This window comes from Ralstonia sp. VS2407 (assembly GCF_052950655.1).
Genome location: NZ_JBRFVG010000005.1, coordinates 110,602 through 225,944, shown reverse-complemented (window position 1 = coordinate 225,944; position 115,343 = coordinate 110,602). Strand labels below are relative to the sequence as shown.

At 64.0% G+C, this 115,343-nt stretch carries 99 protein-coding genes and 1 pseudogene (2 of these 100 only partly in view); 39 read left to right on the top strand and 61 right to left on the bottom strand.

All coding sequences use genetic code 11. The annotated features are described in order from the left end of the window. The 4 genes from ACU8YE_RS11065 to blaOXA all read right to left on the bottom strand — a co-directional run. Positions 1–1,652 carry the beginning of a hemagglutinin repeat-containing protein gene (locus ACU8YE_RS11065; protein ID WP_446928697.1) on the bottom strand. The gene continues 8,515 nt to the left of window position 1, outside the view, so the window shows 1,652 of its 10,167 coding nt (coding positions 1–1,652); it begins with the start codon at positions 1,650–1,652; the stop codon falls past the left edge of the window. A 520-nt stretch (positions 1,653–2,172) separates the two neighbouring features. After that, the gene (locus ACU8YE_RS11060; protein WP_446928696.1) at positions 2,173–3,174 is read right to left on the bottom strand and encodes a helix-turn-helix transcriptional regulator; all 1,002 of its coding nucleotides are present in this window, start codon (positions 3,172–3,174) and stop codon (positions 2,173–2,175) included. Between the two features lie 236 nt (positions 3,175–3,410). Beyond that, positions 3,411–4,193, bottom strand: coding sequence for a hypothetical protein (locus tag ACU8YE_RS11055; protein WP_446928695.1), 783 nt, complete (start codon positions 4,191–4,193; stop codon positions 3,411–3,413). 310 nt (positions 4,194–4,503) lie between these two features. Beyond that, complete coding sequence (gene blaOXA / locus ACU8YE_RS11050) at positions 4,504–5,328, bottom strand: OXA-1206 family carbapenem-hydrolyzing class D beta-lactamase (protein ID WP_446928772.1); 825 nt, start codon at positions 5,326–5,328, stop codon at positions 4,504–4,506. Between the two features lie 451 nt (positions 5,329–5,779). Between blaOXA and ACU8YE_RS11045 the strand changes: the two genes are divergently transcribed. After that, on the top strand, positions 5,780–6,148 hold the full coding sequence (locus ACU8YE_RS11045) for a 5-carboxymethyl-2-hydroxymuconate Delta-isomerase (protein WP_446928694.1): 369 nt from the start codon (positions 5,780–5,782) through the stop codon (positions 6,146–6,148). A gap of 44 nt (positions 6,149–6,192) precedes the next feature. Here the strand turns inward: ACU8YE_RS11045 and ACU8YE_RS11040 are convergent, their stop codons facing one another. The 7 genes from ACU8YE_RS11040 to dnaA form a co-directional block, all read right to left on the bottom strand. Continuing rightward, a complete protein-coding gene (locus ACU8YE_RS11040; protein WP_446928693.1) occupies positions 6,193–6,561 on the bottom strand; it encodes a hypothetical protein in 369 nt (122 codons plus the stop codon). A gap of 1,133 nt (positions 6,562–7,694) precedes the next feature. Beyond that, positions 7,695–8,852 (bottom strand): hypothetical protein, encoded by a 1,158-nt coding sequence (locus ACU8YE_RS11035; protein WP_446928692.1) that lies wholly within the window; start codon positions 8,850–8,852, stop codon positions 7,695–7,697. Further along, complete coding sequence (locus tag ACU8YE_RS11030; RefSeq protein ID WP_446928691.1) at positions 8,839–11,202, bottom strand: sensor histidine kinase; 2,364 nt, start codon at positions 11,200–11,202, stop codon at positions 8,839–8,841. The genes ACU8YE_RS11035 and ACU8YE_RS11030 overlap by 14 nt, the downstream gene beginning before the upstream one ends. 21 nt (positions 11,203–11,223) lie before the next feature. Continuing rightward, positions 11,224–12,918 carry an HsdM family class I SAM-dependent methyltransferase gene (locus ACU8YE_RS11025; protein WP_446928690.1) on the bottom strand — a complete coding sequence of 565 codons (1,695 nt, stop codon included), beginning with the start codon at positions 12,916–12,918 and terminating at the stop codon, positions 11,224–11,226. 211 nt (positions 12,919–13,129) lie between these two features. Next, positions 13,130–15,658: a DNA topoisomerase (ATP-hydrolyzing) subunit B gene (gyrB, locus tag ACU8YE_RS11020; protein WP_232041622.1), complete on the bottom strand. Its 2,529-nt coding sequence runs from the start codon at positions 15,656–15,658 to the stop codon at positions 13,130–13,132. A gap of 128 nt (positions 15,659–15,786) precedes the next feature. Then, on the bottom strand, positions 15,787–16,902 hold the full coding sequence (gene dnaN, locus ACU8YE_RS11015; RefSeq protein ID WP_232041621.1) for a DNA polymerase III subunit beta: 1,116 nt from the start codon (positions 16,900–16,902) through the stop codon (positions 15,787–15,789). A 276-nt stretch (positions 16,903–17,178) separates the two neighbouring features. Then, the gene (dnaA, locus tag ACU8YE_RS11010) at positions 17,179–18,768 is read right to left on the bottom strand and encodes a chromosomal replication initiator protein DnaA (RefSeq protein WP_316870312.1); all 1,590 of its coding nucleotides are present in this window, start codon (positions 18,766–18,768) and stop codon (positions 17,179–17,181) included. Positions 18,769–19,397: 629 nt separating this feature from the next. Here dnaA and rpmH point away from each other — a divergent pair. From rpmH to yidC, 4 genes and pseudogenes are all read left to right on the top strand, one after another. Further along, positions 19,398–19,532, top strand: a complete 135-nt coding sequence (gene rpmH, locus ACU8YE_RS11005) for a 50S ribosomal protein L34 (RefSeq protein WP_003262958.1) — start codon at positions 19,398–19,400, stop codon at positions 19,530–19,532. A 62-nt stretch (positions 19,533–19,594) separates the two neighbouring features. Then, on the top strand, positions 19,595–20,017 hold the full coding sequence (gene rnpA / locus ACU8YE_RS11000) for a ribonuclease P protein component (RefSeq protein ID WP_232043079.1): 423 nt from the start codon (positions 19,595–19,597) through the stop codon (positions 20,015–20,017). Further along, positions 20,014–20,310 (top strand): annotated as a pseudogene (yidD, locus tag ACU8YE_RS10995) (membrane protein insertion efficiency factor YidD); the annotation flags it as partial. The gene rnpA and the pseudogene yidD, both read left to right, overlap by 4 nt. Positions 20,311–20,457: 147 nt before the next feature. Beyond that, a complete protein-coding gene (gene yidC / locus ACU8YE_RS10990; RefSeq protein WP_260803762.1) occupies positions 20,458–22,122 on the top strand; it encodes a membrane protein insertase YidC in 1,665 nt (554 codons plus the stop codon). Between the two features lie 74 nt (positions 22,123–22,196). Here yidC and ACU8YE_RS10985 read toward each other — a convergent pair whose 3' ends face one another. Further along, on the bottom strand, positions 22,197–22,595 hold the full coding sequence (locus ACU8YE_RS10985; RefSeq protein WP_343619459.1) for a VOC family protein: 399 nt from the start codon (positions 22,593–22,595) through the stop codon (positions 22,197–22,199). 59 nt (positions 22,596–22,654) lie between these two features. Here ACU8YE_RS10985 and mnmE point away from each other — a divergent pair, with 59 nt between their 5' ends. Genes mnmE through ACU8YE_RS10970 form a run of 3 tightly spaced genes read left to right on the top strand, consistent with a single transcriptional unit; the run spans position 22,655 to position 24,823 of the window. Further along, the gene (gene mnmE / locus ACU8YE_RS10980) at positions 22,655–24,100 is read left to right on the top strand and encodes a tRNA uridine-5-carboxymethylaminomethyl(34) synthesis GTPase MnmE (protein ID WP_446928689.1); all 1,446 of its coding nucleotides are present in this window, start codon (positions 22,655–22,657) and stop codon (positions 24,098–24,100) included. 5 nt (positions 24,101–24,105) lie between these two features. After that, complete coding sequence (locus ACU8YE_RS10975) at positions 24,106–24,495, top strand: NUDIX hydrolase (protein WP_316870344.1); 390 nt, start codon at positions 24,106–24,108, stop codon at positions 24,493–24,495. Between the two features lie 4 nt (positions 24,496–24,499). Then, a complete protein-coding gene (locus ACU8YE_RS10970) occupies positions 24,500–24,823 on the top strand; it encodes a low molecular weight protein tyrosine phosphatase family protein (RefSeq protein ID WP_316870345.1) in 324 nt (107 codons plus the stop codon). A 16-nt stretch (positions 24,824–24,839) separates the two neighbouring features. On the opposite strand, the gene ACU8YE_RS10965 is transcribed toward ACU8YE_RS10970, so the two are convergent. Further along, complete coding sequence (locus ACU8YE_RS10965) at positions 24,840–25,091, bottom strand: hypothetical protein (RefSeq protein ID WP_260803756.1); 252 nt, start codon at positions 25,089–25,091, stop codon at positions 24,840–24,842. 27 nt (positions 25,092–25,118) lie between these two features. Between ACU8YE_RS10965 and ACU8YE_RS10960 the strand changes: the two genes are divergently transcribed. After that, the gene (locus ACU8YE_RS10960; RefSeq protein WP_433865976.1) at positions 25,119–25,376 is read left to right on the top strand and encodes a hypothetical protein; all 258 of its coding nucleotides are present in this window, start codon (positions 25,119–25,121) and stop codon (positions 25,374–25,376) included. A 55-nt stretch (positions 25,377–25,431) separates the two neighbouring features. Here the strand turns inward: ACU8YE_RS10960 and rpsU are convergent, their stop codons facing one another. Further along, positions 25,432–25,644 carry a 30S ribosomal protein S21 gene (gene rpsU, locus ACU8YE_RS10955; RefSeq protein WP_003262970.1) on the bottom strand — a complete coding sequence of 71 codons (213 nt, stop codon included), beginning with the start codon at positions 25,642–25,644 and terminating at the stop codon, positions 25,432–25,434. Between the two features lie 243 nt (positions 25,645–25,887). Here rpsU and ACU8YE_RS10950 point away from each other — a divergent pair, with 243 nt between their 5' ends. Further along, positions 25,888–26,979 (top strand): DNA topoisomerase IB, encoded by a 1,092-nt coding sequence (locus tag ACU8YE_RS10950; RefSeq protein ID WP_446928688.1) that lies wholly within the window; start codon positions 25,888–25,890, stop codon positions 26,977–26,979. 33 nt (positions 26,980–27,012) lie between these two features. Here the strand turns inward: ACU8YE_RS10950 and ACU8YE_RS10945 are convergent, their stop codons facing one another. The 3 genes from ACU8YE_RS10945 to ACU8YE_RS10935 are packed head-to-tail and all read right to left on the bottom strand — an operon-like array spanning position 27,013 to position 32,999. After that, positions 27,013–28,557: an efflux transporter outer membrane subunit gene (locus ACU8YE_RS10945; protein WP_322017084.1), complete on the bottom strand. Its 1,545-nt coding sequence runs from the start codon at positions 28,555–28,557 to the stop codon at positions 27,013–27,015. 2 nt (positions 28,558–28,559) lie between these two features. Then, positions 28,560–31,712, bottom strand: a complete 3,153-nt coding sequence (locus ACU8YE_RS10940; RefSeq protein ID WP_316880888.1) for an efflux RND transporter permease subunit — start codon at positions 31,710–31,712, stop codon at positions 28,560–28,562. Between the two features lie 15 nt (positions 31,713–31,727). Then, a complete protein-coding gene (locus ACU8YE_RS10935; protein ID WP_446928687.1) occupies positions 31,728–32,999 on the bottom strand; it encodes an efflux RND transporter periplasmic adaptor subunit in 1,272 nt (423 codons plus the stop codon). A 567-nt stretch (positions 33,000–33,566) separates the two neighbouring features. Here ACU8YE_RS10935 and ACU8YE_RS10930 point away from each other — a divergent pair. The 4 genes from ACU8YE_RS10930 (at position 33,567) to ACU8YE_RS10915 (ending at position 37,656) form a co-directional block, all read left to right on the top strand. After that, positions 33,567–34,238 (top strand): TetR family transcriptional regulator, encoded by a 672-nt coding sequence (locus ACU8YE_RS10930; RefSeq protein WP_232041609.1) that lies wholly within the window; start codon positions 33,567–33,569, stop codon positions 34,236–34,238. Beyond that, entirely contained in the window at positions 34,235–35,128 is an 894-nt protein-coding gene (locus ACU8YE_RS10925; protein WP_446928686.1) for a patatin-like phospholipase family protein, read from the top strand. Before ACU8YE_RS10930 ends, ACU8YE_RS10925 begins: the two co-directional genes overlap by 4 nt. A 111-nt stretch (positions 35,129–35,239) precedes the next feature. Then, positions 35,240–36,664 (top strand): dihydrolipoyl dehydrogenase family protein, encoded by a 1,425-nt coding sequence (locus ACU8YE_RS10920; protein ID WP_446928685.1) that lies wholly within the window; start codon positions 35,240–35,242, stop codon positions 36,662–36,664. A gap of 101 nt (positions 36,665–36,765) precedes the next feature. After that, entirely contained in the window at positions 36,766–37,656 is an 891-nt protein-coding gene (locus ACU8YE_RS10915) for a DODA-type extradiol aromatic ring-opening family dioxygenase (RefSeq protein WP_322017081.1), read from the top strand. Positions 37,657–37,687: 31 nt separating this feature from the next. On the opposite strand, the gene ACU8YE_RS10910 is transcribed toward ACU8YE_RS10915, so the two are convergent. Continuing rightward, positions 37,688–38,716, bottom strand: coding sequence for a D-2-hydroxyacid dehydrogenase family protein (locus ACU8YE_RS10910; RefSeq protein ID WP_232041605.1), 1,029 nt, complete (start codon positions 38,714–38,716; stop codon positions 37,688–37,690). A gap of 426 nt (positions 38,717–39,142) precedes the next feature. On the opposite strand from ACU8YE_RS10910, the gene ACU8YE_RS10905 reads away from it, so the two are divergent. Both ACU8YE_RS10905 and ACU8YE_RS10900 read left to right on the top strand, forming a co-directional pair. Beyond that, on the top strand, positions 39,143–41,011 hold the full coding sequence (locus ACU8YE_RS10905) for a phosphoenolpyruvate carboxykinase (GTP) (RefSeq protein ID WP_322017079.1): 1,869 nt from the start codon (positions 39,143–39,145) through the stop codon (positions 41,009–41,011). An 865-nt stretch (positions 41,012–41,876) separates the two neighbouring features. Beyond that, the gene (locus tag ACU8YE_RS10900) at positions 41,877–42,713 is read left to right on the top strand and encodes a winged helix-turn-helix domain-containing protein (protein ID WP_260803748.1); all 837 of its coding nucleotides are present in this window, start codon (positions 41,877–41,879) and stop codon (positions 42,711–42,713) included. 127 nt (positions 42,714–42,840) lie between these two features. Here ACU8YE_RS10900 and otnI read toward each other — a convergent pair whose 3' ends face one another. The 6 genes from otnI to ACU8YE_RS10870 all read right to left on the bottom strand — a co-directional run bounded on the left by otnI (position 42,841) and on the right by ACU8YE_RS10870 (position 48,638). Beyond that, a complete protein-coding gene (gene otnI, locus ACU8YE_RS10895; RefSeq protein ID WP_446928684.1) occupies positions 42,841–43,629 on the bottom strand; it encodes a 2-oxo-tetronate isomerase in 789 nt (262 codons plus the stop codon). Positions 43,630–43,652: 23 nt separating this feature from the next. Beyond that, positions 43,653–44,978 (bottom strand): MFS transporter, encoded by a 1,326-nt coding sequence (locus tag ACU8YE_RS10890; RefSeq protein ID WP_260803747.1) that lies wholly within the window; start codon positions 44,976–44,978, stop codon positions 43,653–43,655. A 65-nt stretch (positions 44,979–45,043) separates the two neighbouring features. Then, positions 45,044–45,688 (bottom strand): 3-oxo-tetronate 4-phosphate decarboxylase, encoded by a 645-nt coding sequence (gene otnC, locus ACU8YE_RS10885; protein WP_322017075.1) that lies wholly within the window; start codon positions 45,686–45,688, stop codon positions 45,044–45,046. After that, positions 45,685–46,998, bottom strand: a complete 1,314-nt coding sequence (gene otnK, locus ACU8YE_RS10880) for a 3-oxo-tetronate kinase (RefSeq protein ID WP_446928683.1) — start codon at positions 46,996–46,998, stop codon at positions 45,685–45,687. Before otnK ends, otnC begins: the two co-directional genes overlap by 4 nt. Beyond that, a complete protein-coding gene (gene ltnD / locus ACU8YE_RS10875) occupies positions 46,995–47,906 on the bottom strand; it encodes an L-threonate dehydrogenase (protein WP_446928682.1) in 912 nt (303 codons plus the stop codon). Before ltnD ends, otnK begins: the two co-directional genes overlap by 4 nt. 15 nt (positions 47,907–47,921) lie before the next feature. Beyond that, entirely contained in the window at positions 47,922–48,638 is a 717-nt protein-coding gene (locus ACU8YE_RS10870) for a FadR/GntR family transcriptional regulator (protein ID WP_232041597.1), read from the bottom strand. A gap of 132 nt (positions 48,639–48,770) precedes the next feature. On the opposite strand from ACU8YE_RS10870, the gene denD reads away from it, so the two are divergent. After that, positions 48,771–49,766 (top strand): D-erythronate dehydrogenase, encoded by a 996-nt coding sequence (gene denD, locus ACU8YE_RS10865; RefSeq protein ID WP_322017072.1) that lies wholly within the window; start codon positions 48,771–48,773, stop codon positions 49,764–49,766. On the opposite strand, the gene ACU8YE_RS10860 is transcribed toward denD, so the two are convergent. Further along, positions 49,763–50,407 carry a response regulator gene (locus ACU8YE_RS10860; protein WP_232041595.1) on the bottom strand — a complete coding sequence of 215 codons (645 nt, stop codon included), beginning with the start codon at positions 50,405–50,407 and terminating at the stop codon, positions 49,763–49,765. The genes denD and ACU8YE_RS10860 overlap by 4 nt on opposite strands. Continuing rightward, the gene (locus ACU8YE_RS10855; protein WP_260803740.1) at positions 50,404–51,843 is read right to left on the bottom strand and encodes a cache domain-containing protein; all 1,440 of its coding nucleotides are present in this window, start codon (positions 51,841–51,843) and stop codon (positions 50,404–50,406) included. The genes ACU8YE_RS10860 and ACU8YE_RS10855 overlap by 4 nt, the downstream gene beginning before the upstream one ends. Positions 51,844–52,069: 226 nt before the next feature. Here ACU8YE_RS10855 and ACU8YE_RS10850 point away from each other — a divergent pair, with 226 nt between their 5' ends. Next, positions 52,070–54,124 (top strand): carbon starvation CstA family protein, encoded by a 2,055-nt coding sequence (locus ACU8YE_RS10850; protein WP_446928681.1) that lies wholly within the window; start codon positions 52,070–52,072, stop codon positions 54,122–54,124. Between the two features lie 8 nt (positions 54,125–54,132). Further along, positions 54,133–54,327, top strand: coding sequence for a YbdD/YjiX family protein (locus tag ACU8YE_RS10845; protein WP_232041592.1), 195 nt, complete (start codon positions 54,133–54,135; stop codon positions 54,325–54,327). 74 nt (positions 54,328–54,401) lie between these two features. Here the strand turns inward: ACU8YE_RS10845 and ACU8YE_RS10840 are convergent, their stop codons facing one another. The 5 genes from ACU8YE_RS10840 to gabT all read right to left on the bottom strand — a co-directional run bounded on the left by ACU8YE_RS10840 (position 54,402) and on the right by gabT (position 60,177). Beyond that, on the bottom strand, positions 54,402–55,148 hold the full coding sequence (locus ACU8YE_RS10840; RefSeq protein WP_316870359.1) for a tetratricopeptide repeat protein: 747 nt from the start codon (positions 55,146–55,148) through the stop codon (positions 54,402–54,404). A 103-nt stretch (positions 55,149–55,251) separates the two neighbouring features. Continuing rightward, positions 55,252–55,887, bottom strand: coding sequence for a methionine biosynthesis protein MetW (gene metW, locus ACU8YE_RS10835; protein ID WP_232041590.1), 636 nt, complete (start codon positions 55,885–55,887; stop codon positions 55,252–55,254). Further along, positions 55,884–57,098 (bottom strand): homoserine O-succinyltransferase MetX, encoded by a 1,215-nt coding sequence (gene metX, locus ACU8YE_RS10830; protein ID WP_322017068.1) that lies wholly within the window; start codon positions 57,096–57,098, stop codon positions 55,884–55,886. Before metX ends, metW begins: the two co-directional genes overlap by 4 nt. A 279-nt stretch (positions 57,099–57,377) precedes the next feature. Then, positions 57,378–58,880, bottom strand: a complete 1,503-nt coding sequence (locus ACU8YE_RS10825) for an NAD-dependent succinate-semialdehyde dehydrogenase (RefSeq protein ID WP_446928680.1) — start codon at positions 58,878–58,880, stop codon at positions 57,378–57,380. Between the two features lie 4 nt (positions 58,881–58,884). Then, positions 58,885–60,177 carry a 4-aminobutyrate--2-oxoglutarate transaminase gene (gabT, locus tag ACU8YE_RS10820; protein ID WP_446928679.1) on the bottom strand — a complete coding sequence of 431 codons (1,293 nt, stop codon included), beginning with the start codon at positions 60,175–60,177 and terminating at the stop codon, positions 58,885–58,887. A gap of 153 nt (positions 60,178–60,330) precedes the next feature. On the opposite strand from gabT, the gene pdxR reads away from it, so the two are divergent. Beyond that, complete coding sequence (pdxR, locus tag ACU8YE_RS10815; protein WP_232043078.1) at positions 60,331–61,845, top strand: MocR-like pyridoxine biosynthesis transcription factor PdxR; 1,515 nt, start codon at positions 60,331–60,333, stop codon at positions 61,843–61,845. Between the two features lie 62 nt (positions 61,846–61,907). Here the strand turns inward: pdxR and slmA are convergent, their stop codons facing one another. From slmA to argB, 3 genes are read right to left on the bottom strand one after another with little or no spacing between them, the layout of a single operon-like run. After that, the gene (gene slmA, locus ACU8YE_RS10810; RefSeq protein ID WP_024977028.1) at positions 61,908–62,558 is read right to left on the bottom strand and encodes a nucleoid occlusion factor SlmA; all 651 of its coding nucleotides are present in this window, start codon (positions 62,556–62,558) and stop codon (positions 61,908–61,910) included. Positions 62,559–62,603: 45 nt separating this feature from the next. Next, positions 62,604–63,461 carry a pyrimidine 5'-nucleotidase gene (locus ACU8YE_RS10805; protein ID WP_260803737.1) on the bottom strand — a complete coding sequence of 286 codons (858 nt, stop codon included), beginning with the start codon at positions 63,459–63,461 and terminating at the stop codon, positions 62,604–62,606. Continuing rightward, complete coding sequence (gene argB, locus ACU8YE_RS10800; protein WP_232041585.1) at positions 63,461–64,387, bottom strand: acetylglutamate kinase; 927 nt, start codon at positions 64,385–64,387, stop codon at positions 63,461–63,463. Before argB ends, ACU8YE_RS10805 begins: the two co-directional genes overlap by 1 nt. A gap of 184 nt (positions 64,388–64,571) precedes the next feature. Here argB and ACU8YE_RS10795 point away from each other — a divergent pair, with 184 nt between their 5' ends. Together ACU8YE_RS10795 and ACU8YE_RS10790 are read left to right on the top strand one after the other, a co-directional pair. After that, a complete protein-coding gene (locus tag ACU8YE_RS10795; RefSeq protein WP_260803736.1) occupies positions 64,572–65,162 on the top strand; it encodes a sigma-70 family RNA polymerase sigma factor in 591 nt (196 codons plus the stop codon). A 42-nt stretch (positions 65,163–65,204) separates the two neighbouring features. Then, entirely contained in the window at positions 65,205–65,417 is a 213-nt protein-coding gene (locus ACU8YE_RS10790; RefSeq protein WP_232041583.1) for a zf-HC2 domain-containing protein, read from the top strand. A 216-nt stretch (positions 65,418–65,633) separates the two neighbouring features. Here the strand turns inward: ACU8YE_RS10790 and ACU8YE_RS10785 are convergent, their stop codons facing one another. Together ACU8YE_RS10785 and ACU8YE_RS10780 are read right to left on the bottom strand one after the other, a co-directional pair. Then, positions 65,634–65,855 (bottom strand): hypothetical protein, encoded by a 222-nt coding sequence (locus ACU8YE_RS10785; RefSeq protein WP_446928678.1) that lies wholly within the window; start codon positions 65,853–65,855, stop codon positions 65,634–65,636. 46 nt (positions 65,856–65,901) lie between these two features. Beyond that, the gene (locus ACU8YE_RS10780; protein WP_392397781.1) at positions 65,902–66,396 is read right to left on the bottom strand and encodes a copper chaperone PCu(A)C; all 495 of its coding nucleotides are present in this window, start codon (positions 66,394–66,396) and stop codon (positions 65,902–65,904) included. 145 nt (positions 66,397–66,541) lie between these two features. Here ACU8YE_RS10780 and ACU8YE_RS10775 point away from each other — a divergent pair, with 145 nt between their 5' ends. Together ACU8YE_RS10775 and ACU8YE_RS10770 are read left to right on the top strand one after the other, a co-directional pair. After that, a complete protein-coding gene (locus ACU8YE_RS10775) occupies positions 66,542–67,888 on the top strand; it encodes an ATP-binding protein (protein ID WP_232041581.1) in 1,347 nt (448 codons plus the stop codon). A gap of 48 nt (positions 67,889–67,936) precedes the next feature. Next, positions 67,937–68,515: a response regulator transcription factor gene (locus ACU8YE_RS10770; RefSeq protein WP_024977037.1), complete on the top strand. Its 579-nt coding sequence runs from the start codon at positions 67,937–67,939 to the stop codon at positions 68,513–68,515. Between the two features lie 33 nt (positions 68,516–68,548). Here ACU8YE_RS10770 and ACU8YE_RS10765 read toward each other — a convergent pair whose 3' ends face one another. The 20 genes from ACU8YE_RS10765 to gatC form a co-directional block, all read right to left on the bottom strand. Beyond that, on the bottom strand, positions 68,549–68,752 hold the full coding sequence (locus tag ACU8YE_RS10765) for a CsbD family protein (protein ID WP_024977038.1): 204 nt from the start codon (positions 68,750–68,752) through the stop codon (positions 68,549–68,551). Between the two features lie 80 nt (positions 68,753–68,832). Beyond that, a complete protein-coding gene (locus tag ACU8YE_RS10760) occupies positions 68,833–69,447 on the bottom strand; it encodes a hypothetical protein (RefSeq protein WP_446928677.1) in 615 nt (204 codons plus the stop codon). 214 nt (positions 69,448–69,661) lie between these two features. Beyond that, on the bottom strand, positions 69,662–70,993 hold the full coding sequence (gene hslU / locus ACU8YE_RS10755; protein ID WP_232041579.1) for an ATP-dependent protease ATPase subunit HslU: 1,332 nt from the start codon (positions 70,991–70,993) through the stop codon (positions 69,662–69,664). A 27-nt stretch (positions 70,994–71,020) separates the two neighbouring features. Further along, positions 71,021–71,557 carry an ATP-dependent protease subunit HslV gene (gene hslV / locus ACU8YE_RS10750; RefSeq protein ID WP_004628261.1) on the bottom strand — a complete coding sequence of 179 codons (537 nt, stop codon included), beginning with the start codon at positions 71,555–71,557 and terminating at the stop codon, positions 71,021–71,023. A 157-nt stretch (positions 71,558–71,714) separates the two neighbouring features. Continuing rightward, positions 71,715–73,316, bottom strand: a complete 1,602-nt coding sequence (locus ACU8YE_RS10745) for an ABC transporter substrate-binding protein (RefSeq protein WP_446928676.1) — start codon at positions 73,314–73,316, stop codon at positions 71,715–71,717. Between the two features lie 100 nt (positions 73,317–73,416). Beyond that, positions 73,417–74,724 carry a zinc metallochaperone GTPase ZigA gene (gene zigA, locus ACU8YE_RS10740; protein ID WP_446928675.1) on the bottom strand — a complete coding sequence of 436 codons (1,308 nt, stop codon included), beginning with the start codon at positions 74,722–74,724 and terminating at the stop codon, positions 73,417–73,419. A gap of 100 nt (positions 74,725–74,824) precedes the next feature. Continuing rightward, the gene (gene dksA / locus ACU8YE_RS10735) at positions 74,825–75,244 is read right to left on the bottom strand and encodes an RNA polymerase-binding protein DksA (protein WP_024977044.1); all 420 of its coding nucleotides are present in this window, start codon (positions 75,242–75,244) and stop codon (positions 74,825–74,827) included. A gap of 421 nt (positions 75,245–75,665) precedes the next feature. Further along, entirely contained in the window at positions 75,666–76,748 is a 1,083-nt protein-coding gene (locus tag ACU8YE_RS10730; RefSeq protein ID WP_260803729.1) for a CobW family GTP-binding protein, read from the bottom strand. Next, on the bottom strand, positions 76,736–77,263 hold the full coding sequence (locus tag ACU8YE_RS10725) for a transcriptional repressor (protein ID WP_433865935.1): 528 nt from the start codon (positions 77,261–77,263) through the stop codon (positions 76,736–76,738). The genes ACU8YE_RS10730 and ACU8YE_RS10725 overlap by 13 nt, the downstream gene beginning before the upstream one ends. Positions 77,264–77,359: 96 nt before the next feature. Continuing rightward, positions 77,360–78,598: a lactonase family protein gene (locus tag ACU8YE_RS10720; RefSeq protein WP_446928674.1), complete on the bottom strand. Its 1,239-nt coding sequence runs from the start codon at positions 78,596–78,598 to the stop codon at positions 77,360–77,362. Between the two features lie 12 nt (positions 78,599–78,610). Next, complete coding sequence (locus ACU8YE_RS10715; protein WP_446928673.1) at positions 78,611–80,137, bottom strand: FAD-dependent oxidoreductase; 1,527 nt, start codon at positions 80,135–80,137, stop codon at positions 78,611–78,613. Positions 80,138–80,268: 131 nt separating this feature from the next. Then, the gene (locus ACU8YE_RS10710; protein WP_446928771.1) at positions 80,269–80,787 is read right to left on the bottom strand and encodes a metal-dependent hydrolase; all 519 of its coding nucleotides are present in this window, start codon (positions 80,785–80,787) and stop codon (positions 80,269–80,271) included. 78 nt (positions 80,788–80,865) lie between these two features. After that, positions 80,866–82,059 (bottom strand): class I SAM-dependent rRNA methyltransferase, encoded by a 1,194-nt coding sequence (locus ACU8YE_RS10705; RefSeq protein ID WP_446928672.1) that lies wholly within the window; start codon positions 82,057–82,059, stop codon positions 80,866–80,868. Between the two features lie 39 nt (positions 82,060–82,098). Then, entirely contained in the window at positions 82,099–83,085 is a 987-nt protein-coding gene (xerC, locus tag ACU8YE_RS10700) for a tyrosine recombinase XerC (protein ID WP_446928671.1), read from the bottom strand. Positions 83,086–83,099: 14 nt separating this feature from the next. Then, positions 83,100–83,786, bottom strand: coding sequence for a DUF484 family protein (locus tag ACU8YE_RS10695; RefSeq protein WP_260803820.1), 687 nt, complete (start codon positions 83,784–83,786; stop codon positions 83,100–83,102). A 14-nt stretch (positions 83,787–83,800) separates the two neighbouring features. Next, positions 83,801–85,267 (bottom strand): Asp-tRNA(Asn)/Glu-tRNA(Gln) amidotransferase subunit GatB, encoded by a 1,467-nt coding sequence (gene gatB, locus ACU8YE_RS10690; RefSeq protein ID WP_440076496.1) that lies wholly within the window; start codon positions 85,265–85,267, stop codon positions 83,801–83,803. Positions 85,268–85,344: 77 nt separating this feature from the next. After that, entirely contained in the window at positions 85,345–86,307 is a 963-nt protein-coding gene (locus ACU8YE_RS10685) for a dienelactone hydrolase family protein (protein WP_446928670.1), read from the bottom strand. Then, on the bottom strand, positions 86,307–86,789 hold the full coding sequence (locus ACU8YE_RS10680; RefSeq protein ID WP_232041568.1) for a hypothetical protein: 483 nt from the start codon (positions 86,787–86,789) through the stop codon (positions 86,307–86,309). Before ACU8YE_RS10680 ends, ACU8YE_RS10685 begins: the two co-directional genes overlap by 1 nt. A gap of 38 nt (positions 86,790–86,827) precedes the next feature. Continuing rightward, positions 86,828–88,315, bottom strand: coding sequence for an Asp-tRNA(Asn)/Glu-tRNA(Gln) amidotransferase subunit GatA (gene gatA, locus ACU8YE_RS10675; RefSeq protein ID WP_446928669.1), 1,488 nt, complete (start codon positions 88,313–88,315; stop codon positions 86,828–86,830). Between the two features lie 87 nt (positions 88,316–88,402). Beyond that, positions 88,403–88,702, bottom strand: a complete 300-nt coding sequence (gene gatC, locus ACU8YE_RS10670) for an Asp-tRNA(Asn)/Glu-tRNA(Gln) amidotransferase subunit GatC (protein WP_004628291.1) — start codon at positions 88,700–88,702, stop codon at positions 88,403–88,405. 491 nt (positions 88,703–89,193) lie between these two features. On the opposite strand from gatC, the gene ACU8YE_RS10665 reads away from it, so the two are divergent. The 5 genes from ACU8YE_RS10665 (at position 89,194) to rodA (ending at position 95,660) form a co-directional block, all read left to right on the top strand. Beyond that, positions 89,194–90,237 (top strand): rod shape-determining protein, encoded by a 1,044-nt coding sequence (locus ACU8YE_RS10665; protein WP_004628293.1) that lies wholly within the window; start codon positions 89,194–89,196, stop codon positions 90,235–90,237. A 233-nt stretch (positions 90,238–90,470) separates the two neighbouring features. Further along, complete coding sequence (gene mreC, locus ACU8YE_RS10660) at positions 90,471–91,517, top strand: rod shape-determining protein MreC (protein ID WP_232041566.1); 1,047 nt, start codon at positions 90,471–90,473, stop codon at positions 91,515–91,517. 16 nt (positions 91,518–91,533) lie between these two features. Then, a complete protein-coding gene (gene mreD / locus ACU8YE_RS10655) occupies positions 91,534–92,046 on the top strand; it encodes a rod shape-determining protein MreD (protein WP_015856079.1) in 513 nt (170 codons plus the stop codon). A gap of 42 nt (positions 92,047–92,088) precedes the next feature. Further along, on the top strand, positions 92,089–94,485 hold the full coding sequence (gene mrdA, locus ACU8YE_RS10650; RefSeq protein WP_446928668.1) for a penicillin-binding protein 2: 2,397 nt from the start codon (positions 92,089–92,091) through the stop codon (positions 94,483–94,485). 23 nt (positions 94,486–94,508) lie between these two features. Next, a complete protein-coding gene (gene rodA / locus ACU8YE_RS10645; RefSeq protein ID WP_037031841.1) occupies positions 94,509–95,660 on the top strand; it encodes a rod shape-determining protein RodA in 1,152 nt (383 codons plus the stop codon). A gap of 47 nt (positions 95,661–95,707) precedes the next feature. Here rodA and ACU8YE_RS10640 read toward each other — a convergent pair whose 3' ends face one another. Then, entirely contained in the window at positions 95,708–97,396 is a 1,689-nt protein-coding gene (locus ACU8YE_RS10640) for an AMP-binding protein (protein WP_260803719.1), read from the bottom strand. A 453-nt stretch (positions 97,397–97,849) separates the two neighbouring features. Between ACU8YE_RS10640 and ACU8YE_RS10635 the strand changes: the two genes are divergently transcribed. Beyond that, complete coding sequence (locus tag ACU8YE_RS10635) at positions 97,850–98,788, top strand: LysR family transcriptional regulator (RefSeq protein WP_232041563.1); 939 nt, start codon at positions 97,850–97,852, stop codon at positions 98,786–98,788. 73 nt (positions 98,789–98,861) lie between these two features. Here ACU8YE_RS10635 and ACU8YE_RS10630 read toward each other — a convergent pair whose 3' ends face one another. From ACU8YE_RS10630 to ACU8YE_RS10615, 4 genes are all read right to left on the bottom strand, one after another. Next, on the bottom strand, positions 98,862–101,492 hold the full coding sequence (locus tag ACU8YE_RS10630; RefSeq protein WP_446928667.1) for a DNA topoisomerase III: 2,631 nt from the start codon (positions 101,490–101,492) through the stop codon (positions 98,862–98,864). A 255-nt stretch (positions 101,493–101,747) separates the two neighbouring features. After that, positions 101,748–102,128, bottom strand: coding sequence for a thioredoxin family protein (locus ACU8YE_RS10625; protein ID WP_446928666.1), 381 nt, complete (start codon positions 102,126–102,128; stop codon positions 101,748–101,750). A gap of 62 nt (positions 102,129–102,190) precedes the next feature. After that, on the bottom strand, positions 102,191–103,399 hold the full coding sequence (gene dprA / locus ACU8YE_RS10620; RefSeq protein ID WP_446928665.1) for a DNA-processing protein DprA: 1,209 nt from the start codon (positions 103,397–103,399) through the stop codon (positions 102,191–102,193). Positions 103,400–103,424: 25 nt separating this feature from the next. Further along, a complete protein-coding gene (locus tag ACU8YE_RS10615; RefSeq protein ID WP_440477455.1) occupies positions 103,425–104,612 on the bottom strand; it encodes a LysM peptidoglycan-binding domain-containing protein in 1,188 nt (395 codons plus the stop codon). 252 nt (positions 104,613–104,864) lie between these two features. Between ACU8YE_RS10615 and def the strand changes: the two genes are divergently transcribed. The 9 genes from def to ACU8YE_RS10570 all read left to right on the top strand — a co-directional run. Beyond that, entirely contained in the window at positions 104,865–105,380 is a 516-nt protein-coding gene (gene def / locus ACU8YE_RS10610; protein ID WP_092974019.1) for a peptide deformylase, read from the top strand. A 10-nt stretch (positions 105,381–105,390) separates the two neighbouring features. Beyond that, a complete protein-coding gene (locus ACU8YE_RS10605; protein WP_260803715.1) occupies positions 105,391–107,415 on the top strand; it encodes an ArnT family glycosyltransferase in 2,025 nt (674 codons plus the stop codon). Positions 107,416–107,472: 57 nt separating this feature from the next. Further along, complete coding sequence (gene fmt, locus ACU8YE_RS10600) at positions 107,473–108,456, top strand: methionyl-tRNA formyltransferase (RefSeq protein ID WP_446928664.1); 984 nt, start codon at positions 107,473–107,475, stop codon at positions 108,454–108,456. Between the two features lie 35 nt (positions 108,457–108,491). After that, positions 108,492–109,148: a LysE family translocator gene (locus ACU8YE_RS10595; protein ID WP_414561354.1), complete on the top strand. Its 657-nt coding sequence runs from the start codon at positions 108,492–108,494 to the stop codon at positions 109,146–109,148. A gap of 120 nt (positions 109,149–109,268) precedes the next feature. Next, complete coding sequence (htpX, locus tag ACU8YE_RS10590; RefSeq protein WP_446928663.1) at positions 109,269–110,129, top strand: zinc metalloprotease HtpX; 861 nt, start codon at positions 109,269–109,271, stop codon at positions 110,127–110,129. Between the two features lie 103 nt (positions 110,130–110,232). After that, positions 110,233–111,564 (top strand): 16S rRNA (cytosine(967)-C(5))-methyltransferase RsmB, encoded by a 1,332-nt coding sequence (gene rsmB / locus ACU8YE_RS10585; protein ID WP_446928662.1) that lies wholly within the window; start codon positions 110,233–110,235, stop codon positions 111,562–111,564. Between the two features lie 13 nt (positions 111,565–111,577). Continuing rightward, entirely contained in the window at positions 111,578–112,351 is a 774-nt protein-coding gene (locus ACU8YE_RS10580) for a DUF4390 domain-containing protein (protein WP_316870389.1), read from the top strand. Beyond that, complete coding sequence (locus tag ACU8YE_RS10575; RefSeq protein WP_343618626.1) at positions 112,348–114,819, top strand: sensor histidine kinase; 2,472 nt, start codon at positions 112,348–112,350, stop codon at positions 114,817–114,819. The genes ACU8YE_RS10580 and ACU8YE_RS10575 overlap by 4 nt, the downstream gene beginning before the upstream one ends. A 36-nt stretch (positions 114,820–114,855) precedes the next feature. Next, on the top strand, positions 114,856–115,343 hold the 5' portion of the coding sequence (locus ACU8YE_RS10570) for a response regulator (protein WP_446928661.1). The gene runs 226 nt beyond the window's last position; the window shows 488 of its 714 coding nt (coding positions 1–488); the start codon lies at positions 114,856–114,858; its stop codon lies off the right edge, out of view.

Below are 115,343 nucleotides of genomic sequence, written 5' to 3'. Positions count from 1 at the left end.
TTGCCCAAGCTGCCGCCGGTGATGGAGACATCTTGCCCAGCAACCAGTTTGCCCTTGGCATTGGTGATGTCACCCGTACCGTTGATAGTGAGGCTGCCGCTATTGGAGCCGAGTGCACCGGAGGTGTTGTCGAGCGAACCGGTGGTGATGCTCGTGTTGCCGTTTGAAGCCAGCAGACCACTCTGATTGACGACCCGCTGAGCGCCGACCTGCAGCGTGCCGTTCGACGACAGGCTGCCCGCCGTGTTGTCCAACGTGCCGCCGGCCTGGACGGCCACGCTGCCGCCCGAGATGGTCGCGCTACGTGTAGCCACATCGCCCGTGGCCGACAGCGAGACCGTACCTTGCGTCGCCACGTTGCCGTTGCTCGCGTCAATGCTCGCTCCGGTTACGCCGATGCTCTGGCCGGCCAGCAGATTGCCACTATTGCGCACTGCGCCCGTTGCGTTCAATGCCACGGCGCCCGGCTTCGTGACATTGCCGTTCGTATCGACGCCCGCGCCGATCGTGCCGCTGTTGGCGATTTGCGGCCCGCTGATGGTTGCGTTGCCGCCGGCAACCACGGTGCCGCTGTTGTTCGTGCTGCCGGACACCGTCACGTTGCCAGGGCTGGTGATGACGCCTTGGTTGCTGACATTGGGCGCAGCAATGCTGGCATCCGCCGCGCTCTGCACTCGGCCGGTCGGCGTGATGGTGACATCGCCGTTGGCAGCCAGACTCAGGCTGCCGGTGAGTGCGGCCAAGTTGCCGCCGATGTTGACGCCCAGCCCTTGCTCGGTGCCAATCAGCCGCGTGGCGCCGCCACCGTACATGCTGCCCAGTTGGCCGACGTCGATCGCGACCTGCGGCGCCGGGCCAACGCTTGCAATTGCCGTGGGCGTGACGCTGCCGTAGTCGACGCTATTGGCACCTGCCACCGCATTGAGACGTTCCGCCCAGACCTGGCCATTGATGGCCATCGCACGGGACAGCAAATCGAGCTGCGCGCCGCGTGCATCGAGGCCCGCGCCGTTGACCGTGATTTGCCCTTGCTGGACCGAGATGCTGGAGATGTTGCCCAGCGCATCGAAGTTCGGCGTGCCGGTGGTGAGCGTGACCCGCGGTGCCTGGATGAACGAACAGCCTGCGCAGGTGATGCCCGCCGGGTTAGCGACGATGAGGCTGGCTTGGTTGCCTGCGATTTCCGTGGGGCCCGCAAGCACCGATGGATTGCCGCTGGTCACCTGGTTCAGGATGACACGCGCCGCGCTATTGCCGAGGAACGGGTTGCCCTGCACCCAGCCGGCGATTTGCGTCTGGGAGTTCTGGCCGCTGTTGTTGAGCACAACGCCAGCTTGGCCGACGTTGTAGTTCGTGAACGAATTGGAGCTGACGCCGCCAGCCGATGGCGCATTGATGTTCACCACAGGCGTGCCGTTTGCCGCAACCCCCACCACTGGGTGGGGACCAGGAACATTGCGGTCCGGTGTCAGTGATTGCGCGTTCAGGCCAGGTGCTGCCAGCGCGGCCATCGCGCTGATCGTCAGGGCCGATGCCCGGCTGGCTCGGCTTCCCGAACTGCGTCCTTTGCCTGTGCTCCTTGCCGTTTCCTCAACGGCAACCAGCATGCCGCGTGCGGCGTTGAAGACAGTTCGATAACACTTGGCGTTCATGATGTTTTTCTACTGACACGGCGGACGGCAACAGCGCGCTGACGCACGTTTGAACGTGCGGAAAGCAGGCTGGGAATGGGGCGACGACAGACGACAGACGACGGGCGTGCGCTTGCTACAGCGTGGGCCGTTCCGATTCAGACCAAAGGGCGGGCAGCGCGTGGCGCTGACCAGAAGGAGCGCTGGGACAAATGCCCAACAAGGTGACGACGCGCGACAGCACGCCTGAGATCTCGTCTCTGCGAAAGCACTCCCTGCCCCGTTTGAACGGGAACGAAACCCCGACCGGCCTCACCCTGTCTGTTGCAGAGCGATTGCCTTTTTGCTGCTCGCGCGGATGATAAGCGAAACGGCCTTGCTGATAATCAAAAACTGCAACTTCGATGTAAATGCGCGACGTTGCGTGCATTTTAGATCTGAATTCAATGATATTGAATTCAGATTAATTGAGATTTCAACGCATGATTCCGAGACGGTCCTGAAGCACTTTTCGTACTTCAACGGCGCAAACGAGCCCCCATCAGCGCGCAGCAATAACACGCGCAGCGACAGCGCTGCGCGATTCAATCCCAAGCTTGTCCAGCACGCGCCCGACGTGGCTGCGCACCGTCCAGTAACTGATATTGAGCGCCTTGGAGATCTGTTTATCCGACAGGCCCTTGAGCAGCAGTTCGCACACCTCGCCTTCGCGCCGTGTCACCTTGAACTTCTGCTGGAACCACGCCCCCGAGCCCACGGTGCCAGCCGTCAGATACAGCCGGTGAACGATGCGGCCATCTGCGGCGTGTTCGAACTTTGTGCAGAGATCGAACCCGGCCCACTGCATCGGCTCGCTCGCGCCTAGCGCGATACGGCTCAACAGCAGTAGCAACCCTTCGCGTTCGCTTGCCTCCCACCCCGCCATCAGCGCTTCTGCGGCGCGGTTGGGTTGTGGGGCCCGCGTAGGGTCGAGCACGAACGACGGGCGGCTGCTTGCGGCGTGTTCATCGCCCTCCAACGCGGCGAAGGCGCGTTGCCGGTGCGCGTTGATGAGGTGTGGCCGCAGCAGATCGAGAATGCGCAGCTCGCGCTCGCCAAAGACGCGGCCGACTTCACTCGTGCCAAGGCGGTAATCGAGCAAGGTTCCGCCGCCGGCATCCAGGCACAGGCTCATGCCTGGGTAGACCTTGTACCGCGTGAGGAAATCGGTGAAGTATTCCGTGCGCTGCAGGCTGCGCCGGCCAATGATGCCCTCCACGAGCAGCGGGTCTGCGCGACGGTGCAACAGCGGGGAGATCGGGTCGACCGCATGGAAGTACTGCTTGTAGTCCGCATTCAATTGGAGATCGCGGCCCCACGTGGAGGTGTGGATGGGAACGGGGTTGGCCTCGTGCCGGACGATATGCGACATGACATCAATGCCCAGCAATGACTCGAGCTTGCGTGCCACCGCTGGCCGCTCGGCCACGCTATCGGGCGATGCCTCGTGCAGGCTGCCGACGAGCGCCGTCAGCAATTGAAGATCATTAAGCGAAAGCGTCATTGCCACCCTACTGCACCTAAGAATGCTGGACCGACCCGGCAGGGCGAGACATCAAGCAGCGCGCTCATGGCACACCGCAAGGGGCGCTCGCCCTCTGCACCAGCGCTGTTGATGCGTGCATGCCGATACCGCGCACGGCCTGGACCTTGTAGACCTTGCGGAAGGTTGCGGACTCAAGCCCACACATGGGGCACAGACAGCGCACAGGCGAAAGGCGCCAGCTGCGCCATCACTCGTCACTGGCCAGCGCGCCCGTGCAACCAGCGGCGTGCGCGTGACAACCAGCCATCGGGCGGCGGCCCGGCATGAGGCGGCCCGGCGTGTAGCGGCTGCACTGGCGCAATGGTTGGATTGGTTTGACTGCTCACGCAGATCTCCAACGCGCCGCGCTCCCTGAGCGTGCGCAGCAGCAAGCGCGCCTCTTCGAGTTCAAGTGCACCGTGATGGACCAGCTCGTCCAGGCTGACAGGGCGCGCGGTCATGCCATCCATGGCCACACGAAAGCGCGGCTGGCTGAAGTGCGCATCGAGCGTGACGGGCCTGAGCAAGCGGTATGCGGGCTTGTCGGTCGTAGCGATATCGGTGGCAGTATCGGCGTCGATACCGGTGGCGATACCGGTGGCGGTATCGGTCTCGATGAACGATGCGCTGCCGGCCTCGGCAGGCTGCCTGCGACTGTCCATCAACCGCAGCGCGATCAGATCAAGCACGCCCCAGAGCATGGGGGTGCTGAAGGCGCGCGGCAGATTGAACACGTCGTCGCCTAACACGTCGGGCGCGGGTTGACCCAGCCATAGCTTGAAGGGGCCTGCCGCGCGCACGTCGGCTTGGTCACCCTCCAGCACCAGCACGTCGGCCTGGTGCGGCTCGACTTCATCCCATTGATAGAGCGAGCGTGCTCCAATCGCCCGGATGCTGGTACGCACCCGATGTTGCTGGCCCGCTTCGAGATACTGCAGCGAAATGCGGCCACGCCGATTGTCCACCGACCGTACCGCAGATGGCGTATGAGACTGCATGCGGCTCTCCCCTCAAAACAATGCAAAGGCCGCTGACCGTGCAGGGCCGACGCTGTGCCGAGGGGCTTCCTCACCCGTGGGGCGTACTGGCGATGACCCGTTCATGCCAGCACGCGCACTGCGCTTATTTTTTGTTGGCTGTGCAGGGCTTGCGCCTGACACGCCGTATCAGGCTGGAAACTACCATCTGCGCGCGCGTGCTAACGGGGAGGCTGAGGAAAGTTGAGTATTGGGGTGGTGGCCAGGAGCGTGACTGCGCTGGTGAATTTGAATCTTCAACCGACGCGGTTGATCAGTTGCTTCTCGCCCCTCACGGCAACGCGCCCACCTGCTTCAGCACGGCGCGCGCAATTTCCTGACGCTTTGGTAAAACCTCCGGCGTCGGCAGATCAAGGTTGATCGCGAACACGTAGGTGTCGTCGCCGCGAGTCACCCAGCCCACCCACCAGCCGACTTCGACCTGGCCCGGCACCGTTACCCATCCGGTCTTGGCTCGCAACGTATATTCGGGCGTCTTCTCGACAGTCAGGATGTCATCGAGCAGGTCGTAGCTGCGTGCGGAGATCATCGGTACCCTGCGTGCCGCCACTTCGCGCAAAAACTCGACTTGCTGATACGCGGTGATCTTGAGATGGTTGTTCAGCCAGAACCAATCCACCGGACCTTCGACGTCCTCATTGCCGAAGTGCGCCGCTTCAAGGTACTTGCGATACTGGGCCGGGCCGATGCGCCGCGCGAGCGCCTGATAGGCGGGTATGCACGAGTTCTTCAGCGCCATACGCATCGACATGTCGCCGTCGCACACCGGTGGCAGGAACGGCTTGCCATTGTGCATGATGACCTTGCCGTCCCAAGGCAGCATGTCATGGTCCACGTCGGCCACAGCGCCGGTTTCGAGCGCAATCAGTGAATTGAATATCTTGAACGTTGAGGCTGGCGAAAAGGCGGTTGCCGCCCGTTCAGGGTTGTAGGTCAGCGTGCGCTGCTGCCGCACGTCGTAGACGACCATCGTGCCATCGACACCGGCGGTATCGAACAATGCTTTGGCGTCGATCGTCGATTCAGTGAGGGCATGGGCAGCTAGGGGAAGCAGCAGGCAGAGCGCCGCGATCAGGCGCACAAGTTTGTGTCGCATATCTAAGCATTCAATTGGAGGTTGGACTTCGTCATGCTGACGGCTGCCAATCCGGGCCCGGATCGGTTGGCGGAGCATAGGCCTCAGCACTTCGGACACCAACTGCGCCTGCCGTAACACGCGTAACGGTGCGGCCGGGGCCGCCGTGCGCAGGCAGACCCCGTTGTCGAGTGCGAACTTAGCCTGTTGCTTTCCAATGGCGCTATCGGCTGCACACTCGTCTGTTCAGAGCGATGATCCTTGTCTAGCGCACGTGGTAAGCACGCAAAATGTATAGCGACGACCGACGTCAACAAAGGTCGCGCCAAGCACCTAGGCGCGAAGCGGTTGGCGAGACGGCCGTTTTCTGAATCCCCCACTGTGGAAATTGGCGTTGGCCCAGGGGGCTGCAGCTTGCATCACAATCTGAGCCGCACTCCCCCCAACAACCGCCGCGCAGCACGGCCCCGCCATGCCCCATCTCACACTTGAATACTCGGCCAACCTCAACACCTTTGACGCCAAAGCGACGCTGCTCGCCGTCAACACAGCCCTTGCTGCGACGGGGCATTTTGTTGAGACCGACATCAAAAGCCGAAGCCACCGGTGCGACACGTTTGCCGTGGGCACATCTAGCGCGCCGCGCGCGTTCGTACACGCTGATCTCGCGATCTTGAGCGGGCGACCGCTGGAGACGCGGCGCGAACTGTCGGCAAGCGTGTTGGCGGTCTTGCAAGCGCAGTGCAGCGCGCCGGCAGGCGTGCACCTTCAACTGTCTGTGCAAGTGCTTGAGATTGAGCGCGATTCGTATGCGAAGGTGAGCATCGAGGCGCACGGCTGATAGATGGGCATTCCCGCCCGTCACGGGAATGCGTCAGTCTGTTGTCATTGGCTGTAGCCACGCCGCTCTATGGCGGCTAACACGTCCCACGTTTGCGGATCGACATCGCGGCCCCCGAGCGACATCGCCACATAGGCATCAATCGCATCTACAAAGCCTTTGATAAAAGCCGGCGGGAATGCGTGTGCAGAGAGGTGCTGAAGCTCTGCGCGCAGCATGCCGGGTCGGCATTGGCCGTGGGACCGCATGGCGGTGCGGGTGCGCTTGAGATACGCCTGCGCTGCCATAGCGCCGTTCAGGTAGGTGCGATTTTTGGTGAGCGTGCCTGTGCCAGACGACGTGGGCGCGTGCGTGGGTGGTTCGGGTGGAGATGGGTAAGACGCGGGGCGATGCCCGCTTTGGGTGCTTGGCATGATGGCCTCTTTGGGGTTGCTGGAGGCTCACCACTCCGTCGCCAGACGAGGGTGGCAGGCCCGACGGCGGGGCTGGCGAACCGGCCCCAAAGAAAACCGGCAGACCTTGCGGTCTCCCCACCCGGCCTGCCATAAAGCTAGCGCGAGCGTGTACGGACGCAACCGCATGAGCAGTTGTCCGTCTTCTTTGAGTGTTGCGCGGTCGGATCGCCAGACCCGGCTGCCGTTGGTGCGACAGCGAGGCAATTATAGCGACGAGGGCTGCCGGAAAAATCTGATTCTTGGGCGTGGAGCTTTGGAGTCCACTCTGAGGGGGGCGATAGTTATTTCCGTCTCTCTGATGCGGATAGAAAGCTAAGGGGCGCTAGCTGAACTAGCGCCCCTTAGCAGGTAGCTTCGCACCATCTCCCAGTTCCGCTCAAATCAAATGCGGCCACAAGTGCCCACATGTCGTGTCTCTACGTCCGGTGTCCCACCAAGAAGCCAATCTTGTTAGATAAGGCCTCCAATGTCTCTCCTGGGCGCTTCTTAGCACTCGCGAATAGGTAGCGTTATTTCTTAGCTTTCGCCACGATCTTCCAGAGAAATTTGATAGAACAAAGTCCAGCGATAGCACTGCATCCATAGGCGGGAATGCTAATCTTGGTGCCGGAAGTAGCAGTGAACTCCCAAGAGACTCCGCGAACGGCTTCATCGCATGCCCACCGTGCTGAAAGTGATAGAGAGGGTGCACATCCCCATCGTCACCGGCGTCATCCATTTCACCGATATGACGATCAAAGTGCCAAGAACACACATTTCTGCGTGTCTCGGTTGCGATCTCCAAATTCAGTATTAGATCAGTAACACAATCTATCTCCGAATCATTGGTGCAGCTTCCACCAATTTTGAGATCGAGTTGAATATCAAGCCAATTCCCACAACGGAATGGCAAAGTATTCTGCGGAACAGCTACCTGCATCCGTAGCCCTACAACATCATACGACCACGTTGCCGCTTTCGCAGCGCGGTTCACTTGATTGGCCGATGATCTCAGTACTTCCGGATTTTTTACTACCTCCGCCGTTTCCTCTTGCACCACTCTAGCGAGAGCGAGCAAATCATCGGCTATAGAAGATCTAACTTTCGAGGCGTCAACCTTTTTTGCCATTTCGACCGCCTTCCTTTAACGAATCGAAACGCTGTCGGTCCATCGGATCAATGCGTCCCCAGGCCTTCTTGTTAATTCGATTCAATGCAGCCTTGCTCGATACATACGCGACATCGTGCCACTCTCTTTTTGAACTCTGCACGACTCGAAATCCATCGACTGGATCTAGCGGCTGCTCCGTTCCTGCGCATACCGCAAAGAACCTATCGCTATATCCTGCTTCGATAGGTTTTGCTGGGAGCAGATTGGTGCCAAACTCAGCATTGAGAAGATTTACCCTCTCCGCAGCGCTGATACGCCTAATATTTGGAATCCGCTCTGCCAGCGATGACCACCAGTCCTCCACTTTGAACCACCACCAACGATCCCAACCATCACAGAACGGCCCTTTATACGAAACCGCCTCCAATACGCCCTTCAACACCTCCCAATCGGCACCACATTTTACGAAATCAACACCTAGTCGAGCGGCAAGCAAGCGTTCATCAACGAGTAATCCCGGCACTTGAATCAAGTCCACCAAAATTAACCGTGCCATCTGGTGTATAGCCTTTGTGCGCAGCACATCCTTCAACTCATCCAAATAGACCGCGTAAACCCCCACCGAATCTTCGGCGGCCAGGCCCATCATCCGCGCGGCGTTCTTTTTTGAGGCATTCTTGCAACGATAGAGGATCTCATACCCGTTCGTTAGAGACACCATCTCTCGAGCAACTAGTGTTGGATCACTGCCGACCTGCCCATCCTTCCCGTACACCGCGTCAAAGAGATCATGCGATGTATTCTCATCACGAAAAGAATTATCGAGCTTATTCGTCACCGACCATAAGACAATTGGAAAAGGATGGCTAATCTCCCCCTCCGCCATTCGCGTTCTCAATTCCTGGGCCAACGTTGGTCCGCGGTACGGAACCTTATCACCGGCCTCATTTGCCTCCATGTCCAAACGCAAGTCGAGAAGCAAACCAAATTTTCCCGGCGCCGCATTTGCCGCATGAATGATATTTTTAATTTGTTCCCCAACTTCAATCGGAGTAGTTCTAAAAAATTTCGGCCCACCAGATCGCGTTATACTTGCAAGCAGATCGTTAACTGTTCGATCCTGTTGATCATCCACGCATAGGTACTCAATACCTGGCATCACCGATCTCCTCGTCGTTGGCGCGCGGAATTTCTATTCTGAAGCAAGTCGAGTAACCCGGTGGGGGCTCAACAATATAAATATCCCCATTTGCGGCATCAATAATATCACGCACAATTTTCAAGCCGAGCCCCGTTCCAACAAGTTTCTCAGAATCACTGGAGAGCACACTAGGTGGAGCGCTTGTGGTAAAAAACGCATCAAAGATCTTCTCTTCATTCTCTGGCGGCACACCGTCCCCGTTGTCACAGAAATCTAGGTACAAAAAATCGCCAGACTCCTTTCCCGATATAAAAATTTCACCCTTTACACCGGCTCTATGAATTGCCTTCAAAGAATTGGTGAAAAGATTTAGCAAAACGGAAGACCATTCCGATCTATGCATCGGCTTGGTAAAGAGGTCATAACCGTCGAATTCGGAGCGAAGCTTAATTCCCTGCCTCACCAGCGTAGGGCGAATAACTTCAGAGAACTCTCCAACCAGGTCGCGAAGTTCATGGGTCTCGAGTTTCCGATGCGCATTTTGAGCTATTGCGTTGTCAAAGTATCGGACATAGCTTTGCAGCAGGAACACGTTCTCCTTGGATGCGGATAACGCCTCGCTCGAGACTCCTTCATGCTCCATTCTTTGAATAGTTGCATTCAATCCGGCTAATGCGTGCCGAACTTCATGCGTGAACTCCCCAATTGTGAGCCCCAAGCTAGCGAGCACTCGGAGCATTCCGTTCTCCTCAAGAATCCCCTGGGATTCTTGGCCTAATTGCTCGATTTCCTCCGCAATAGCATTTAGGTCTTCCGGGGACTCTGAAAATGGACGATCGCTCGGCTCGTCATCGCGCTCTTGATCATCCTGTTCAGCGTGGCCCGCGGCACCCACAGCCTCCAAGGCTGCACGAAGTCTAGCCGCTAGACTCTCCGCTTTTTCGAGCGGACTTGGCTCCTCCTGTTGTTCTTCTTTGGCGCCATCATCGTCTTTTTTCTTCTGTTTTTTTGCATCCGAAGAAAAAATCTTCTTCCCCCGCGCTCGCGCAAGGCGTATCACACCCTGCATTAATCCACGATATACAAAATCCTGTAACTGAATGAATGCCTCATTCTCAAGCAGTCCTTCTCTACTTGCCGTCTCTTCAAAACGTTTCCCAGCAACATCAACAATTTCCACAAAGCCCAGGAAATTATGATTGTGATGCGGAGGCAACAATTCCCGCAACGCGCTTGAACGCTGCAAACCAAGCCAATCATCAAAGGTTTCACCGTATGGAAGGACTCTGAACCCGTTTCGGTAAATTCGAATACCGCCTTGGCGATTCAAAATATCCCGCACCATGCTTTTGGTGCCACTCGGAAGCTCGTCCTGAATAAAATAGTAAGCTTTGAATTTGATTCCAGAAAGCTCGTCATAGGATTCAACATTCAATCCAGTTTTAAGCTTTAATTTTTGCTCAAACTCAAGAGGAATATCCTCCTCTTCAATATTGTATTTTTTTGAATCGATACTTACATATGCACACCCATTTTCATCAACATTTCCAGAAAATATCGCGTAAGAATGTGCATATATGGATTGCTCCTCATCGGCAATTGTCGTGAGATCACCGTCTTGCTCACGATAGAACGCCACTTTAAACCCTGGATCTTCATTCGACCCTGCCTGCACTGCCTCACTGATGGGAAAGGGTTGCAGCAATTCCGATACATACCTGAACGCCCGGCGAACCTGGGCTTCGCTCCATGCATCACGAAGCCCCTCAATACGAAGGGTAGTACCTGGTGTGGCCATTCTTTCGCACACCACAATTTGATTGGAAACGAGATAGAGATCTCTCCCGCCTTCAAATAGATTCCAATCAATATCGAGCTGCAATGACTCCGTTGAAGACTCGAGCTGTGTCCTTATAACAAGTCTAGTCCCAAGGCGCTGAGTGGCAAATCGACCAATCCCTTTTCTTCCTGCCCGCTGCCTTACGTATTTTTCAGAGACCGGCTGCAGAGCCTTGCTCTGCGTGGAGATTCGCATAAACCCATCCACGAGCTGCTCTCTCGACATGCCGTGGCCATTGTCGATTATTTCTAGAACCCCACCCTTGGAATCAGTGCCTTTGAAAACAAGGTCGACAAGCGTCGCGTCCGCGTCGTATGCATTCTTAATTAGTTCCGCGACGGCGGTCTCCTGCTTAGCAACGAGCTCGAGACCTAGACGTGAAATATGGCTCGCGTCAACGGAGAAACGAACGTTATTGGGGTCACGTTTCGCCACTTCATTCGCCAATGCCAGAATTCTCTCGAAATCTGTTTTGGCATCATTTGCCGCAACAGAGAGAAGTTGCTTCAGCTCGTTTAAATCTTCCATGCTCGCCCCTTCACCTAAATTTTACCTATTCCCGGCTCTTCTTTTTCTCGCAACAAATAACGCTTCACTTAACACCGGCATAGCCGACATTAGATCTGGCGCATCCCTGAATAAATAGCTATCTGCCGCTTCTCGCGCACGATCAAATTGATTCTCCCGGTAAAGCTTGTCGATCTGTGAAAATACCGAATTTTCTTCAGTACGGGAGCGTTTCGGTAGATATAAAAGCAAACGGGCTGCATCACCCGGCTCCAACTTTAATGCCCCGGAACCACGTCCGTGCCCCAAGATCTCCGCCGATAGCTGGGAGAACGTACTTACAAGAGCAATTGCCAATGATTTGATACTTTCTGCGGTGGATTCCCTTACATGAACTCGATAGAGCGAGTTCGTGCAGTTCGCGCCTATGTCATTCACGACTAGACGCGGCCCAAGTCCTGCCATGAAAATCAGGAAAGCATTCGGGATCTTGTCATCCAAAAACTGAAACCATGGGTCCCGACGCGCAAAAGTCGAGTTACTTTGAATATCGTCATCACGATAGCTATCAAGATATGACTTGAGCGAATTTGACCGCGGCGTCGGGGGACTATTTAGTGCAAAGCACGGAACCTCTTGTTGTTCGTGCTCGACTGCATCGTTACTTCCTAACACCACCCCTCTTATCCAGAGACTTCGAGGGGCTATATACTGCAAATACTTTTTATCGATGCCAAGCTCACCCCAAGCACTTGCACCTTTAATAAAATACTTGGAGTTTCCTGAAACAACGCCAATCTCAGTGTCTACGAGGTCACCAAATTTTTTAACGTTTCTGTGGCCGCTTAAGCGAGACACGAGCGATACCGCTTCCGATGGCACAACGCCCGATCCGGAAAACCCTGAATTAATCAGAGAAATTTTTCGCACGCACCAATTTGAAATATATTCCTTTAAATCCCTAACGTTTTCCAAGCAACAGGACTCGAGTACGGCATTCTCCTCGCCCTCCTCGTAACCCTCAGCGAGCAGGATAACAGTGAGCTCTTCTGTTCCCTCGCTCTTAAACAATCGCTGAGTTAATGTGAGTGCAGCCACTCTGGAAAATTTTTTTAGAAGCTCATTTCTTATTTTTTCTGAGTATTTTGCGGTCAAGAAACTGCCTGGAAGCACCCAAGCCACTCGGCCACCACGCTTCAGAAAATTCATTGCATGAATAACGAAATACGCCCATAGGCTGGACCGCCCGTTCAGATTGAACGCGTACTTCTCTTTCCAATCTTTAAGCGATTTTTGTTGCTCTGGTGAGAACCGACTGTGACGTATATACGGGGGATTTCCGATGACTACATCCACTAGTGCATGTCTCGCATTCTCTGGTGATGCCTTGATGAAATCACAGGCCACAAAATTTTTGGAGACGACTGGCTCATCAATTCTGTCGGATAGGAAGCGAAACGCCAATGGATCGATGTCATACCCAAAGATGTTCTTTTCTGGCTGACGATGTCCTAACGCGTGGAGCTTGGCGAGCGACGCCTCAATGAAGGTGCATCCGCCAAAACACGGCTCTAGTACAAGCTCATCGCGTGCGCGAATGCCCCAATCGCAAAGCAAGGTCGTTACATCGAGAGGGGTATAGAAAGCGCCTATCACCCGTCGATGGGAAATATGATGGGCGCTCGGTAGAGAATCCTCAGCGAGACTTTGCTCCGTCTTATCTTGAGCTTTCTCCATGTTCTTTCTTTTTATCCGTTTATCCGAACCGTACGTGTAGCGAGTGACGTCTCCAGGAGGCGCTTTGCTGCCGCCTGCAAGCCTTCGGTACCACGATCCATAGCGCCAGCACAGCACTGTATATGAAGCAAAAAAAGGCCCCTCTTGGGGCCTTTGAACTTCTTAGAGAAGATTCGCAAAGAGCAGAAAGTAGCCCCCAACCTTGCTCTTCTCAAACATCAATATTCCGCGCCACCAACGCATTGCTCTCAATGAAGTTCCGGCGCGGTTCCACGTCGTCGCCCATCAGCGTGGTGAAAATCTGGTCCGCGGCAATGGCGTCTTCAATCTGCACGCGCAGCAGGCGGCGCTGGGTGACGTCCATGGTGGTTTCCCACAGCTGCTCGGGGTTCATTTCGCCCAGGCCCTTGTAGCGCTGGCGGCTCACGCCGCGCTCGGCTTCGCTCAGCAGCCAGTTCATGGCGGCGTGGAAGTCGGCAACGTTCTGCTCGCGCACCTTGTCGCCGGTGCCGCGGCGTACCTTGGCGCCGTCGCCAATCAGGCCCTGGAAGGTGGCGGCGGTGCTTGAGAGCGCGGTGTAGTCGGCGCCGGCCACAAAGTCGGCGTCGATGTGGCTGAGGCGCTGGTTGCCGTGCTGGCGGCGGACGACCATGATGCGGTACTTCTCGGTCTTCTCGTCGTACTGCATGAAGGCGTCTGCGGTGGCGCCGCCGTTGGCGTTGCTGGCGTTGCCTTGCATTTCCAGCAGGCGGGCCTTGAGCGTGCGGGCGCTGGCTTCGGCTGCGGCTTCGTTGGACAAGTCCAGCGACACGCCTTCGGCAATGGCGCGCAGGGCGTCGGCGTCAATCACGCGAGACAGGCGCTCGATCACGCCGCGGCTGAGCTGGTACTGGCGTGCGAGTTCGGCCAGGGCGTCGCCGGCAATCTCGGTGCCGTCGGGGCGCACGAGCACGGCGGTGTCCAGCGCCTGGCGCACGAGGTAGGCGGCCATCTCAACGTCGTCTTTGATGTAGCGCTCTTCCTTGCCGTGCTTGATCTTGTAGAGCGGCGGCTGGGCGATGTACACGTGGCCGCGCTCGATGATCTCGGGCATCTGGCGGTAGAAGAACGTGAGCAGCAGCGTGCGGATGTGCGAGCCGTCCACGTCAGCATCGGTCATGATGATGATGCGGTGGTAGCGCAGCTTGTCGAGGTTGTAGTCGTCTTTGCCAATGCCGGTGCCCATGGCGGTGATGAGCGTGAGCACTTCCTGGCTGGAGAGCATCTTGTCAAAGCGCGCGCGCTCGACGTTCAGGATCTTGCCCTTGAGCGGCAGGATTGCCTGGAACTTGCGGTCGCGGCCCTGCTTGGCCGATCCACCTGCGGAGTCACCCTCAACGATGAAGAGTTCTGACAGCGCGGGGTCTTTCTCTTGGCAGTCGGCCAGTTTGCCGGGCAGGCCCATGCCGTCGAGCACGCCCTTGCGGCGGGTCATTTCGCGGGCCTTGCGGGCGGCTTCACGCGCACGGGCAGCTTCTACGATCTTGCCGCAGATGATCTTGGCGTCGACGGGCGTTTCCAGCAGGAAGTCGCTCAGCGCTTTGGCCACGACTTCTTCCACAGGCAGGCGCACTTCCGACGAGACGAGCTTGTCCTTGGTCTGCGAGCTGAACTTGGGCTCGGGCACCTTGACGGACAGCACGCAGGTCAGGCCTTCGCGCATGTCGTCGCCCGAGGTGTCGACCTTGGCCTTCTTGGCGATCTCGTTGTCGGCGATGTACTTGTTGATGACGCGCGTCATGGCCGCGCGCAGGCCCGTGAGGTGGGTGCCGCCGTCACGCTGCGGGATGTTGTTGGTGAAGCAGAGCACCTGCTCGTTGTAGGCGTCGTTCCACTGCATCGACACTTCCACGGCCACGCCGTCTTTCTCGCCCGAGGCAAAGAAGATGGTGGGGTGCAGCACGGTCTTGTTCTTGTTGATGTACTCAACAAAGCCCTTCACGCCGCCCGAGAAGGCGAAGTCTTCTTCCTTGCCGGTGCGCTGGTCGGTCAGCTTGATGTGCACGCCGTTGTTCAGGAACGAGAGCTCGCGAATGCGCTTGGAGAGGATCTCGTAGTGGTATTCGACGTTGGTGAAGATCTCTTCGTCGGCCAGGAAGTGCACTTCGGTGCCGCGCTTGTCGGTGGTGCCCGACACACGCAGCGGCGAGACTTCGACCATCTGGCCGTCCGGCCCTTGCACGGTTTCGATCAGGCGGTTTTGCGGCACGCCCTGTGCAAACTCGATGTAATGCACCTTGCCGCCCTGGCGCACCGTCACCTTCATCCACTTCGACAGGCCGTTCACGCAAGACACGCCCACGCCGTGCAGACCGCCCGACACCTTGTAGCTGTTTTGGTTGAACTTGCCACCGGCGTGCAGCTCGGTCATGGCGATTTCGGTCGCGCTGCGCTTGGGCTCGTGCTTGTCGTCAAACTTGATGCCGGTCGGGATGCCGCGGCCGTTGTCGATCACGGAGATGGAGTTGTCCGTGTGGATGGTGACCTGGATCTCGGTGCAATGCCCGGCCAGTGCTTCGTCGATGGAGTTGTCCAGCACCTCGAACACGAGGTGGTGCAGGCCGGTGCCATCCGAGGTGTCGCCGATGTACATGCCCGGCCGCTTGCGTACCGCCTCCAGGCCTTCCAGGATCTGGATCGAGGCGGCGTCGTAACTGTTGGCCTCGGCGGGGGTGGATTGCGGTTTCTGCTCTTCGGTCATGTCGTTCTGCTCGCTGCCATGGGCGCGGAAATGGTTATCTCAACGCACACAGCGGGGTTGCTTAAAAACGGCGAAGGGGCGGATCGTCACGATCCAGCCCCTCGTCTTGCTCTGGGTGCAGCGGTGCGTCAAATGCGCATCGGCATGACGACGTACTTGAAGGTGTCGTCGTCGGGCAGGGTGATGAGTGCGCTCGAATTGGAGTCGCCCAGGCTCACCTGCACTTTTTCGGCCTTGAGGTTGGCCAGCACGTCCAGCAGGTAGGTGACGTTGAAACCGATATCCAGTGCATCGCCCTGGTAGTCGATTTCGAGTTCTTCCTGCGCTTCTTCCTGGTCAGCGTTGGTGGAGCTGATCTTGAGGACGTTGGTGTCGAGCATGCAGCGCACGCCCTTGAACTTGTCGGTGGTCAGGATGGCCGTGCGTTGCAGCGCCTGCTGCAGGAAGGCACGGTCGATCGTGAAGCTGTTGCGGTAACCCTTCGGGATCACGCGCTGGAAATCCGGGAACTTGCCTTCGACCAGCTTGGAGATCAGCTCGATATTGCCGAAGGTGAACTTGACCTGGTTGGAGGCCAGTTGCACCGAGACGGGATCGTCCACGTCTTCCAGCAGGCGTTGCAGTTCAAGGATGGTCTTGCGCGGGATGATGACTTCCTGGCGGCCGCCGGCGCCTGCCGGTTGCTCGCCGGTTTCCACGCCGCAGTAGGCCAGGCGGTGGCCGTCGGTGGCGACAGCCATGACTTGCTTTCCGTCCACCACCAGCAGCATGCCGTTGAGGTAGTAGCGGATGTCTTGCTGGGCCATCGCGAAGTGCACCATCGCCAGCAGGTGCTTGAGCGTCTTCTGCGGCACGGTGATGCGGGCGCCGAAATCGGTTGCCTCTGCGACAGTCGGGAATTCTTCAGCAGCCAGCGTCTGCAGCGCAAAGCGGCTCTTGCCGGACTGCACCGTCATGCGCTTGTCGTTGAGCGTGAGGGCGACTTCGCCGTCGGGCATGGCACGCAGGATGTCGACCAGCTTGCGGGCGGCCACGGTGGTGGCGATATCGCCGGCGCCGGCGCCGCAATCGGCGTGCGTGGTGATCTGGATTTCGATGTCGGTGGACAGGAAGGAAACCCGTTCACCTTGCTTGGTGATCAGCAGATTGGCCAGGATGGGCAGCGTGTGTCGGCGTTCCACGATGCCGCTCACGATTTGCAGCGGACGCAGCAGGTTGTCTCGCGAGGTTTTGACCAATTGCATGAAGGCGATCCTTGGCTTGAGAGGTGACACCGCGCGCGCCCCAGCCTGGGCCACATGGGCCGGTGCCTGCAGGAGCATTCGCGATTAACCCAAAGTTGTTGTAAATCAAGGGGTTAATCACAAATTATACCGCAAATAAGGGGGCGCTGGATAGCGTCACGCGCGCGGCAAATATGTCTATTGTGCATGAAAAGACGCCCGCATTCGAGCGGGCGTCTGTCGAGGCTTGATTCAGGGCGAATGGCGTTGCCATGCGCTCTGCTGACCATCGCGCGGTCAGCCCTTGAGCGTTTGCTCGAGCACGTGCAACTCGTGGTTGAGCTGGGCGTCCTTGGTGCGCTCGTCGGCAATCTTGCGCACCGCGTGCAGCACCGTGGTGTGGTCGCGTCCGCCGAACAATTCGCCAATCTCGGGCAGGCTCTTCTGCGTGAGTTCCTTGGCCAGATACATGGCGATCTGACGCGGGCGCGCGATGTTGGCCGGCCGCTTCTTGGAATACATATCCGCGACCTTGATGTTGTAGAAATCCGCGCAGGTCTTCTGGATGTTCTCCACCGAGATCTGGCGGTTCTGCACGGTCAGCAGGTCTTTGAGCGCCTCGCGCGTAACCTCGATCGTGATCTCTTTGCCGTGGAAGTTCGAGTACGCCAGGATCTTGCGCAGCGCGCCTTCCAGCTCGCGCACGTTCGAGCGCAGGTGTTTGGCCACGAAGAAGGCCACCTCTTCCGGCACGATCACATTCTCGGCCTGCGCCTTCTTCATCAGAATCGCGACGCGCATCTCCAGCTCGGGCGGCTCGATCGCCACGGTGAGGCCGGAGTCGAAGCGCGAGATCAGGCGGTCGTCGATGCCGGTGATCTCTTTCGGATACGTATCGCTGGTGATGATGACCTGGGCACGGTTGGCAATCAGCGCCTCGAACGCGTAGAAGAACTCTTCCTGCGTGCGGTTCTTGCCCGAGAAGAACTGGATGTCATCGATCAGCAGCAGATCGAGCGAGTGGTAGTAGCGCTTGAAATCGTCGAACGCCTTGCGCTGGTATGCCTTCACCACATCGGACACATACTGCTCTGCGTGGATGTAGCGGATGCGCGCGCGCGGGTTCTCCATCAGCATGAAGTTGCCAATGGCATGGATCAAGTGCGTCTTGCCCAGGCCCACGCCGCCGTACAGGTACAGCGGGTTGTACGACTTGCCCGGGTTGTTGGCGACCTGGATGGCGGCAGCGCGCGCCAACTGGTTCGCCTTACCGGTGACGAAGTTGTCGAACGTCAGGATCTGGTTGAGCCGTGAGCGCTCGTGTACGGAGTCGTCCACCGGCGCCTGCGGCGGTGCGGCAAGGCTCGCGACCACGGCGGGCGCCTGCGGCGGCATGCGGTACGACTGGGCCCTGACCTCGGTGGCGTCCATCACGGGCACGTCGATATCGGCAGCGGCATGGCCCGCCGTTGCAAGCGCGGCTTCGCGATACACGGCCGGCGCGGCGCGCAGATTAGTCGCGTCATGCGCGGCACCGTTGCCGGCCGGCAGGGCCTGCCGCGGTTGAATCTGCTGGGCGCCCAAAGGTTGCATCGGCACCGGCGCGAGCGACGGCTGCAAGGCCGCCTGGCGCTGGCCGGCGGTCGGGTCGAGCACGAACTGCACGTCGACGGTCGCCTCCCAGTAGTCGCACGCAAGCGACTGGATGCGGCCAGAGAACTGACTCTTGACCCAGTCGAGCTTGAAGCGGTTGGGCGCGGCAATCCGCAGCGTGCACGCCTGCTCGTCAAACGACAGCGGCGTCAGCGGCTTGATCCACGTCTTGAATTGTTGCGGCGTCAACTCACTCTCGAGCTGAGCGGACGCCGCATGCCAGAAATCCTGCATCGTTATCGTTAGGTGTTTGACCGGCGCCACACGCGTCTGTTGACGTCCCCGGGAGGGCCGGCCGCCGGGCTCCTGGCGCAGGCCAGAAACCGGGTGGCTTTCGTTATTGGAACGGGATTGTACCCCCGGCCGAAAGTTATCCACAAAGGATAAGTCTGTGGATAACCTGTGGACCCGCTGTGAGTAGCGGTGGACAACCGATTTTGTTGACTCGCCGCAAACCCAGTCCCCACAAGGCTTTGCGCAGAGCACACCAAGCCGCACAAGGCGATGGGGACAACTCGTCGCCGGGTGAATTTCGGGCGCCGGGCGCACGTTATCCCCAGTCAGGAAGGCTTGACAGATGTGGGAAATGCCGCTTAAATGTCGGGTTCTGCGATGCGCAGCAGGGGAGCGCACGCTTGTTCGTGTCAGATGCGGGGCGAGAAACACTTCGTCGCGACTGATCCGGCTTAGGCCCGATGCTCTCGGTGCCCGATGTTCCGGTGACACCCTAGACCTGAACAACATAGCGCACGGCAGTCTGCGTGGGCGATTTCTCTGACTGAATCGACACCAGGCCGCGGCGGTAGCCCTAGGCCCGGCGCGTGCGGCAATGTCCGCACCACCCATTAACAAGAGAGTGCATCATGAAGCGTACCTATCAACCTTCCGTTACCCGTCGCAAGCGCACCCACGGTTTCCGTGTCCGCATGAAGACCCGTGGTGGCCGTGCCGTGCTGAACGCACGCCGCGCCAAGGGTCGTAAGCGCCTGGCCATCTAAAGACGGCCGCGCCGAGGGTGGCGGCTCCTGGCCGTTACCCGTGGCTTTGCGGCACGCTGGCGATGGGCCTGCACGCCTACCCCAAGGCCGCGAGGCTGACAAAAACGGATGAGTTTTCATCCGTTTTTGCTTTGCGGCCTGTCCGGCGTAGTCGTCACTTCGTGCTGTATGTGCGCGCCAACGGCGCCGCTCAAGCCCGCCTCGGTGTGGTAATCGGCAAGAAATTCGCCAAGCGTGCTGTCGAGCGCAACCTCATCAAGCGGCAGTGCCGCGAGTTGTTCCGCCTGCGGCAGCCTCTGCTGGGCGGGCGCGACGTGCTGATCCGTCTGCAGGCCAAGTTTCCGCGTCAAGACGTGCCGACCGTGGCCGCCTTCAAGCGCATCTGCCGCGAAGAGCTGGTGCATCTGTTTGAGATTGCGACGCGCCCGCTGCCGGCACCACCTGCCGCCGCCCCCTCCCAGCCCACCGCTGGGAGCACGCCATGACGCGCGTGCTGCTGTTTCTGCTGCGCATCTACAAAGTGGCGTTCAGCCCGTTTGTGGGCGCGCAATGCCGTTTCCTCCCGACCTGTTCTGACTACGCGCGCGACGCCGTGCTCACTCACGGGCCGGGTTACGGCAGTTATCTTGCGGCAAAACGTCTATGCCGCTGCCATCCGTTCGCACAAGGCGGGTATGATCCTGTGCCGCCCGCTGCTGGCGACGCTGTGCCCCGCTCCCCCGATCCCGCATCGACCGACGCGACCGCAGCTGACTCCCAGCCTGCGCGGCCGTCGATCCAGGCAGTGCCGGAAAACGTAGCGAGCAGCTCAAAGTTGGACCGAGAAGCGCAACCGTACAAGGGTACGGTGAGCATCGCAGGTTCAAGATCGGGCTGCGCAGCCGCTTTTCGGCGCTGGCTTCACCTTCCCAGACCGTAATCCGACATGGATATCAAACGCACCATTCTCTGGGTGATCTTCTCGCTGGCGGTTGTCCTGCTGTTCGACAACTGGCAACGCGCGAATGGCCACCAGTCGATGTTCTTCCCGACGCCGCAAACGGCCACGACCACAGCCGCCGCGCCGGGCAGCACGCCAGCAGGCGACGTGCCGAACAGCGCCTCCACGACGGCTGCTGCCGGGTCGCAAGCCGCCCCGGCTACGGGCGCCGCTTCGCAGGCACCGGCTTCGGAAAAGATCGTCATCTCGACCGACCTGCTGCGCGCCACCATCGACACCGACGGCGCCATCGTCACCAAGCTCGAACTGCTTGGTCAGAAAGACCACGACGGCAACCCGATGGTGCTGTTCGACCGCAGCGTCGAGCGTACCTATCTGGCGCGCTCGGGCCTGATCGGCGGTGACTTCCCGAACCACACGACGGTGTTCACGGCATCGGCCGGCCCGCGCGACTTGGGCACGGGCAACGATGTGTCGATCACGCTCACCGCCGACAAGGGCGGCGCCAAGCTGGCCAAGACGTACGTCTTCAAGCGCGGCAGCTACGTGATCGACACGCGCTTCGACGTGACCAACGACGGCGCAGCGCCGATCAATCCGACGCTGTACCTGGAACTGGCTCGTGACGGCGGCGCTGTGGAGCACTCACGCTTCTACAGCACGTTCACCGGCCCGGCGGTGTACACCGACGGCGACAAGTTCCACAAGATCACCTTCGCCGACATCGACAAGGGCAAGGCACAGGTGCCGGCCCCGACCGACAGCGGCTGGGTGGCGATGGTGCAGCACTACTTTGCATCGGCCTGGATTCCGGCAAACAACGTCAAGCGCGAGTACTACGTCAACCGCGTCGACACCAACTTCTACCGCATCGGCATCCAAGAGCCGCTGGGCACGGTCGCGCCGGGCGCCAGTGTGTCGGCAACGGCACGCCTGTTTGCCGGCCCGCAGCAAGCGCGCATGCTGGAGGCCATCACGCCGGGCCTGGATTTGGTGAAGGACTACGGTTGGCTGACCATCGTCGCCAAGCCGCTGTTCTGGCTGCTGGAAAAGATCCACGCGATGCTGGGCAACTGGGGCTGGTCGATCGTCGCGCTCACGGTGCTGATCAAGCTGGTGTTCTTCCCGCTGTCGGCCACGAGCTACCGCTCGATGGCCAAGATGAAAGACCTGCAGCCGCGCATGACGGCCATCCGCGAGCGCCACAAGGGCGATCCGCAGAAGATGAACCAGGAGATGATGACGCTGTACCGCACCGAGAAGGTCAATCCGCTCGGCGGCTGCCTGCCGATCGTGATCCAGATTCCGGTGTTCATGGCGTTGTACTGGGCGCTGCTGTCGTCGGTTGAAATGCGCGGTGCGCCTTGGATCGGCTGGGTGCACGATCTGTCCACGCCTGACCCGTTCTACATCCTGCCGGTGCTGATGGCCGTGTCGATGTTCGTGCAGACCAGGCTTAACCCGACCCCGCCGGATCCGGTGCAGGCCAAGGTCATGATGTTCATGCCGATCGCGTTCTCGGTGATGTTCTTCTTCTTCCCGGCCGGCCTGGTGCTGTACTGGGTGGTGAACAACTGCCTGTCGATCGCGCAGCAATGGTCGATCAACCGCATGCTGGGCACCAACAAGAAGGCGGCACCCGCCAAGTAAGGCGAATGCGCTTCAACAAAAAGGGGCACCTTCGGGTGCCCTTTTTTACGCCACCTTGAAGCGCTTCAAGTGCTTCACCTGGGAGCGTGGCAGACGGCCTCGATGTTGTGGCCGTCCGGGTCGCGCACGAAAGCGCCGTAGTAGTTCGGGTGATAGTGCGCGCGCACGCCGGGTGCGCCATTGTCAGTGCCGCCTGCGGCCATTGCCGCAGCGTAGAAAGCCTCCACCTCGGCACGCCTGGCGACGCGGAAAGCCACGTGCAGCGGCGGCTTGTTCGGCTCCTGCCCCGCCATCGCTGCTGAAATCCAGAACTCCGCCTTCCCCGGAGGCCCAAAGCCCGCCACATCGGTGTGGCCGGTGACGGCTGCAGGAAACTCCAGCACCTTGCCCAGGCCAATGGCGCCGAGCGCCTGTTCGTAGAACCGCTTGCTGGCCTCAAAGTCGCTGACGACGACGCCGGTGTGATCGATCATCCGAATCTCCTGGGCTGGAAACTGGCGCGCAACTGCGCGGCTGCCGCACAATACCGCCCATGACCGCTGATGACCACCCCACCGCCTTGCCGAACGCTTCCGCCGCGCCACGTGCGCCCACCCGCACGATCCCCATCGCCGCGATTGCCACCGCGCCGGGGCGGGGCGGCATTGGCGTGGTGCGCGTGTCGGGGCCCGACGTACGCACCATCATGCAAGCCGTGTGCGGACGCCTGCTGACGCCGCGCCAGGCAACTTACCTGCCCTTTCTCGACGCTGCCGGCAACGCCATCGATCGCGGCATCGCGCTGTGGTTTCCAGCGCCGCATTCGTACACGGGCGAAGACGTGCTCGAGCTGCAGGGCCACGGCGGCCCCGTCGTGATGCAACTGCTGCTGCAACGCTGCCTGGCCGCTGGTCGCGAGATCGGCCTGCGCGTGGCGGAGCCCGGCGAGTTCACGCGCCGCGCTTTTCTCAACGACAAGATGGATCTGGCGCAGGCCGAGGCCGTCGCCGACCTGATCGAGGCCAGTACCGAAGCCGCCGCACGTTCGGCAGCGCGTTCGCTCGACGGCGCGTTCTCGCAGGCGGTGCATGCGCTGGTTGAGCGCGTGATTCATCTGCGCATGCTGGTGGAGGCGACGCTGGATTTTCCCGAAGAGGAAATCGACTTTCTGGAAGCCTCCGACGCGCGCGGACAGCTTGTCGGCATTCGCGCAGCCGTCGATGGCGTGCTGGCGCAAGCGCGCCAGGGTGCGCTGCTGCGCGAAGGCCTGCACGTGGTGCTGGCGGGGCAGCCGAACGTCGGCAAGTCGTCGCTGCTCAATGCGCTGGCCGGCGCGGAGCTTGCCATCGTCACGCCGATTGCCGGCACCACGCGCGATAAGGTGCAGCAGACGATTCAGATTGAAGGCATCCCGCTGAACATCGTCGATACGGCGGGCCTGCGCGATACGGAAGACGAAGTCGAGCGCATCGGAATCGAGCGCACCTGGGCCGCCATCGCCCGCGCCGATGTCGTGCTGCATCTGCTGGATGCGGCGGACTATCGCGCCAACGGCCTCTCGCCCGAAGACGCTGCCATCGACGCCCGCATCGCCGAGCACGTACCCGCCGGCGTGCCGACCCTGCGCGTCGTCAACAAGATCGACCTCTCTGGCGTGGCCGTACCGGGCCGCGTGGATACTGAGCCGCCCGAGGTATGGCTCTCGGCGCGCGATGGCCTGGGCGTTGAATTGCTGCGCGCGGCGTTACTGGAGATCGCCGGCTGGCAGGGTGGCGGTGAGGGGCTTTACCTTGCGCGCGAGCGCCATCTCGCCGCACTGCGCACGGCCCGCGAACATCTGGCCACAGCGGCGGAGCATGCCGATCAGCAAGCGCAATCGCTGGACTTGTTTGCAGAAGAACTGCGGCTTGCGCAGGAGGCGTTGAACAGCATCACGGGGGCGTTTTCGAGTGATGACTTGCTGGGGGTGATTTTTAGTCGGTTCTGCATCGGCAAGTGACCGCCATGTCTACCTACCCCGTCTCCATCAAAGGCGTCCTGCGCGTGCCCACCGGCGAGGTCGTCCTACTGCTCAATGAGCGCGAAGAATGGGAGCTGCCGGGTGGCCGCATTGAACGGGGCGAGTCCTCGGCCGAATGCCTGATACGCGAGATTGCCGAAGAGTTGAACCTGCGGGTGGAAGTGGGCGACCCGATCGACACGTATCTGTTCGAAGTCGTGCCGGGCAAGCATGTGTTCATTGCCACGTACGCGTGCGCGCTGGTGGGCCCGTTTGAACCCACCGTCAGTCATGAGCACAAGCGCCTTGGGCTGTTTGCGCCGGATGCGTTGCCGACGAATATGCCGGAGGGCTATCGGGCGTCGATAGCGGCGGCGCTGAAGGCAGCAGCTTAGCGCGATGCGTGCGCTTTTCATCTGCAGCCGCAATCGGCTACGCAGCCCAACGGCGGAAGCGGTCTTCGCCAGGTGGCCAAACGTCGAGACAGATTCTGCGGGCTTGGCTCCCGACGCAGACGTGCAACTCGACGCCGATCAGCTCGACTGGGCTGAGACGATTTTCGTCATGGAACGTAGTCACCAGCGGCGCCTGTCGCAGCGGTTTGGTGCGCGACTACGCGGCAAGCACGTGGTGTGTCTGGATATTTCCGACGACTACGTGTTCATGCAGCCCGAACTCGTCGCCTTGCTGGAGAAACGGGTCGGCCCGTATCTGCGCAGTTGATGGGCAAGTAGACCGCTCAGTCCCGCCCCCAACGCCAGCGTGGCGGCTCTCCCTTCCACCAGCAGACCAGTAACAGCAGCGCTGTCACGCCCAGCACGTACAACGCAAAGCTCGACTGCGTTTGCCCCGGGTGCAGCCCCACGATGCCAGCCCCCAGCAGTACGGCATAGATGACGAGTACCGCCCAACCCTGCCAACGCGAAGGCAAGCCCCATCCCCAGCCGTAGCGCTTGGCCGGAAACCAGTATTCATTGGAATCGGTCGACATCGTTGTCTCAGAGAGCGCGTACAAAGGATGCTCGCCAATGTACTCCCGTGCGGAATCGGCACAACAAACGCCAACAGCCAGCCGGTCAATTACCGCTGGCGGATGTCGTTTGAAACAGGAAGGGCACGCGCAGCGCGCACCGAAGCGGCGGACAATGGCGCACAGGCCATTAACCGCATCTTGCTAGCTTCTGTATCGGGGAGTGGAGCGTTGGTTGAATCCGGAAAGGCTTCCGGTGCGCGCAAGGCGCTACAAACCAAGCTCGGCGGAACGGACGTCGATTGACTTCACACCGCCAGCGGCAGCACCCGATTGGTGCTACCGAAACAATCGCGCGATCTTAGTAGAGCTTCTTCGGCAGCATTTGCGAGCGCAGGCGTTTACGCGTACGCGAAACGGCAGCAGCTTTCTTGCGCTTGCGCTCGGTCGTCGGCTTTTCGTAAGCGGTGCGGGCGCGCAGTTCCTTGATCAGGCCAGTGCGCTCGATTTCACGGCGGAAGCGGCGCAGCGCAACTTCGACCGGCTCGTTTTCTTTCAGACGGATGGTGGTCATCGGGTCCCTTGCTCAGTATTCGGGTGGACGGCGAAACAGCGGATTATATACCGCCCAGAGGGCGTGCAGTGTAGTTGAATCCGTTTACCGATGCAAGGCACTTCCGATTGTGGCGGAAAGGCCATTTCATGCCGCAATTTTAAGCAGATGCGTGGTCTCGATACTACGCCATGAGCGGTAGGCGATGCACGGAGCGGGAGGAACGCCGCTTGCTCAGAGCGAGCATCTCTCCTGATCTCTATCGTGGAACGCGTTCCGAAGTCTGCGCCAGCGACGAATGCCTCAAGCGCGCCAACCTCCGCCGAAGCGCTGCCCGAGCGGCTGCGCTATGTGGACGACACGCGGCCGGGCTACACCCGGCGCCGATTGCGCGGCCGCTTCGCCTATTTCGATACGCGTGGCGAGCGCATCCGCGATCCCGCAGTCATTGCGCGCATCAACAAGCTGGCGATCCCGCCGGCCTACACCAACGTCTGGATCTGCCCACACGCGGGCGGCCATCTGCAGGCGACGGGGCGCGACGCGCGCGGGCGCAAGCAATACCGCTATCACGCCGACTGGCGTGCCTTTCGCGATGCCGATAAATATGGGCGGCTGCTCGCATTCGGGGCGGCGCTGCCGCGCGTGCGCGAGGCGATCACCGCCCACCTGGCGGCGCCGGGCCTATCGCGCGAGAAGATGCTGGCGACGGTGGTCTTTCTGCTGGACGTGACGCTCGTGCGTGTAGGCAACGTTGCTTATGCACGCGACAACCGCTCCTATGGGCTCACGACGCTGCGCAATCGCCACGTGGAGGTGCATGGCAATACGGTACGTTTTCAGTTTCGCGGCAAGAGCGGCGTGGAGCACGACGTGTCGGTATCGGACCCGCGCCTGGCTCGCATCATCCGACGCTGCGTCGATCTGCCGGGCCAGGAGTTGTTCCAGTACATCGACGAAGCTGGCGAGCGCCGTGTGGTGGATTCCACGGATGTGAATGCGTACTTACAAGAGATCACGGGCGCAGATTTCACGGCAAAGGACTACCGCACCTGGGCCGGCAGCGTGCTCGCGCTGGATCTGCTGCGCGGGCGCACGTCGGCGAACGCTACCGAGGCGCGCCGGCAGGTGGTGGAAGCCATTGCTGCCGTGGCCAAGCGTCTGGGGAACACGCCGGCTGTCTGCCGCAAGTGCTATGTGCATCCGGCCGTGGTGGACGCCTTCCTGGCCGGCGAGCTAGAAGCACTGCCCCCGACCCGCGCACGCAAGGGCCTGCGACGCGAAGAAGCGGCGCTGCTTCGCTTTCTTGAATCCAGTGCCAGCGCAAAGGGCACAGGCGAAAAAAAGCCCGCCTGAACAAGGCGGGCTTTCGAGCGAACAGACGCGAACTTACTTCGATTGCTGCGGCGTCATATCCGGCGTGGCGGGCGCAACACCCGGGGCAGCCGTCGGCTGAGCCTGCTGCGCCGCCACCGTGGTGCTGTGCTCCTGCAGACCGCCACCCAGTGCCGTGTACAGATCGATGGCGTTGGTCAGGCGGGCCAGGCGCGTCTGCACCAGGGTCTGGTCGGCGCTGAACAGATCGCGCTGCGCGTCGAGCACATCGAGGAAGCTCGACACGCCGTTGCGATAGCGCTGGTCAGACAGCGTCAGGCGATCGGCCGTGGCATCGCGGAAGCGCTTCTGCGCGGCCACCTGATCTTCCAGCGTGCCGCGCGCCACGAGGGCGTCGGACACCTCACGGAAGGCCGTCTGGATCGTCTTCTCGTAGTTGGCCACCGCGATCTTCTGGTTGGTCTTGGTCAAGTCCAGGTTGAAGATGTTGGTGCCCCAGTTGAAGATCGGCAGCGTCAGGTTTGGCACGAACGACCAAAACCCCGTACCGCTCTTGAACAGATCATGCAGCGCGCCGCTGGCCGTACCCACGTTGGACGTCAGCCCGATGCTCGGGAAGAACGCCGCACGCGCTACGCCAATGTTGGCGTTGGCGGCAATCAGCTTCTGCTCGGCCTGGCGGATGTCAGGGCGCTGCTCCAGCAGCTCCGACGGCAGACCCGGCGGAATGTCGGCAACGATCTTCTCCGACGACACCATGGTCGGCGCGGGAAGATCGGCCGGCAGCGGGGCGCCCACCAGCAGCACAAGGGCGTTGGTCGCCTGAGCATACTGGCGCGTCAGCTGCGCCACCGACACACGCACCGATTCCACCAGCGTCTCGGTCTGACGCAGATCCAGCGCCGACGAGGCCCCCACGTCAAAGCGCTGCTTGGCCAGCTTGTAGTAGTCCTCGCGGCCCTTCAGGGTCTGCTGGGCCAGCTCGAGCTGCTCGGCGTACGCGCGCTCGTTCAGGTAGGCCTTGGCCACCTGCGAGATCAGGCTGATCTGCGCGGCACGCCGGCCCTCGTCCGTCGCCAGATAACTTGCACGCGCAGACGACGTGACGTCGCCCACGCTGAACAGGTTCACCTGATAGTTGCTGATGCCCACGCCAAGCTGGTACTGCTTGGTATAGATGTCGCCGCCGGTGGTCGAGATCGACGGCGGCGTATGGCTGCGCGTGTACGTGGCAGACGCATTGACCGGCGGCAGCAGGTCGGCGATCTGCAGGCGGTACTGCGCACGCGCGGCCTCGACGTTGAGCATGGCCACGCGCAGGTCGCGGTTGTTCTCGAGCGCCAGGCCGATCAGCTTCTGCAGCCGCGCATCGGGGAAGAACTCGCGCCAGCCCAGCTCGGTCGCGCGGGGCGCGTTCTCGCCGGGCTTGGCGGAATCTGCCGGCACGGCATAGCCGGCCGGTGCCTGCGGATACGCGCTCGTTACCGGGGCGTCGGGGCGCTCATAGGTGGGCGCCAGCGAGCAGCCGGACAGCACGCCCGCGACCAGCAGGAGCGCCGGCAGCAGCGCGGGGGTTCGAAAGGTCATCGTTTTCTGCATGTTCAGATTTCCTCGTCCAGCGGACGGTGCGCGGCATCCAGACGGCGTTGCCGCTCGCTGCCCTTGAAGATGCGGCGGACCACCACGAAGAACACAGGCACCAGCACCACGGCCAGCACCGTCGCGGTGATCATCCCGCCCATCACGCCGGTACCGATGGCGCGCTGGCTGGCGGAGCTGGCGCCCGTGGCAATCGCCAGCGGCAGCACGCCCAGGATGAACGCGAACGACGTCATGATGATCGGGCGGAACCGCAGGTGCACGGCTTCCAGCGTCGCCTCGATCAGGCCCTTGCCTTGCGCCTGCAAGTCCTTCGCAAACTCGATGATCAGAATTGCGTTCTTGGCGGACAGACCCACCACCGCAATCAGGCCGACCTTGAAGTACACGTCATCGGGCATCGCGCGCAGCGTCACGCCCAGCAATGCGCCGAGCACGCCCAGCGGCACCACCAGAATCACCGCCGCCGGGATCGACCAGCTTTCATACAGCGCCGCCAGCACCAGGAACACGGCCAGCAGCGACAGCGCATACAGCGCCGGTGCCTGCGAACCCGAAGCCTTTTCCTGCAGCGACTGGCCCGTCCATTCGTAGCCGATACCCGCCGGCAGCTTGGCAGCCAGGCGTTCCATCTCGGCCATGGCGTCACCCGAGCTGGCACCCGGCGCGGCCGCACCCGAAAGGCGGACAGCCGGATAGCCGTTGTAGCGCACGAGCTGCACCGGGCCGACGATCCAATGGCCCTTCGCGAACGTCGACATCGGCACCATGTTGCCCTGCGCGTTGCGCACGTACAGGTTCATGATGTCTTCGGGCTGCATGCGGTTGATCTTGTCCGCTTGCACGATCACACGCTGCTGACGACCGTAGTTCGGGAAGTCGTTGGCGTACGCCGAACCCAGCGCCGTCGACAGCACGGCGTTGATGTCAGTGAACGACACACCCAGCGCGTTGGCCTTCTCGCGGTCGATATCCACTTGGTACTGCGGCGAATCTTCCAGACCTTCCGGGCGCATGCCAGTGATGATCTTGCTTTTCGCCGCCATCCCCAGCAGCTGATTGCGGGCAGCCATCAGCGCGTCGTGGCCCAGGCCTGCGCGGTCCTGCAGACGGAACGTGAAGCCCGTTGCGTTACCCAGTTCCGGAATCGGCGGGGGGTTCAGCGGGAACACGATCGCATCGCGAATACCACCGAACAGCGCACCGAAGGCCCGGCCAACCACAGCGTCAGCGGTTTGATCCTTGCCCTTTCGCTCGCTCCAGTCCTTGAACGGGGTGAACACGATACCGGCGTTCGGCCCGTTGCCCGAGAAGCTGAAACCCTGCACGGCCACGATGTTCTCGACCGCCTTTTCATGCTTGTAGTAGTTCTCGACCTGCTTGATCACTTCCAGCGTGCGGTTGGCCGATGCGCCCGGCGGCAACTGGATGTTGGTCACGATGTAGCCCTGGTCTTCGGTCGGCAGGAACGAAGACGGCAGGCGCAGGAACAGGAACACCACCGCAACGATCAGCGCAACGTAGATGACCATGTAGCGGAAGGTCTTCTTCAGCATGCGCTCCACGAAGCTTTGGTAACGGTTCGTGGTGGTGCTGAACATGCGGTTGAACCAGCCGAAGAAGCCCTTCTTTTCGTGGTGCGAACCCTTTTCGATCGGCTTGAGCAGGGTTGAGCACAGTGCCGGCGTGAGCGTCAGCGCCATGAGTGCCGAGAAGAAGATCGACGACACCATCGACAGCGAGAACTGGCGATAGATCGCGCCCACCGAGCCCGAGAAGAACGCCATCGGGATGAACACGGCCATCAGCACCAGCGTAATACCGATGATGGCGCCCGTGATCTGGCCCATGGCCTTGCGGGTGGCTTCGCGCGGGGGCAGGCCTTCCTCGGCCATGATCCGCTCGACGTTTTCCACCACCACGATCGCATCGTCAACGAGGATACCGATCGCCAGCACGAGGCCGAACATCGTCAGCACGTTGATCGAGAAACCCAACGCGTTCATCACGGCAAACGCGCCCAGCAGCGAGATCGGCACCACGATCGACGGCACCAGCGTGTAGCGGATGTTCTGCAGGAACAGCAGCATCACCAGGAACACCAGCACCATGGCCTCGAACAGCGTCTTGACCACTTCTTCGATCGAGATCTGGACGAACTTCGAGGTGTCGTACGGCACCTTGTATTCCACGCCCGCCGGGAAGTACTTCGAAAGTTCTTCCAGCTTGGCCTTCACGGCCTTGGCGGTGCCCAGTGCATTACCCGTGGGCGAGAGCTGCACACCAATTGCGGAAATCGGCTGACCGTTGATCCGCGCAGACGTCGAGTAGGTCTGGCCGCCCAGTTCCAGGCGCGCCACATCCTTCACGCGCACCAGCGAACCGTCCGGCTTGGCCACCAGCACGATGTTGCCGAACTGCTCGGTGGTCGTAAGCTGGCCTTCCACCACGACCGTCGCCGCGAGGGGCTGGTCGGAGACGGACGGCAAGTCACCGATCGTACCGGCGGAGACCAGCGCGTTCTGTGCGCGAATGGCGTTGTAGACGTCCGTGGGCGTCAGCTTGTAGCCGACCAGCTTGGCCGGATCGATCCAGACGCGCATGGCGCGCTCCGTACCGAACAGGATGGCCTGGCCGACACCCGGCACGCGCTTGATTTCATTCAGCACGTTGCGGGAGATATAGTCGCCCAGCGCCACCGGATCCATCTTGCCGTCGGTGGATGCCAGCGTGGCGAACAGCAGGAAGTTCGAGCGGGCCTTGTCGACCTGCACGCCCTGCTGCGTCACTGCAGACGGCAAACGCGCTTCCACGCGCTTCAGGCGGTTCTGCACGTCCACCTGCGCCAGCGCCGGATCGGTACCGGCCTTGAACGTCACGGTGATCTGCGCCTGGCCGTTACCGCCCTGGCTGACCGACTCCATATAGAGCAGGCCGTCCGCACCGTTCATTTCCTGCTCGATGATGCTGGTGACGGACTCGTCCAGCGTCTTCGCATTCGCGCCCGGATACGTTGCCGTGATGATGACGGACGGCGGCGCGATGGTCGGGTACTGCGAGATCGGCAGCTGGGTGATCGAAATCGCCCCAGCAAGGATGATGAACAGCGCGAGCACCCAGGCAAAGACCGGGCGATCGATAAAAAACTTTGCCATGCGATGGCTCCTTGTTTACTGCTTGGCTGCCGGTGCGCTGGCAGCGGGAGTGCTTGCAGCAGGGGCGCTGGCCGCCGGTGCGGGTGCGGCGCCGCTACCCTGGCCACCCTGACCTTGCGGGCCCTTGCCCTGGCTTGCCGACATTGGCTGCCACGGCACGGCCTTGACCGGTGCGCCCGGATGGACCTTCTGCAGACCGTCGACGATCACCTTGTCGCCCGCCTTCAGGCCGCTCGATACGATCCATTCCGTACCGGTCGAGCGGTCGGCCTGGACCTGGCGCACCGCTGCCATGCCCTTCTCGTCGACAACCATGACGGAGGCGCCGTCCGGGCTGCGCGTCACGGCTTGTTGCGGCACCGTGATCGCCTGCTCGTCCACGGCCTGCTCCAGGCGGGCGCGCACGTACATGCCCGGCAGCAGCGTGCGGTCGGCGTTCGGAACAATCGCGCGCAGCGTGATCGTGCCCGTGGCCGGGTCCACCGTCAGGTCAGAGAAGTACAGCTTGCCCGGTTGGGCGTAGGCACGGCCGTCATCCGTCACGAGCGTGACCTTGGCCGCGTCACCACCGGCCTTCGCCAGCTTGCCGTCCTTGAGCGCCTGCTGCAGGCGCAGCACTTCGGTGCTCGACTGCGTGAACGTCAGATAGATCGGGTCGATCTGCTGCACGGTCGTCAGCAGCGTCGCCTCGCCCTGGCCCACGAGCGCGCCTTCGGTAACCTGCGCCAGCCCGGCACGGCCGGAGATGGGCGAAGTCACGCTGGCGTAGCCGACGTTCAGCTTGGCGGTTTCCACGGCGGCGCGGGCGGCGGCCACGTCAGCGGTGGCTTGCTTGGCGGCGGCGGTTGCGTCGTCGTAGTCCTGCTTGCTGATGGCGTTGGTGGCAACCAGCGGTTTGTAGCGCTCAGCCTTCAGTTGCGCCTGCGTTTGCGTGGCTTCCGAACGCGCAAGCTGTGCCTTGGCGCTGTCGAGCGACGCCTTGTACTGCGCCGGATCGATCTGGAACAACTGTTGGCCGGCCTTCACGTCACTGCCTTCGGCGTAGGTGCGCTTGAGTACGATGCCCGCGACCCGTGCTCGCACCTGCGCCACACGCGTGGCCTCCAGGCGGCCCGGCAACTCGCTGGTCAGACCAACGGAGTGCGGCTGCACGGTCACAACGCCGACTTCGGTCGGAGGCATGCCGGCGCCGCCCGGCCCTTGTGCCTGCTTGTTGCCGCAGGCTGCAAGTGCCACCACCATGAATGCGGCGGCAGCGAGTTGGTGATAACGGCGGGTGTTCGTCATAGATGACCCCATGTGGCGATAAGCGGAATGCCGGGTGCCGCAACGCCGCGCAAACGAGTGCGACGCCGGCAAACCGTCAGCGAAACCAAAAAACACAAAACGAAAACGTCCGATGCTAGCTGCATCTGGCGGCATGCGATATGGCTTTTGCGACGAACTCGCAACAACTTGGACCAGAATGCTAAGACGCGGGAGCGATCGGCAGTCGATCTCCGCCCTGGCTGCCGACAGACACGAAGCCGGCCCCAGCGCACGTGCCCGGGATGGATGTGGCGCATACGGCCATGGGCAAGCGACGGAGTGCGCGCTATTATAGATACGTTCGCGTATGTATGTAAGTCACGCCATTGGGAATAGGGACTCCGTTGACACGTTTCCGGAGTTCGTAGCAATGACGGCGATCAAGCGAACATGCAGCGGATACCGCGCTGCGACAAGCATTGTCAGCCAACGGACCCCAAGCCGCGTTGTGCGAAGCGCAATGGTGCGTTGCCAGGAATTGTGCATTGCACAAAAGCCAATCGAAAGAACGCCCGCCGAGATGGCACGGCGTTCCTCTGGAAGATCATGGTCAGACGAACGAAGGAAGAAGCACTGGAAACCCGCAACCGCATCCTGGATGCGGCGGAAGACGTGTTCTATGCGCGCGGCGTGGCACGCACATCACTATCGGATATCGCCCAAGCCGCGGGCGTGACGCGCGGCGCCATCTATTGGCACTTCCGCAACAAGACCGACGTATTCGCCGCCATGTGTGAGCGCGTGAAGCTGCCCATGGAGACCATGTGCACCCCGCTCGGGGTGGAAGCCGATGATCCGTTGGGCGAACTGCGCACGGTGGGCAACTTCCTGCTGCGGCAACTCGTGGAAGATGCGCACTGGCGCAAGGTCTTCGAGATCATGTTCAACAAGTGCGAGTTCGTGGAAGACACGAGCCCCATCCTCAAGCGCCAACAGGAATCGTTTGAGGAAGGCATGACCCACCTGACGAGCATCATCGAGCAGGCAACGCGGCGCGGGCAACTGCCGGCCGACCTCGACATCCCGCTGGCCGTGGCGCATTTCCATGCCACTTTCAACGGCATCATGGGCGATTACCTGTTCTACCCGGACGCCTCCAGCCTCGCCACCAAGCGCGAGCGCCTGCTGGATGCGTGCATCGACACCCTCAAATACGCGCCGTCGCTGCGGCTGGAGCCGGCGGCCGCCGCTGCCGCCCACACCGGGGCCTCGGCATGAACACGCCCGTGTTCGATCAGATGGTCTTTGCCGGCGGCGGCAACCGGTGCTGGTGGCAGGCCGGCTGGTGGGATGTCGTGCAGCCTGAACTGGGCTTGGCCCCGCGCGTGATTGCCGGCATCTCGGCCGGCGCATCGACGGCGTGCATGCTGCATGCATGGAATTCGGCCGATCTGATGGATTACTACGGCGAGGCCCTGCGCCAAAACACCCGCAACGCCCATTGGGGCAACCTGCTGCGCGGCGAGCGTGTGTTTCCGCACTACGGTATGTACAGGACGGCGCTGCTGACGGTGTTCGGCGAGGGTCGCTTCGCGCGGCTGGCACAGGCGCCGGAGACCCGCATCGGCGTGGCCCACATCCCGCGCTGGCTGGGCGCTCGCTCCGCCGTGGCGGCAGGGCTGATTGCCTACAACATCGAAAAGCACGTCCGCAAGACGCTGCACCCGACGCTGGGCAGGCGCCTCGGCTTCACGCCGGAAATCGTGCGCGCGCAGGATTGCGCCACCCCCGAGGACTTGGCGGACCTGCTGCTGCAATCGGCGTCCACCCCGCCTTTCACGCCGGTGCTGCGGCGCGCGGGGCGGCCGGTACTCGACGGCGGTATGGTCGACAACGTGCCCGTGCACGCGCTGGACGCCACGCCGGGCGATGCGCTGGTGCTCGTCACGCGCCTGTACCCGCGCCCGACGTATTTCCGCATGGATGTGCCGGTGGCCAACGGCGTGCAGCGCCGGTTTTATGTGCAACCTTCGCGCAAGGTTCCCATTTCGAGCTGGGATTACACCCGCCCTGGCGCCATGCGCGACGCCTATGCACTCGGCCGTCATGACGGCGAAACCTTCCTGCGCGAACTTCCACGCGGGTTCGCCACGGCGGTGGCTGCGTAACCACCTCCTCCAAGACAAAGACAGGCGGCGGGCGCGCCGCTTGCTCCACATGGGCGCGCCCGCCGGCGTGCCGCTCAGGTCGTCCGGCCGATGCCACTTCGACGGACACTTATGCCCGCCAACCCTGCACATGCGTTTGACCTGATCGTGATCGGCGCCGGTTCTGCCGGGCTCGCGGCTGCGCGCCGATCTGCGCAACTGGGGGCACGGACGCTGCTGATCGACCGCGCGCAAATCGGCGGCACCTGCGTCAACCGCGGATGCGTGCCCAAGAAACTGCTCGGCTACGGCGCCTCCTGGTCGCAGACAATGGCGCGGTGTTTGCGCGCCGCGCACGCCACCGACGCCTGGGCCGACGCCATCGCCCGCACGCGTGCCGAAGTCGCGCGGCTGCACGAAGCGCATTTCGCCCACCTGGCCGATGCCGGCGTGCAGTGGTTGAGCGGCACAGCCTCGCTGCGTGGCCGTGGCATCGTCCGGTTGCAAACCGAGTCCGGCAAGACAACGCTGCGCGCGCGCCAGATCGTGCTGGCTGCCGGCGCCCGCCCCACGCCGCTTCCCACACCTGGCGCAGAACTGGCCTGCACCTCCGATGATGTGTTCGACTGGGACACGCTGCCCGCATCGCTCATCATCGCGGGCGGTGGCGTCATCGCGGTGGAAATGGCGTCCACGCTGGCGCGCTTTGGCGTGCGGGTCACCGTGCTGACGCGCGATGCGCGCGTGCTGCCTGAATTTGATGCCACGGTGGCCGAGGCCGCCGCGCAGTCGCTGGCCGGCTGCGGCGTCGAGCTGATCCAGAACGCCGATGTTGTCCGCGTCGAACGCGATGCCGTGAATAGCGGCGGCGTGACCGTCTACGCGAGCATCGAAGGCAGCAACGCTCCCCGCGTGCTACGCGCCCAGCGTGTGTTAAGCGCCATCGGCCGCACGCCGAACGTCGCGGGCCTTGGCCTGGACGCGGCCGGCGTCACGCTCGATGCGCACGGACGCATTGCGGTCGACCGCCATTTCCGCACGCGCGCACGCGGCGTGCATGCCGTGGGCGACATCTGCGGCGCCAGCCGCCTGCAATTGACACCCGTGGCCGCCGCGCAGGGCCGCTACGTGGCCGAACGCCTATTCGGCAAAGGCACCAAGCTGCCCGACATGGACACCGTGCCGATGGCCGTGTTTTGCGATCCGGCCATCGCAAGCGTGGGCCTGACCGAAGCCGACGCCCGCACGCGTTGGCCCGAACTGGGCAAGCGCGGGCCGGACACCGACAAACGCGCCTTGGCAGACCGTATCGACGTGGTGGTCCGCCGCTTCGTCTCGCTGGAGCAGCGTTTTGCGGGCTCGGGCATGGAATCGTTGATCAAGCTGGTATGCAATGCCCGCAGCGGACGCGTGCTGGGCGCGCACATCGTCGACAACGCTGCGCCGGAGATCATCCAGGCACTGGCGGTGGCCGTGCGCGTGGGCGTCCGGCTCAAGCATCTGCAGTCGACCGTCGGCCTGCACCCTACCGTGGCAGAGGAACTGCTGAGCATGTAAGCGCACTTGTTCAATTTTCCTGACCCCGGTCTGCAAAACCGTGCACGTTACTGGTGCCGGGTCGGCGCAGAATGGGAACTATATTCTTCAGGAAATTTGACATGCTCCCCGTGCTTTATCTGTCCCATGGGTCGCCCATGCTGGCGGCTGATCCGGGTCCTGTCGGCAAGATGCTGGCGGCGCTCGGGCAAGAAATGGCCGCCCTCAACCCGCGCGCCATCGTTGTGGTTTCGCCGCACTGGATGACGCGCCGGCCGGCTGTGACCGCCCGCGCTCAGCAGGAAGCCTGGCACGACTTCGGCGGTTTCCCGCCGCAACTGTACGCCCTGGAATACGCCCCGCCGGGGGCGCCTGACTTGGCTGAACGCATCCGCACGCTGATCGACGGCAACATCGTCCCCGGGCTGGAGGAACAAGCCTCCACCGTGCTGGACCCGCGCCAGCCGCTGGACCACGGGGCCTGGGTGCCGCTGATGCTGATGTTTCCGGAGGCGAAGATCCCCGTGGTGCAGGTCTCGTTGATGCCGGGCCTGTCGCCCGCTTGCCAGATGGCGATGGGACGCACGCTCGCGCCGCTGCGCGACGAGGGCGTGCTGATCGTCGGCTCCGGCAGCTTCACGCACAACCTGCGCGCGCTGATGCGCGGCCCGGGCATGGCGCAGCATGGCGTGCCGGTTGAGCCTTGGGTGACGGCCTTTCGCGAATGGATGATCGAGACGATGACGGATGGCATCCGCAGCGGCGATTTCACCCGGTTCTGCGATTACCGCGCACAAGCCCCGAACGCCGCCCACGCCCACCCCACCGACGAACACCTCATGCCGCTGTACGTGGCACTGGGCGCCGCGATGGGCCAGCCGAGCCAAGCCACGCCGGGCGGCGTCCAGGCTCAGCACGTGGTCGATACGGTGACGTACGGATCGTTGGCGATGGACAGCTTCCGCTTCGATGGCGCGGGCGCCAACCAGCCGCAGTTGCGCGCCGCGGCTTGATTGACGGAAACGACGGGCAGGACGGCTGGCGTTATGCGCGGATCAGCGCGGGCGCCAGCGCCGTCGGGTTGACCACGCTGTCGACGTTGCCCTGGAGCACATCGAGGATGTTCTGGAACGCAAAGCCGAAGTACATCTCGTAGCTTTCGCGTTCGACGTAGCCGATGTGCGGCGTACAGATGCAGTTCTCCATGCGCAGCAGGGTGTGGCCCTGCAGGATGGGTTCCGTTTCAAACACGTCGATGGCAGCCATGCCCGGACGCCCACGATTGAGCGACGTCACCAGACCGTTTTCTTCCACCAGCTCGGCGCGGCTCGTGTTGACGAAAAGGGCGGTCGGCTTCATGCGCGTGAGATCAGCCACCGACACGATGCCGCGCGTTTCGTCGTTCAGCCGCAGGTGGACGGACAGCACATCGGACTGCTCGAACAGCGCGTCCTTTGATTCCGCCACAGCAAAGCCGTCGGCTCGCGCGCGTTCCTGCGAACCCTCGCGGCCCCACACCAGCACATTCATGCCGAAGGCGCGGCCGTAGCCGGCCACGAGCTGGCCGATCTTGCCGTAGCCGAAGATGCCCAGCGTCTGGCCCTTCAGGACACGGCCGATGCCAAAGTTGGGCGGCATCGTCGTGGATTTCAGCCCCGACTGCTGCCACGCGCCGTGCTTGAGGCTCGCCACGTATTGCGGAATGCGACGCTGCGCGGCCATCACCAGCGCCCAGGTCAGTTCAGCCGGCGCCACCGGCGAGCCCTTGCCCTCCAGCACCACAACGCCCTTGTCGGTACAGGCATCCAGGTCGATATGGCTGCCCGAATCGCGCGACACCCGGCCAGTCTGGCTGATGATCTTGAGTTTGGGCAGGCGGTCGAGCAACTGACGCGTAACACGCGTGCGCTCCCGGATCAGCACGATGGCTTCCACGTCCGCCACGCGTGCGGCCAATTGACCCACACCCTTGACGGTGTTGTTGAACACTTTGACTTCGTGGTCCTGCATCAGGCTGAAGCAATCCAGCTTGCGAACAGCGTCTTGGTAGTCGTCCAGTACGGCAATCTTCATCGACATCTCACTTCGAACAATGGTGCGCAGCAAAAAACAGCGATCCCTCGCGGTGGTATTCTTCCCATCCCTCGTCGCACGACAATCCGTGTCGACGTTCGGAATTGCCCGCCGCGGGCACGCAATTTGCGCAGCCCCGCTGGTGACGAGTCCTTGTTCTAGGGTCTGTTGACCTCGGTCCCGCCACTTTAGCGCACGCGGCCCCCGCTGCTCGGAAAAACCCACATTCCGCCAGCGCACCGCTTTGTAACTGAATGTGAAATCAGCACGGCTACCGTCCCTCCGCCTGCCTCACCTCTCCCTCTGGAAATCGCTGATCCGGCTCGCTTCTGATGCGCCGTCGATCGCTTTCCAACCCGCCGCTGGGTGCGGCCGCCGTGCTGATCCGCCACCGATTTCTTTCTCACTTCCATTGGAGTTTTGGTCATGAATCAACCCGTGATGCAGGGCGTGCCTGCATTGAACGTGCCCGAGTACGTGAAACACCCGCGCCTGATCGCGTGGGTTGGCGAGGTGGCAGCGCTCACCAAGCCGGAGCGCATCGTCTGGTGCGATGGTTCGCAAGAGGAATACGACCGCCTGTGCGCCGAAATGGTGGCCGCCGGCACGATGAAGCAGCTCAATCCGGCCAAGCGCAAGAACTCGTACCTGGCACTGTCCGACCCGTCGGACGTGGCGCGCGTGGAAGATCGCACCTTTATCTGCTCGCAGAAAAAGGAAGACGCCGGCCCAACCAACAACTGGACGGCCCCGGCCGAGATGCGCCAGACGCTGAACGGCCTGTTTGACGGCAGCATGCGCGGCCGCACGCTGTACGTGGTGCCGTTCTCGATGGGCCCGCTCGGCTCGCCGATCGCCCACATCGGCGTGGAGCTGTCGGACAGCCCGTATGTGGCCGTGAACATGCGCATCATGACCCGCATGGGTCGCGCGGTGTACGACGTGCTTGGCACCGACGGCGAATTCGTGCCGTGCGTGCACACCGTCGGCAAGCCGCTCGCCGCCGGCGAGAAAGACGTGCCGTGGCCGTGCAACCCGACCAAGTACATCGTGCATTTCCCGGAAACGCGCGAAATCTGGTCGTTCGGCTCGGGCTACGGCGGCAACGCGCTGCTGGGCAAGAAATGCTTCGCCCTGCGCATCGCCTCCACCATGGGCCGCGACCAGGGCTGGCTGGCCGAGCACATGCTGATCCTGGGCGTGACGTCGCCGGAAGGCAAGACGTATCACGTGGCGGCGGCTTTCCCGTCGGCCTGCGGCAAGACCAACTTTGCGATGCTGATTCCGCCCGCAGGCCTGAACGGCTGGAAGGTGACGACCATCGGCGACGACATTGCCTGGATCAAGCCCCGCAAGGACGCCAACGGCAAAACGCGCCTATACGCCATCAACCCGGAAGCCGGCTACTTTGGCGTGGCCCCGGGCACGAGCGAGAAGACCAACTTCAACGCGATGGCCACGCTCAAAGAGAACGTCATCTTCACCAACGTGGCGCTCACCGACGACGGCGATGTGTGGTGGGAAGGCATGACGGACACGCCGCCCGCCCACCTCATCGACTGGCAAGGCCAGGACTGGACACCCGAGACCGCCAAGGAAACCGGCCGCAAGGCAGCGCATCCGAACGCGCGTTTCACGGCGCCGGCAGCACAATGCCCCTCGATCGATCCGGAATGGGACAACCCCGCGGGCGTAGCCATTGATGCGTTTATCTTCGGCGGCCGCCGCTCGACCACCGTGCCGCTCGTGACCGAAGCGCGGGACTGGACCGAAGGCGTTTACATGGCCGCCACGATGGGCTCGGAAACCACCGCCGCCGCTGCCGGCCAGCAAGGTGTGGTGCGCCGCGACCCGTTCGCCATGCTGCCGTTCTGTGGCTACAACATGGCCGACTACTTTGCGCACTGGCTCAAGGTCGGCGAGAAGCTTGCCGACAGCGGCGCCACGCTGCCGAAGATCTTCTGCGTGAACTGGTTCCGCAAGGACGAGAACGGCAAGTTCGTCTGGCCGGGCTTTGGCGAAAACATGCGGGTGCTCAAGTGGATGATCGATCGCATCGAGGGCCAGGCACAGGGCGATGAGCACGTCTTTGGTGTGTCGCCGCGCTACGAAGAACTGAGCTGGGATGGGCTGGACTTCACGGCCGAGCAGTTCGCCAAGGTGATCTCGCTGGACGCGGACGCCTGGAAGCAGGAACTGGCTCTGCACGACGAGCTGTTCACGAAACTGGCACACGGCCTGCCGCAAGCGCTGCCCGACGCCAAGACTCGCCTGGAAGAACGCCTGCAGGGCTGACGCCCGCCGCCGCCGCGGCATCAGGACAGGAAGCCCGCCTCGCGCGGGCTTTTTTTCGTCCGCCCGCGGAAGGTTGCCCAAACAATGAGCAGTAATCCTAAAGTTTTAAATCGCGCGAATTACCCCTGCCAACAAAACAGATCAATTGATTTTTAGAAAATCGAATTACTTTGTAAAAAATACCCACGCACACATGAAAGTGGCCATTATGGCGGCGCGAGCATAATCGCCATGCATTTATGCCTAGCTTGAATCATTGCACGCATGGTATCGGCCAAGAACGTTGCCTGGCATAGCTTTATGAAGAATGCATGTCAACCACGGCACCCCAATACGTGTCGGATTGAATGAATTTCCAAATTTTAAAATTCCTGCGTGACGAATCCCTACGGGATTCTTATAATCCGGCAAAACGGAATCCTCTCTCTCTGAGCCAGAGGGGGGTTCATGACTAGAGGAAACGGGAAAGGGCGAACAAGCCTTATGCCAACGGAGGTGGGGGATCCCTACTTCCCCGGCGCTCGGGGGGGCGCCGGCTCGGATTGCGCGCAGACAACGCCACAGACTATGCAAACGATTGCATGGTTCGGCAGGCTGCGGCAGGCACCGAGGGGCTTGCAGATCTTTCTCAGGACCACCCTGGACACCACCCAGGAGGCTCCGCTGGCGATCGTCGACGGGAATAGCAGCATGACGATCCGCGCACGGCCGACGGCCGGACAACAGCGCCCGCAAGAAATGACATGCGAGCACACGCGCAATTGCCCGCATGGCACTCATAACAACGCGCACCGCAGACAGCAGAGCGCAGCCGCAGGGCTGCTCGCCGGAGTGTGTCGGCTGGTTAGACGGGAGGTATCACAAAGTGGGTATTCAGATCTTGCTGGTCGAACAAGACCAGGCAGAGGGGGAGCGTCTGTCGTTTTCCCTGCGTGATGGGGGACACGACGTTCAGCGGGTCAGCCATCCGGGCCAGGCGCAGGCAGCCATCCTGGCCGCCATGCCTGAGTTGCTCCTGATGGAGTGGACTTGGCCCGAGCGCGAGTCGATCGACATGCTGCTGGCGTTGCGCGCCAACATGCAGACGCGCGGCCTGCCGGTCATCGTGCTGTCCCGTCATGGCGATGCGCGCGCCAAGATTGCCGCGCTCGACGCCGGTGCCGACGACTACGTCGTCAAGCCGTGCGACACGGGCGAGCTGCATGCCCGCATCCGCGCCGTACTGCGCCGTCGTGCGCCGCATCAGCATGGCGACGACATCCTGCAGGTCAACGGCCTGCGCCTCGATCCGCTCACGCTGGGCGTGACTGCGCAAACCGAAACCGGCCCGCGCGCCATTCCGCTCAGCCCGCTGGAATTCCGCCTGCTTCACTTTCTCGTCGCGCATCCGCAACGCGTGCATTCGCGCACGCAACTGCTGGACCGCGTTTGGGGCAACCATGTCTTCGTGGGTGAGCGCACGGTGGATGTACACGTGCGCAAGCTGCGCGTGGCGCTGGCCGGCACGCCCTGCGATGGCCTGATCCAGACCGTGCGCGGTGGCGGCTATCGCCTCGTGGTCGGCGCGAGCGGCGCAACGGCTGCGTATGCTGCCGATGCGATCGGCATGCAACTGGAAGCCGCAACCCGCAAGGCAGACCTGCCGGCATACGGCCGCGTCCCCACGACGCGCTCGCTCGGCCCCGTTCAATTGGGCGTCTGACGAGCCTGTCGGCCACAGCAGACCGCCGCTTGCGCATCGCGCAGCGGCGGTTTTCTTTTGCGTCAGTGCCCGGTCATGCGCGCCGTAACCTCGACAGATTGGCGCAGTTCCTTCTTGTGCTGCTGCGTCAGCGCCGGCCCTCCCGCCAGCGTTTGAGCCAGCCGAGCCCTTCGCTCGTACCCGCACGCGGCCGGTATTCACAGCCGACCCAGCCGTCATAGCCGAACGTGTCGAGCAAGGCGAAGAGGTGCGGATAGTTCAGCTCACCTTCGTCCGGCTCGTGGCGATCGGGCACGCCGGCAATCTGCACGTGGCCCACACCATCGATGTACTGCTTGAGCTTGACTGACAGGTCGCCTTCCATGATCTGCGCGTGGTACAGGTCGAACTGCACCTTGACGTTGGTCGCGCCGACTTCCTTGCACACCGCATGCGCCTGCGCCTGGTGCGTGAGGAAGAAGCCCGGCATGTCGCGCGTGTTGATCGGCTCCAGCACGATGGTGACGCCCGCGCCGGCAGCCTCGCGCGCAGCGTAGGCGACGTTGCTAACGTAAGTGGCGTGATGGCGTGCGCGGTCCGCACCTGCGGGCAAAAGGCCGGCCATCACGTGCAGGCGCGTGTTGCCCAACACCTGCGCATACTCCAGCGCGGTCGCAATGCCGCGCTTGAATTCCGCTTCGCGCCCGGGCAATGAGGCAATGCCGCGCTCGCCGCCGGCCCAGTCGCCCGGCGGGGCATTGAACAGCGCTTGCGTGAGGCCGGCGTCGTCAAGGCGAGCACGGATATCCGCCTTGTCGAAGTCGTAGGGGAAGAGAAACTCGACGCCCTCGAAGCCATCCTTTGCCGCGGCGGCAAAGCGGTCGAGGAACGCGTGCTCCTGGTACATCATGGACAGGTTGGCGGCAAAGCGCGGCATAACAGACCTCTGAAGACGATTGCTTATTTGTTGACGAGCTGTGGCGGCGTGCGCAACACGGCAATGCAGCCGAGCACCAGCACGCCTGCCAGCGCATACATGCCGGCGGATGTGCTGCCCGTCATGTCCTTGAGCGCACCGATCATATAGGGGCTCACGAAGCCGGCCAAGTTGCCGACCGAGTTGATGGCGGCAATGCCCGCAGCTGCAGCGGTGCCTTGCAGGAACGCAGTCGGCAGCGACCAGAACAGCGGCGCGCACGTCAGCACACCTGCGGCAGCCAATGACAGGAAGACAATCGACAGGGCCACGTTGTGCCCAGCCGTCGCCACCACGGCAAAACCGACTGCGCCCATCAGCGCCGGCACAACCAGGTGCCAGCGACGCTCGCGTCGTGCATCGGCACTGCGGCCGATCAGCACCATGGTGATCGCCGCACACACGTACGGAATCGCAGAGAGCACGCCCACCATGAACGTGTCGGTCACACCGGCGCTCTTCACCAGCGTCGGCATCCAGAACGTCAGTCCGTACTGGCCCATGACGAAGGCGAAGTAGATCAGGCTCATCATCCACACGCGCGGGTCGGAGAACACCTTGCCGATGCCGTGGTGCTCGGTCTTGCCTTTGTTGTCTGCGGCAATGTTGGCTTCGAGAATCTGCTTCTCGTCTTCCGACAGCCAATTGGCCTTGCGGATGCTGTCATCGAACTTCCACAGCACCAGCAGGCCCACCAGCATGGCAGGAATGGCCTCAATGACGAACATCCACTGCCAGCCCTGCCACCCGCCGCCTACCCCTGTCCCATGGAACGCGCTCATGATCCAGCCCGACAGCGGGTTGCCGAAGATGCCCGAGATGGGGATGGCGGCCATGAACATCGCCACAATCCGCGCGCGGCGATGCGATGGATACCAGTACGTCAGGTACAGGATGACGCCGGGGTAGAAGCCCGCTTCGGCCAAACCCAGCAGGAACCGCATCACGTAGAACTGCGTGGGCGTCTGCACGAACGCGAAAGCGCCCGAAATCAAACCCCACGTGATCATGATCCGCGCGATCCAGATGCGCGCGCCAATCTTGTTCATCAGCAGGTTGCTCGGCACCTCGAAGAGGAAGTAACCGATGAAGAAGATGCCGGCACCCAGCCCGTACACCGTTTCGGAAAAATTCAGCGCCTGCGACATCTGCAGCTTCGCAAAGCCAACGTTCACGCGGTCGAGATACGCAACCACGTAGCACAGCATGATGAGCGGGACGATGCGGCGCGACACGCGCGCATAAACGCTGTCCTCTTTTGAAACGGCGTGCGAAGGCAACGCCGCCGTAGTGGCGGTCGAGGTGTTCATGTGGTCTCCGGTGTAGGTGTTATGTGGGCCGTGCGGTGGGCGCTACCGGTCTGCTGCCGGTTGCTCTACCAACGGGCCCCGAACGTCTGGCGCAGTTCGTCGATCTGCGCGTCGGACAGCGGTGCAGGTTTGGGTTCGGTCATCAACCAAAGCCGTGCGGTTTCTTCCAGTTCTTCCAGCGCGTAAGCTGCATTCGACACCGAGCCGTGCCATACCACGGGCCCCAGCCGATCGAGCAGCACAGCACGCACATCGTTGGCCAGTGATGCGATCTGCGTAGCCACATCCGGATGGCCCGGCCGCTGATACGTGATGAGCGGCACGTGGCCGACCTTCATCACGTAGTACGGCGTGATGGGCGGCAGCACATCGGCTTCATGCCACACGCCGGCCAGCGTGAGCGCCACGAGATGCGTCGAATGCGTATGCACCACGGCATGCGCATCGGCATTGCGGTCGTAGATGCCGCGATGCAGGGCGAGGGTCTTCGACGGTTTGTCGCCGCCGACCCACTCGCCCGTCGCCAGCACCTTCGCGATACGCGCCGGGTCCAGCGTGCCGAGGCAGGCATCGGTGGGGGTGATGAGCCAGCCGTCAGGCAGGCGTGCGCTGATATTGCCTGCCGTGCCGACGGTGTAACCGCGCGCATACAAGCTCTGCCCGACGCGGGCGATCTCTTCACGCAGGGCTGTTTCGGTGGACGCACTCATGCCGCAGCCTCCGCTGTGGCCTGCGCCAGTTGCGCTAGCGCTTTCTCGAAGAAATCCACCGTCCCGAAATTGCCGGACTTCAGTGCCAGCGCAACCGGGTCGGTGTCGATGGTGGCCGTCCAGGGCACGCCTGGGTCGATCTGCGGGCCAATGCGAAGCGCGCGCACGTCGAGCGCCTGTACCACCGCGCCCGAGGTCTCACCGCCGGCCACCACGAAGCGGCGTACGCCGTCAGCATGCAGCGAGCGGGCGATGCGGCCCAGTGCATCTTCAACGAGTTTGCCGGCGCGCTCCACGCCAAGCGTCTTCTGTACGTGGGCCACTTGCTCCGGCGCACTGGTGGCGTACACCAGCACTGTCTGACCGGCATGGCGGTGCACGAAATCGAGCGCCTCGACCACCACCGGTTTGCCTTCGGCCAGCGCCAGCGGATCAATCTGGAACGCGGGACGCGATGCACGCCAGTGCGCCACCTGCGCGTTCGTCGCACGCGAGCAGCTGCCCGATAGCACGATCGCCGAATCAGGCACCGCGGGTAACTGCGCCGCATTGCCGTGCGCGGTGATCAGCCCCGCACGCCGATATTGCGCCGGCAAGCCGAGCGCCAAACCGGAGCCGCCCGTCAGCAACGGCAGGTCGGCAAATGCCTCGCCCAGCACGATCAAGTCATCGTTGGAAATGGCATCGGCAATTGCCAGCTTCACGCCGTCGGCGCGCAGTTGCTGGGCCTGATCGCGGGCGGCCTGGGCACCGCGCATGATGGTGTCGTAACGCAGCAGGCCGACCTTGCCCGCGCTCTGGCGCGCCAGCACCGAAACCAGGTTCGGATCGCGCATCGGCGTCAGCGGATGGTGCTCCATGCCTGACGCGTTGAGCAGCACGTCGCCCACGAACAGATGGCCGCGGAAGATCGTTCGGCCGTTCTCCGGAAACGCGGGGCAGGCCAATGTGAGATCGGTGCCAAGTTCGGCCATCAACGCCTCGGCAACCGGGCCGATGTTGCCCGCGTCGGTGGAATCGAAGGTCGAGCAGTATTTGAAGAAGAAGCGCGAGCAGCCTTGGGCGCGCAGCCAGTGCAGTGCATTCAACGACTGCGCCACGGCATCGGCCGCGGCAATCGTGCGCGACTTGAGCGCGACGACGATGGCATCGGCATCCGCAGCGATGGCCTCGCCGCCTGCCTGTGGCACGCCGATGGTCTGTACGGTGCGCATGCCGGCACGCACGAGCATGTTGGCGAGGTCGGTCGCACCGGTGAAATCATCGGCGATGCAACCAAGGACGGGGCGGGACGTGGGCGCTGCGCTCATTTCGGCTGGCCCTCCGGCAGCGTGATCCCGGGGAAGATCTTGATCACGGCGGAGTCGTCTTCCCTCGCATAGCCAGCCGTGGATGCCTGCATGAACATCTGATGCGCGGTGGCCGCCAGCGGCAGCGGGAACTTGGTGGCGCGCGCGGTATCGAGCACGAGTCCCAGGTCTTTGACGAAGATGTCGACGGCGGACAGCGGCGTGTAGTCGCCGGCCAGCACGTGCGCCATGCGGTTTTCGAACATCCAGCTGTTGCCCGCGCTATGGGTGATGACTTCGTACAGCGCATCCGCTGCCACGCCTTCGCGCAGGCCCAGGGCCATGGCTTCGGCCGCGGCGGCGATGTGCACGCCGGCCAGCAGTTGGTTGATGATCTTGACCTTGCTGCCCGCGCCGGCCTTGTCGCCCAGGCGATAGACCTTGCCGGCCATGGCGTCTAGCACATGGCCCGCTGCCGCATACGCCTCGGGCGTGGCTGAGGTCATCATGGTCATCTGGCCCGACGCGGCCTTGGCTGCACCGCCGGAGATGGGGCCATCCACATACAGAATGCCCTGCTGCGCGAGGCGCGCCTCCAGCGCAATCGACCAGTTCGGGTCGACCGTGGAACACATGACGAACGTGCTGCCCGGTCGCATGGCGGCCGCAGCTCCGCCCTCTCCGAACAGCACGGCTTCGGTCTGCACGGCGTTGACCACCACCGAGACCACCACGTCCACACCCGCCGCCGCCTCGGCAGGCGTTGCACACGCAACACCGCCTTCCTTGGCGAAATCCGCAGCGGCACCCGGGCGCGCATCGCACGCATGCACGGTGTAGCCGTGATTGCGCAGGGTCTTGGCAATGCCCAGGCCCATGGCGCCGAGTCCGATCACGCCAACCTTACGGTCAGCCGCCGTTTGCGTCATGAATCGCTCCTGAAATCAGTCTTGGACCGTGTCGCGGCCCTCGGCCAGGCGACGTGCGGCATTGAACATGTGCGTCTGTGCGGCATTGCGTGCAGCCAGGGCGTCGCGGCGGCGGATGGCTTCGACCATCGCACGGTGTTCGTCGCGTACCTGGCGGGCAAAGTCTTCGCGGCGCGCTTCGTTGCTGCGCGTCACGCCAATCGCTTCTTCGAGGTATTGGCTGAAGAAGCCGAGTGCCTGCACGAGGAACGGGTTGCCGCTGGCGGCAGCGATGGCGTGGTGAAAACGCAGGTCTTCGGTCACGCCGTCACCGCCGGCCGCCACCGCCGCGTCGATGCTGTCGAGTGCGGCGTCGATCTCGATCATCTCGGCGTCCGTGCGGCGCTGGGCGGCCAGCGCAGCGCCTTCGGCCTCCAGCGCGCGGCGCAGTTCGATGATGTGCAGTACGGCATCGATCGAGCCGGCCTGCGCCGCGTCGATCCGCAACGGCTTGAGGCCAGCCTGCTGCGTGACGTACACCCCGCTGCCTTGGCGCGCTTCGACCACGCCTTCGTGGCGCAAACGCGAGATGGCTTCGCGGATGACGGTACGGCTCACACCGAATTCCTGGCCGAGCACGGTTTCGGACGGCATGCGTTCACCGCGGCGCAGTTCGCCCGCGTCGATCTTGTCCATCAGGGTCTGGGCCACGCGGTCGGACAAGGAAGGCGCGGCGTCGAGTCGTTCAAACATAGGGTAGGGATGTCTTGGCAAGCGTAAATTCGTCGTGTCATCATACAAGTTGAGTCGCAGAGCTTCATCCCTGTTTACCCTAGGCATCGATCAAAATGCCCGGCGGGTTACGTCGGGCAACAAGGAGACACCATGAACATCGTCATCACCGGCGGCGCCGGCTTCCTGGGCCAGCGCGTGCTGGCGGCACTGCTCGAGCAACCCGGCCTGCCCGGTGCGGACGGCTCGGTACAACCCGTTGAGACCTTCATCGTGCTGGACCAGGTGGCCGGCCAGATTGCCGATGCGCGTGTGCGCTACGTGACGGGCGACGCTTCCGACCCAGCCCTCATTGCAAAGGTGATCGACGGGGGTGACAACAACGAGGTGGGCGGCGTGTTCCACCTGGCCGCCGTGGTGAGCGGCACCGCCGAGGCTGACTTCGACCTGGGCATGCGCGTGAACCTGGACGGCACGCGCGCATTGCTTGATGCGCTACGCGCGCAGCACGCCAAGACCGGCCGTGCGCCGCGCGTGCTGTTCGCAAGCTCGGTGGCAGTGTTCGGCGGCCAGTTGCCAGCCATCGTTACCGACGACACAGCGGCCACGCCGCAGGCTTCGTACGGCGTGCAGAAGTTGATGGGCGAATTCCTCGTCGGCGAGTATTCGCGCAAGGGCTACATCGACGGCCGCGCGGTGCGCATCCCGACGGTGTCGGTGCGCCCCGGCAAACCGAACGGCGCGGCCTCGAGCTTTGCCAGCGGCATCATCCGCGAGCCGTTGGCTGGCGAGGAAGCCATCTGCCCGGTGGAAGCCGAGACCGAACTGTGGCTGGCCTCGCCGCGCCAGGTGGTTGCCTCGCTGCTGCACGCGTACACGCTGCCGGCGTCGGCCTGGGGCAATCGCCGATCACTGAACCTGCCGGGCATTACGGTACGCGTGGGGGAGATGGTGGAGGCGTTGCGCAAGGTGGCGGGCGATGCGCCGGTATCGCGCATCCGTTGGGAGCCGGACGCACGCATCAAGGCCATCGTGCAAGGCTGGCCGGCGCGCTTCAATACCGCCCGCGCGGATGCGATGGGCTTTGGCCACGACACCTCGTTCGAGGCGATGGTGCGCGATTACGTGGAGGGCACGAAGGGCGCCTAACGCCCCTTTCCCAGCTCCACCGCAAACTTCACCAGTTCCGCCTGTCCCTCGATGCCGAGTTTGCGCTTCAGGTTCAGGCGGTGCGATTCCACCGTGCGCACGGACAGGCCCAGCTCGTCGGCGATGCGCTTGTTGGCGTAGCCCTTGGCGATGCCGTCGAGAATGTCGCGCTCACGCGGCGTGAGCGCCTCGACCGGCGTGGGCATGACAGCCTGCTCGGCCATGCGCATCGCCAGCTGCGCGCTGTAGAACGGCCGGCCGGCCAGCACGGCGTCGATGGCCTCGACCAGTTCGCTGGCGGGCGCGTCCTTGAGCACGTAGCCACGCGCGCCGGCGCGAATCACCTGCCGCACGTACTCCAGGTTGTCGTGCATCGAGAGCACGAGCACGGCAATCTCGGGAAATTCCTCGGCAAACTTCTCGGTCAGCGCGATGCCGTTCATGCCGCGCATGCCGATGTCCATCAGCGCCAGATCGGGGGCCAAGGTGCGCGCAGCCTGCAGGGCGGCATCGGCGTCACCGGCTTCACCCACCACTTCGAAATGCGGCACGGCTTCCAGCCGCATGCGCACACCATCGCGCACGAGCGGGTGATCGTCGACGAGGAGCAGTTTGACGGGCGCAGGAGTACGCATGTTCATACGAGAGGAGAAGAGGGAGCAGAAACCAGTTGGGCGATGACGATATGCGGGAGCACAGCGCACACCTCGGTGCCGTGCGGGCCCGAGGCGACGGTACAGGTGCCGCCCAGCGCGGCCATGCGTTCACGCATGTTGCGCAAGCCGATGCCGTGTTGCGGATCCACCTGCACGGATTCCACATCAAAGCCGGGGCCGTTGTCGCGAATGGACAAGCGCACGGCATCGAGATCGTTTTCAAGCAGCACACCGATGCGCGTGGCTTGCGTGGCATGGCGCTCGATGTTCGAGACAGCCTCCTGCGCGATGCGGAACAGCGCGGTGTTGCATGCATCCGGTAGCTGCACGGGCGGGCCGACCACTTCGAGCGCAATCGCAAACCCCGGCTGGCTGTCTTCGTGCGCTTCGCGTGTTTCACGCACGAGCAGCTCCAGCGCAGCCGCCAAGCCGAGATCATCCAGCAGGGCGGGACGCAGGTTGTGCGACACGCGCCGCACCTCGCCCAGCGCGCCGTTCAACCGATCAAGCGCGCGGCGCAACATGCTGTCCGCCCGTTCGATCGACGGCGGCGATGCAGGTGAGGCTTCGAGATGGCCATGCGCCGTTTCCAGCAGCAGCTTGGTCGACACCAGCACCTGGCTGATGCCGTCGTGCAACTCGCGCGAGACGCGCGCGCGTTCGTCCTCCTGAGACTTCACAACCTGCTGCGCGAGCTGGCGCAGCTTGGCATCGGCCTGGCGGTGATCGCTCACGTTCAGCGCCAAACCGCTGCCGGCTACCAGCAGGATGCTGATCGCGGCAATGCCAACGACCCACGCCAGCGTCTGGTCGATGTTGGCCTGCGCACGCTGATCAATCTCACGCAGGGTCTGCTCGATGTCGTCCAGGTACAGACCGGTGCCCACCATCCAGCCCCACTGTGGGATTGGCTCGACATAACCGAGTTTGGGCACGCTCTGGTGCGTGGATGGCTTGTCCCACATGTAGCGCACGAAACCGCCGCCCGCCTGCGCGGCAGCCACCAGTTTCTGGATGGTCGGCTGGCCGCCCGAGTCCGTCAGGTCCCACAGATCGCGCCCGACCAGTTCGGGCTGGCGCGGGTGCATCAGGTTGCGTCCACGCAGGTCATAGAGGAAGAAGTAGCCGTCGGTGCCGAAGTCGAGACGGGCGAGGGTGCGCATGGCTTCGTCGCGGGTGGCTTCGTCCCCGGCCGGATCGCCACTGTGGCCGGACGCAAGCAACGGCGCGATGGCACTCTGCGCAAGCTTGACGTAAGACCGCAGCTCGGTCTCCTTGGCCTGCAGGTACGCAGACTCCACCAACTGCCGCTCGTGCCGCGCCAGCGCAATCGACTGATGCCGCACGGTCAGCATGATCGCCAGCATGGCGATGGTCAGCGGTGCAACGGCGAGGAGCAGGATCTTCTGGCGGAGCTTCATGGCAAAACGCGGCGAGCATTGCGGCATCGCAAGGTGGCGGCGCGGTCTCGGTCAGGTGTGGGGTCTGCGTAGAACTACGGACGTGTGCTGCGTAGTCCTCCGCTTGTGGCGCGGGGTGCGGCTGGCAAATACTACACGCCCCTGTCACGGGGCAGGACTCACCGCAGGGATGAACCCACATCCCGCGTTCAGCACATTACTTCGACCAAGGTTCGAGGAGACCGACATGAGCTTCGTCAGGCAACACCTGATCTGGCTGGTCGTCGCCATTCTTGGCGCGTCTGCCTTTGCCACCGTTGCGCTTGCGCGCGGCGAGGCAGTCAGCGCGCTATGGGTGGTGGTGGCCGCCGTATGCATCTACCTGATCGCGTATCGCTACTACAGCCGCTTCATCGCCGACAAGGTGCTCGGCCTGGACGGCACCCGTAAAACGCCCGCCTGGCGTTACAACGACGGGCTCGACTACGTTCCCACCAACAAGCACGTGCTGTTCGGCCACCACTTCGCGGCCATTGCCGGAGCAGGGCCGCTGGTGGGCCCCGTGCTGGCCGCGCAGATGGGCTATCTGCCCGGCATGCTGTGGATTCTGGCCGGCGTGGTGTTTGCCGGCGCGGTCCAGGATTTCATCGTGCTGTTCATCTCCACGCGCCGCGACGGCCGCTCGCTGGGCGACCTCGTGAAGAGCGAGATGGGCACGGTGCCCGGCGTGATCGCGCTGTTTGGCGCGTTCCTCATCATGATCATCATCCTGGCCGTGCTGGCGCTGATCGTGGTGAAGGCGCTGGTCGGCTCGCCGTGGGGCACCTTCACGGTGGCCGCGACGATTCCCATCGCGCTGTTCATGGGCGTGTACGTGCGCTACATCCGTCCGGGCCGCATCGGCGAGATCTCCATCATCGGCTTCGTGCTGCTGATGCTCGCCATCGTCGGTGGTCAGGCGGTGCATGAAAATGCCGCCCTCGCGCCGCTGTTCACGTTCGACGGCAAGGCCCTCACGTGGATGCTGATCGGCTACGGCTTTGTCGCCTCGGTGCTGCCGGTGTGGCTGCTGCTTGCCCCGCGTGATTACCTGTCGACGTTCCTGAAGATCGGCACGATCATGGCACTGGCCATCGGCATCCTGATCGTCGCGCCGCAGATGCAGATGCCGTCGCTGACGCAGTTTGCAGGCGGCGGCGGCCCGGTGTGGTCGGGCAACATGTTCCCGTTCCTGTTCATCACCATTGCGTGCGGTGCGGTGTCGGGCTTCCACTCGCTCATCTCGTCGGGCACCACCCCCAAGTTGCTGGAGAACGAACGCCAAGCACGCTTCATCGGCTACGGCGCGATGCTGATGGAATCGTTCGTCGCCATCATGGCGCTGGTGGCCGCTTCGGTCATCGACCCGGGCGTGTACTTTGCGATGAACAGCCCGGCGGCGCTGGTGGGCGCGACGCCCGATACGGTGGCACACACGCTGTCCACCTGGGGCTTTGTCATCACGCCTGATGTGCTGATCCAGACCGCCAAGGACGTCGGCGAGAACACCATCCTCGCCCGTGCAGGCGGCGCGCCAACGCTGGCCGTGGGCATGGCGCACATCCTGCACCAGGTGGTGGGCGGCCAGGCCATGATGGCCTTCTGGTACCACTTTGCGATTCTGTTCGAGGCGCTGTTCATCCTCACCGCGGTGGATGCAGGTACGCGCGCCGGGCGCTTCATGCTGCAGGATCTGCTGGGCACCTTTGTGCCGGCACTCAAGCGCACGGATTCGCTCGTCGCCAACCTCATTGCCACGGCCGCAACCGTCGCGCTGTGGGGTTACTTCCTGTACCAGGGAGTGGTCGATCCGCTGGGTGGCATCAATACGCTGTGGCCGCTGTTCGGCATCTCCAACCAGATGCTCGCCGCGATTGCGCTGACGCTGGGCACCTGCGTGCTGGTCAAGATGAAGCGCGATCGCTACGTCTGGGTGACGCTGCTGCCGACCATCTGGCTGCTGATCTGCACGCTCACCGCCGGCTGGCAGAAGCTGTTCGATCCGGACCCGAAGATCGGCTTCCTGGCGCACGCCAACAAGTACGCCGGCGCGATTGCCGAAGGCAAGCTGCTGGCCCCGGCCAAGTCGATGGCGCAGATGCAGCAAGTGGTGCTGAACGACCGCATCGACGCGTTCCTGTGCGGCCTGTTCATTCTCGTGGTCGTGAGCATCGCCTGGTATGGCCTGCGCACGGTGCTCAAGGCGCGCGCCGCGAGCCGTCCGACCACCAACGAAACGCCGTACGAAGCGCTGGGCGCATGAGCACGGGCATGCGCGAAGAACTCGAAAACTTCGGCCGCTACCTGGGCCAGACGCTGCGCCTGATGGTCGGCGTGCCGGACTACGACACCTACGTGCGCCACATGCAGGAGACCCATCCGGGCCAAACCGTCATGTCGTACGAAGACTTCTTCCGCGAACGCCAGGACGCGCGCTACGCCGGACGCGTCGGCCGGTGCTGTTGATGAATGATTGAACCTGCTCCAAAGCAAAACCGCCGGTGCATGCTGCCATGCCCGGCGGTTTTTGCTTGCGTGCGCTACATCGATTGACGTGCCGTTGTGGGCGGGTCGCCGTGCTTGGCACGATAGGTCTTCTCCACCAGCTCGCGCAGCTTGCCGAGCGCCCCCACATCGCCTTGGGCGGCCGCCCTGCCGTACCACTTCTTGGCCTGCTCGATATCCTGCGCGACCACGCCGGGCTCGCCGCGCTCGTAATAGCTGCCGACAATGTATTGCGAGGGTCCGTCGCCACCCTCGGCTGCCTTCTTGTACCAGATGAAGGCGCGCCCGTAGTCACGCGGCACACCGCGCCCCGTGAAGTAGTTGGTGGCCAGCGCGCGCTGCGCCTCGACATGCCCGCCCGCCGCGGCGCGTTCGTACCACTTGTTGGCCTCTTCCAGGGAACGCGGTACCAGCTCGCCGCGTTCAAACAATTCGCCGTAGGCAAACTGCGCGTGGGTCATCTGGCTGTCAGCAGCGCGGCGCAGCCATTTGACTGCCTCTTCCGGGCGGGCGACGGTGCCTTCGCCGCGCATCAGCATCATCGCGTAGTTGAACTGCGCGAGCCGGTTGCCGCGCTGCGCGGCCTCGGCAAACTCGTCGAAGGCGTGGCCGAAATCGTTCTTTTCGTAGTGCGCGATGGCGATCTGGGTGAGGGCGGCGGCATCGCCCTGTGTGTCGGCAGGCGACGTTGCAGCGGATGCAAACGACATCGCCGCACCCATCGCCACCACCAACACCGCCTGCAGCATGCGCGGACTTCTGCGCCGGACCTGTCTGCTCATCACCCACTCCTCAACGGAAGATGACCCAGTGTAACGCGCCAAATTGCTACGTGCGGGGGCGCACAAACCAGCACATCAGGGGCGCACACAGCTGCCGGGGCAATCAGCCCGCGCGCACCCGGTACACCGCCACGCTGCCGCGCCAGTTGGCTCCCCAACGCACCACGCTGCCTTCGTGCAGCACAACGCGATCGAGAATCACCAGTCCCACTTTGGGCGCCAGCGCTTCAAAGTCGCGGATGGTCAGCACGCGCACGTTGGGCGTGTTGTACCACTCGTAGGGCAGCGACTTGGACACCGGCATGCGCCCGCGGAAGATCGACAGCCGATGCGGCCAGTAGCCGAAATTCGGGAACGACACGATGCACTCGCGACCCACGCGCAGCATCTCGCGCAGTACCTGCGCCGTGTTGTGGATGGTCTGAAGCGTCTGCGACAGGATGACCGTATCGAAGCTCTTGTCCTCGAACAGCGCCAGCCCGCCCTCCATGTTCTGCTGGATCACGTGCACGCCCTTTTTCGTGGAGGCCAGCACGCCCGCATCGTCGATCTCGATGCCGTAGGCCAGCACGTCGAGCTCATCCTGCAGCACGCGCAGCAGGCTGCCGTCGCCGCAGCCAAGGTCGAGCACGGTGGAGTGTGGCTCGATCCAGCGGGCGATGGCACGAAAGTCCGCGCGGTCGGTCAGGATGTTGGGCACCTCGGACGGCGCAGCGGGGTTCAGCGTTTGCGTTGTCATGCGCCGATCTCCTGCGCGATGCGTTCGTAATAGGCGCGGACCAGCGCGTGGTAGCGCGCGTCTTCCAGAAGGAAAGCGTCGTGGCCGTGCGGCGCGTCGATCTCGCCGTAGGTAACGGGATGCTTGTTGTCGAGCAGCGCCTTGACCAGCTCGCGGCTGCGCGCCGGGGCGAATCGCCAATCGGTCATGAAGCTGACCACGAGGTAGCTCGCCTTGGTGTGCGCAACGGCCTTGGTCAGGCTGCCGCCGTAGGCCAGTGCGGGGTCGAAGTAATCGAGCGCGCGCGTGATGAGCAGATACGTGTTCGCATCGAAATACTCGGCAAACTTGTCGCCCTGGTAGCGCAGGTAGCTCTCGACCTGGAACTCGACGTCGAACGAGAAACGGATATCGTCCGCCTTCAGCTCGCGGCCGAACTTCGCAGCCATGTCCTCGTCCGACAGATACGTGATGTGGCCGATCATCCGGGCCACGCGCAGACCGCGCTTGGGCTTGACGTTGTGCGCGTAGTAATCGCCCCCGTGGAAATCGGGGTCGGACAGAATCGCGCTGCGCGCCACCTCGTTGAAGGCGATGTTCTGCGCCGACAGCTTGGGCGTGGACGCCACCACCACGCAGTGCCGCAACCGGTCCGGATACATCAGGCTCCAGGCCAGCGCCTGCATGCCGCCGAGGCTGCCGCCCATCACCGCGGCAAATTGCTGGATGCCGAAACGGTCGGCCACCCGTGCCTGGGCGTTCACCCAGTCTTCCACCGTCACCACAGGAAAGCGCGCGCCGTAAGGCAGGCCGGTTTCCGGATGCGGGCTCATGGGGCCGGTCGAGCCGAAACACGACCCCAGGTTGTTCACCCCGATGACGAAGAAGCGGTTCGTGTCGACCGGCTTGCCGGGGCCGACCATGTTGTCCCACCAGCCGACTTCGCCCTCGGCGTGCACGCCCGCCACGTGGTGCGAGGCGTTGAGCGCGTGGCAGATGAGCACGGCGTTGGAGCGGTCGGCATTGAGCGTGCCGTAGGTTTCGACCATCAGGTCGTAGCCGCTGATCTGCGAGCCGTTGCGCAGTTGCAGCGGCTCGGCAAAGTGCATGCGCTCGGGTACGACCAGGCCGATGGCATTGGCCGGCTTGCCCTGATGTGCCTTAGAAGAGGATGTGTCGGCCTGCGCCGCATCGGCTGCGGTGACCGCGGGGTCAGCCTGGATGTCTGTCATGGCACCAAAGAAAAAACCCGACCGGCAACGCTGTTCACGCAACCAATCGGGTTCTCATGTGGCGCACGTGGGGCGCTTGCTTTCACCACCCCCGCTCTGACCGAACCTCTTTAGCCGCATTTGTAATGAGAGCCCAGAGCCACATTCGTGCAGTCTGAACTCCCGCGCGCCCGCAAGCCAGTCGTCAAATCGGCGCGCCAGAGGAAGGTGATTATAGAGCAAGCGGCGGCGGACGCATTACCGCAGCATGATGCGTCCGATCCCCTGCCATATGCGGGGTCAAAGGCCGGCCATGTTGATGTACTTGATCTCCAGGTACTCGTCGATGCCGTATTTCGAGCCCTCGCGGCCCAGCCCCGATTGCTTGACGCCACCAAACGGCGCTTCGGCGGTCGAGATCAGCCCCGTATTGACGCCGACCATGCCCGATTCCAGCGCGTCGGAAACCCGCCACGCGCGGCCAAGATCGCGCGTGTAGAAATACGCGGCCAGCCCGAACTCGGTGTCGTTGGCGGCTGCCACAGCTTCGTCTTCCGTATCGAAAGGAATGAGGGCGGCCAGCGGGCCGAACGTTTCTTCATGCGCGACCAGCATGTCGGCCTTTGCATCGACGACGACCGTCGGTTCGAAAAACGCGCCGCCCTGCGCAGACAACGCATGCGGCTTGCCGCCCACCAGCACGCGGGCGCCTTGGCGTACGGCGTCATCCAGGTGCTGCTGCACCTTGTCCATCGCGCGCATGTGAATCAGCGGGCCCTGCTGCACGGCGGGCTCCGTGCCGTTGCCCACGCGCAGCGCACGCACCGCATCGGCCAGCTTGGCGGCAAACGTGTCGTAGATGCCGCGCTGCACGTAGAAGCGGTTCGCGCACACGCAGGTCTGGCCCGCATTGCGGTACTTGGCGATCATCGCGCCTTCCACGGCTGCATCGACGTCGGCATCGTCGAATACGATGAACGGCGCGTTGCCGCCCAGCTCGAGCGACAGCTTCTTGATGTCGTCTGCGCACTGGCGCATCAGCAAGCGGCCAACCGCGGTGGAGCCCGTGAAGCTGAGCTTGCGCACCACGGGGTTGGAGGTCAACTCGCCACCAATCGGCTGCGAATCGCCCGTGACGATCGACAGCAGGCCGGCCGGCACGCCCGCGCGCACGGCCAACTCGGCAAACGCAAGCGCAGAGTAGGGCGTTTCCAGCGCGGGCTTCACCACCATCGAGCAACCGGCGGCCAGCGCCGGGCCCACCTTGCGCGTCATCATCGCGATGGGAAAATTCCACGGCGTGATGGCCGCGCTCACGCCGATCGGCTCTTTCTGCACGACGATGCGGCGATCGCCCTGCGGCGACGGAATCGTGTCGCCGTAAATGCGGCGTGCTTCTTCAGCAAACCACTCGATGAACGATGCGGCGTAAGCAATTTCGCCGGCGGCTTCTGGCAGCGGCTTGCCTTGCTCGGCCGTGAGGATGGCAGCGAGATCCTGCTGGTGCTCCATCATCAAATCAGCCAGCTTGCGCAGGATCTTGGCGCGATCGCGTGCGCTCGCCTTGCGCCAGGCGCGTTGCGCAACCTGGGCGGCATCGATGGCGCGGCGCGTTTCGGCGGCGCCCATGCCGGGCACGGTGCCAATCTTGCGGCCGGTGGCGGGGTCGGTCACGTCGCGCGTGGCGCCGTCATCGGCATCGGCCCAGCTGCCGGCGAGGAACGCCTGCGTGCGCCACAGGCCGGGGTCTTTCAGTGCGATCGGCGGCGTAACCGGCGCGCTCGGCAAGTCAGTGCGGGTCATGGTGTCAGCCCTCCAGTGCACGTTGCAGGATGGCAAGGCCCTCTTCGAATACCGCGTCTTCAATCGTGAGCGGGAACAGGAAGCGGATCACGTTGCCGTACACGCCGCACGACAGCAGGAGCAGGCCGGCTTCGAGCGCGCGCTGCTGCACGAGCTTGGTGAAATCGGCGTCGGGCTTGCCGTCCGGCGTATTGAATTCGACAGCAACCATCGCGCCCACGCCACGCACTTCTGCAATGCGCGGCTGCTTGGCCTGGGCAGCGTTCAGTGCATCGACCAGGCGAGCGCCCAGCGCGGCGGACCGCTCGCAGAGTTTCTCGTCGGCAATGATGTCGAGCACCGCATGTGCGGAGGCCACCGCCAGCGGGTTGCCGGCGTAGGTGCCGCCGAGCCCGCCCGGCGCCGGCGCGTCCATGATCTCTGCGCGACCCGTGACAGCGGACAGCGGCAGGCCGCCGGCCAAGCCCTTGGCCATCGTCGTGATGTCCGGCAGCACGCCGGTGTGCTCCATGGCAAACAGCTTGCCGGTGCGGGCAAAGCCGGTCTGCACTTCGTCGGCGATCATCACGATGCCGTGCTCGTCGCACAGCGCACGCACGGCGCGCACGAAATCGGCGGGCATCTGGTAGAAGCCGCCCTCGCCCTGCACCGGCTCGAAGATGATGGCCGCCACCTGGCGTGGATCAATATCGGCCTTGAACAGGCGCTGGATAGCATCCAGCGCATCCTGCGTGCTCACGCCATGCAGCGCGACCGGCGCCGGCACGTGATAGATGCTGCCCGGGAACGGGCCGAAGCCCGTCTTGTACGGCACGACCTTGCCCGTCAGCGACATGCCCATGAACGTACGGCCGTGGAACGCGCCCGTGAGTGCGATCACACCCGGGCGGCCCGTGTGCGCCCGTGCGATCTTGATGGCGTTTTCCACGGCCTCGGCGCCGGTGGTGAAGAACGCGGTCTTCTTGGCATGCGTGCCCGGCGTGATCGCGTTCAGGCGCTCGGCCAGCTCGACGTACGAACCGTAGGGCACGATCTGGAAAGCGGTGTGGGTGAAGTGATCCAGCTGCTCGCGCACGGCCTGCACCAGACGCGGATGGCGATGGCCCGTGTTGACCACGGCAATGCCGGCCGCGAAGTCGATGTAGCGGCGGCCCTCCACGTCCCAGAACAGCGCGTTCTCGGCGCGCTCGGCGTAGCGGTCGGTCATCACACCAACGCCGCGCGGCGTAGCGGCCAGGCGGCGGGCATTCCATTGGGCGTTCTGTTGCGGCGCGTGTTGCGGATCTCGGGCGTTCATGGCGGTCGTGTGCGTTGGGTCAAGAAAGAGGCGATGCGAACCAGTGTGGCTTCATTGGCTCTGTACAATAAGACCCAATCAGGTTTTTCTTTTGGAACCACTTTGGTTCCATCGCGCACCATGGCCGACCATTCCCCAACTCACCGCGCCAGCATGCTGGTCGACTATCTGCAACGCCGCTTCGACCGCGCAGAGCCAGGCGGCGAGCCCGACCATCGGCGCCTGTACCGCGTGTTGCAGGAAGGCATCCTGCGCGACGAGCTGCAGCCGGGCACGCGCCTGCCGTCGTCGCGGCAGTTGGCCACCGAACTGGGCATCGCACGCAACACGGTCATCCACGTCTATGAGCAGCTCGGCGTGGAAGGCTATGTCTCGGCGGGCGTGGGTAGCGGCACCTTCGTCGCCGATACCGCGCCGGACCGGCTGGACGCCGCGCCGGCACCAGCCGCAGCGGTTGCCGCACCGGCGGTCGCGCCAATCACCGAAGCGGCCACGCCGTCTGCGCCGATGCTGTCCACGCGCGGCCGGGCGCTCGTGCGCGATGCAGGCGCCAGCTCACGCCAGTGGGGCGCCTTCATGCCTGGCGTACCGGAGGTGCGGATGTTTCCGGCGCGCATCTGGTCGCGCCTGCACAACCGGCTGCTGCGCAAGCCATCGCCTGCGCTGCTGACGTATCCCGTGGGTGCGGGCTACCTGCCGCTGCGCACCGCGCTGGCCGACTACCTGCGCACCGCGCGCGGCGTGCGCTGCGAGCCCGAGCAGATCATCATCACGGCAGGCATCCACCCGTCGCTCCAGCTCATCGCGCAACTGCTGTGCGACGCCGGCGACAGCGCATGGATTGAAGACCCGGGCTATTGGGGCGTACGCAGCGTCCTCACTGCCGCAGGCGTACGCACCGTGCCTCTGCCGGTGGACGACGAGGGCATGCGCTTTGACATCCCCGCGCGCGGGCGCCAGCGCAGCAAGCCGCCCAAGCTCATGGTGGTCTCGCCCTCGCACCAATACCCGCTCGGCTCGGTGATGAGCCTGGCGCGACGCCGCGCGCTGCTGGCCACCGCACACGCCACCGATGCCTGGATCGTCGAAGACGACTACGACAGCGAATTCCGCTACGGCAGCCGCCCGCTTCCCTCACTGCAAGGGCTGGATGAAGGCGGGCGCGTGCTCTACATGGGCACGTTCTCGAAAGTGCTGTTCCCCAGCTTGCGGATTGGCTATCTGGTCGTGCCGCCCGCGCTGGCCGATGCGTTTACGACGGGGCTGTCGGAGATGTTCCGCGGCGGCCAGATTCTCACGCAGGCGGTGCTCGCAGACTTCATCGCGGAGGGCCATTTCGTCTCCCACATCCGGCGCATGCGCGGGGTGTATGCGGAACGGCGCGAAACGCTGCTAGCGTCTATCGCTCACGAGTTCGGCGACGCGCTGCCGGTGCACGACGGCGCGTCGGGCCTGCATCTCGTGCTGGGCTTACCCGCCGGCACCAACGATGTGGCCGTTGCTGATCTGGCACTCGCCAATGACGTCGTCACGCGCCCACTCTCGCGTTATTACCAGGACGATGCGCGCCGCCTGCCTGGGTTGCTGCTGGGCTATGGCCATGTGGAAACGGAGCAGATTGCCGCACGGTTTCATACCTTGGCGGAAGCGATACGCACCATTGGCTGACCAACGGCACGCGCAAATAAAAAGCCCCGCAGTGCGGGGCTTTCGTTTGGGGTGGTGCAGGCTCAGGCCAACAGCACCCGCAACTGCGCATCCGCACCTTCCACCGGAGACTTCCGGAAGCCGCTCTTGGCATACCGATGCCAGCGCCCGAGCACCGCACACACAACCAAGTTGGCGCGCGAAGCGATGTCGGCATCCGCCGGCCAGGCACCCTGCGTGACCGCCATGCGCAGGCTTTGCTTGAGCGATGCTTCGATGCGATCGAGGCACTGCGCCATGCGCTCGGGCAGGCGCTCGTCTTCGCCGACCAGCGCATCGCCCACCAGCACGCGCGTCATGCCCGGATTCTTGTCGGCAAACGACAGCAGCATGTGCGCGATGGCATGCGCCTGCCGCAGGCCGTGTTCCTCACGCAAGGTGATCTGGTTGATGAGGCCGAAGACGGTCTGCTCGATGAATTCGATCAGCCCTTCGAACATCTGCGCCTTGCTGGCGAAGTGACGGTACAGCGCCGCCTCGGATACATCCAGCCGTGCAGCCAGGCCCGCGGTTGTGATTTTTTCGCCACGCGGATGCTCGAGCATGCCGGCGAGCGTCTGCAGAATCTGCACGCGGCGCTCGCCCGGGCGGGGCCGTTTGCGTACTGGCGGTGCTGCTATGGCGACGTCCGCGACCGGCTCGGCGGTCGGAAACTCCGTTTGCGCGTTGCTCATGACTTCCTGGCCCCTCTCCCGTTCCGAGCGCGGAGTTACCACTGCCTAGCCGCGTCGAACAAGCCTTCGTTTTAGTTGAAGCACCGATTTTACTTTCACGCTCACATAGCCGGGCCGGTTGGCGAACAAAATCGGTGTGGCAGCCGGTTGATGTGGCGAATTTGCACGGGCGCCCATTGCCGTTGCTTGCATCGGGTGCAATGCATCGGCAGCCGAAGTCGGCTGCACGCCGGGCGGCACGCGCCGCAGGTAGCCCGTCACCCACACCGTGCCGATCCCCAGGCGCCGATAGCGTTTGAGGTGAGAAAGCGTGTCTTCGACGAGGATGGCGCGCGATGGTGCAATACGCTCGCGGGCGAGCAACCGGCGCAGCATCAGCGGATCGGGTTTCGGGCGCAGGCGCCGGTGCACCCACATGTGTTCGACGGCAATTTCGCGCAGGAACGCGCGTTTCAGGCCAATGAGGCGCAGCACCTCGCGCGCGTAAGCAGCCGGCGCGTTGGTCAGCAGGATCTTGCGCCCCGGCAGGGCACGCAGCAGTTGGGCGAGGCCGCGCTCCGCGCGCACCATGGCGCGAAGGTCGTCAAAGCGGTGGGCCTCGGCAAGGAAATCATCGGGGTCGACGCCATGATGGCGGACCATGCCCAGAATCGTGGCGCCATAGCGGCGCCAATAGTCCACGCGGACCTGGCTGGCAGTGGCGTCGTCCGTGCCGAGTACACGAGCCACATACGCCGTCATCAGCCGGTTGATCTGCGGAAAGATGGCGTGCGATGCGTGGTGGAGGGTGTTGTCGAGGTCGAACAGCCAGACCGGCTGCCGGGCGGGCGCGGCGCCCGCCGGCACCTCGCGCGGGAAGGTGCGCGCAGCATGGCGCACCCGCACCGCCCGGGTGGTTCGCATCAGTGCGAGCGGATCATCGTGCCGAACGCCTGTTCGGTCAGGATTTCCAGCAGCAGCGAGTGCTCGATACGGCCATCGACAATGTGCACCGAGTTCACGCCGCTCTTGGCGGCATCCAGCGCCGACGAAATCTTCGGCAGCATGCCGCCCGAGATCGTGCCGTCGGCAAACAGCTCGTCGATCTCGCGTGCCGACAGGTCGGTCAGCAGGTTGCCCTGCTTGTCCATCACGCCGGGAATGTTGGTCATCATGACCAGCTTCTCGGCCTTCAGGATCTCGGCCATCTTGCCGGCCACGACGTCGGCATTGATGTTGTAAGCCTGGCCTTCGTCAGAGAAGCCGATGGGCGAAATGACCGGAATGAACGCGTCGTCCTGCAACGCCTTGACCACAGCCGGGTTGATCGTCTCGATGTCGCCCACGAAACCGATATCGATGAACTCGCCCGGGTGCTCGCGGTCCGGCATCTTCAGCTTCTTGGCGCGGATCAGGCCGCCGTCCTTGCCGGTCAGGCCGACCGCCTGGCCGCCGTACTGGTTGATCAGCATGACGATGTCCTGCTGGACTTCGCCGCCGAGCACCCACTCGACCACTTCCATGGTCTCTTCGTCGGTCACGCGCATGCCCTGGATGAAGGTGCCTTGCTTGCCGACCTTCTTCAGGGCTTCGTCGATTTGCGGGCCGCCGCCGTGCACCACCACCGGGTTCATGCCGACCAGCTTGAGCAGGATCACGTCGCGCGCGAAGCCGTGCTTGAGCTTTTCTTCCGTCATGGCGTTGCCGCCGTACTTGATGACGATGGTCTTGCCGTGGAACTTGCGAATGTAAGGCAGGGCCTGCGCGAGAATTTCAGCCTTCAACGCCGGCGCAACGTGCGCGAGTTCGGGGGCGAGGCCAGCAGGGTCGGGGGCAGCAGAAGCGGTCATGACGGTGACATCCGGGATTGGGCGGATTGAGGCGGGTATGATGGAACGCCGAATGTCGCGTGCCGCACAAAACGCAGCAGCCCATTTTTCGGCAGGCGCGATTTTACAAGAAAAGCCCGCGCGGTCCTGGCCGCAGCTTGCGTGCCCACCAAACCGTTGCGGACAAAGAACACCCTGGGGAAACATGGCCATCGCACCCGACCAACTCGACGCGCTGCGCCCTCACCTGCTGCGCTTTGCGCAACTGCAATTGCGCGACTCGGCCTTGGCTGAAGACACGGTGGCTGACACCATCCTCGCAGTGCTCGAACACCCGGAGCGTTTTGCCGGCAACGCCTCGCTCAAGACTTACGTGATCGGCATCCTCAAGCACAAGATCATCGATGCGATCCGCTCGGGGCGGCGCGAAGTGCGCGTCTCGCTGCTTGCGGGTGGTGAATCCGATGAGGCCGGCATGCGTTCCGACGAGGCCGTCTTCGACAGCCTGTTCGCCGCCGACGGCCACTACACCAGCCCACCGTCCGACTGGGGCGACCCCGATGCCGCGCTGTCGCGGCGGGAGTTCTTCGACGTGCTGCAGATGTGCGTCGATCGCCTGCCCCCGCGCGTTGGCCGCGTCTTCATGATGCGCGAGTGGCTGGAGCTGGAAACCGACGAAATCTGTCAGGAATTGCAGATCACCGCGACCAATGCGTGGGCACTGCTTTACCGTGCCCGCATGCGCCTGCGCGAGTGCCTTGACCTGCACTGGTTCGGCAATCAGCCCGCCGCCTGAATCGCCCGTAAGCGCACCCAAGCCGCATCACAGAGAACAACCATGCCGAACCGTTGGGGACTGCCCACCTGCAAAGAAGCCCACCGCATGCTGGTGTCGAAGATGGACCGCGACCTGTCCACAGGCGAGCGGCTGCGCCTGCGCGTGCATCTGTTTGCCTGCGATGCTTGTACGCGGTTCTCGCACCAGATGGGGTTCCTGCGCCAGGCGATGCACAAGCTCGGGCAAGACGACGACGGGAGCAGCCCAGCGTGACCCCGTCGGCCGCCAACACCGTATGTGCAGTCTGCGGCGCGCAGATGCGCTGCGGAGCGATCGGCGACGGTAAGCAGCCCGACGCGACGTGCTGGTGCACGACCGAAGAAACTCTGCCCGCCAGCGCGCGGCGCCCGGGACAAGGCTGCCGCTGTCAGCGTTGCCTGCGCGAGGCGATTGCGCAGGCAAGGGCAGCATCTATATCCAACTGACCGATCAATCCTTGTCTTTGCTGTCGTCGTCCAGCGTGCGCAGTGCGCGGCGGACGTCGGCCCGGCCGCGCTGGCGCTCAGCATGACCGCCTTCGGTATGGGCGCCGGCCTTGCGGCCGCGGGCGAGCGGCACGAGAACGTTGCGCGGGCGCACAGTGCCGGCCTTGGTTGAAGGCTCGATGCGAAACGTCAGTTTCTGGCGAGTGCCCAGTGTCTTGTTAGCCATGGGAATGCTTCCTTGCGTGGCTTGAAGCGACACTCGCCGCAAGCCATCAATGTTTGTGTTCGCCGCCGTGGTTCATGGCGGGCATATTGCCGGCAGTCAGATCGCGCACGCGGGCTTCGACCTTCTGCTCGACGACGCGCTTGTCGGCCAGTTCCACCTTCAGCGTGAGCGGCACGGTGGTGTCCTTCACCAGCGGCTGTTTCAGGTTCATCAACATTACGTGGTAGCCGCCCGGCTTGAGCTGCACCGTCTGGCCCTTGGGCAAGTCCAGCGAGGGCATCGCGCGCATGCGCATCACGTCGCCCTCCATCTTCATCTCGTGGATCTCGGCCGTGCCCGCCACGGGCGTCGACACGCCCACCACCTTGGCACCGTCGGCCGATTGCAGCGTCATGAACGCGCCGCTGGATGTCTGGCCCGGCACCGTGCCGCGCACCCAGGCGTCTTGCACCGTGACCTGTGCGAAAGCGGCGGCACTGGCGAGCAGGCCTGCGCAGAGCATTGCTAGGCGAGCGGAAGAACGGATCGATCGGGACGTCATCATCAAGGGCTCCTGTCGGGGACAAACGTGCTGCGCATTAAAGCACAGCGTTTGTGGGGAGATAGGTTGGGTGCACAATTGTGCGGCCGATTGACGCATCGCCGCACGGAGAACCGCGCGGTGCGCACGTTTACACTTGTCCACCATGCTTTCCACCCTGTCTCTTGCCGCGCCACTGCTGGACGCATCCAGTCTACGCCGCCTCTTCTGGCTGCGATGGAGCCTGCTTGCCACCCAGCTCGTCCTGATGCTGCTCGCGCCGCTCGTCTTTGGCGTGCAACTGCCAGTGGTGCCGCTGCTGAGCGTGATGGGCCTGCATGCGCTGTTCAACCTGCTTACCGGATGGCGGGTGCGGCGCAACCGGCCCGTGCAGCATATCGAGATCACGGTTCAACTGCTGGTGGACCTGACCGCGCTATCCGCCCTGCTGTATTTCACAGGGGGCGCGACCAACCCGTTCGTCTCGTTCTACCTGCCGGCACTGGCAATTGCGGCGGCCATGCTGCCGATCGCACACGTGGTGGGCCTGACGCTCTACGCGCTGGCCGCCTACAGCATGATGCTCGGCAACTACATCCCGCTGAAGCTGGCAAACCAGGCCGATGCAGTGGCGTATCACCTGGCCGGCATGTGGATCGATTTCGTGGCCAGCAGCGCGATGATCGCGGGCTTTACGGCGCGCCTGTCCGCCGCGCTACGGGAGAGCGAAGCGCAGCTGACCGAAGCACGCGAGCGACTGCTGCGCGAACAACGCATCGAAGCGCTGATGTCGCAGGGCGCGAGCGTGGCGCACGAGATGGGCACGCCGCTGTCGACCGTGGCCGTCATCGCCGGCGAGCTGCAGCACGACGCAAAACAGCCCGACTCCCCGCTCGCCCCGTACCGCGAAGACCTGCGCGCCATCGAACAGCAACTCGAACTGTGCCGCGCCGCGCTGGCGCGCCTGCAGCGCAAACCCAACGACGGCGCGCCCGAGCCACTCGGCCAATGGCTGCCGGATTTCACGCAGACGTGGCAACTGCGGCATCCGGACATCCGCCTCCACACCGAGACCTCGCCTGCGGCGCAAGCGGTGGAATTGGATGCGGTGAACGTCGGCCAGATCCTCACCATCCTGCTGGACAACGCCGCCCGCAGCCAGCACCACGCCGGCCGCGACCTGGTGCCGCTGCTGCTGACCGCCAAGATCGACGCCAATCCGGATGTGCTCCGCGATATGCCGCCGCAGATCGTGCTGTCCATCGTCGATACGGGGTTGGGCTTGCCGGAAGACCTGCGGACGTCGCTCGGCCGCACGCCGGTGCCAAGCCGGCATGGCGGTCACGGCATCGGGCTGTATCTGGCCTCCACCACGGCGCGCCGCCTGGGTGGTACCGTGGTGCTACGCCCGAACCCGCCCCAAGGCGCCATTGCCGAACTCCGACTGCCGGTTGGCGGTCCGATGGAACACGCGGCCGCCCCCATCATTGGCGCGCCCACCCTCTTCACATAACGAGACGGCCTGACGCAGCCCCGTGCACGTACGGCCCCGGAGAACACCATGCAGCAGCCCGCCCCCTTTCTGATCCTCGATGACGACGACGTCTTTGCGCAGACGCTGGCGCGCGCGCTCACGCGTCGCGGCTTTGCTCCGCAGATCGCGCACACCGGCGGCGAAGCGTTGGCCCTGGCGCGCCAGACACGCTTTTCGTATGTCACTGTCGATCTGCACCTGGCCGCGAGCGACAAGGGCCTGATGCCCCATGGCGGCACAGATTCCGGTCTGCACTGGATTGCCCCACTGCGTCAGGCGCTGCCCGACGCGCGCATGCTGATCCTCACGGGCTACGCAAGCATTGCCACCGCCGTGCAAGCGGTCAAGTTGGGGGCTGATGAATACCTGGCCAAGCCAGCCAATGTCGATTCGATTCTGCTGGCGCTGCAAGTGGGCGTGTCTGAAGCCGTGGCAGAACAGACGATGGAGAACCCCGCGCCGCTGTCGGTCGCGCGACTGGAGTGGGAGCACATCCAGCGCGTGCTGGCCGAGCACGGCGGCAACATCTCCGCCACCGCGCGGGCGCTCAACATGCATCGGCGCACGCTACAACGCAAGCTGGGCAAGCGGCCGGTCGCCAAGTAAGCGCCGGCCGCGTGACGCTACATCACCGCTGCATCACCAGCGGGTATCGCGCTCCCACGCCTTGAGTTCGTCTTCGGCGCGCTCCTTCGTATAGCCGTAGCGTTCCTGGATCTTGCCGGCAAGCTGGTCGCGCTTGCCACGGATCACGGTCAGGTCATCGTCGGTGAGCTGACCCCACTTCTCCTTGACCTTGCCCTTGGCCTGATCCCATTTACCTTCGATCTGATCCCAGTTCATACGTCCTCCGTCGCGAGTTGAGAGATTGAGACAAAGCAGGGGCGACCCGCAGGCCGCCCGTGTAGAGACTTTCGTACGGCTTACTTCTTGAACTTGGCGGCCACGTCGTTCTGGCACTTTGTCTTGGCGTCGCCGGACATGGCGTCGCAGCGTTCCTTCGCAGCCTTGTAGTTGGCGTCGTTGGTGTCCTTGACGGCATCGCGGCGCGCTTCGCTGACGTCCTTGGCAGTGCCCGTCGCCTTGGCGTGGCTCACTTCGTCGCCGGCCTTGGCGCGCGTGTAGGCGGCCTTGGCGTCCTTCACGCAGGTGTCCTTCTCGTTGCCCTTCATGGCATCGCACTTGGTCTTGGCGACGTCGTAGTCGGCCTCGGCCTTTTCCTTGGCGGCGCGGTTGCGGGCGGCTTCAGTGCCATCGCGTTCGACCATGGCGTTGGCCTTGGCGACGTTGTAATCGCCCTTGGCCTGCGCACGGCAGACGTCGCGGTCATTACCCTTCATCGCATCGCACTTGTCCTTGGCAGCTTTGTAATTGGCATCGGCTTGTTTGACGGCACTGTCGTAAGCGGCGCGCTTGGCATCGTTCGGTGCCGAGGCCCCGGCGGGGCCAGTGGGTGCGGGCGTGAGCTGGGCGTGGGCGATGCTCATTGGGGCGCAGGCAAGCACGCAACACAGGGCCAGGCGTTGGATCGGTTTCATACGCTTCTCTCCTTGTCGTGGTTGGAATCGCGCACGCCAGGTGCGCGGCGCGCATTGTCTGTGCGGCACCACCTTCTTCAGCAGATAACGGACCTGACCACGCACGATCCTGAGCAAACCCTTGCCCCACCTGGCTTGGCGGGCGCCCAAACAAAACGGGCCGCATCGTCTCCGATGCGGCCCGCGGGGCATATGGAATGCGTTGCTTACACGCTTACAGCACGTAGCGCGACAGATCTTCGTTGCCCGACAGCTCACTCAAACGCTCGTCGACGTACGCGGCGTCGATGGTCACCGTCTCGCCTGCCGACTTGTGCGCGTGGAACGACAGGTCTTCAAGCAGTCGCTCCATCACCGTGTACAAACGGCGTGCGCCAATGTTCTCGACCTTCTCGTTGACCGAACATGCGATCTCGGCCAAGCGGTGAATACCGTCTTCGGCAAACACGAGGTCGACGCCTTCCGTCTTCAACAACGCCTGATATTGCTTGGTGAGGCTCGCGTCGGTCTGCGTGAGAATCGCGCGGAAATCCTCCACCGACAGCGAATCCAGCTCCACGCGAATCGGGAAACGGCCCTGCAGCTCGGGAATCAGGTCGCTCGGCTTGGACAGATGAAACGCGCCCGACGCGATGAACAGGATGTGATCGGTCTTGATCATCCCGTACTTGGTGTTGACGGTCGTACCTTCCACCAGCGGCAGCAAGTCGCGCTGCACGCCCTGGCGCGACACCTCGCCGCCGCCGTATTCGCTGCGGCTGGCGATCTTGTCGATCTCGTCGAGGAAGACGATGCCGTTCTGCTCGACATTGGCCACCGCCTTCTGCTTCAGCTCATCCTCGTTCACGAGCTTCGCGGCCTCTTCGTCGATCAGCAGCTTGAAGGCTTCCTTGACCTTCATCTTGCGACGGTTCTTCTTGCCCTGCCCCAAGCCCGCGAACATCGAGCGGATCTGCTCGGTCATGTCTTCCATGCCCGGCGGCCCCATGATGTCCATGCTGGGCACACCGGCCGACACTTCCAGTTCGATTTCCTTGTCGTCGAGCTGGCCTTCACGCAGCTTCTTGCGGAAGGTCTGGCGCGCGGTCGAATCCTTCTCTTCGGGCTGCGCAAAGCCGATGTCGCGCGGCGGCGGGATCAGCACGTCGAGGATGCGATCCTCGGCCGCATCTTCGGCCTTGGCGCGCACCTTCTTCATCTCGGATTCGCGCGTCTGCTTGACGGCCATCTCGGCCAGATCGCGCACGATGGTGTCGACGTCGCGGCCGACGTAGCCCACCTCGGTGAACTTGGTCGCCTCGATCTTGATGAACGGTGCGTCGGCCAGCTTGGCCAGGCGGCGGGCAATCTCGGTCTTGCCTACGCCGGTCGGCCCGATCATCAGGATGTTCTTGGGCGTGATTTCCTGGCGCAGCGGCTCGCCCACCTGCTGGCGGCGCCAGCGGTTGCGCAGCGCCACGGCAACGGCCTTTTTGGCCTTGTGCTGGCCGATGATGTGCTTGTCGAGTTCGGAAACGATTTCCGACGGCGTCATGGTTTCAGACATGGGAATCCTGTCGATGAAGGCGCTCGCTTATTCGAGCGTCTCGATCACGAAATTGGTGTTGGTATAGATGCAGAGCTCGCCGGCGATCCGCAGCGATTTTTCCACCACATCGCGCGGAGCAAGATCGGTGTTCTCCATCAGCGCCTTGGCTGCCGATTGGGCATACGAGCCGCCCGAACCAATGGCAGCAATGCCGCCTTCCGGATCGAGCACGTCGCCGTTGCCGGTGATGACGAGGGTGGCTTCGCGGTCTGCGACGATCAGCATCGCTTCGAGGTGGCGCAAGGCGCGATCGGTGCGCCAGTCCTTGGCCAGGTCGACGGCGGAGCGCAGCAGGTTGCCTTGGTGCTTTTGCAGCTTGGCTTCAAAACGGTCGAGCAGGGAGAAAGCGTCGGCGGTGGCGCCGGCAAAGCCGACCAGCACCTTGCCATCGTAGATGGCGCGCACTTTGCGGGCCGAGCCTTTCATCACGATATTGCCCAGCGTGACCTGGCCATCGCCGCCGAGCGCGACTTGGTTGCCGCGACGCACGCTGACGATGGTGGTGCCGTGATACTGTTCCATGCGCTTATTCCTAGGGGTCCGGCTTGGCGCGGCCCCCAGCGGGCCGGCCAAAGAACTTCATACTTGACGCCGGCCCCGAGGATTTCAAGCCTGATTTCCGTCACAGCGCACATATTTTGTGCGCCGAAAATCGCTTCTTGCTTGGCTCCCGACTATTTCAGTGCGTCACATCGAATGCGTAAGTGCGCTCATCCAGACGCGGCACCATCGTGTAGCCCTTACGCGCCGCCCACACGTTGATATTGAAGTACAGCGGAATCACGCCGAAATCGCGCATGCCGATTTCCGTGGCTTCCTGCAGCAGCCTCTCGCGCTTGCTGTCGTCCAGGGTCTGCAGGGCTTCTGCCAGCTTGGCGTCGAGCGCCGGGTTGGAATAGCGCCCGCGATTGGAGGCGCCCCAACCGCGCGCCGGATCATAGGTCGCCAGCAGCGCCTTCAGGCTCGAACTGGCTTCGCCGGTATCCGCGCCCCAGCCGGCTTGCAGAAACGAAAAGTCCAGCTTGTTTGCCCGTGTGAAGAACGACGCTGACGGCAGCGTCTCGACCTTGGTGGCAATGCCCACCCGCGAAAGCATCGAGGCGATCACCTGTGCGACGCGGTCATCGTTCGGATAGCGGTTGTTGGTGGCATGCAGCGTGATGGCAAAGCCATCGGGGTAGCCGGCCTGGGCGAGCAGTTTCTTTGCGGCAGCCGGGTCCGCCACCGGTGCCTTCAGACCGGGCACGTGACCGAACAACGCGCTGTTCACAAGTTGGCCCGTCGGCTCGGCCGCACCCTCCATCACGCGGTCGACGATGGCTTGGCGCGAGATCGCCAGCGAGATCGCCTCGCGCACGCGTGCATCCTTGAGCGGGTTCTTCGGCAGCGGCTTGCCGGCCTTGTCGGTCACGAACGGCGACACATCGCGGTTGGAATCCATGTGCAGATACATCATGCGGAACACCGGCATCTTGAACACCGTCACCGCCGGGTTGGTCGACAGCTTCTTGATGTCCGAGCTCGGCACGTTTTCGATGATCTGCACGTCGCCCGCCAGCAGCGCCGCGACGCGCGGCGCGTCGGCCGTCAGGATGCGCAGCGTCACGTGCTGCCATTGCGGCTTCTTGCCCCAGTAGCCATCAAAGCGCGTGAGTTCCACGCGATCGCCGCGGTTGAAGGAGACGAACTTGTACGGCCCGGTTCCGATCATGGCGCGGCCATTGTTGAAATCGTCCGCGCCAGCTTTTTCGACAGCCTTCTTCGACACCATGTAGATGGTCGACAAGTCGTTCGGCACCAGCGGGTACGGGCCGTTCGTGGTGATGCGCACGGTCAGCTTGTCGACCGCCGTCACCTCCTTGAAGCCACGCGTGTAGATCGTGAACGGCGACGGGCTGTTCTTGATGGTGGCCGGGCGTGCCAGCGAATAGACGACGTCGGCCGAGGTGAATTCGCTGCCGTCATGAAAATGCACGCCAGGGCGCAGCTTGACTTCCCATACCGTGTCGCTCAGGGCTTTCCACGACGTGGCGAGGCCCGGCTTGAGACGCATCTTCTCGTCCTTGGCGATCAGCGCCTCGAACATATGCTCGGCCACGTTCGAGTTGGGCGTGACGTTATGGAAGTGCGGATCGAGCGAAGTGATGTCGCCCGACAACCCAATCACCAGCGTGGGTGCCGGCTGGGCATGCGCCGCAATCGGCGTGAGCGCCGAGAGCGTCGTGGCAAAACACAGCGCGGCGACCAGGTTCGCGGCGCGCAGCAGACGCAGGACCGGCATGACGACTCCCCGATGGTTTATGACGAAAACAAGACGTTCGGGGATTGTCGGGACCGGATGACGCCGGTGTCAACGTCGATGAAGCAGGGGGTCTGCGTGCTCAGTGATGGTGCCCGCAGTCGCAGTCGTCACCGTGTTGATGATCGTGGTCGTCGTCCCAGTCGGTATCGTCGTGGTCGTCGTAGGCCCAGGCGGGGAAAGGATCGGCCAGCGTGGCCCAGGCTTCGGGGCCAGCAGCCATCTCAGCGTCGGTCAGCAGGCAAGCGTCGAGTTGCGCAATCAGCGCCGCTTCATCCAGGTCCGTGCCAATGAAGACCAGTTCCTGGCGACGGTCACCCCAGCGCGCGAGCGCCCCGTTGTCGTGCATCTTGTCGGAAATATCTGCGCGGGCTTCTTCCTCGTCCGGCCACTCGGCTTCATCCACCGCAGCCCACCATGCGCCGGCACCGCCATGACGCATCACGCCGCCGGCCTGGCCCCAACTGCCCGCCGTGTCCATACGCGAAGCCAGCCAGAAATAACCCTTGGAGCGCAGCACGCGGCCGTGTTCGCGCAGCCATTCGGTATGCATGAGGTCCCACAGACGCTGCGGGTGGAACGGCACGCGGCGACGATAGACGAAGCTGCGGATGCCGAGCGCTTCAGTTTCGGGCACATGTTCGCCACGCAGCTCCGCCAGCCAAGCCGGCGCGGCGGATGCGGCATCGAAATCGAAACGATGGGTGTCGAGAATTTCGTCCAGCGGCACCTTGCCGAACGATGCCGGCACGATGCGCGCGCGCGGGTTCAGCGAGTGCAGGATGCCGGCCAGGCGCTCGCGCTCGGCATCGCTCACGAGATCGATCTTGTTGAGCACGATCACGTCGCAGAACTCGACCTGTTCGATCAGCAAGTCGACGACGGTGCGGTCGTCGTCTTCATCCCGCGCCTGGCCACGATCCGACAGGAAATCGGCTGCATCGTAATCAGCCAGGAAGTGCTGGGCATCGACCACGGTGACCATCGTGTCGAGACGCGCCAGATCGGACAGCACGTCGCCTTGCTCGTCTTCAAACGTGAACGTCTCGGCAATCGGCAGCGGCTCGGCCACGCCCGTCGACTCGATCAGCAGGTAGTCGAAGCGGTCTTCACGGGCCAGGCGCGCGATCTCGTCGAGCAGATCTTCGCGCAGCGTGCAGCAGATGCAGCCGTTGGATAGCTCCACCATGCGCTCGTCGGTGCGCGAGAGCTGCGCACTCGTGGCCGTGCCATCGCCCACGAGCTGCGCGTCGATGTTGACGTCCGACAGGTCGTTGACGATCACGGCCACGCGCTTGCCCTCGCGGTTGGCGAGCACGTGATTGAGCAGCGTGGTCTTACCGGCGCCCAGGAAGCCGGACAGCACGGTAACGGGAAGCGGACGGGACATGATCAGTGGCCTCAGTTTGTGGCCCAACAAAGCAAACAGCCCGGTGAGTTACCGGGCTGCGAGATTCAAACGAACGCGTCAACCAAATGCGACGCGTACGTCAGTCACCCATCAACTTCTGGCGCTTTTCGCGGCGCTCCTGCGCCTCGAGCGTCAGCGTGGCCGTCGGGCGAGCAAGCAAGCGCGGAATGCCGATCGGCTCGCCGGTTTCGTCGCAGTAGCCGTAGTCGTTGGCATCGATGCGGGCGATCGACTGTTCGACTTTCTTGAGCAGTTTGCGCTCACGATCGCGCGTACGCAGCTCCAGCGCGTGCTCTTCCTCGATGGTGGCACGGTCAGCCGGGTCCGGCACGATCACAGTCTCGCGCAGGTGCTCGGTGGTCTGGTTGGCGTTCGCGAGAATTTCATCGCGCATTTTTACAAGCCGGTCCTTGAAGAAGGCGAGCTGCGCCTCGTTCATGTAATCCTTGTCGCTCATCTTCAGGATTTCGGCTTCGGTGAGTAGTTTCTTGCTGCTCATGGTTGCTGCAGATGATCCTGGTAAATCGCGAGCCGTCTCGGCTGTCGCGTCGTCCTTGCGCGGGGATGCGCCGGACTTGTTCTGGCTGGCGGCGGACTTGCCGCCCCGCGCGCCTCCTTTTGCCTCTCCCGCAGCGGCGCCCCCTGCCGCTTTTCTACGGGTGGCTGGCGCAGCCTGGGCTGCTGCCGACTCCGTTACGGACGGCCCGGCTCCACCGTTGGCGCCGCGTCCTTCCTTGGTCTTAGTCACCATCGCCTGCTCTCCTATCGGACGTGCTTCGGACGACGTGCTTCTAAATCGACCTATTGTAGCTGAACGATATTAACTGAACTATCGGAGAAACACGGACAGGAAATCCGGCCCGGATTCTGCCTGAAAGCGCGCGGCGGGGCCACCCAAAAGGAGGGAAAAAGCGCCCGGATCAGGCCAGGCAGTTCTCCAATCCTTTCAGAATCGTTTCGCGCGGCAGGTCTACGCCGATAAACACCATCCGGTTGGAAGGGGTCTCGCCGTCCCATTTACCCCCCACGTCGCTGCCCATGAGCTGGTGGACACCCTGAAACACGACCTTGCGGTCGACACCTTCCATATACAGCACGCCCTTGTAGCGCAGCAGCTTCTCGCCGTAGATATTCAGCACGCCCGAGAGGAATTCCTCCAGCTTGGTGTAATTGAACGGCCGTTCGCTGCGGAAGACGAACGAGGCAATGCGGTCGGTATGGTGCGCATGCCCGTGATGATGGTGATGGCCGTGACCGTGGTGGTGCTCATGATCATGGTCGTGATCACAATCGGCCGAGCAGGCGTGGTCATGATCGTGATCGTGGTTGTGATCATGATCGTCTTCGCGCAGGAAGTCGGGATCGATCTCGAGCTTGGCGTTCAGATTGAAGCCGCGCAGGTCGAAGATCGTGTCGATCGGCGTCTCACCAAAATTGGCGGTGCGGATCGGGGCGCGCGGGTTCATGTGCAGCAGGCGGTGGCGCAGTGCGTCCACATCGTCGGCGGAAACCAGATCGCTCTTGGTGATGAAGATGGCGTCGGCAAAGCCGACCTGGCGCTGCGCTTCTTCCTGCTTGTCGAGCTGCATGTTGCCGTGCTTGGCGTCGACCAGCGTGATGACGGCATCCAGCAGGTAGCGGCTGGCGATCTCGTCGTCCATGAAGAACGTCTGCGCGACCGGGCCGGGGTTGGCGACACCGGTGGTCTCGATGACCACGCGGTCGAACTGGATCTGGCCGTTGTCGCGGCGCGTGAGCAGGTCGGACAACCCCTGCACCAGATCGCCGCGGATCGTGCAGCAGATGCAGCCGTTGCTCATCTGCACGATCTGCTCGTTACCGTCCTGCACGAGGATGTCGTTGTCGATGTTCTCTTCGCCGAACTCGTTTTCGATCACGGCGATCTTCATGCCGTGCTGTTCGGTCAGGATGCGCTTGAGCAGCGTGGTCTTACCACTGCCGAGAAAGCCCGTCAGGATGGTGACCGGGATCATTTTGGACATGGTGCGTTTCCTGTCTTGTGATGGGCCGCCAGATGCGCGCAATCCGCGCAGGCGCCCTTGATGGTGAGTTCGGCATGGTCGGCTGCGAAGCCGGCGGGCAAGGCGGCCTTCGGCATGGCGGGCGGCTCGGCGCCTTCCAGACAGAAGTCGCGCCCGCATTGCGTGCAATGGAAGTGGCTGTGCGAGCGGTGCGCTGCTTCGCGCGCGGCGTCATGCTCGGCCAGGCTGAAGCGAAAAACCCGATCGGCCCCAGCCGTCTTGTGGACGATGCCGCCGGCCACGAGCCAGTCGAGCACGCGGTAGACCGTCACGCGGTCGATGCCGGAATCGTCCGGCAGCGCGTCGCACACGGCCTGGTGCGAAAGCGGATCGGCGCCCTGCATCAGCACGGCCAGCACACGCACGCGGGGCTCGGTCACGCGGCTGCCCAAGCCGCGCAGGCGCGCGCGGGCAGCGTCTTCAGGCGAATGGGATTGCGAAGTGGCGAGATCGTCGCGCGGGGCCGGGGTGTTCATGCGCGGGATTGTCCCACGGGGCGCGGGTTGCTGCAATTGAGTTGCAATTGGGCGGCCTTGCGCCGCCCAAGGTTTTCTCTCGCGCTTTGGTGCCGCTTACGCCGCAAACATCAGACACACGGGCGTCGGCACCTTCGCCACGACCGTGGGCTGGTCCAGCTTGCCGGTTTGTCCGTCGATGCGCAGCCGCAGGATCGTATCGCCCTTCTGGTTGAGCACGTAGACATAGCTGCCGTCGGGCGCCATCGTCATCGCGCGCGGGAAGTGCACACCTTCGCTCCAGTACTGAAGCGGCGCGAGCTTGCCCGAGGCGTCAATGCTGAACGCGGCCACGCTGTCGGCCAGCGGGTGGTCGGACTTCAGCTTCCGGTTGCTGGCGTAGAGGAAGCGCCCTGACGGATGCATCAGCAATTCAGCGCCGCTCTTCTGGCCGGTGTAGTCGGCCGGGGTGGTGGAGATGCGCTGGCGCTCTTCCAGCACGTGGCCGGTGGCGGGGTCGTAACCGTGGCAGGCGACCGAGCCTTCGAGTTCATTGATGACGTAGAGCAGCTTGCCTTGCGGATGCAGCGCCAGGTGGCGCGGGCCGCTGCCGGGCTTGAGTTGCGCGCGGTCACGCGGGGCAAGCTTGCCGCCCTCAATGGCGAACGCGTTGATGCGATCGGTGCCCAGGTCGGTGCCGATCACGTGGCCGCCGGTGGCGTCGAACAGCATCATGTGCGCGTGCGGCGCTTCCTGTTCGGGCCGGGGGCCGGAACCGGTGTCCTTGAAGATGCCCGATACAGCGCCAAGCTTGCCGTCCTCGCCGATCGGCAGGAGGTTGTACGCGCCACCGCTGTAGATCGACACGCACAGGTGCTTGCCGTCCGGCGACACGACCACATGCGCGGGGTTCGTGCCCGACAGCGACAGCGGCTGGCGGTTCAGCAGCGTCAGCTTGCCGTCGTACGGATCAATCGCATAGGCCTCGGCGCTACCGTTCGGGCGGCCCTCGTAGACCTCCAGTTCATTGATGGCGTACAGGAACCGCTGATTCGGGTGCACGGCCAGGAACGACGGATTGGCACTCTCGACCACCTGCACCTGCGTCCACGCATCGCCGCGCGGCGCCAGCACGTAGATGCCGCGTGCCGCCGGGCCACCGGCAGTGCCGCCCGGCGCATTGAACGTGTAGGTGCCGACATAGGCAAAGCGGGGAGGGCGTGCATTGCCTGCGGGCTGCGCGCCCGCCGCGGCGGATTGCTCGCCCGCCTGGGCCATGACGGTTTTGGGAAGAGCACCCAGCAAAGGCAAGCTACCGGTCCACTGCATGAAAGTTCGACGAAGACGATTGGTCATTGGATGGCTCCATCAAACACGCACGGACATGGCGTGGTGGAAGATGTTGTTCGGATCATACCGGTGCTTCACATCCTGCAGAAACGCGTACAGGTCGCCGCTGCCGTAGTAGAGCTGCGGCCAGAACGGGTAGGCGAGCATGTCGACGTCGGGGTAGTTGATGTAGCAGCCCTCGTACCGGTCGCCGGGGTACGGCGTGCCGCTGTGCGGTGCGGGCACATCGGGCGCACCATAGACATCGCGGTAAAAATCGCTGATCCAGCGCAGGTGGCCGGCATCATCGGCAGCGGCGCCCCAATACGTCTGGTACTGCAGCTTCATGATCGACGCCCGCTGCGGCACGGCGGTATCGCCAATGCGCTCGGCCTTGTTGACGGCGCCGCCATACGAATCGACTTGCAGCAGCGACTGGCTCAGGTCCACGCCCGGCATCGTCCGCGTGAGGTGCGTATAGATGCGCTGCGCCTCACGCGCCGTGAAGCCGCGTTTCATATAGGCCGACTTGTATTTGCCACGTTGATTGGCCCCCGAGCCGTTCAGATACTGCGTGGCCGTCAGCCAGTCGTACTGCACGATGGTGTGCGGCTTGGAGCAGAGCAGTTGCCCCACGCCCTGCCTATGCGCGGGGCCGTAGCCGGGCGGGCGCCCTTTGACCGGCGTCGGCGCGCAGGCCTGGAAGCGGTTCAGAAAATCATTGAGGACAGAGAGATCGCGGCACGTGCCGTCTGGGTTGCAGAACTGCGTGAGCAGCACGATCTGCCCCGACGATTTGTGCGTGAGCTTGAGCAGCGAGAACATGCCCCACGTGTCCGGGTCCTTGCCGCGCGTCTCCCAGTATTCGCCGTAGATGCGCAGCAATTCGGCAAAGCGCTGTGGCGTCATCGTGGCCCAGTCGAAGGCTACGGTGGCGAGTGCCACTTCCTGCGGCGCCTCGGGCAGCTTGGCGAACGTGTAGCCGGTGATGACGCCGAAGTTGCCGCCGCCCGCGCCGCGGCATGCACGGAACAGGTCCGGATCGTGCGCCGCATCCACCGTGCGCGCAGCCGCCTTGCCGGTTCTATCTACGGTGACGATGTCCACGGCCGAGAGCCAATCCACCGTCAGCCCCTGCAGCCGCGAGAGCAGCCCATACCCGCCGCCGCAGATATGTCCGCCCGCGCCCACCGAATAGCACGAGCCGCCGGGCAGCGTCACGTTGTGGCGCTTGTACAGCTCAAGGTAGCCGTTCCAGTTTTGCGTGCCGGCCGGAATGCGCACCGAGCCGTCGGCGCGCACCTCGGGCGTGGCGAGCAGGCTCAGGTCGACAATCGTGCCGTCGGGGTTGTTGGAGACGAAATCCTCGTAGCAATGCCCGCCGCTGCGCACGGTCGGGCGCTGGCCCGCGTTGATGATGCGCTGCACGGCGGGCGCCACATCGTCGGGCTTTTCTATGAGCGCGATGCGGCTGGCGGCCTGCGCATCCGTCGCCGGCCAGCGCAGGTTGAAGCCATGTTTGAGCGTGTTGTAGCGAGGGTCTTGGCGCGTCACATCCAGTGTCATCGACGACTCCGGTGAGGGCGTTTGCGCAAGCGTTGCGCAAACGAAGTTGGATTCGGACGCGTGGCGTCCGGCGGTTCCAACTTAGTCGTTCGCGAGCCCGGCTTCCATCAGACAATACCGAGCCGGCAGGCTCATCGCGCTTGGTGGGCAAACCAACCGACCACCCGCGTGGCCGTCGCCGCCCACAGCGGCCGCACCAGCCAGCATGCCGCGACCCACGCCAGCGTCACCACGATCAGGTCGCAGCGGCCGCTCTTCCACCAGTTCAGGGAATGGCGCCCCCAGATCCAGGGCACGCCCAGCGGATTGGGCCAATCCGCCAGCAGATGCATCAGCCCGCCACAGGCGAAGCCGAACAGCAGCGGCGCCCACAGGTGCGCATGGCCCAACGCGTGATACGACAGCACAAGCACCGCGATCCAGCCAATGCCCCAATGGGTGGCGGTGCGGTGCGTGATCCAGAGGCGGCGCGCACGGGTCCACCAGGCCACCTCCATCCAGTCAGGCGCGGTGCTGCCCGCAACCGCCGCGCAAAACGCCAGGAGGCTGCCAAGATGTTCGAGAGATGTATGGGAAGCCTGTGCGACGGCGGCGGCGGCAATCAGACCGGCCGCCCAGCCCGTCGCGTGATGGGCTGCATTGGATGCCATCGACGTGATGCGGAAAACGAAGGACCGCATCTTCGCAATGCAGGCTTGCCGGGACAAGCCAAAAATTGCGACAAATTGCTAGCCGACTTGCAGCAGCAGGCCCTTGAGGTATTCGCCCTCCGGAAAGCTCGTCAGCAGCGGGTGATCCAAGCCGCCGGCCAGCCTGCGTTGGATGCGCGCCGTCACCTTGGCATCGGCTGCCGCGCCTGCGACGATCTTCTGGAACAGGTCTGCGTCGATGGCGCCCGAGCACGAATACGTGAACAGCAGGCCGCCCGGGCGCAGCAACTGCATGCCGACCAGGTTGATCTCCTTGTATGCCCGCGCCGCGCGATCGACCTGCTGCGCCGACGCCGCAAATTTGGGCGGGTCCAGCACGATCAGGTCAAACTGGCGGCCTTCCGCGCGGAAGTTGCGCAGCGACTTGAAGACGTCCGCATCCAACCACTCGGCGCGCGCCGGATCGAAGCCATTGAGCGTGACGTTGCGCTCAGCCACCGCCAGCGCCTCGCCCGACGAGTCGATCGACACCACCGAACGCGCCCCGCCCTTGAGCGCCGCCAGCGAAAACCCGCCCGTATAGCAGAAGCAGTTCAGCACATCGCGATCGCGCGCCAAGGCGCCGACCAGCGCGCGGTTGTCGCGCTGATCGATGTAGAAGCCCGTCTTGTGGCCTTCACGCACGTCGACGTAATAGCGCACGCCGTGCTCGGTGGCGGACAGATCGGCGGGCGGCTCGGCGCCGGCCAGCACACCGGTCATCTGCTCCAGGCCTTCGCGCTCGCGCACGCTCACGTCGGAGCGTTCGTAGACGTTCGGGCAGCCCGTCTCTTTGATCAGCGCGGCGACGATCGCTTGCTTCCAGTGCTCCACGCCCGCGGCGCTGAACTGGCAGACGATCTGGCCCGCGTCCCCGGTGCCGTACTGGTCGACGATCAGGCCGGGCAGGCCGTCGGCTTCGCCCATGACGAGGCGCACGGCGTCGGTGTCGTGCACCCACGCGCGGCGGTACGCCACGGCGGCGGCAATGCGGCGTTTGAAGAACGCGTGGTCGACGGGCTCGGCTTCATCAAAGCTCCACGCGCGCGCGCGAATCTGCGAGACGGGGCTGAACGCGGCGCGCGCCAGAAACTGGCCGTTATGCGCGCGCACGATGACGGTCGCGCCGGAGGCCGGCTTGCCCTCCACGCGATCGATGGCGTTGGCGAAAATCCAAGGGTGCCGGCGCAGCAGCGAGCGCTCCTTGCCGGGCTTCAGAATCAGGGTTTGCATACGACTGGGGATGGGGCGCCCGAGGGCTCGGACAATGCGCTACTTCTTTTTTGCGCGGGGATGCGCCTGATCGTAGATCTTGGCCAGGTGCTGAAAATCGAGCGAAGTATAAACCTGCGTGCTGGCGATGCTGGCGTGGCCGAGCAGTTCCTGCACCGCGCGCAGATCACCGGAGGACTGCAGCATGTGCGTAGCAAACGAATGCCGCAGCACGTGCGGATGCACATCCGCCGGCACACCTGCGGCAATGGCGTTGCGCTTCATGCGCAATTGAATCTGCCGCTGCGCCAGCCGCTTGCCGCGTGGGGAGAGAAACAGCGCGTGCGCGTCTTCGGGTGCCGCGTCGGGCTTGGCCAGTTGCTCGCGCACCGCGAGCCATGCGGCCAGCGCCTCGGCCGCCTTGGTGCCCACCGGCACGGTGCGCCGCTTGCTGCCCTTGCCGAGCACCTGTACCTCGCGCGCCTCCAGATCGAGCCAGCTCAAAGATTCATACGCGCCGGCCTTCACGTGGCGCATATCCAGGCTGACGAGTTCGGAGAGCCGCAGTCCGCACGAATAGAACAGCTCGTTGACGGCACGGTCGCGGACGGTCTCGGCATCGTCGCCGGGCAGTTGCTCCATCAGCGCGACAGCTTGCTCGACGGACAACGCTTTCGGCAACCGCCTCGGGCTCTTCGGCGCGCGCACACCGTCGACGGGATTGGCGGTGACGGCAGCATCGCGCAGCGCCATCCATTTGAACCAGCCGCGCCACGCCGACAGCGCCCGCGCAATGCTGCGGCCGGACAAACCGTCGCCATGCAGCTGCGCCATCATGCGGCGGATATGGTGCGACTGCAGTTGCGTGAGATCGACGTTGGCAGCGTGCTGCGCGCCCAGGCGCTGCAGCACGGCCAGCTCGCGGGTGTAGCTCTCGAGCGTGTGCGGCGAGAGCTGCCGCTCGAACTTCAGTGCGTCAAGGTACGCCGCAATCTGCGGATGTGGCGGCTGCGCGCCATGGTCATCGGCGGATGCAGAGTGCGACATACGGCGGGCTGCGCTCAGTCGCGCAGGCGGTTGAGCGCGGCAGCGGCCAGTTCGCCGATCTGCGCGAGGTAGGTCGTGCCCATGCCGTCATGGAAGCGGCGGGCGTCCGGCGAGCCGAGCACCAGCAGGCCGAATGCCGGCGCAGCGCTGGCATCGGCATCGCCCCGCACCGGCACGCGCAGGGTCACAATCGCGAGCGATTCGATGGGCTCGCCGCTGTCCGACGTATCCAACCAGCCGGCGGCTTCAAAACCCGCATTGGCGCCGCAATACGGCGCACGCAGGCCCGCAGCAAACAGGCGCACTTCCTCGCTCACACCCTGCGCGACTTCCAGGTGCGCGAATTCTTCGCCGACCTGCCACACGCGCAGCGCCACAGCCGGCACGTCGAAGATTTCACGCAGGCCATCCTGCACGGCATACGGCAGCGCATGCGTGTCGGCCTCGCCCAGCAGGCGCGTCGTCCACGCGTGCACGCGCTGCTGCGTGCGGTCGTTCTCGTTGCCGTGGCGCATCAGGTCCGACAGCTTGAGTTCGAGGTGCTTGTTCTTGTCGCGCAGGATTTCCATCTGGCGCTCCTGCAGCGACACGGCGCGGTGGCTGTGCGGGCTGGTGAGCTGGATGGCGGCCAGCAGCTCGGCGTGCTCTTCAAAGAAGGCCGGATGCGCCTGCAGGTAGTTGGCGACGTCTTGTGCGTTCATCGTGGAGGTGCTCATCAGGCTGCGCCGAGTTTCTTCTTCAGCAGTTCGTTGACTTGTGCGGGGTTGGCCTTGCCGCGCGTGGCCTTCATGGCCTGGCCCACAAGCGCGTTGAATGCCTTCTCCTTGCCGGCGCGGAATTCCTCGACCGACTTGGCGTTGGCCGCCAGCACGTCGTCGATGATCTTCTCCAGCTCGCCCGAATCGGACATCTGCTTCAGGCCCTTCTCGGCGATGATCGCGTCGGCATCGCCACCGTGTTCGCCGGCCCACATGGCGGGGAAGACGTCCTTCTTGGCGGTGTTGTTGCTGATCGTGCCGTCGGCAATGCGCGCGAGCAGCTTGGCCAGTTGCGCGGGCGACACCGGTGCAGCGTCGATGTCCAGGTCGGCGCGGTTCAGGTTCGAGGCGACCTCGCCCATGATCCAGTTGGCCGCGGCCTTGGCGTTCGCGGCGCCCGCATCCGCCACGACGGCTTCGAAGTACGCTGCCGTCGCCTTGGTGGCGGTGAGGATGCTGGCGTCGTACTTCGGCAAGCCGTAGGCCGACTCGAAGCGTGCGGCCATGGCGGCCGGCAGCTCGGGCAACGTGGCGCGCACACGCTCGATCCAGTCCTCGCCGATGACGAGCGGCAGCAGGTCGGGGTCGGGGAAGTAGCGGTAATCCTGCGCGTCTTCCTTGCTGCGCATCGAGCGCGTTTCTTTGCGGTCCGGATCGTACAGGCGGGTTTCCTGCACCACGGTGCCGCCGTCTTCGATCAGCTCGATCTGGCGGCGCACTTCGTAGTTGATCGCCTCTTCCAGGAAGCGGAACGAGTTGAGGTTCTTGATTTCGCAGCGCGTGCCGAACGGCGCATCCGGGCCCGGGCGCACCGACACGTTCGCGTCGCAACGGAAGCTGCCTTCCTGCATGTTGCCGTCGCAGATGCCCAGCCACATCACCAGCGCGTGCAGCGCCTTGGCGTAAGCAACGGCCTCGGCCGCGCTGCGCATGTCGGGCTCGGTCACGATTTCCAGCAGCGGCGTGCCGGCGCGGTTCAGGTCGATGCCCGTCATGCCGGCAAAGTCTTCGTGCAGCGATTTGCCCGCATCTTCTTCCAGGTGCGCACGCGTGAGCTGCACGGTCTTCTCATACCCGGGCTGGCCGTTCTTGCCTTCCACCTGGATGGTCAGCGTGCCGCCCTGCACCACCGGGATCTCGTATTGGCTGATCTGGTAGCCCTTGGGCAGATCGGGGTAGAAGTAATTCTTCCGCGCGAAGATGCTCTTGGGCGCAATCTTGGCACCGATGGCCAGGCCGAACACGATGGCGCGCTCAACGGCGCCCTTGTTCAGCACCGGGAGCACGCCCGGCAGCGCCAGGTCAACCGGCGCCGCTTGCGTGTTGGGCGCCGCGCCAAAGGCGGTGGACGCGCCGGAGAAAATCTTCGAGACCGTCGAGAGCTGCGTGTGCGTCTCGAGGCCGATCACCACTTCCCATTGCATGTTGCGTGTGTCCTGTCGATTGTTGTGGTGTGAATGTCTAGGTGCTCAGGTGTTCAGGTGTTCTTGCGTCGCTGCGATCAGGGGTGCGGCGCATCGAGCCACGCCGCGAGTTTGGCAAAGGCCGCTTCGCGCGCTGCTGGGTCGCCGCCGACGGTGACCGTTCCGTAGCGACGCCCCTTCGGGATGCCATTGCGCTCCTTGACTGCAGCCGTGCCGTCAAAGCCGTGATACGCGCCGCCAAACATGTCCAACTCGAAACGCGCCTGCGGCTGGCGCGCCAGTACGGCGGTCTGGAGCGCCTGGCAGTGATCGGCCGGGGTCCAGTCATCGTTGCCGCCGGCCAGCAGCAGCAACGGCGCATTCAGCCGATATTCGGGCCGCTTTTGGGCCGACGCACAGCCCGGATAGAACGCCACCGCGCGATTGACGGCAGGTGTATCGGCAGGCCAGGCGCGGCTGGCATCCACCACTTCCAGCACGGCCTGCGCGCCGTTGGACCAGCCGAGCAGCACGATGCGGTTCACATCCACGCCCGGCTGCGCCGCCACCCAGCGCATCGTCGCCAGCACGTCGGCGCGGCGCATCGCGCCGTTGATATCGCGCGTGGCGGTGCGCTCGGTGCAGATGCCGTGCGGCTTGCCGCGCGGGCCGAAACTGTCGGGAAACACCACCGCGTAACCACGCGCGCCGAGCCACTGCGCATACCCCCGATACCGCGAGCCCAGCGCCTTGGCGTCCGCCCCGACCTGCGTATAGAGGCCACTGCAGCCGTGCAGCGCGATCACCACCGGCGCGCCGGTCGCCGGTGCCTTGACGGGCGATGCGACCCAATAAGCGGTCAGCGTTTGCGGCGCGTCCTCGGCGTCTTTCACAGACGCACGCGGAATCTCCACCGTCTGCACGCCCAGCTCCGCCGACGACGGCGCGCGTGCAGCCGGCATATCCGGCAGGGCGCCTTCGGCGTCCGGCGTCGGTTGCGCGACGGCGTGCAGCGCCAGCGCGCCGGCCAACGCCACCAGCAAACGAAGCGATGCGCGCATCACCGGGCATTCCGGGCGCATTGGCCCGTTTTCGGGTCGAACATCACCGGCCAAGCTTCGTCATAGATGCCGGGCGTGCAATGCGCTTCGCAGTTGGCGTGTGCCAGCGTGACGCGGCGCGGGTCCTGCCAGACCATCAGCGTGCAATTACCGTAGCGCTCGCGCAGCTCGATGCTGGGGCGGCGCTTGGTCTGCTGGAACGTCGACAGGTCGAACTGACACGAACCGCGCCGGCCGACCCACAACTGCCATTGCATGGCGTTGACGTTGTTGTCGGCCACGGTGAGCGTCGCCTGCTCGCGGAAACCGTCTTCTTCGGTCTGGCTGCAGTAGCCGTTGATGTCGATGCGGCGGTCGGAGATCGGCGGCGGCTTCGACGGCCGGCTGATGCCCGGAATCGACGGCAGCGGAATCGGCACGCACGCCGCCAGCAGGCCGGCGGCAAGCGCCAGCCCGAGTGCAGTGCGGATGCGGTGGTTCATGCGCGCCTCCTGCGTGGAGCGATACGTCTGTACGGGCCTCAGGCCGCCGGCTGGCGGTTGTGCCAGTCGGTCGCCTGCTGGAATGCATGCGCGATCTGCAGCATGCGTGCCTCTTCAAAATAGTTGCCGATGATCTGCAAGCCAACCGGCAGACCGTTGGCGCCAAAGCCCGCCGGCACGCTCATGCCCGGCAGGCCTGCCAGGCTGGTCGACAGCGTGAAGATGTCTTCCAGGTACATCTGCACCGGATCATCGCTCTTCTCGCCGATCTTCCAGGCAACGGTCGGGGCGACGGGGCCCATGATCACGTCGCACTGCGCGAATGCGTTCTGAAAATCCTGCGCGATGATGCGGCGGATCTTCTGCGCCTGCAGGTAATACGCGTCGTAATACCCGTGGGACAGCACATACGTGCCCACCAGGATGCGGCGCTTGACCTCCCAGCCGAAGCCTTCGGCGCGGGACTTGCGGTACATGTCGGCCAGATCGCGGTATTCCGCCGCGCGGTGGCCATAACGCACACCGTCAAAGCGCGACAGGTTGGACGATGCCTCGGCCGGGGCGATCACGTAGTACGTCGGAATCGACAGCTCGGTCTTGGGCAGGCTGATGTCGACCAGCGTGGCGCCGAGCTTTTCCAGCTCAGCCAGCGCGGCGCGTACCGTGGTGCGCACGTCATCGGCCAGCCCTTCGCCGAAATACTCCTTGGGCAGACCGATACGCAGGCCGGCCAGCGGGCGCGCCGCATCGGCGCCTTGCAGCGGCTGGCCGAGCAGGCGGCTGAAATCTTCCACGTCGCCACCGCGGCCGGGTTCCAGGCTCGTGGAATCGCGCGGGTCAAAGCCGGCCATGGCAGACAGCAGCAGCGCGCAATCTTCGGCTGTGCGGGCCATCGGGCCGCCCTGGTCCAGCGACGAGGCGAAAGCAATCATGCCGTAGCGCGACACGCGGCCGTACGTCGGCTTGATCCCCGTAATGCCCGAGAACGATGCCGGCTGGCGGATCGAACCGCCCGTGTCCGTCCCCGTTGCAGCGGGCGCCAGATCGGCTGCCACCGCCGCCGCCGAGCCGCCTGACGAACCGCCCGGCACGTGCTCGACGTTCCAGGGGTTCTTGACCGCGCCGAAGGCCGAGTTCTCATTGGACGAACCCATGGCGAATTCGTCCATGTTGGTCTTGCCCAGCGTCACCATGCCAGCCGCGCCCAGGCGTTCGACCACGGTGGCGTCAAACGGGCTGACGTAGTTGCCGAGCATCTTGGAACCCGCCGTGGCACGCCAGCCGCGGGTGACGAAGACGTCCTTGTGCGCGATCGGCACGCCGGTCAGCGGCGCCGCGTTGCCAGCCGCGATGCGCGCGTCGGCGGCCTGCGCCTGGGCAAGCGTCGCCTCGGTGTCGACATGGGTAAAGGCGTTGAGGTGCGCCCCGGCCTCGATGCGCGACAGGTAGTGGCGCGCCAGTTCTTCCGCCGAAACCTCCTTGGCGGCGAGTTGGGCGGACAGGGCTTTGATCGTGGATGCGGTCATCGAATACGTTCGGATGGGCTGCCGGCAACCGCCGGCGACGTCGAATGGAGAGGGCTCAAGACGGGCGCAGGGCGCTGTTTGCCCGGGTTACTCGATCACCTTGGGCACGAGGTACAGGCCGGCCTCGGTGGCCGGTGCGCATTGCTGGTAGTCGGCGCGGCGGTCGGCTTCGGTGACGGCGTCGTCGCGCAGACGCTGGGCTTGCGCCTGGACCTGCTCGATGGGGTGGGCCATCGGCTCAATGCCGGTGGTGTCCACAGCCTGCATCTGCTCGACCAGCGAGAAAAACTGGTTGAGCTGGGTGAGGGTCTGGGCCGCCTCGCCTTCGGAGACTTCGATACGGGCGAGATGGGCGATGCGTTTGACGTCGGAGAGTTCGAGTGCCATCGGAGTGGGTCAGTGAGTGCAGCGGCGGGCGGGCAACGTACGGCAAGCGACGGCTACTGCGCGCAAAGTCCGCTCAGGTTGGGCTTTGACAGCGCCGATTTGCCGCAATTTTGGCGCCAAACGCCCGCGAAACCGTCGAATTATAAGGTATGATTGCCGACTAAATTTCTAAGTCAGCAGGCGACTTCGTGCAGTCACGGACCCTCTGATTAAGTACCCCGGGAACCTCCCGGCAGTCGCGCCGTCAGCATCAGGCGACACTTAATCAAAGGTTCCTTGGGGGCCCCCTCTCCGGGCGGCCCAGCCTCGGCAGGATGGCCAGTGCCACGGCACCCCACCGCCGATCACCACGGAGCCCGCGACATTCCCGGGAGCGCAGTAGCAGGATCGGACCGCATGGCATGCCCTTGCGGCGTCCGCGCGTTGGTGCAGCCGTTGCACCGCAATCCTGCTGCTGGGCCGCCCATGACTCGAAAAACAGGATTCATTCGATGTTCGGCTTTTTGCGCAGCTATTTCTCCAACGATCTCGCGATCGACCTCGGCACCGCCAACACCCTGATCTACGTCCGCGACAAGGGCATCGTCCTTGACGAGCCGTCGGTGGTGGCCATTCGCCAGGAAGGCGGCCCGAACGCCAAGAAGACCATCCAGGCCGTCGGTAAGGAAGCCAAGCAGATGCTGGGCAAGGTGCCGGGCAATATCGAGGCGATCCGCCCGATGAAAGACGGCGTGATCGCCGACTTCACCGTCACTGAGCAGATGCTCAAGCAGTTCATCAAGATGGTGCACGACACCAAGCTGCTGCGCCCGAGCCCGCGCATCATCATCTGCGTGCCGTGCGGTTCGACCCAGGTCGAGCGCCGTGCCATCCGCGAATCGGCGCTCGGCGCCGGCGCGTCGCAGGTGTACCTGATTGAAGAGCCGATGGCTGCCGCGATTGGCGCCGGCCTGCCGGTGTCGGAGCCGTCGGGTTCGATGGTGGTGGACATTGGCGGCGGCACCACCGAGGTGGGCATCATCTCGCTCGGCGGCATGGTCTACAAGGGCAGCGTGCGCGTGGGCGGCGACAAGTTCGACGAGGCTATCGTCAACTACATCCGCCGCAACTACGGCATGCTGATCGGCGAACAGACCGCCGAGGCCATCAAGAAGGAAATCGGCTCGGCCTTCCCGGGTTCGGAAGTGCGCGAGATGGAAGTGAAGGGCCGCAACCTGTCGGAAGGCATTCCGCGCGCCTTCACGGTGTCGTCCAACGAAATCCTGGAAGCGCTGACGGATCCGCTGAACCAGATCGTCTCGTCGGTGAAGATCGCGCTGGAACAAACCCCGCCGGAACTCGGTGCCGACATTGCCGAGCGCGGCATGATGCTCACCGGTGGTGGCGCGCTGCTGCGCGACCTCGACCGCCTGCTGGCCGAAGAAACCGGCCTGCCGGTGCTGGTGGCCGAAGATCCGCTGACCTGCGTGGTGCGCGGCTCCGGCATGGCGCTCGAACGCATGGACAAGCTCGGCAGCATCTTCTCGTACGAATAACGGGACCATGCACCACGCCGATCCGCGTTCCGCTGTTGCGACCGATTTCGTGACTGCCGTTGTGGTCACGCCAGCCGCCTTCGCGGACCGCTGAGATGCGTCTCGCGCCGGTGCGCCGTGCTCCGCCCGCCAAGGGCTTGGGCACCGCACCAGCGCCACACCCAATCTGTTGCCGGCAGGCCGTTGACGTTGACCGTCACGCGTCTGCCGTGCCCATTTGAAGCGTCCGGGTCATGGATTATTCCCCGCCGCCCCTCTTCAAGCAGGGCCCGTCCGCCACCGCGCGGCTGGTTGCTTTGCTCGCGCTCGCGCTCGCGTTGCTGGTGATCGATGCCCGCATGTCCGTGCTGGGCGTGGTCCGGCAAGTCGTGTCGGTCATCCTGTATCCGGTCGAGCGCTTGGTGCTGATTCCACGCGATACGGCACGCGCCGCGCTCGAATACACGCAATCGTCCACCAAGCTGGCGGTTGATAACCGCAACCTGCGCGAATCTGCCGTTGCCCAGGCGCAGCAATCGCTGCGCGCCTCGCAGCTCGAAGCCGAAAACCGCAACTTGCGCACGCTGCTCAACCTGAAGCAACACGCGGCGGTGCCCACGGTGGCGGCGGAAGTCCTCTACGAAGCACGTGACCCTTACACGCAGCGCATCGTGATCGATCGCGGCTCCAAGGACGGCGTGCGCGCGGGCTACCCGGTCATTGATGACCGCGGCGTGGTCGGCCAGGTGACGCGCGTGTCGCTGTTCGAATCGCAAGTCACGCTGCTGACCGACAAGGACCAGGCGATCCCCGTGGAAGTGGTACGCAACGGCCTGCGCAGCGTGGCCTTTGGCGGTGCCCGCCCGGGCGCGCTGGACCTCCGTTTCATGGCCGCCTCGGCCGATCTGCAGCAGGGCGACCTGCTGGTCACGTCGGGGTTGGACGGCGTCTATCCGGCGGGCCTGCCGGTGGCCCGCATTTCGCAAATCGAGCGCAAGGCCGACACCGCGTTCTCGCGGGTCGTCTGCGAACCGGTGGCCGGCATCCGCAGCAACCGGCACCTGCTGATCGTGAAGTACGAATCGGGCTTCCCGCCGCCGACGGATCTGTCGCCCGCGCCGGTGCCCAAGGGCAAGAACGCTGCCCGCGACGCACGCGAAGAGAAGGACCGCGCCGCACGCGCTGCGGCCGAGGCCAATGTGCCGGGCCCCACGCCCGCAGCTGAAGAAAACACTCCGCCGCCGCGCCCGACCGACGCCGACGGCAATCCGCTGGACACCGATTCAGCGCAAAAACGCTGAAGCGAGGCCATCGATCATGAACTCGCCCCAATACCTGCTGCGCCCGGTCAACCCCGGCTTCATCGCTTTCAGCTTCGTGCTGGCATTCCTGTTCAATCTGATGCCGTGGGGCCACATGCAGTGGATTCCCGATCTGGTGGCGCTGGTGCTGGTGTTCTGGAACATCCACCAGCCGCGCCGCGTGGGCATGGTGGTGGCCTTCCTGCTGGGTCTGTTGATGGACGTGCATGAAGCGCGTCTGCTTGGCGAACACGCGATGGCCTACACGATGCTGTCGTACTTCGCGATCACGATTCACCGGCGCGTGCTGTGGTTTTCGGTGCTGTCGCAGGCACTGCATGTGCTGCCGCTGCTGGTGCTGGCGCATGCGGTACCGATCGTCATCCGCCTGCTGATGGGCGCGCACCTGCCGGACTGGCAGGTCATCCTGCCTCCGCTGATCGAAGCCGCCCTGTGGCCGTTCGCCAACGCGTTCCTGCTGGCGCCGCAGCGTCGCCCGGAGAGCGTCGATGAAACTCGGCCCATCTGAGGTGGCCGATCTGATGCACCCCGCCGTTAGCGTTCACTTGGCATGACCGAAATCCGCAACGTCGAACAGGAGCTGTCGCGCTTCCGCCTGCGGCTGGCGGCGGCCGCCCTTTTCGTGCTCGTCTGCTTCGGGCTGCTGCTGGCGCGCTTCTTCTGGCTGCAGGAGGTCAAGCACGAGCAGTATTCCGCCAAGGCGGAGGACAACCGCATCTCGGTCGCGCCGATCGAACCCAATCGCGGCATCATCATGGACCGCAACGGCGTGGTGCTGGCGCGCAACTATTCGGCGTACACGCTCGAGATCACCCCGTCCAAGCTGCAGGACACGCTGGACAACACGATCGACCAGCTTGCCCAGTTGGTCGATATCCAGCCGCGCGACCGCCGCCGCTTCAAGCGCCTGATGGAAGATGCGCGCAGCTTCGAAAGCCTGCCGATCCGTAGTCAGCTGACCGATCAGGAAGTGGCACGCTTCTCGGCGCAGCGCTTCCGCTTTCCGGGCGTGGACGTGCATGCGCGACTGTTCCGCCAATACCCGCTGGGCGAATCGGCGTCGCACGTGATCGGCTACATCGGCCGGATTTCCGAGCGCGACCTGGACCGCATCGACAACATGAGCGATGCCAACAGCCAGCCCGGCGTGGCGTACGACCCGCGCAAGGATTCGAACAACTACAGCGGCACGGAATACATCGGCAAGGTCGGCATCGAGCAAAGCTACGAGACTGACCTGCACGGCCTGACCGGCTACGAAGAGGTGGAAGTGAGTGCGGGCGGCCGGCCCATCCGTACGCTGTCGACCTCGCAGGCAACGCCGGGCAACAACCTGATCCTGTCGCTCGACATCAACCTGCAGCGGCTCGCCGAGCAGCTTTTCGGCAACCGCCGGGGCGCACTGGTGGCGATCGAGCCGGAGACAGGCGACATCCTCGCGTTCGTCTCCAAGCCGACGTTCGATCCGAACCTGTTTATTGAAGGCATCGACAGCGCGACCTGGAACGAGCTGAACAACTCGCCGGACAAACCGCTGCTGAACCGCCCGCTGCGCGGCACCTATCCGCCCGGCTCGACGTACAAGCCGTTCATGGCGCTGGGCGCGCTCGAGCTTGGCAAGCGCACGCCGCAGTGGGGCATGGCCGATCCGGGATCGTTCACGCTGGGTAACCACACGTTCCGCGACGACGTGCCGGGCGGCCACGGCTGGGTCGACATGTACCGCTCCATCGTGATGTCGTGCGACACGTATTACTACCGGCTCGCCAACGACATGGGCGTCAATGCCATCCACGATTTCATGAAGCCGTTCGGCTTCGGGCAGGTCACGGGCATCGACATCGAAGGCGAGCGCACCGGCATCCTGCCGTCTACCGACTGGAAGCGCAAAGCCTACAAGCGCCCCGAACAGCAGAAGTGGTACGACGGCGAAACCATCTCGCTGGGCATCGGCCAGGGCTACAACAACTTCACCATCCTGCAGCTCGCGCATGCGATATCGACGCTGGCCAACAACGGTGTGGTGATGAAGCCCCACCTGGTGAAGGCGGTCGAAGATTCGCTGTCCAAGTCGCGCTCGCTGACCGTGCCGACCGAGAGCTACCGGATTCCACTCAAGCAGGCGAACATCGACGTGATCAAGCGCGCCATGGTGGGCGTGAACCAGGCCGGCACGGCGGCCAAGGCGTTCATCGGGGCGCAGTATGTGTCGGCGGGCAAGACGGGGACGGCGCAGGTGTACTCGCTGGGCAAGAACGAAAAGTACAACCACCACGCGATTCCCGAAAACAAGCGCGATCACGCGCTGTTCGAAGCGTTCGCACCGGCAGATCATCCTAAGATCGCGCTGGCAGTCATCGTGGAGAACGCCGGCTTTGGCGCCACGTCGGCCGCGCCAATTGCGCGTGCAGTCATGGACTATTACCTGACAGGCAAGTGGCCCGCGGAGCTGGCCGCCACCGCGCCCAAGCCGCAGCAGCAACCACCGGTGGATACGCCGAGTGTGTTCTCGACCGGCAAGACGGCCACCATCGCCAGCGCGACGGCTGCGCCGCAGGTGGCTGCAGAAGCTGCGTCCGGCGTGGCTGCCGCTTCGGGTGTGGCAACCTCCGCGGCCAGTGCGGTGGCCGCCGCTTCAGCGCCGGCCGCGGCGGCGGGCGGCACGCGCAGTGCGCCGCCGCTGTCGCCGGATCTCGTGGCGCCAGCCTTGCGCGAGGCCGGCACCAGCGCCGAGGCCGTCGCCCCGGCCACGCTCGACGCCCAGGTGCTGCAAGCGCTATCGCACGCACAGCCTGCGCCCGAACTGCCGCCGCGTGGACGCGGCAACGCCGCCGCACCGGCTTCGGCTCCTGCGACTACACCAAAGGGTGCCAAGGACGCCAAACCGGGCAACAGGCCGGCGGCAAAGCCCGCGCAGAAACCGGCCTCCAAGCCGGCCGCGCCCTGATATTTGCGCTTGAGGATCTCGCCATGGACAAACTGGACAAGCGCCGCATATTCAACATCATCAAGTCGCTCTTCACCGGCTTCGATGGGCCGCTGGCACTGATCGTCTTCTTGCTGCTCGGCACGGGATTGGTCGCGCTGTATTCGGCTGCCATCGACATGCCGGGCCGGGTGGAAGATCAGGTGCGCAACATCCTGCTGTCATTCGTGCTGATGTGGATCATCGCCAACCTGCCGCAGCAAACGCTGATGCGCTTTGCGGTACCGCTCTACACCGTCGGCGTGGCGCTGTTGATTGGCGTGGCGGCGTTCGGGCTGATCCGCAAGGGCGCCCGGCGGTGGCTCAATATCGGCGTGGTGGTGCAGCCCTCCGAGATCATGAAGATCGCCATGCCGCTGATGCTGGCGTGGTACTTCCAGAAGCGCGAGGGCGTGATCCACTGGTACGACTATCTGGCGGCAGCCTTGCTGCTGCTGATTCCCGTGGGGTTGATTGCCAAGCAGCCGGACCTGGGCACCGCGCTGCTGGTGCTGGCGGCCGGCATCTACGTGATCTACTTTGCCGGTCTGTCGTGGCGGCTGATCGTGCCGGTGCTGGTGATCGCAGTCACCGCGATCACGCTGGTGGTGTCGTTCGAATCGCGCATCTGCGCCCCGGGCGTGAACTGGCCGATCCTGCACGACTACCAGCAACACCGTGTGTGTACGCTGCTCGACCCGACCACCGACCCGCTCGGCAAGGGCTTCCACACCATCCAGTCGATCATTGCCATCGGCTCGGGCGGCGTGACGGGCAAGGGATGGCTGAAGGGCACGCAAACCCATCTGGAGTTCATTCCCGAGAAGCACACCGATTTCATCTTCGCGGTGTATTCGGAGGAGTTCGGGCTGGTGGGCAACGGCGTGCTGCTGTTCCTGTATCTGCTGCTGATCCTGCGCGGGCTCTTCATTGCCGCCAACGCGGGCACGCTGTTCGGGCGCCTGCTGGCGGGGTCGATCACGCTCATCTTCTTCACCTACGCCTTCGTCAACATGGGCATGGTGAGCGGCATCCTGCCGGTGGTGGGTGTGCCGCTGCCACTCATCAGTTACGGGGGAACAGCGCTTGTCACGCTGGGCATGGGCATCGGCATCCTGATGAGCATTGCCCGACAGAAACGCTTCGTGCAGACCTGACACCTGACAAACGAAACGGCCGCCAGAATTTGGCGGCCGTTTTGCTTTCAGGCGGCGATGGCGTCTTCGCGCAGCAACCTTCGCAGCACCTTGCCCGTTGCGGTAGCGGGCAGCGCATCATGGAACTTCACGCGCCGCGGCACCTTGTACGGCGCCATGTTGTCGCGCGACCAGGCAATCAGCTCAGCTTCCGAGAGCGTTACACCGTTCATCGGCACCACGTGTGCGCACACGACTTCGCCTTTGTCGGGATCGGGGATGGGCGTCACGGCCACCTGACGAATGCCCGGGTGGCGCGACAGCAGCGCCTCGACCTCCTCCGGAAACACGCTGTAGCCCGACACCTTGATCATCTCCTTGATGCGGCCCTGCCACTGAAGGTAGCCGTCGGGCGAGACCTGGCCGATATCGCCGGTGCGCAGAAAGCCGTTGTGCAGGACGGCGCGCGTGGCCTCGTCGCGCTGCCAGTAGCCGCGGAACACGCCGGGGCTGCGGATGGTGATTTCGCCGGCCTGACCGGGCGGCAGTTCCGCACCGGTATGCGGGTCGACGATGCGTACCTCAGTCTGCGGGACGATCTTGCCATGCCAGCCCCATCGCGGGGCATCGGCAGGCGTGATGGCGTCGCAGGTGTGGGTTTCCGACAGGCCATAGGCGGCTTCATAGATGCGGCACTGCGGGCCGGCAAAGGCACGCCACCGGTCGGCAATGGCTTCTGTCAGCGTGACACCGAAGCTGGTGCACGGGTTGGCGACCAAGGATTCCATGCGGTACTGAGCCGCGTCCGGATGCGCCATGACGGCCAGGTTCATCGGCGTCATGCTGTACCAGCGTGTCACGCGGTAGCGGTCAATCGCCTGCAGTACGGCCAGGGGATCGAACCGATAAAGCAGGATGGTCGTCGCGCCGGAATACAGCATCACGTTCATGCCCATCAGCATGCCGGCGATATGCGACAGCGGCGCCACCGCCAGCATCACATCCGAAGCGTGGATGCCGCTGACCTGCACCGTAACGGCGGTCTTGTACAGCGCGTTGCGGTGCGTGAGCATGGCGCCCTTCGGGCGACCGGTGGTGCCAGACGTGTAGACCATCAGCGCAACGTCGTCCAGGCTCACCTGGATGGCAGCCACGGCGTTGCGCTCGGCCACATCCACGGGCTCAGCCATCAACTGCATCAGATCAAGTTGCGCGGCGCCCGGCTTGTTTTTGAGCGGCGGTGCAGACGAGGCATCGGCGGCAATCAGCTCGGGCGGCACGGCCAGCGCCTTGCGGCACGCCGGCTGCGCGGGCTGCAGATCGGCATAGCGCGTGGTGATGACGGTCGTGACCGACGTGCCCGGCCGCGCGGCGTCGACAATCGGCATCAGGTCGGCCGCCGCCACCAGAATCTTGGCGCCGCAATCGGCCAGTTGGTCACGCAGTTCGTGCTGACGCGACAGCGGCCCGCACGGTACGACGATGCCGCCCAGCTTGGCCGTGGCCAGATGGGTCACGATGGCTTGCGGACAGTTGTGCAGAAACAGCGCAACGCGATCGCCGCGTGTCACGCCCAATCGCTGCAACTGCACCGCCAGCCGCGTGGACGCCTGATCCAGCTCGCGCCAGCAGATCGTGCGGCCGTACCACAACAAGGCGATGCGCTCGGGTGTCTGCTGCGCATGGAGGGCGCAATACCGGTGCAGCGGCATCTCGCCCGCCAGATAGTTGACCGGTTCACGGTTATGGATGGTCATGTGGTGTCTCCTCGGCCGCCGGCATCGCGGGGCGACACATCGGCCGTGATGGCTGCCCTCGTTGCGGGGCGCTCATGCGGGTCAGGGTTCTCGGCATCCATTGTTCGAGTATGGCGAAGCCATCTGGCCACCGCCGTACCGATTTGCGCAAAACCGCGTTCCACCCATGATTTGGGTCAAACATGACCTCGCGCAAGACGAATCCCCCAAAAAAATCTACCGCTCGGTATAGAGTTTCGGCGCAAATCTGCTGTTGCGTCAATCGGTGAGAAGTCGGATACGCAGCCCTGGCAATAAAACTTTGCAAGCACGACTGGGACGGCATTCTCACATGAGCGTGCACTCACATTCAAGGAACGCCCCTAGGCAGGGAATTGCTTGTGCCAATATTAAACATTTGCTGTCACGACAGATTTGTTCTATTTTTGACAACAAATTATGTGAGAGGCTGGAATGGATCGTTTGCAGTCGATGCGGGTGTTTTCCAAGGTGGTGGAGCTTGGCAGCTTCGCCCGGGCGGCCCAGCATCTGTCGATGAGCAATGCCGTGGTCACGCGTTACGTGGCCGACCTTGAGGCGCATCTCGGCACGCGCCTGCTTAACCGCACCACGCGCAGCCTGTCGCTGACCGACGTGGGCGAAACCTACCTGCAGCGCTGTGCGCAGATCCTGCTCGACATTGACGAGGCGGAATCGCTGGCCACCTCGCGCAGCCAGGCGCTGGTCGGCGGTCTGCGCATCGTCGCCCCGGTCATGTTCGGACTGCACGTGCTGCCGATGCTGCTCGCACGCTTCCAGCAGCTCTATCCCGAAGTGACGTTTGACGTGGCGTTGTCCGATCGCCCGATCGACATCGTCGAGGATGGCCGAGACGTCGGCATCATGGTCTCGGAACTCGGCCTGGGTTCACATCTGGTGGCGCGCCGCATGATTTCCGCCGAGATGGTCATGGCGGCCACCCCGGCCTACCTCCGCCAGCACTCCACGCCGCAGCGCGCCGAAGATATTGCCGAGCACCGCGTCATTGCGATGTGGCACCCGCAACTGCGTCACGAGTGGGAGATGAGCACCGCCGATGGCCAGTCGATTTCGGTGCCGGTGCAGCCCTCGCTCGTCACCAGCAATGCGGAACTGATGCACCGCGCCGTGCTTGCCGACATGGGCATCGCGATACTGTCGTCGTACATGGCACGGCCGGACCTGGAGTCCGGACGCCTGGTGCGCGTGCTGCCGCAATACAAGCTGCCGCACCGGTCGCTGTCGCTGGTGTATCCGAGCCGCAAGTTCCTGCCGACGAAGGTACGCACGTTCATCGATTACATGCTGGCCCAGGCGATGGAGGTCAAGCACAATGAGGCGCGCGCCGGGCGCGGCCTGAGCGAAGCCGCATAAACCGAGCCGCACAGCCAAAGCAAAACGGGAGGACAGTGTCCTCCCGTTTGCGTTGATGCCGGCGAAACCGCGTTCAGGTCTCGCTGGTGCTTTCCTCGTCAGCCTCGGTTTCAGTGGCTTTCTTGCGCGCCGGGGCTTTCTTGGCGGCCGTCTTGCTCGCAGTCTTGGCCGGTGCCTTCTTGGCGGCAGGCGTCTTGGCCGCAGCCGTCGTCTTCTTCGCCGCGGTCTTGGCACCGGGCTTGCCCTTGCCTTCGCCGCGCGGCTCGAATTCGAAGCCGATCTTGCCGTCCGGCTGCTTGACCAGGAACGCCTTGAAGTTACGGCCCGTGCGCGCCGACTTGAAGCCGGTCAGCAGGTCCGTCTTGCCCTCGGTCAGCAGCTTGGCCAACTGCTCGCGGCTGATCTCCTGCTGCAGGATGATCTTGCCGGTGGTGAAGTCGCACGTCTTGGGCTGGGCCACGGCGTTTTCGCACACGTACTTCAGGCCGTGCTCGTAGACGCTGCCGTTGCACTTCGGGCAGTGGCCGACGCTTTCCTGGCCAGAGAAATCGACCGGCTCGCCGTCGTCTTCGTCGTTCTGGCCGAAGTCGAACTCCATCTTCCAATGGCCGTCTTCCTGCGCCAGCTTGAGGATGGCCGCAAACGGACGGCCCATCTTGCTACGGAAGCCCTGCAGCGGGCCGATGGTCTTGTTGGTCAGCAGCTCTTCTACCTCGTCCAGTTCGAACTGGCGGCCGCCCGGGATCTTGCTGATCGAGAAGTCGCAGTGGCTGCAGGCGAAGCGGCGGTAGTTTTCCTTGACCACGTGGCCGCATTGCGGGCACGGCGTGGAAAGCGTCGCGTAGTCGCCGGGGATGGTGTCGCTGTCGTATTCCTTGGCGCGCTTGACGATCTGCTGCGTCATCTGCGCGATCTCGCGCATGAATTCGTCGCGCTCCAGCTGACCGCGTTCGATCAGCGAAAGCTTGTGCTCCCAGCCGCCGGTCAACTCGGCCTGCGTCAGTTCTTCCACGCCCAGCCCGCGCAGCAGCGTCATCAGCTGGAAGGCCTTGGCCGTCGGAATCAGCTCGCGACCCTCGCGCACGAGGTACTTTTCCGTCAGCAGACCTTCGATGATGGCCGCGCGCGTCGCTGGCGTGCCCAGGCCCTTGCCGGCCATGGCTTCGCGCAGCGCGTCGTCGTCGACCAGCTTGCCGGCACCTTCCATGGCCGACAGCAGCGTCGCTTCGTTGTAGCGTGCGGGCGGCTTGGTGGTCAGGCCCACCGGCTCGACCTTGTCCGTCTTGACCTTCTCGTCCTTGGCGACCGGCACGAGGTTGGCGTCTTCGCCCTGCGCCTCGCGGCCGTACACGACCAGCCAGCCCGGATTCACCAGCACCTTGCCTTCGGTCTTGAAGTGATGGCCGGCCACCTCGGTCACGCGCGTGGTGACCTGGTATTCGGCGGCCGGGAAGAACACCGCCAGGAAGCGGCGCACCACCAGGTCGTACAGCTTTTGCTCAGGCTCCGACAGGTTCTTCGGTGCCTGCAGCGTCGGGATGATGGCGAAGTGGTCGCTGATCTTGCTGTTGTCGAATATCCGCTTGTTCGGCTTGACCCACTGGTTGGCCAGGATCTTCTTCGCGTGCGTCAAATAATTGGGCGAGCTTTCGCCCAGCATGTCCAGCGTCTGCTTGACCGTGCCCATGTAGTCTTCGGGCAGCGCGCGCGAATCGGTACGCGGGTAGGTCAGCACCTTGTGCTTTTCATACAGCGCCTGCGCCAGGCCCAGCGTGTTCTTGGCCGAGAAACCGAAGCGGCCGTTGGCCTCGCGCTGCAGGCTGGTCAGATCGAACAATGCCGGCGACATCTGCGTCGAGGGCTTCGATTCTTCCGTCACCGAGCCCGGCTTGTCGCGGCACGCAGCCACGATGCTCTTGGCCTCGGCCTCGCTCCACAGGCGCGAATCGCGCTGCTCGGGGTCGAACTCGTTCTTCTTGAACTTCGGGTCGAACCAGCGGCCTTCGTACAGGCCGGCCGCGGCGATGAACTCGGCGCGCACTTCCCAGTAATCGCGCGGGACGAAGCGTTTGATCTTCTCTTCGCGCTCGACCACGATCGACAGCGTAGGCGTCTGCACGCGCCCCACCGTGGTCAGGAAGAAGCCGCCGCCCTTGCTGTTGAAGGCGGTCATGGCGCGCGTGCCGTTGATGCCGACCAGCCAGTCGGCCTCGGAACGGCAGCGGGCGGCATCGGCCAGCGGCATCATGTCTTCGTTGCTGCGCAACTTGCCAAAGCCGTCACGGATGGACTGCGGCGTCATCGACTGCAGCCACAGACGCTTCACCGGCAACTTGGTGTTTGCATGCTGCGCGATCAGGCGGAAGATCAATTCACCTTCGCGCCCCGCGTCACATGCGTTGATCAGGCTGGTCACGTCCTTGCGCTTGATCAGGCGCGTCAGCACCTTCAGGCGTGATTCCGACTTGGCGATCGGGCGGAGGTCAAAGTGCGGCGGGATCACGGGCAGATGCGCAAAGCTCCATTTGCCGCGTTTGACTTCGTATTCATCCGGCGCGGCAATCTCGACCAGGTGGCCAACCGCCGACGAGAGGACGTAGTCGTCGCTCTCAAAGTACTCGTCGTGCTTGGTGAAGCCACCCAGCGCGCGCGCGATATCAGCGGCGACCGACGGTTTTTCGGCAATGATGAGAGCCTTGGACATGTGAGCGGATCCTGGCGATCGCAAGTAATCGGGTAAAGAAGAAGTCGCTTTTCTATAGCGACCGTTCGCGTATTTTTTTTAGAGTCTTATGGCAACGCCTGCCGACTTCAAGTACCGCGGGCGCCTCGTCAGAACGCGCGCCGGGGCCGTCAATCCATAGATCAGCCCCAAATTTGGCCGCCAATCATAAGCGCGGTTCCTTTTCAGGCGCAATAGAGTGGCGCATGCATCGCTTAGCGCTGTCAAGGCCGGCGATCACGCCGATTCCAGCAACCAGCCTCGCAAATCCGGGGCCGCTGACACCGCAGAAGCCACGTCTAGATCACGCGAAAGCAATCCCTCCACAACACCTGCGTGAGGCAAGACAGGGCCGAAAAACAACACATCGCGCCCGCGCTGCATCAGGAGGGTCGGGAAGTTCTCAACGTCGTAATCGCCCAGCGCGTCGGCATGGTCTTCCACATCGACCCAGGCGAAGCAGCACTCCGGATGCCGCTCCGCCAGCTCAGTGAAGGTCTTGCGATAGCTGCGGCACGTGCCGCACCACTCGGCACACAGGCACGCCACCAACAGTTGTCCCGAGCGCATGCGTGCGTGCAGCGTGGCGGCGTCGGTATCAGGCGAGAGCAGTGGCATGAAAGAAAGCGCTAAGCGACCAGCGGGGTGACGAACGGGTCGCGCTTATTGTAGGCACGCTTTCAGGGAAGCCGCAGGAAGCGCCCGCCGGGCTGACGCTCAACGCGGCCATCCAGCTCCAGCGCCAGAAGCTGTGCGGATAGCGGAGCAGCCGCCTGACCGGTGCGCTCACACAAGGTATCCAGATCGACGGGATCAAACCCGAGCGCGTCGAGCAACAAGGTTTCAGCAGCACTTGGCGCCGGGCGCGCAGCAGGGACAACCGGTGCAGCCGGAGACGCCTCCGCTGCCGCGCGCGTCGCACGTTTGGCCGGTGCAGAAGCACGCCCCCAGCCAAGTTCATCAAGGATATCGGCCGCAGTTTCCACCAGCTTGGCGCCTTGCTTGATCAGCAGGTGGCAGCCCTTGGCCAGTGGCGAATGGATCGACCCCGGAATCGCAAACACATCGCGCCCCTGCTCGGCCGCCAGCCGCGCGGTGATGAGCGAGCCGGACTGCGCCGCCGCTTCCACCACCAGCAGCCCGCGCGCCAAACCCGAGATCAGGCGATTGCGGCGCGGGAAGTTCTCGGCGCGTGCGCCCATCCCCAACGGGTATTCGGAGATGATCACGCCAGCCTCGGCAATGCGATGCGCCAGCGCCCGGTTGCGGGCAGGGTAAACAATATCGAGCCCCGTACCCACCACTGCGATGGTGCTGCCAGGGCCGGCCAGCGCGCCTTCATGCGCCGCCGCATCGATGCCGAGCGCCAGGCCTGACACGACCGTCACGCTCGCCGCCGACAGCGCCTGGGAAAACGCCCGCGCGTTGTCGATGCCGGCCGCCGTGGCGCTGCGCGCGCCCACCACGCCCACGGCTGCCGCGCGCAGCAGCGAGGCATCGCCCTTGGTGTAAAGCAAGGTAGGCGGGTCCGGCAGTTCGAGCAGGCGGGGCGGGTAGCCGCGATCGGCCAGCGTGAAAATGGCATTGCCGGGTTCGTTCACCCAGGCGACGGTACGCTCGATCAACGCCGCAAGCGTATCGTCGGGCTCGGCGAGCACCGCACGCGCTTGGCGCTCCGGCAGCACCTTGGCGAGCGCGGCATACGGCTGGGCAAAGATGTCTTGCGGCAGCCCGAAGGCCGCCAGCAATTGCCGCGCGGCCACGGGCCCAACGCCGGGGGTTTCAGTCAGACGCAGCCACGCAGCCAGTTCGGCCGGATCGCGCGTACAGGAGAGGGAAGCCGTGGAATCGGCCGCGGCGAGCGCCGCGACCTGGGATGCATCGGTCAAATCAAAGACTGCGTTAGTGGGTAGTTCAGGGTTGCGGCGACATCGGGTTGCTGACGCTGTCACCCACTTCCACGGCGTTCGATGCGTCCGTCACCAGCGCATAGGCCACGTGCGGGAACACACGGAACACGAAGGCCAGGCCGTAGCGCTCTGCGGGCAGCTGCACGGCCTCGTTGCCAGCGGTGGCGTCCTTCACAAGCGCGCCAGCGCGCGCCAGCGACAGCACGTGGCCCGGCTCCAGCCCTTGCTGGCTGCCGATGTTCAGCACAACCACCTGGTCGGTGCCGCCAAAGCGCACGCCGCCCGTCACCTTGGCGACCGCGCCGTGCACGTCGCCTTCCGGCGCATGCGGCACATAGCGCACCGGCACGCGGGGGGGCAGAGGCATCAGCTGCGAGCCGACGCCCATTTCTTCCTTGGACGACAGCACTTCCATCTTGGTGACCGCCTGCGGGCCGGTCGCCGCGCGCACTACGCGCAGCGTGCCGAGGAAGTCGGCTTCATAACCGAGCACGTTGCCGGTCACGGGGTCCTTGAGCGGCCGGACCGGGCGATACGCCTGCCATTCGGTGCCGGCCTGGCCGCCTTCGCCTGCAGGCAGACCGCGGGCGTAGGCGTTTTCGCCCTTGCCCAAATAGACACGGCCTTCCGGCAGCGAGAAGATGCGCGCCGGCGTGGCCAGCGTTTCTTCATCCACCACGATCGGCTGGGTCAGGAAGGGCTCGATGGCGGCGGAGGGAATGCTGGAGATGGCGTCGCCATCCTGCCCCGACACGCGGGTATGCGGCGACAGGCGCACCGTGCTGCCATCCGCCGACGCCGGCGAACTCGACAGCCAAGCACGGCCATTGGCGTGATGCAGATACAGGATCTGGCCGGGATAGATCAAATGCGGATTGCGAATCTGCTCCCGGTTCATGCCCCACAGCTCGGGCCAGCGATAGGGCCGCTTGAGGTACTTGCCCGAGATTGCCCACAGCGTGTCGCCACGGCGCACCGTGTACTGCGCGGGCGCGGTGGCGGACAGTTCGGATTCGGGGATGCCCGCTTGGGCAGCTGTCGCGGCCTGCGCCTGTTGCGCCGGCGTCACAGTGCGCTCGGCGGCGTGGGCAGCGCCCATGCAGAAAAGCGCTGCCGCGGCAACCGCCGACAGGGCGCAAACGTAAGGCTGGCGCGCTTTCGTGGCGGTTTGCATGGCGGGCTGAGAGTGCATCGGTGTGTTACGATGGCGCATTATTCTATGAAGAATCGGCGAGTGGTCCGCGTGCCTGTTCGACGCCTCCCCGCCGCAGCTGTACGCAGTTCTGCGTCGCAGCAAGAGGGGTATGGCATCCAACATTCGTCAGGCTTTTTCCTAAGCCATGTGGCGGATAGCGCCCCCGATTCTGCATGACATTCCAAGCGATCGCAATTGAAGGCAACCCCTCGTTAGCGTGGCCTTCTGCAACCGTTGTTGCCAAGCATCATGGCCCTACTGAATATCCTGCAATACCCTGATCCGCGGCTGCATAAGGTCGCCAAACCGGTCGCCGTTGTGGATGACCGCATCCGCAAACTGGTGGCCGACATGGCGGAGACCATGTACGAGGCGCCCGGCGTTGGCCTGGCCGCCACGCAGGTCGACGTCCACGAGCGCGTGATCACCATCGACGTTTCGGAGTCGCGCGACGAACTGCGCGTGTTCATCAACCCGGAGATCATCTGGGCAAGTGATGAGCACAAGGTCTGGGACGAAGGCTGCCTGTCCGTTCCCGATATCTATGACAAGGTCGACCGTCCGGCCCGCGTGCGCGTGCGCGCACTGAACGAAAAGGGCGAAACCTTCGAGCTGGAGGCAGACGACCTGCTGGCGGTGTGCATTCAGCACGAGATGGACCACCTGATGGGCAAGGTTTTCGTCGAATACCTCTCGCCGCTCAAGCAGACGCGCATCCGCTCCAAGCTCAAGAAGCATCAACGCGACGCGGTGCCGCAGCGTTGAACGCGTTCCCATGCCTGCCGACGCCGACGCGCACCCTCGCTCCATCCCACTGATGCCGATCGCCCCAGTCGACGCAGGCACGAACGCCAGCCCGCGCCGCCTGTCGGCACTGCTGGTGCGCCGTTGGCGTGCCGTCGTCGTGCTGATGCTGTGCGCGTATTTTGTTGCAGGCACGTTCTGGCGTGCGCCCTGGAAAGCCGACGAGCCGTATTCCTTCGGCATCGTCATCAACATCATCGAGCGCGGCGACTGGGTCGTCCCCAACGTCGCCTTCGAGCCGTTCGTCGAAAAACCCCCGCTGATGTATTGGACGGGCGCGCTGGCGGCGCTGGCGCTGCCCGACATGCCGCCGCACGAAGCCGTGCGCGTGGCGGTGCTGTTCTGGATGGCGCTGACGTGCTGGGCGGTCTGGCGCACGGCGCGCCTGCTGCGCAGCGAAGCGCGCGACTGGCGCTTGCGCGTCGGCGCAGACCTTGCGCGCGGACGGCCGGGGCTGACCTTGGCCGCACGCCGCGAAGCCGGGCTCGACGCTGGCGGCGCTGCGCTGCGCGACTATGCGCTGGGCGCGCTGCTGCTGTTTGCCGGCTGCGTCGGGCTGGCCGAGCACGTCCACAAATTCATTGCCGATGTCCCACAGCTGGCCGGCACCGCGATTGCCCTGTATGGCCTCGTGCGCTTCGTCAAAGAGAGCGAAGTCGGGGGCGCAAAGGGCGTCGACGTGCTGCGCCCCGCACTGTGGTTCGGCACCGGCATCGGCGTGGCGTTCCTGGGCAAGGGCGTGCTCGTGCCTGGGCTGTTCGCCATCACCCTGCTGGCGGCGATCGCACTGCTGCCGGATTTCCGCAACCGCCAGGCGTGGCGCTTCTATGGCCTCTCGCTGCTGGTGGCGCTGCCATGGCTGGCGATCTGGCCCGCCATCTTCTGGCACGAATCGCCGGACCTGTTCATTGAATGGTTCTGGGTCAATAACCTTGGCCGCTTCTTTGGCTTCTCGCATCTGGGTGGCGAAAAGGGTTCGCTGGCGACGACCATCCGATCGATCTTCCTGACCGGCACGCCTGCTGTGTGGCCGGCGGTGTCCGTACTGGGCGTGTCGCTGTACAAGCTCGTGCGGCAACGCGGGCATGGGGCGCGCACGTCGTGGCTGTTGCCCTACCAAGGGCACTTGGTCGTTGCGCTGTTCGTGCTGACGACGATTGCCGTGGTGCTGCGCTCGGCGGTGCTGCGCGATGTGTACCTGATGCCGCTGCAACCTGCGCTAGCCCTGCTGGGTGCGCCGATGCTGCTGCTGATTGCACCCGCGTGGCGCGCCCGTGCATGGGCCGCGGCCGTGGCATTGTTTGGCGCGCTGGGGCTCGTGGTCTGGGCGGTGTGGGGTGCGCTCGTGACCAGCGGCGGGCAGTTGCTGCCGGCATGGCTGGCCAAAATGCTGGGCCGCGTGCTGCCGCTGCCGTATGACATGCTGATCCATCCGGTCGCCGTGTTGGCGGCGGGGGGCATTACGGCGCTGTGGGCTGCCTGCGTGTGGCTGCGGCCAGCGCGCTCCGGCGTGGTGGCGTGGGCGGCGGGCCTGGGCATGGTGTGGGGCCTGCTCGGCACCCTGCTGATGCCGTGGATTGACGACGCCCGCAGCTACCGCCCGCTGTTCCAGGCGATCAAGCCGGTGCTCGAATCTGCGCAGATCTGCGTGGCCACGCGGGGCATGGGTGAAAGTGAGCGCGCGCTGATGCACTACGAAACCGGCGTGCGCCCGGTCAAATGGCTGCTGGGTCACAGCGGTGCCGGCGACGATCACCACCCCAACCCCACCGCGCGCACCTGCGACCTGATCCTGGTGCTCGAAAAACGCCCGGAACATGCCAGACGCCGCCCTCACGGCAACAATTGGGAAATGGTGTGGCGCGGCAGCCGTCCGGGCGACACCAACGAAACCTTCTCGCTCTTCCAGCGGCGCAGCAATGGTGTGTCCGAGGCGCTGCCGTCTCCCGAGCCCATCGTGCCGCTGACCGATACGCCGCATCGCGGCCGTCGCTAAGCCCAATGCGCTACGCTGTCGTGTAGCGCGCTTCCCTTCGTTTTCGGTTTTCCATCCATGACGTCCACCCTCCGCGTAGCGTTTGCCGGCACGCCTGAATTTGCGCAGATTGCCTTGGCGGCGATCCATCAGGCCGGCTTTCCCATCGTTGCCGTGCTGAGCCAGCCGGATCGCCCGGCCGGGCGCGGCATGCAATTGCAGGCAAGTCCCGTCAAGCAGTACGCCGTAACGCAGGGGCTCGAGCCGATCCTCCAGCCTCCGTCACTGCGTCGCGCGGGCAAATATCCGCAAGAAGCCGCCGAAGCCATCGATGCCCTGGCCGCACAGCGCCCTGACGTGATGGTCGTTGCCGCCTACGGCCTGATCCTCCCGCAGGAAGTGCTCGACCTGCCGCGCTTTGGCTGCATCAACATCCACGCGTCGCTGTTGCCGCGCTGGCGTGGCGCCGCGCCCATCCATCGTGCGATTGAAGCGGGCGACGCCGAATCGGGCATCACGCTCATGCAGATGGATGCGGGCCTGGACACCGGCGACATGATCGCCATGGAACGCGTGCCCATCGGCCTGCCCGACACGACCGCCACGCTGCACGACACGCTGGCCGCGCTCGGCGGACGCATGGTGGTGGAGGCGCTCGCCCGGCTGGCGCAAGATGGCAAGCTGCCCGCCACGCCGCAGCCCGCCGAGGGCATCACCTACGCGGAAAAAATCGCCAAGGACGAGGCCGCGCTGGACTGGTCGCACCAGGCCGCCGCGCTGCTGCGCCAGGTGCATGCGTTCAATCCGTTTCCCGGCGCATCGGCCGTGCTGGACGGCGTGCCGATCAAGTTCTGGCAGGCTGAGGCGCTCGCCGATCGCCCGGCTGACGCGGAACCCGGCACGGTACTCGCCGCCAACGCGGGCGGTGTCACCATCGCCTGCGGCGCCGGCGCGCTACGCGTGACCCAGTTGCAGAAGCCGGGCGGCAAACGCCTGCCCGCGCGCGAATTCCTGCAAGGCATGGCGATCGAGCCCGGCCAGCGCTTCGCGTCGCGCGGCTAACCGACCCATCTATATATAGAGAAAAGGATTTCGCCATGACCGCGCTGGGCATCGTCAATCTGCCGCTCTTTATGTTGGCCGTGTTTCTGCTGAATGTGACGCCTGGGCCCGACACGGCCTATATCGTCGGGCGCAGCGTTTCGCAGGGACGGGCAGCGGGGTTGCTGTCGGCGCTGGGGGTATCGGCGGGCTGCTGCGTGCACGTGCTCGCAGTGGCGTTCGGGCTGACGGCGCTGCTGGCGGCGTCCACAGTGGCCTTCACGGTCATCAAGGTAGTGGGCGCAGCGTACTTGATTTATCTGGGCGGCCGCATGCTGCTGACGCCGCCCGAGCGTGACGACGCCCCGGCCGAAGAAGCGGAAACGCCCGCCGCCAAGCGCCCGCGTCCGCTCAAGTCGCTGTTCATGCAGGGTTTTCTTACCAATGTGCTGAATCCGAAGGTGGTGCTGTTCTTTCTGTCGTTCTTCCCGCAGTTCGTCGATCCGCACGCCAGCCACAAGGCGCTGGCTTTCCTGGCGTTGGGCGCGGTGTTCATTGTCATGTCGACGATCTGGAATAGCCTGGTGGCGTGGGTGGCCGCCAGCGTCACGCGCCGCGTGGCGGGCAAGCCGGGCATCAAGCGCTGGCTCGATCGCGTGGTCGGCACGGCATTCATCGGGCTGGGCGCGCGGCTGGCGTTCACCACCCGTTGATGCGTCAAGCGTCATCTGCGGCGAAATATCGCGCAACTGCCGCGCAAGCCCTTGAATTTTCAGCGATTATCGCGATCTAACAAACTCACAAAACCCAACACCCACAGGAGCCACGCCCCCATGTTCAACTGGATCAAGACCTTCATGCTGATGGCAGCGATCACCGCGCTGTTCATCGTCATCGGCGGCATGATCGGCGGACGCAGCGGGATGATGCTGGCGCTGCTGTTTGCGCTGGGCATGAATTTCTTCTCGTACTGGTTCTCCGACAAGATGGTCCTGCGCATGTACAACGCGCAGGAAGTCAACGAGACCGGCGCGCCGCAGTTCTACCGGATGGTGCAGGAGCTTGCCGGCCGCGCCGGCCTGCCGATGCCGCGCGTCTACCTCATCGACGAAGCCCAGCCGAATGCCTTCGCCACCGGCCGCAACCCGGAGCACGCCGCCGTGGCCGCGACCACCGGCATCCTCAACATCCTGTCGGAGCGCGAACTGCGCGGCGTGATGGCGCACGAACTGGCGCACGTGCAGCACCGCGACATCCTCATCTCGACCATCTCGGCCACCATGGCCGGTGCGATCTCGGCGCTGGCCAACTTTGCCGTGTTCTTCGGCGGGCGCGACAGCGAAGGCCGGCCCGCCAACCCGATCGCCGGGATTGCGGTGGCGATCCTCGCGCCGCTGGCGGCAGCGATGATCCAGATGGCGATTTCCCGCGCGCGCGAGTTCGAAGCCGACCGCGGCGGCGCGACCATCAGCGGCGATCCGCAGGCTCTGGCTTCGGCGCTGGACAAGATCCACCGCTATGCCGCCGGCATTCCGTTTGCCGCCGCTGAAGCCCACCCCGCCACCGCGCAGATGATGATCATGAACCCGCTGCACGGCGGCGGCCTGGCCAACCTGTTCAGCACGCACCCGGCCACGGAGGAGCGCATCGCGCGCCTGATGCAGATGGCCCAGACGGGGCAATATCCGGCGTAAAAGCGGCTGCCCGGCCGGTCGCTTCCTTTATACTTCCGCAGTCCGCACGAGCCCGCCCATCGCGGGCTCGTTGCATTTTGTCCGCCTGATTTCCTGCTGCCCGATGCGCCTGCCGCCCGATTCCCTCGCCCACGCCTTGTCGCTTGCCGCTGCCGCACTGGGCAAGCTGCGGCAGGGCATGGCATTGCCGCAGGCAATCGATGCCGTCTGCCAGGGCCAACCCGCACCGGTGCGCGGCGCCGTACAGGATCTCGCGTACCGCGCCACGCGCTGGCTGGGCAGCACCGAGTGGCTGATCCGCACGCTGATTCCGCGCCCACCCGCCGACGGCGCCGCCAACCTGCTGCACGTGGCGCTCGCGCAATTGCTGGACGACCCGCTGCCGTACGCGCCGTTCACCGTGGTCGACCAGGCCGTGACAGCCGCCTCGGCCGACCCGAAGCTGTCGCACGGCAAGGGCATGATCAACGGCGTGCTGCGCCGCTTCTTGCGCGAACAACAGGCGCTGGTCGCAGACATGCAGGCGGATCCGCCTGCCGCCACCAATTACCCGATGTGGTGGATCGACGCCGTACGCCGCGCGTATCCCGACGCCTGGCAAGCCATCCTGGCCGCAGGCAACCGCCGCCCGCCAATGGTGCTGCGCGTGAACCCCCGCCGCGTTGCCATCGACGTCTATCTCGCGCGCCTGGCCGAAGCCGGCATCGACGCCGAGCGCATCGGCGAACAGGCCGTACGCCTTGGGCGCGCCGTCCCCGTTTCCGAACTGCCCGGTTTTGCCGATGGCGATGTCTCGGTGCAGGACGCCGGTGCGCAATTGGCTGCAACGCTGCTCGACGTGGCCCCCGGCCAGCGCGTGCTCGATGCCTGCGCCGCACCCGGCGGCAAGACGGGCCATCTGCTTGAGCTGGCCGACCACCTGGACGTCACGGCGCTCGAGTCGGATGCCGCACGCGCGGTGCGCATCACCGAAAACCTCGCGCGCTTGCACCAGACCGCCACCATTTGCGTCGGCGATGCGGCCAAACCCGCAACCTGGTGGGACGCCCGCCCCTTCGACCGCATCCTGGCCGATGTGCCGTGCTCGGCCGCCGGCATCGTGCGGCGCCATCCGGACATCCGGTGGCTGCGCCGCCCGGCAGACCTCAAGGCGCTTGCCGGGCTGCAGCGGGACATCGTGTGCGCCCTCTGGGCATGCCTGAAGCCCGGTGGCAAGCTGGTTTATGTCACCTGTTCGATTTTCCCGACGGAAGGCGAGGACCAGGCCCGATGGTTTGAACGCCATCTGGAAGATGCGATACGATTGCACGCGCCCGGCCAGTTGCTGCCGGCCTCGCCCGACGCGGCGCAGGCCAGCGGGTTCACCCCCGGCGCTTCGCCCTTGCCGCTCGATCACGACGGCTTCTTTTACGCGGTTTTCCAGAAACGGCCCTGATGCACCGACCGTTGTGACTGTCATCCTTCGCCCATCGATCCGGCTGCTGCAATCCCGGTTCCGGCAGATTCTGCAACGGCTGGTCGCGCTGGTCGCACTGGGCATGCTGTTGGTGGGGTGTCCCGTCACGGCATCCGCACAATCCATCGAAATCAACCGGGCCCAGCTCGAATACGCCGACGGCGGCTGGAACCTCTCCGCCGACTTCGATTTCGACTTGCCCAGCAACCTGGAAGACGCGGTGAACAAGGGGATCGCGCTCTACTTCCTGGTTGAATTCGAGCTGATCCGCCCGCGCTGGTATTGGTTTGACGACCACGCCATCAGCGCCACGCGCGTGGTGCGGCTGTCGTATCACCCGCTCACACGCCAGTACCGCGTGTCGACCGGGGGCCTGCAGGTACCGTTCTCGCGCCTGAAAGACGCCGTCGACTTCATGCAGCACGTGCGCGGCTGGCGCGTGTTCGAGCAACGCGCCGTCAAGGCCGGCGAAACCGTGCAGGCCGAAGTGCGCATGCGCCTGGACGTGACGCAGTTGCCCAAGCCATTCCAGATCAACGCAGTCAACACGCGCGACTGGAATCTGAGCTCCGAGTGGAAGCGCTTCAGCCTGCTGGTGCCGAATGAGCCACCGCCGACGCCAGCGCCCGCGCCTGTTGCACCACCGGCCAGCACACCGGCGTCCACGCCCCCTGCTTCCGGCTCGTCAAGCCTGGCGCCCAGCCCAGGCTGGGGCATGAGCGCCGGCCCCTCCAGCGCAGGCTCGCTGCTGGCGCCCGCCAAATGATCTTCGATCGCAGCTACAAGCGGCTGCTCTATCAGGTGGTGGCAGGCACCATCGTCTTCCTGGCGATCGTGCTGGTGGGCCTGCTGGCTGCGGCCTCGGCCAACACCGAGTTCTTCGACCGGTATTTCACGCTGCTCTACAAGGTCAACCTCGTCATCGGGGTGCTGCTGGTGGTGATCATCGGCGGGCTGATGCTGGCGCTCGCGTTGCGGGCGCGGCGCGGCAAGTTCGGCACGCGGCTGATGACCAAGCTGGCAGTGTTCTTCGGCGTGGTGGGTGTCCTGCCGGGAGTGCTGATCTACCTTGTGTCGCTGCAGTTCGTGTCGCGCAGCATCGAGTCGTGGTTTGACGTGAAGGTCGAATCGGCGCTGGAGGCCGGCTTGAACCTTGGCCGCTCCACCATGGACACGGCGCTGGCCGATCTGCAGAACAAGGGGCGCCTGATCGCGGAGCAGGTCGGCGATGGGTCGGCATCGGCCACGGCCATCACGCTCAATCGATTGCGCGAGCAGTTCGGCGTGCAGGAGGCAACCATCTTCACGGCCAGCGGCCGCGTGATCGCCACCGCGTCAAACACCTACGACACGCTCGTCCCGAACCTGCCGGATCAGGCTGTGCTCGAACAGGCCCGCGCGCCGGGAGGCTATGCGAGCCTGGAAGGCGGCAGCGATACCGAGACCGATAGCGCCTCCGCGCCAGCCGCCTCGGCACCTGCGGCACGCAGCAACGGCCGCCGCAACGATTTGTACCAGCTGCATGTGGTGGTGGCGCTGGGCACGTCTTCCCGCGACGAGCCGAGCATCGGACTGAATACGCCGGCACGCAAATGGGCCGGCACCGGTTTGCTGGCAGACCGCCGGCCGGAAGATGGCAGCAGCACCTCGCGTGGCTTTGGCCTGATCGGCGAGAGCGGCCGCGACGAACGCTTCCTGCAGCTCGTACAACCGGTGCCGCAGGCCCTCGCCCGCAATGCCGACGCTGTCCAGCGCGCCTACCAGGAATACCAGGAGAAAGCGCTTGGCCGCACCGGCCTGCGCAAGATGTACATCGGCACGCTCACGCTCACGCTGTTCCTGGCGGTGTTCATTGCGGTGATGCTCGCGCTGCTGCTCGGCGCCCAGCTGGCACGGCCGCTGCTAATGCTGCTGCAAGGCACGCGTGAAGTGGCCGAGGGCGACCTCTCGCCCAAGCGGGAACTGCATACGCGTGACGAGCTGGGTGTGCTCACCCAACAGTTCAACCAGATGACGCGCCAGCTCGCCGACGCGCGCCGCGCCGTGGAGCAGAATCGCGCGGCACTCGAGCAATCGAAGGCCTATCTTGAGAGCGTGCTGACCAACCTGACCGCGGGCGTCTTCGTGTTTGACCATCGCTTCGTGCTGCTGACTGCCAACCCGGGTGCCGAGCGCATCTTCAAACAGCCCTTCGGTGCGTGGGTCGGCCAGGGGCTGACCAGCATCACACCGGTGGCCGCCTTCGCGCCGGTGGTCGAACAGGCCTTTGCTGAACAAGACGCAAGCACGGCCGCCGGCGGCGCAGTGGCCCATTGGCAGAAGCAGGTCGAAATTCCGCTAGAAGACGAAGACGAGCCCCTCACACTGCTGGTGCGCGGTACACGCCTGCCCGGCCCATCGGTCGGCGCGCACGGAACCGAGCGCGGCTACGTGGTGGTGTTCGACGATATTTCCGACGTGATCTCGGCGCAGCGCTCCGTGGCTTGGGGCGAGGTCGCGCGTCGCCTTGCACACGAAATCAAGAATCCGCTCACGCCCATCCAGCTCTCCGCCGAGCGGCTGGAGATGAAGCTCTCGCCCAAGCTGTCGGACACCGACGCCGAGGTCCTGCGGCGCGGCGCCACCACCATCGTCAATCAGGTGTCGGCAATGAAGCGCATGGTCGATGACTTCCGCGACTACGCCCGCACGCCGCCAGCCATGCTGCAGGAGCTGGACCTCAACGCGCTCGCCGCTGAGGTGCTGCACCTGTACGGCATCGATCACCCTGACCGCCGCGATCACCCCGTCATCGAAGCCAAGCTGGGCGCCAATCTGCCGTTCATCAAGGGCGACCCGACGCAGTTGCGCCAGGTCATCCACAACCTGCTGCAGAATGCGCAGGACGCCGTGGCGGAGAACGAAGCGGCCGGGCGACCTGCTCCGCATGTCATGTTGCAAACTGACACGGTAGAATACGACGACGCCTCGGGCGCGCGGCGGCAAGCCGTGCGGCTTGTAATCGCGGACAACGGCGGCGGGTTCTCTTCCCGCATCCTCAACCGCGCCTTCGAGCCGTACGTCACGACCAAAGCCAAGGGCACAGGATTGGGCTTGGCCATGGTGAAGAAAATCATGGACGAGCACGGGGCGCGTATCGAATTGCGCAACCGCCAATCCAGCACAACATCGGGCACATCGGGTACCGACACCGTCGGCGCCCAGGTTTCCATACTGTTCGTAAAACTCGCGTAGCGCGGACGGCAATCCCGCCGCACATAGAGGAAAAGCATGGCCACCATCCTCGTTGTCGACGACGAAATGGGTATCCGGGAGTTGCTCTCCGAAATCCTCGGAGACGAAGGGCACGTTGTTGAAGTCGCCGAGAACGCGCAGCGCGCGCGCGAATACCGCGCGAACGCAACGCCCGACCTCGTCCTGCTCGATATCTGGATGCCGGATACCGACGGCGTGACGCTGCTCAAGGAATGGGCATCGCAAGGTCTGCTGACCATGCCCGTCATCATGATGTCGGGCCACGCCACCATCGACACCGCCGTCGAGGCGACCAAGATCGGCGCGTTGAATTTCCTGGAGAAGCCTATCGCGCTGCAGAAGCTGCTGACTGCGGTGGAGCAGGGTCTGTCGCGCAGCAAGGAAAAGCCGCGCTCTGCGACACCGGCTGCCGCACCGGCAACGGGACTCGCGGGCGCCATGCCCCACCCCGCCGCCGCAGGGACGCCTGCCGCGCTCGATCGCACCGACATCAATGGCGTACC

Coding starts and splice junctions, on each gene's coding strand:
- ACU8YE_RS11060 (WP_446928696.1), bottom strand. CDS start 3,174: ATGACGCTTTCGCTTAATGATCTTCAATTGCTGACGGCGCTCGTCGGC.
- ACU8YE_RS11055 (WP_446928695.1), bottom strand. CDS start 4,193: ATGCAGTCTCATACGCCATCTGCGGTACGGTCGGTGGACAATCGGCGT.
- blaOXA (WP_446928772.1), bottom strand. CDS start 5,328: ATGCGACACAAACTTGTGCGCCTGATCGCGGCGCTCTGCCTGCTGCTT.
- ACU8YE_RS11045 (WP_446928694.1), top strand. CDS start 5,780: ATGCCCCATCTCACACTTGAATACTCGGCCAACCTCAACACCTTTGAC.
- ACU8YE_RS11040 (WP_446928693.1), bottom strand. CDS start 6,561: ATGCCAAGCACCCAAAGCGGGCATCGCCCCGCGTCTTACCCATCTCCA.
- ACU8YE_RS11035 (WP_446928692.1), bottom strand. CDS start 8,852: ATGCCAGGTATTGAGTACCTATGCGTGGATGATCAACAGGATCGAACA.
- ACU8YE_RS11030 (WP_446928691.1), bottom strand. CDS start 11,202: ATGGAAGATTTAAACGAGCTGAAGCAACTTCTCTCTGTTGCGGCAAAT.
- ACU8YE_RS11025 (WP_446928690.1), bottom strand. CDS start 12,918: ATGGAGAAAGCTCAAGATAAGACGGAGCAAAGTCTCGCTGAGGATTCT.
- gyrB (WP_232041622.1), bottom strand. CDS start 15,658: ATGACCGAAGAGCAGAAACCGCAATCCACCCCCGCCGAGGCCAACAGT.
- dnaN (WP_232041621.1), bottom strand. CDS start 16,902: ATGCAATTGGTCAAAACCTCGCGAGACAACCTGCTGCGTCCGCTGCAA.
- dnaA (WP_316870312.1), bottom strand. CDS start 18,768: ATGCAGGATTTCTGGCATGCGGCGTCCGCTCAGCTCGAGAGTGAGTTG.
- rpmH (WP_003262958.1), top strand. CDS start 19,398: ATGAAGCGTACCTATCAACCTTCCGTTACCCGTCGCAAGCGCACCCAC.
- rnpA (WP_232043079.1), top strand. CDS start 19,595: ATGGGCCTGCACGCCTACCCCAAGGCCGCGAGGCTGACAAAAACGGAT.
- yidC (WP_260803762.1), top strand. CDS start 20,458: ATGGATATCAAACGCACCATTCTCTGGGTGATCTTCTCGCTGGCGGTT.
- ACU8YE_RS10985 (WP_343619459.1), bottom strand. CDS start 22,595: ATGATCGATCACACCGGCGTCGTCGTCAGCGACTTTGAGGCCAGCAAG.
- mnmE (WP_446928689.1), top strand. CDS start 22,655: ATGACCGCTGATGACCACCCCACCGCCTTGCCGAACGCTTCCGCCGCG.
- ACU8YE_RS10975 (WP_316870344.1), top strand. CDS start 24,106: ATGTCTACCTACCCCGTCTCCATCAAAGGCGTCCTGCGCGTGCCCACC.
- ACU8YE_RS10970 (WP_316870345.1), top strand. CDS start 24,500: ATGCGTGCGCTTTTCATCTGCAGCCGCAATCGGCTACGCAGCCCAACG.
- ACU8YE_RS10965 (WP_260803756.1), bottom strand. CDS start 25,091: ATGTCGACCGATTCCAATGAATACTGGTTTCCGGCCAAGCGCTACGGC.
- ACU8YE_RS10960 (WP_433865976.1), top strand. CDS start 25,119: ATGCTCGCCAATGTACTCCCGTGCGGAATCGGCACAACAAACGCCAAC.
- rpsU (WP_003262970.1), bottom strand. CDS start 25,644: ATGACCACCATCCGTCTGAAAGAAAACGAGCCGGTCGAAGTTGCGCTG.
- ACU8YE_RS10945 (WP_322017084.1), bottom strand. CDS start 28,557: ATGCAGAAAACGATGACCTTTCGAACCCCCGCGCTGCTGCCGGCGCTC.
- ACU8YE_RS10940 (WP_316880888.1), bottom strand. CDS start 31,712: ATGGCAAAGTTTTTTATCGATCGCCCGGTCTTTGCCTGGGTGCTCGCG.
- ACU8YE_RS10935 (WP_446928687.1), bottom strand. CDS start 32,999: ATGACGAACACCCGCCGTTATCACCAACTCGCTGCCGCCGCATTCATG.
- ACU8YE_RS10930 (WP_232041609.1), top strand. CDS start 33,567: ATGGTCAGACGAACGAAGGAAGAAGCACTGGAAACCCGCAACCGCATC.
- ACU8YE_RS10925 (WP_446928686.1), top strand. CDS start 34,235: ATGAACACGCCCGTGTTCGATCAGATGGTCTTTGCCGGCGGCGGCAAC.
- ACU8YE_RS10920 (WP_446928685.1), top strand. CDS start 35,240: ATGCCCGCCAACCCTGCACATGCGTTTGACCTGATCGTGATCGGCGCC.
- ACU8YE_RS10915 (WP_322017081.1), top strand. CDS start 36,766: ATGCTCCCCGTGCTTTATCTGTCCCATGGGTCGCCCATGCTGGCGGCT.
- ACU8YE_RS10910 (WP_232041605.1), bottom strand. CDS start 38,716: ATGAAGATTGCCGTACTGGACGACTACCAAGACGCTGTTCGCAAGCTG.
- ACU8YE_RS10905 (WP_322017079.1), top strand. CDS start 39,143: ATGAATCAACCCGTGATGCAGGGCGTGCCTGCATTGAACGTGCCCGAG.
- otnI (WP_446928684.1), bottom strand. CDS start 43,629: ATGCCGCGCTTTGCCGCCAACCTGTCCATGATGTACCAGGAGCACGCG.
- ACU8YE_RS10890 (WP_260803747.1), bottom strand. CDS start 44,978: ATGAACACCTCGACCGCCACTACGGCGGCGTTGCCTTCGCACGCCGTT.
- otnC (WP_322017075.1), bottom strand. CDS start 45,688: ATGAGTGCGTCCACCGAAACAGCCCTGCGTGAAGAGATCGCCCGCGTC.
- otnK (WP_446928683.1), bottom strand. CDS start 46,998: ATGAGCGCAGCGCCCACGTCCCGCCCCGTCCTTGGTTGCATCGCCGAT.
- ltnD (WP_446928682.1), bottom strand. CDS start 47,906: ATGACGCAAACGGCGGCTGACCGTAAGGTTGGCGTGATCGGACTCGGC.
- ACU8YE_RS10870 (WP_232041597.1), bottom strand. CDS start 48,638: ATGTTTGAACGACTCGACGCCGCGCCTTCCTTGTCCGACCGCGTGGCC.
- denD (WP_322017072.1), top strand. CDS start 48,771: ATGAACATCGTCATCACCGGCGGCGCCGGCTTCCTGGGCCAGCGCGTG.
- ACU8YE_RS10860 (WP_232041595.1), bottom strand. CDS start 50,407: ATGAACATGCGTACTCCTGCGCCCGTCAAACTGCTCCTCGTCGACGAT.
- ACU8YE_RS10855 (WP_260803740.1), bottom strand. CDS start 51,843: ATGAAGCTCCGCCAGAAGATCCTGCTCCTCGCCGTTGCACCGCTGACC.
- ACU8YE_RS10850 (WP_446928681.1), top strand. CDS start 52,070: ATGAGCTTCGTCAGGCAACACCTGATCTGGCTGGTCGTCGCCATTCTT.
- ACU8YE_RS10845 (WP_232041592.1), top strand. CDS start 54,133: ATGCGCGAAGAACTCGAAAACTTCGGCCGCTACCTGGGCCAGACGCTG.
- ACU8YE_RS10840 (WP_316870359.1), bottom strand. CDS start 55,148: ATGAGCAGACAGGTCCGGCGCAGAAGTCCGCGCATGCTGCAGGCGGTG.
- metW (WP_232041590.1), bottom strand. CDS start 55,887: ATGACAACGCAAACGCTGAACCCCGCTGCGCCGTCCGAGGTGCCCAAC.
- metX (WP_322017068.1), bottom strand. CDS start 57,098: ATGACAGACATCCAGGCTGACCCCGCGGTCACCGCAGCCGATGCGGCG.
- ACU8YE_RS10825 (WP_446928680.1), bottom strand. CDS start 58,880: ATGACCCGCACTGACTTGCCGAGCGCGCCGGTTACGCCGCCGATCGCA.
- gabT (WP_446928679.1), bottom strand. CDS start 60,177: ATGAACGCCCGAGATCCGCAACACGCGCCGCAACAGAACGCCCAATGG.
- pdxR (WP_232043078.1), top strand. CDS start 60,331: ATGCTGGTCGACTATCTGCAACGCCGCTTCGACCGCGCAGAGCCAGGC.
- slmA (WP_024977028.1), bottom strand. CDS start 62,558: ATGAGCAACGCGCAAACGGAGTTTCCGACCGCCGAGCCGGTCGCGGAC.
- ACU8YE_RS10805 (WP_260803737.1), bottom strand. CDS start 63,461: ATGCGAACCACCCGGGCGGTGCGGGTGCGCCATGCTGCGCGCACCTTC.
- argB (WP_232041585.1), bottom strand. CDS start 64,387: ATGACCGCTTCTGCTGCCCCCGACCCTGCTGGCCTCGCCCCCGAACTC.
- ACU8YE_RS10795 (WP_260803736.1), top strand. CDS start 64,572: ATGGCCATCGCACCCGACCAACTCGACGCGCTGCGCCCTCACCTGCTG.
- ACU8YE_RS10790 (WP_232041583.1), top strand. CDS start 65,205: ATGCCGAACCGTTGGGGACTGCCCACCTGCAAAGAAGCCCACCGCATG.
- ACU8YE_RS10785 (WP_446928678.1), bottom strand. CDS start 65,855: ATGGCTAACAAGACACTGGGCACTCGCCAGAAACTGACGTTTCGCATC.
- ACU8YE_RS10780 (WP_392397781.1), bottom strand. CDS start 66,396: ATGACGTCCCGATCGATCCGTTCTTCCGCTCGCCTAGCAATGCTCTGC.
- ACU8YE_RS10775 (WP_232041581.1), top strand. CDS start 66,542: ATGCTTTCCACCCTGTCTCTTGCCGCGCCACTGCTGGACGCATCCAGT.
- ACU8YE_RS10770 (WP_024977037.1), top strand. CDS start 67,937: ATGCAGCAGCCCGCCCCCTTTCTGATCCTCGATGACGACGACGTCTTT.
- ACU8YE_RS10765 (WP_024977038.1), bottom strand. CDS start 68,752: ATGAACTGGGATCAGATCGAAGGTAAATGGGATCAGGCCAAGGGCAAG.
- ACU8YE_RS10760 (WP_446928677.1), bottom strand. CDS start 69,447: ATGAAACCGATCCAACGCCTGGCCCTGTGTTGCGTGCTTGCCTGCGCC.
- hslU (WP_232041579.1), bottom strand. CDS start 70,993: ATGTCTGAAACCATGACGCCGTCGGAAATCGTTTCCGAACTCGACAAG.
- hslV (WP_004628261.1), bottom strand. CDS start 71,557: ATGGAACAGTATCACGGCACCACCATCGTCAGCGTGCGTCGCGGCAAC.
- ACU8YE_RS10745 (WP_446928676.1), bottom strand. CDS start 73,316: ATGCCGGTCCTGCGTCTGCTGCGCGCCGCGAACCTGGTCGCCGCGCTG.
- zigA (WP_446928675.1), bottom strand. CDS start 74,724: ATGTCCCGTCCGCTTCCCGTTACCGTGCTGTCCGGCTTCCTGGGCGCC.
- dksA (WP_024977044.1), bottom strand. CDS start 75,244: ATGAGCAGCAAGAAACTACTCACCGAAGCCGAAATCCTGAAGATGAGC.
- ACU8YE_RS10730 (WP_260803729.1), bottom strand. CDS start 76,748: ATGTCCAAAATGATCCCGGTCACCATCCTGACGGGCTTTCTCGGCAGT.
- ACU8YE_RS10725 (WP_433865935.1), bottom strand. CDS start 77,263: ATGAACACCCCGGCCCCGCGCGACGATCTCGCCACTTCGCAATCCCAT.
- ACU8YE_RS10720 (WP_446928674.1), bottom strand. CDS start 78,598: ATGACCAATCGTCTTCGTCGAACTTTCATGCAGTGGACCGGTAGCTTG.
- ACU8YE_RS10715 (WP_446928673.1), bottom strand. CDS start 80,137: ATGACACTGGATGTGACGCGCCAAGACCCTCGCTACAACACGCTCAAA.
- ACU8YE_RS10710 (WP_446928771.1), bottom strand. CDS start 80,787: ATGGCATCCAATGCAGCCCATCACGCGACGGGCTGGGCGGCCGGTCTG.
- ACU8YE_RS10705 (WP_446928672.1), bottom strand. CDS start 82,059: ATGCAAACCCTGATTCTGAAGCCCGGCAAGGAGCGCTCGCTGCTGCGC.
- xerC (WP_446928671.1), bottom strand. CDS start 83,085: ATGTCGCACTCTGCATCCGCCGATGACCATGGCGCGCAGCCGCCACAT.
- ACU8YE_RS10695 (WP_260803820.1), bottom strand. CDS start 83,786: ATGAACGCACAAGACGTCGCCAACTACCTGCAGGCGCATCCGGCCTTC.
- gatB (WP_440076496.1), bottom strand. CDS start 85,267: ATGCAATGGGAAGTGGTGATCGGCCTCGAGACGCACACGCAGCTCTCG.
- ACU8YE_RS10685 (WP_446928670.1), bottom strand. CDS start 86,307: ATGCGCGCATCGCTTCGTTTGCTGGTGGCGTTGGCCGGCGCGCTGGCG.
- ACU8YE_RS10680 (WP_232041568.1), bottom strand. CDS start 86,789: ATGAACCACCGCATCCGCACTGCACTCGGGCTGGCGCTTGCCGCCGGC.
- gatA (WP_446928669.1), bottom strand. CDS start 88,315: ATGACCGCATCCACGATCAAAGCCCTGTCCGCCCAACTCGCCGCCAAG.
- gatC (WP_004628291.1), bottom strand. CDS start 88,702: ATGGCACTCGAACTCTCCGACGTCAAACGCATCGCCCATCTCGCCCGT.
- ACU8YE_RS10665 (WP_004628293.1), top strand. CDS start 89,194: ATGTTCGGCTTTTTGCGCAGCTATTTCTCCAACGATCTCGCGATCGAC.
- mreC (WP_232041566.1), top strand. CDS start 90,471: ATGGATTATTCCCCGCCGCCCCTCTTCAAGCAGGGCCCGTCCGCCACC.
- mreD (WP_015856079.1), top strand. CDS start 91,534: ATGAACTCGCCCCAATACCTGCTGCGCCCGGTCAACCCCGGCTTCATC.
- mrdA (WP_446928668.1), top strand. CDS start 92,089: ATGACCGAAATCCGCAACGTCGAACAGGAGCTGTCGCGCTTCCGCCTG.
- rodA (WP_037031841.1), top strand. CDS start 94,509: ATGGACAAACTGGACAAGCGCCGCATATTCAACATCATCAAGTCGCTC.
- ACU8YE_RS10640 (WP_260803719.1), bottom strand. CDS start 97,396: ATGACCATCCATAACCGTGAACCGGTCAACTATCTGGCGGGCGAGATG.
- ACU8YE_RS10635 (WP_232041563.1), top strand. CDS start 97,850: ATGGATCGTTTGCAGTCGATGCGGGTGTTTTCCAAGGTGGTGGAGCTT.
- ACU8YE_RS10630 (WP_446928667.1), bottom strand. CDS start 101,492: ATGTCCAAGGCTCTCATCATTGCCGAAAAACCGTCGGTCGCCGCTGAT.
- ACU8YE_RS10625 (WP_446928666.1), bottom strand. CDS start 102,128: ATGCCACTGCTCTCGCCTGATACCGACGCCGCCACGCTGCACGCACGC.
- ACU8YE_RS10615 (WP_440477455.1), bottom strand. CDS start 104,612: ATGCACTCTCAGCCCGCCATGCAAACCGCCACGAAAGCGCGCCAGCCT.
- def (WP_092974019.1), top strand. CDS start 104,865: ATGGCCCTACTGAATATCCTGCAATACCCTGATCCGCGGCTGCATAAG.
- ACU8YE_RS10605 (WP_260803715.1), top strand. CDS start 105,391: ATGCCTGCCGACGCCGACGCGCACCCTCGCTCCATCCCACTGATGCCG.
- fmt (WP_446928664.1), top strand. CDS start 107,473: ATGACGTCCACCCTCCGCGTAGCGTTTGCCGGCACGCCTGAATTTGCG.
- ACU8YE_RS10595 (WP_414561354.1), top strand. CDS start 108,492: ATGACCGCGCTGGGCATCGTCAATCTGCCGCTCTTTATGTTGGCCGTG.
- htpX (WP_446928663.1), top strand. CDS start 109,269: ATGTTCAACTGGATCAAGACCTTCATGCTGATGGCAGCGATCACCGCG.
- rsmB (WP_446928662.1), top strand. CDS start 110,233: ATGCGCCTGCCGCCCGATTCCCTCGCCCACGCCTTGTCGCTTGCCGCT.
- ACU8YE_RS10575 (WP_343618626.1), top strand. CDS start 112,348: ATGATCTTCGATCGCAGCTACAAGCGGCTGCTCTATCAGGTGGTGGCA.